This window comes from Glaciecola sp. 33A (assembly GCF_002836745.1).
Lineage (GTDB): Bacteria > Pseudomonadota > Gammaproteobacteria > Enterobacterales > Alteromonadaceae > Glaciecola.
Genome location: NZ_PJAR01000044.1, coordinates 115,344 through 230,686 on the forward strand (window position 1 = coordinate 115,344; position 115,343 = coordinate 230,686).

The following is a 115,343-nucleotide window of genomic DNA, read 5'->3' on the forward strand; positions in this document are numbered from 1 at the left end:
CAGTGACGGTAAAGTGAATTTAATTGCCGGAGTCACCAAAGATCTGGTTGGAAAATTTAAGGCTGGTGAATTAGTCAATCATATGGCGACTCAAGTAGGCGGTAAAGGGGGTGGTAGACCGGATATGGCACAAGCCGGTGGAACCGAGCCTGAAAATCTTGATAAAGCACTTGCGTCAGTAAAAACATGGCTTGAAGGTAACTTGTGATATTTGGTGAAAATATTTCGATACAAATTAGCAATACTAAATAGAAAAAATAAACTTTTGTCTAATATATAGGCAATTTTTTAGATTTTCTTTGGTAAAAATCAACTAATTGAAGTATATTTAAACCTGTTAATGGTCAATGTCGTACAAGGTATACTTCTGATCTGAGATTCAGGACTATTAACCGGATTTAAACTAAAAGGAGCGACAACATGCTTATCTTGACGAGACGCGTAGGGGAAACTTTAATGGTAGGTGACAACGTCACGGTGACTGTTTTAGGCGTTAAAGGAAATCAAGTGCGAATTGGTGTCAATGCACCGAAGGAAGTTTCAGTTCATAGGGAAGAGATTTACATGAGAATACAAGCAGAAAAAGGTAACCAACCTGCCGTTGAAGACGAAGACTAGTGTTTGTATTATCGTTAGTGTCATTCAATTAATGGCGAAGAAAAGCTCAGGTCATTCTGAGTTTTTTGTTTTTGTAGGTTAAAAAAACAACGTGTTGTTTAAAAAACTAACAAACGACCAAGAACAGTGAAAAAGTTGCTAAAAAAGCATTGACTTATACTACTCAGAAGGTAAACTTCCGCCCCACATTTAGGAGAGGTGGCCGAGTGGCTGAAGGCGCTCCCCTGCTAAGGGAGTATAGGGTTTATAGCCCTATCGAGGGTTCGAATCCCTCCTTCTCCGCCATTTTTTAATGGTATAAATGTGAGGCTATTGAGGTTAAGTTTTAAAACGTAATCGCAGTAGCAAATAAGTAGTAGTAGAAACAACATGCGCATGTAGCTCAGCTGGATAGAGTACCTGGCTACGAACCAGGCGGTCGGAGGTTCGAATCCTTCCATGCGCACCACACATTGTTAGTAACGAGTTTAGTAGAAAGTTTTGCGCATGTAGCTCAGCTGGATAGAGTACCTGGCTACGAACCAGGCGGTCGGAGGTTCGAATCCTTCCATGCGCACCACATCAGAGTCCTTCGGGGCGTAAAAAAGCCTTAGTTTTACACTAAGGCTTTTTTTTTGTTTGTTGCCTCATCTTGACTAGTCACGCAATACGTTTTGTATTGTGAAGGCTTACCAATGCACGTAAGCAGTTCAGTTCTTAGATTGATATCGCGCGCTGTTAGAGAATAAATCAGGTTACTTGCGCAATGAATGTTAAAAATTCGTAAATAATGAATAAAAATTTAGAAAATATGGGTTGTAGTGCATAAATTTATTATTTTTATTCATTTGCAAAAACTACTTTCGATTGTAATTATTTTCGTCGCGTGCTATTTATCCTAGCCAGATTTTTGGAAGTCCGCTCTAAGGGAACGTTATGTCAACGCAAATGAACGACCAACTAATGGAAGCCGGCTTGTTACTTGCCGTTGGTATGTCAGTTGTGTCTGCATTTTTAATACTCCTGATAGCCGGCATCCACAGCATTGCTTGGTTTTGCCGTAAATATCCGTCGGCTGAAATTATTTCTCATGCCGCACACACTCGCAGTATTCAAGATCGCACTATACAAGATAATAATAAATCACCTACGTCAGTGAGCCCTCAAGTCGCCGCCGCTATCATAGCGGCCGTGCACACACACAGACACACAACGTTAAAATCATAGGGAACACATTATGTCCAATCCATTAAAGATCACCGAGCTGGTCTTGCGTGATGCGCACCAATCTTTACTTGCAACTCGCATGCGCTTGGAGGACATGCTCCCGATTGCAGCTAAATTAGATGATGTAGGTTATTGGTCCGTTGAATCTTGGGGCGGTGCTACTTTTGACGCTTGCATTCGTTACTTAGGTGAAGATCCTTGGGAGCGCATTAGAGCACTCAAAGCAGCAATGCCTAAAACCAAACAACAAATGTTATTGCGTGGTCAAAACTTACTTGGTTACCGTCACTATGCCGACGATGTGGTGGAAAAATTCGTTGAACGAGCCCATGCTAACGGGGTTGATGTATTCCGAATTTTCGATGCAATGAATGATGTGCGAAACCTAGAAACGGCGGTGAAGTCAGCAATTAAGGTAGGTGCGCATGCGCAAGGCACAATTTCTTATACTGTTAGTCCTGTGCATAATTTAACGTTATGGCTGGATATGGCAAAACGCCTAGAAGACATGGGTGTGCATTCGATTTGTATTAAAGATATGGCGGGCTTACTCAAACCATATGATTGTGAAGCACTTATTACGGGCTTAAAACAATCTGTCAATGTACCTATTGCCATGCAATGTCATGCGACCACAGGTTTAAGCACAGCGACCTATCAAAAGGCAGTTGATGCTGGTATTGACATGTTGGATACCGCAGTGTCGTCAATGAGCATGACTTATGGGCATACAGCGACTGAAACGATGGTCGCGATTGTTGAAGGTACCGACCGTGACACTGGCTTAGACATTCAGAAACTGGCTGAGATTGCCGCTTACTTCCGTGATGTACGCAAAAAATACGCGCAGTTCGAAGGCTCTTTGAAGGGAGTTGATGCAAGGATCCTTATCGCACAGGTGCCAGGCGGCATGTTAACCAACATGGAAAGCCAGTTAAAAGAGCAGGGCGCAGAAGACAAGTTTGACGAAGTATTACTGGAGATACCCAGAGTACGTGAAGACCTTGGTTTTATTCCGCTAGTCACACCCACCTCTCAAATCGTAGGAACTCAGGCAGTATTAAACGTATTAACAGGTGAGCGCTATAAAAGCATTACTAAAGAAACGGCGGGCGTGTTGAAAGGTGAATATGGTGCTACCGCAGCCCCGGTTAATAAAGACCTACAAACTCGTGTGCTTGAAGGTGGACAAGCAATTACCTGCCGTCCTGCAGATGTCATTGCGCCGGAACTCGTGAAGTTAGAGGGAGAGCTAGATGCACTGATTGAGCAAAAGTCATTGCGTATTGCCACAGATAAAATTGATGACGTACTGACGTATGCCTTGTTCCCGCAAGTTGGCTTAAAGTTCATCGAAAATAGAGACAATCCAAGTGCATTTGAACCCGCTCCAAATCAGGCGTCAGCTGTTGTTGAGGCAACAAGTGCCGCGCCATTGGCTGGTGATGCCGGCGCCTATAAGGTGCGTGTTGAAGGTCAGGTTTATCATGTGGAAGTTGCTGAAAATGGTGAAGTCAAAAATATCGCCGCAGCATCAAGTAACCCAACGTCATCCCCTGCGCCAGTTGGTGAAGGGACTGATGTCGCAGCACCTTTGTCTGGCAACATCTTAAAAATTCTGGTAGCACAAGGCCAGCCAGTCAACGAGGGTGATGTGATTTTAATTCTCGAAGCCATGAAAATGGAAACAGAAGTAAGGAGCGCGGTATCTGGTGTTGTACAGCAGGTAATAGCCAAAGAAGGCGATGCCGTTCAGGCAGGTCAAACAATTATGGTTATTGGGTAGACTCATGGAAAAGTTATTAATTCTTTGGGATAGCACATCAATTCCACATTTTGAACTGGGTCAAATAGTGATGATGCTAGTTGGTTTTGGTTTACTCTATTTAGCCATTGTGCGCAAATTTGAGCCACTTTTACTGCTGCCTATAGGTTTTGGTGCCCTTCTGACCAACATACCTCTAGCTGGCTTTAGTGAAGCGGGTGGGTTGTTGCATTATATTTACTACGTTGGTGTTGATACGGGCGTATTTCCACTGCTCATTTTTATGGGTGTTGGCGCGATGACCGATTTCAGCGCACTGATCGCTAATCCTCGTATGCTTTTGCTTGGGGCGGCGGCTCAATTTGGTATATTTGCAACTTTGTTTGGTGCCATCCTATTGAACGGCTTGCCTTGGTTCGATTTTAGCATGCAGGATGCATCAGCAATCGCCATTATTGGCGGTGCCGATGGGCCGACCGCCATATTTTTGGCATCCAAGTTAGCCCCTGAACTGTTGGGCGCTATTGCCGTTGCCGCCTATTCCTACATGGCCTTAGTACCGATCATTCAACCGCCCATTATGAGAGCCTTAACAACGCCTGAAGAGCGCAAGTTGCCTATGGCTCAACTGCGCGTTGTGTCAAAGAAAGAAAAGATCCTATTCCCGTTAGCTGTATTGGTCTTAACCCTAATATTTTTACCCGCAGCAACCCCCTTGGTTGGTATGTTCTGCTTTGGTAACTTGCTTAAAGAATGTGGGGTCGTGGATCGCTTAAGTTATACAGCTCAAAACGAATTGATCAATATAGTAACCATATTCCTTGGTCTGGGTGTCGGTTCCAAACTCAGTGCCGATAAATTTTTGACGGTTGAAACGCTGGGTATTTTAGCGCTAGGTGCGGTTGCGTTTTCAATCGGCACCGCAACGGGTGTATTGATGGCAAAACTAATGAACAAGTTAAGCAAGGACAATATTAACCCGCTAATCGGTGCTGCAGGTGTTTCTGCTGTTCCTATGGCGGCGCGAGTAGTAAATAAAGTTGGGCTTGAATCCAATCCACATAACTTCCTGCTGATGCATGCCATGGGGCCGAATGTTGCCGGCGTATTGGGGTCGGCGGTTGCCGCGGGGATATTGTTGGCGTTGGTTGGGCCTTGAGCCAATCAAAGAAGATATTAATTGATTTTGTTAGCTAACCTTTACATTAAGCTTTTAGTGCTGCACTGATGTTAACTTCCCCTTCCCCTATACAAGTACTTTACGCTAATCATAATTGCGCGATGGTGCAGATTAGAACTAATTAAAATTCGTTGTTGGAACAACTCTTGCTTTATTTTTAGCACTCCAGGTTAAAATATACCAAGTAGGCAAAAATGAAAGTGAGAACTTTCAAGCAAGTTTTCATTACAATAATGCTACTGTTGAGCGCAATCGCTTTGGCTAATTCTGCTCTGGGTGCGTTTCAGGATGACGATGTATCTCCTTTGTTGGCTGTCGCTAAACCCAAACAAGATCAACAGCTTTTTCGTTATGAAGAGGGAGAAGAACTGATTTTTACGGTTGTCATTGATAAATATATCTTGGGTGAGCTAGTAGGCGTTACAACTAAAGATGGTGTCGCATTTGACTTAGAAAACTATATTGACGTTCTTGATTTCCCTATCGCTAAAGTCAATGAGCGTGTTTACGAGGGTTGGTTCATTAATGAAGATAATACGTTTCGACTAGATCTTAATGACATCATCGAACGCTCATTGAACAACGTTACAGTCAAAGATAATGCCTATTCGTTGGAACAGGGGAAATACGTTTTTGTTGATGACATTCTCTATATAAATCACGAAATCCTAACATCGATTTTCGGTGTGAAGCATAAAATCAACTATTCGGCTCTTGAGATTTTTTTAATATCAACAGAACCCTTGCCGCTCGAAGCTAGGTTGAAACGAGAAAAACAAAATCTGCGTCGTGCAGGTTTTAATAAACCGAGGCATCCGGAATTATATCGAGGTTATGAGCTCTTATCACCGCAAGTTTTTGACTTTTTAGCGTCGTCAAACTATCGAGAATCTAGTGACAACTTTAATTATAATTATAGTTTACTTGGTTCTCGTGACATTGCCCTAGTACATGCTGATTATTATATAGACGGCAGTGATAATGATTTACTCAATAGAGCGCGCCTTAAATTATCTAAGCAGTCTGTGACCGGAGGGTTACTCGGGTTTATGAATGCTACCAGCGTCGAAGTGGGCGATGTGCGCCCATACCGCCAAGCTTTTGGTCAAACTGAACAGGAATCTCGGGGTATAAGGATAACCAATTCGAGCCCTAGTAATGCTCTGGATAATGAAAAATTAACATTGCAGGGACCTATTCAGGCTGGTTGGGATGCCGAGTTATACCGCAATGGTGTTCTAATCGACCGACAATTTGACATTTCAGTGGGGCAGTATGAATTCATCGATATTCAATTGATTTTTGGTATTAATGAATTTGAGATCGTCTTATATGGGCCTCAGGGCCAAAAAGTGACTGAAAAAGTCACGAAAGCAGTCGACCAAAAACTGTTATCAGGTGATAGTTTAACTTATGACATATCATTCAATCAGATAAACGAATCACTGCTTGGTATTGGTGATTTTGGAACGGAAGAAGGGTTCGCTTTTTCTGGTGGTGTTAGGCAAAACCTTATGGGAGCGCTATCAGTAAATGCAGGTATTCTTACTCAATTTGGTGTGGAGAATGACCGCAACGAAATTAATCTAGGAATCGATACAATTCTGTTTAACCGCGCCTATCTGTCTGCCAACACCCGCTTTGATGATGAAAATAATAGAACACTGAATGTAGACGCACGAACTCAGATGTTTAATCAATCTTTATCTTTGAGGTTGTCAAGCTCAACTAATAGTCAAAATAATTTTGGGGACTTAAATAGAGCAATAGCAAGTCTAGCAGGCGGTTTCTCTTTGGGTAGTGGTATCGGTTTTTCCTATGAGAATGTCGCTGATTTATCAGAGCAAGATGATACAGAAACGCTGCGTTTCATCAACAGGCTAGGATTAAGTTATAACAAATTTAGAATTTTTCACAATTTAGAAAACTCTAGGGTCACAGACCCTTTAAATTTCACTACCAACGAATATTTAGGTATCTTAAGTATTGATTCTTCTTTGGGAGGCATAAATGCAAGGTTATCCGCAACATATGGGCTTGAGAATAATGAATACCAGGCATTAACGTATCAGGGAAACCTTGCGTGGAATATAACGAATAATATTAAAAGTAGACTCAACGTTGTTCACGAGGTTAAATCCAAAGTAAATCGTTCTAATCTGCAATTCGGGTGGGTAAACGACAGATTCAATTTATCTTCAAACTTTGGTTACTCAGATGATCTTGGCTGGGATGTGGGCGTTTCAGCCCGATTTAGTTTTGTTGGACAAAATTCAGAATATGACAGCATTTATAATACCGAAACGGCGTCTACTCAAAGAGGTACTTTAGCGGTTAGAGTATTCGAAGATATTAACGTAAATGGAAGATATGATGAAGGTGAGCCTCTTATTAAAAACGCAATGGTTTTAGCGTCACAAACGTTTTCTCGAGGTGTTACAAATGAGAAAGGAATTGCAGTTTTAGACGGTATCCCGGATCAAAGAGCAACAGATGTTGTGATAGATACAGACACCTTACCTGATCCATTCATGGTTCCTTTAGTCCCCGGTGTTTCGATTACATTTAGAAAAGGTCTGGTCGACAAACTTGATTATCCTATTTCAAGGAGCGCTGAAATTGAGGGGATGGTTTACCTTTCAAAAGAAGGCGTAATGTCGGCAGGTAAAAATATCCCCGTACTATTAAAAAATGCGAGAGGACGAATTATCAAAGCTGTTGAAACTGAATTTGATGGATATTATGTTTTTGATAAAGTAATTCCGGGTAACTACGTGATTGAAATTCCGAGGTCAGTTATTAACCATGAAGACGTGCATGACTTTAAATCAATACGCATAAAAACGACGCTTGAATCTGCACTCATCAGTGGCATCGATATTACCCTTGAGCAAAAAACCTATCAAACAATTTTTGCTGCAACTCATGGTATATATTCTAATTTAAGAATGCTTGAGGTCGCAAAACGGTTACTGCAATTCAAATTATTAAAGACAGCACCAACGTTTTTTTACGTAAAATCAAAAACACTTGATGGTTATATTCTGATTAGTTTTTATGCTGACCAACAAGCTGAAGTAGTCAGTCAGTGTGAATTGTTTTTGCAAAAAAAGCTGAATTGCACTGTCGAATTAATCGATATTCCTTACATCAAGAACTAGTGGCACGTTCTATGCTGGTAAGTAAGTAATCGTATTAAATTATAAATTGTATTGGACGTTTATTATGTATAAGAACCTGATCAAAACTACCTTTAGAATAAGCAAGACCGGACTGTTAGTCGGTTTTCTTTTTGTTTCGACAGGCTGCAGTTTGCTTCCTGATGCGTTGACATTTGGTGACAATAAATTGACTGACGAGAATAGTAAATCGATGCGCAGTGAAAGTCGTCAAAAAGTGGGCACAGAAAAAGCCGTACAGCTAACAAGAGAGTTGGAATCAGCGGTTAAAGAATGGGAAACATTAAAGCCATCTATAAATCGACTGGTCAATTTAGAGAATGATTTGGAGTATCTGCTCGTTCAATTGAGTGACACAAATTCAACTCCGATGTTAGCGTTGTCGGAGTCAACAATATCAGCTGACCTCGATACAGCAGCTCCCACTATTGAGCTAGCCAAAGCAGTTCCGTTACTCGATCTAAAACCTACTCAAACAGCTCCGAGAGGAGCGTCACCAGCGCTGGTGTCTCCAAATGCAAATAGAACTCAGTTTAGAAGCCCCGAGCGGGCAACGAATACATTACAAACTCAAAATGTAGCAATGCATAAGTTTTCTAGTGACGCTGGTCCAAACATTATTCAAAATGTGACTACAAGAACGGTTCAACCAGGCCAAACAGGCAAATTCAGCTCGAGCGATAACAATATAAATTCAAGTGGCAATAAATTTTCTTCGATTACGGGTGGATGTCATCGAGAAACCTCTGACACTTTGATCTCAAAAAAGGGCAGTGAAATTGCGATTCACCTAGCCTCATTTAAATCAGAAGCACTGGCGGAAAAATCATTAACCGAGTTTGAACAGAAACATCGAGAAATTTCTTGCAATAAAAATCCGATTATTAAAAAAGTACTGGTCAAAAACGTAACATATCACAGCGTTCGGCTTGGTCCTTACGACAATAGGAATGATGCAGAAGCAGCTTGCCGCTCAGTGCTAACATTTCAAAGTTATTGTGCGCTGACAGATTATGATGGAGTGGTTCTTTAAATATGCAAAAAATAACGAAAAATTATCTAATAATAATGCCTATTGCTTTGTTTAGTCTCTTATCTATTAGTAATCATTCTTGGGCAGACATAGTCCCAGTGCAATTATTAAATTTTGGTAGTATTGCAATTGCAAATAATTCAACACCTCAAACAGTGACTGTTGACGAATTTGATAATGTAAATTCGAGTTCTGGAATACGAATTATTGTTAGCGGTCAGCCCGCAATATATCAACTAACAGATTTAGTGCCCAATACAACATTTACAGTTGATGTTGATGTTGTCAATGTATCAATGAACCCGGGTGAACCCTCATTAGAATTTTTTGATTTGGAAATATTACGAGTTCGCAATACAGTACTTTCAGATAATCTTGGTCAAGCAACACTCTCTTTCGGCGGGAGAATTACAACTTCAGGTTCAAATGGGTTGGAATTTGCTAATGCTACTTTTCGATCCAACATCCGCATTACAGTTAATAACTAATTAGTAGAGAAAAAAATGAAAACCTTAAAAAGCTTTACCGCATCTATATTATTTTTGGGCATGGTGGCGAATGCTTGGGCATCGCTGTTAGTAACGCCAACCAGAGTAACCTTTGATGCTCGCGATAGAGTTCATGAAATTACACTGGTTAATACGTCTGACGAACCTAGACAATACAAGTTGGAATGGGTGCAAAATACTCAAAATGAAAATAATCAGTACACTAGATTAACGGATACTGAGATTGAAAATTTTGATATTGCGTCACCGTATATTAGATTTTCACCTCGTCGAGTTACATTAAAGGCAAAAGAATCTCAAAAAATAAAGTTACTCGCAAGGCGTAAATCGGATATGTCAGCACCAGAATACCGCTCACATTTGCGATTTACCGCTCTTCCTCCTGAATTGTTTGATCCTGATGAGGAAGGCACTGCAAATGGACTACAGTTGAAATTAAATCTTATGCTTAGCTACACCATACCTGTTGTGCTTAGAAATGAAGCACCTAATGTGGAGGTTGATATAGTAGACATAACATTCGAGCCATTGACTGCTAATAATAAATCTGCTGACGTAACTGTTTTAGTATCGAGAAAAGGGAATGTTAGTTTGTATGGAAATATGACGCTGTTGCACAGAGCCACATCAAACGATGAATTTGAGCCTGTTGGGTTCACGAATGGTGTTAACGTCTTTCATGAACGTGACCGCAATACGATTACTATTCCTTGGACTGAAAAACCATACGTTGCCGGTGGACAAATAAAGGTAGTATTTGAGGGTGCAAAGGAAATGGCAGGAGCATTTTCCATAGATAGGATAGTTGACTTAAATTAGTTGCGTTAACGAATACGAGACAAATCCGTAAAAACAGTTAAAGGTTGAGTGAGACACGTCGATAACTAAATTGGAAGCAAGATTTACTCTCTTAATTGAGGACACAATTCTTGCAATAGACTCAGTCGTCGCAAACAAATTGCTTACGATGGCGTATATTTACAAAAGGTTTGGAGATATCCATGTTTAAACGCAATCACATAAATGTCGCTATCGCGGCGACAGCTTTACTAGCATCTTCTGCAGCTTTTGCAGAAACAGTAACTTCTACAGCTACAGTAACTGTGCAAAATGCATTTACATTAGCTGAAGTTGTTCCTTTAAATTTTGGTTCACTTAGAGTAACTCAGCCAGGCGCTCAAGCTACAGCTACCCCAACGTTCATAACACTGCCCGTTGATGGTTCTGCTATGATAGCGACTGACGGGAACGCTTCAGCAAGCATGACGGCAATCACTCAAGGTACGATTGCTGAGTATGCAATTTCTAACGCTGCTCCGTTTACTAACCTCAGTGTAACGTTAGATGCCAGTGGTACAAATGAATTAACGGCAACGATTGCCACATCAATTGCTGGTGTGAACGGTGCAACTCTTGTAACTGCGGGTGGTGCAGCTGATGAATTTTTCACTATCCACGCTGATGTTAGTGACACGTTAATAGTGGGTGGCGCAAATGATGGTGATCCACTTGTTACGGCTGCAAATAACTTACGTACCGATGGAACCGGCGCAGTTGGTTTGCAACTTGGGGCTGTACTTTCTTATAATGCTGCAGCTTCGGGGTCTCCGAACGATGGTTTATTTCAAGGTTCTTATACTTTAGAAGTTACATATTAATTCACGCATTTAAACGTTTAAATGCGTTAGCAAGACGTCATTCAAAAGCCAGCTTTCGCTGGCTTTTTTAATAATCATTAATTATTCAATTAATGATTGTCATAGGTTTAAATAAAGTAATTAACGGTTAAATTTTGTCTTCTAATCATAAATAGAAAACATTTAATTTGGTCAGCGCCAAATTAAATAACTCCAATGCTATCAATGTATTATTTAATATTACTCCTAATTAATTAACAAAAAATGCTAAAGGATATTTGGTGTTAGTCGATACCTTTTATGCAGGCAAGATTTCACTTTAATTTTAAAGGATTTTGTTTTCTTGCAACTGGCAGAGTCGTCGCAAAAAGCTATCGTACTATGCCGTATTTTTATATAAGATTCGGAGATATCCATGTTCAAACGTAATCACATAAATGTCGCTATCGCGGCGACAGCTTTACTGACATCTTCTGCAGCTTTTGCAGAAACGGTCACTTCAACAGCGTCAGTTACAGTACAGAACGCATTTACCTTAGCTGAAGTTGCTCCTTTAAACTTTGGTGCCTTGAGAGTAACTCAGGGTGCAGCACAAGACCCAGTTTTACCTGCGTTTATTACTTTACCAGTTGACGGTTCAGCGATGGTGCCAACAGGAGGTCAAACTAACGGTGGTTCTGCATCAACAGATGCTAACATGACTGCAATTACCCAGGGCTCTATTGCAGAGTATGCAATAAGCAATGCAGCACCATTTACAAATCTCACGGTAACTGTTGCTTCTGGCGCCAGTGCCACAGCAGCTTCTGGTATTGCAGGAACTATTACTGGCGTTAACGGCGCTACAATGGTGACTGCGGGTGGCGGTACTAATGAATCATTTATCATTTATGCAACGGTTGCTGATACATTGATTGTTGGTGGCGCTAACGACGGTATTGCGCTTAATGCTACAGCTTCTAACCTTCGCACAGATGCAGCTGGCACAGTTGGTCTGCAACTTGGTGGTGTTTTAGCATTTAACCCGCTTGCTGCAACATCTCCTAATGATGGTGTATATAACGGTTCTTATACGTTAGAAGTAGCATACTAAGTCGCATTTAAACGTTTAAATGCGTTAGATAGACGTCATTCAAAAGCCAGCATTAAGCTGGCTTTTTTAATTGTCTAAAAAACGATATACAGCGTAATCAAGAGTCAAATCTCAGTGATTTCGTTTTTATGCCTTCTTTAATTCAGCGTCTTATCTGTTTTATTGTTAACTAGCGTATTGTTAACTAGCGTATTGTGAGAACGGTGTTTTATTCAAACATCACCAATCTGCAGACCCGCACATCGCCTTTTTATATTAGCTAAAACTGTTCAAAATGCTTATCCACCAAACTAAAATGAGAATCAATCAATTTCCTGGTGACTTCATGCTGTGGATCATCAAAAACGGTTTTGCTTGAACCTGCCTCAATCACCTTACCTTTATCCATTATCATGACTTTGTCGCTAATATGACGAACAATGCCCAGGTTTTGTGAAATGAATACAAATGCCATACCGAGTTCTTGTTGGATGTCGAGTATGAGGTTGACGGTTTGTGAGCGTACAGACGGATCTAAGGCAGCAAATGGTTCATCTGCGACTATTACCTTCGGATCAAGTATCATCGCCCTAGCGAGTGAAACTCGTTGCTGTTGACCGTCTGATAACATGTGTCTATAAAAATAGTAGTGCTCTCGCAATAAACCGACTTTGACTAATGTTTGTTCTATTTTAGTTTTGCGCTCTTGCTCATTAAGCTCAGTGTTTAATAATAATGTTTGGCCAAGCACAGAACCAACCGTAACCGCCGGATTTAAGCTGTATTTACTGTGCTGGAGTATGAGTCTAATATTATGGTTACGTGTTTTTTTATCACTCTGCTCAGCTTTTTTTCCTTCCAGCAAGATACTGCCTTGCTGCGGTGTTATTGCGCCCACCAGCGCGCGCGCTAAGAGCGTTTTGCCTGAGCCATTATGACCCGTAACCGCGAGGGTCTCACCTGCATTGAGAACGAAGTCGACGGGACCAACAATGAATTCGTCAACGGGCTTAAAAATAGAGCGTCTTACCCGATAAGTATAAATTAAGTTTTTGACTTCTAATACAGGGATCATTGCTTGGTCTCTAAATCATCGTCTACTGGTGAATGCAGTGGAAAGTGACAGCTATATGAATGTTGGTGCACCATTTTTTGTTCGGGAACTTTTACACATTCTTTGCGCGCATTAGGGCAACGAGGACCCAAACGGCAGCCAATAGGTAAATGTTTTAATGTTGGGATAGTGCCCGGCAGTGCGACTAAATGCGATTTAGGAGGCAAATTGATTTGAAAACTAGGCGCACTATCCAGCAATGCCTTGGTATACGGATGCAAAGGTCGACGGTGTAAATGCTTTACCTTGCCCGATTCGACTGTTTGTCCGCAATACAATACGGTCATGGTGTGAGCCATACTAGAAATCGCAAGAAGGTCATGGCTTACAAATAAAATGGCGAGCTTTCTGGTTTCATTTAAACCCGATAATAAACGTAATATTTGATTTTTCGTGGTGCTTTCCATACTTCGGGTCGGATCATCGGCAATCAGCAATTCAGGCTCTGACACAAGGGCCATTGCAATCATAAATTTTTGCGCAATATCAGCTGCAATTTCATGTGGATAACGTTGCATACATGCTTCGTGGTTTTTAATCCCAACCTTATGCATTAAGCCAATAGCAATTTCTCTACGTTGTTTATTACGTTGCCAAAACATGCCTTTGTCGAGTAACTCTTCTGGAATACTCTCTTCCAATTGAGACCTCAAGGTTGCCGACGGGTCAAGTGATGATGTTGGATCTTGAAAAACCACCGCAATCTCACGACGCATTATGATGCGGCGCTGTTCATTCGACATGGTCAATAAGTTTTGGCCTTTCCACGTTAAGCGGTCTGCAGTGATGATCCAATGATCGGGTATTGCGCCAATAATAGCTCTTACTATTAGGCTTTTACCTGAACCTGATTCACCGACAAGTGCTCTGATTTCGCCGGTTTCGACGGTTAAACTGACTTTATCCAAGGCCTTTACGAATACCGAACCGGTGTCTATTTCAACGGTTAGATTTTTAACATCAAGAAGTCGCATTAGTGAATTAACCTATTGCGCAACGCGTTGCGAAGTCCCTCGCCGACAATATTAATTGAAAGTACCATTAAAAAGATACAAAACCCCGGCAGCGCAACTAGCCAAGGAGCCGAATAAGCCACTTCTAAGCTTTGCGATAAACTAGCACCTAGTTCAACAACTGGGCTTTGGGCGCCTAAATTTAAGAAACCTAAGGCTGAAATATCGATTATTGCCACAGATAAAGCTAAGGTACTTTGCACCACTAAAAGCTCAAACATACTGGGTAATATTGATGACCAAAATATTCGAGTCGACCCTGCGCCATCTAATTTGTCGAGTAATATATAGTCTTTTTTCATCTCTTCGCGCACAAAGGTGCGGGTTTGATGGACGAATTGTGGGATCAACGCCAAGATAATCGCCCACATACTATTCCACAAACCGGTACCTAGTATTGCCACGATAATAATTGCTATGAGTAAGGTCGGCACCGCCATTAAAGAATCCAAAAGGTGATTTAGAATACTGGACTTAATGCCTTTATTCATGCCGGCGAACGTTCCGAGGGCAACACCAATAGTGGCTGCTATTAAGACTAAAAAAATACTCGAACCAAAGGTAACTCGGCAACCGTATAGTGTGCGTGAAAATACATCACGACCTAAAGCATCGGTACCGAATATATGTGAAATACTGCCATTTCCTTCCCAGGCAGGTGGCAACAATATGGTATTCGTATTTTGCACGTTAGGATCATACGGCGCTAATAAGGGAGCTAAAATAGCGATAGCGCAAAACAATAATAGTATTGCGAATCCGATAAGGGCAAAGTGACTGCGTTTAAATTCGAGCCAAATATGCCGGATTGGGGAAGGATGAAATTCCTCCTGATAGAGATTAAACTGCGCCACGTTGAAACTTATCCCTAGCTGGGTCGATTGCTCGACTGATGAATTCAATAGTGATGGTAAGCGTAACAACAAAGACAGAAACAACCAACATGCCTATACGAATAGCGGGATAGTCACGTTGATAGATGGCTTGGATAATCCAATTGCCAATTCCGGGCCAAGAAAAAATCGTCTCAACAACCATTGCATTGGTTATCAGCGTTGATATTTGCATTGCCATTAATGGCAAAATAGGCAGCAGCGAGTTGCGTAAACCGTGTTTGAAAAAAATCTGCTTGGTGGTAAATCCGCGAGATTTAGCGGCGTCAATATAGCCCTTGTTCATTTCATCCATAATTGAACGACGAGTGAACCGAATAAAAATCGCAGTCGTCACCAGCGCTATAGACGCTGTTGGCAGTATGAGATGCCTAAGCGCGTCTTTAAATGCATCCTTTTTATCGGGAATATCGGCAAGCATGATATCCCAAAGAATAAATCCACTGCTGTGTGGTATGTCGTACAAAAAGTTTACGCGTCCAGACAGCGGCAAATAACCTAGTTGCAGGGAAAATATCGTGATAAAAATTAATGCTAGCCAAAATACGGGAAATGAATAACTCACGACACTAAAAGTCACAACGCCAAAATCGAAAGGCTTGTGGTGCCAAATGCCACCAATAAAGCCTAACGGAATACCAATAAAAATAGAGACTAATAAAGCGTAGGTGATTAATTCAATGGTGGCAGGGAAGGCAATGCTAATTTCTTCTAGCAGGCTGATTTGCGATGAACTACTTACGCCCCAGTCACCGCTAATTAGGTTTTCTATGTAATACCAGAACTGCACAAAAATAGAACGGTCTAGTTTGAACACGGCTTCAAGTGCAACTCGCTGTTCATTTGATTGCGGCACAATCCCTGATATATTTGTCAGGGTATCACCGGGAAACACGTAGGCTAAAGAAAACGAAATAATAATCAGTATGGCAATAGTCAAGACCATTAAGTTGATATAGCGTAGTAATAAATTGAGCATTATTTACGCACCACATCGTCAAACCGAATGCCGCCAAAAGGGTTGATGGTCAGGCCTTCAATTTGATTGTTTACGGCTTGATATTGGTATGCATGAGCAATGGGCACAAGCGGTGTCTCTCTGAATATAATTTGATTGGCTCGATGATAAAAAATACGACGCTCGTCGGAGTTTTCTATTTTCAATGCACTTTCAATGAGGGCGTCATACTCTGGGTTGCACCACTGTGCTCTATTTGTGCCTGAGGGGATTGCCGCACAGGTTAACAATGGACGATAGAAATTATCGGGATCACCGTTGTCGGCAGACCAACCAATCAGAACCGAATCGTGCATGCCGGCTGTTAAATTTTCTCTAAACCGCGCCCAATCATAGCTAACTATGTTAACAGTAACGCCAACGTCGGCTAAATAAGTACTCATCAACTGAGCCATTTTCATTGCGTTTGGGTTATATGCGCGCTGCACCGGCATCGCCCAAATATTCATTGTGAAGTTGTAGGGAATGCCGGCTTCATCTAGTAATTTTCGGGCAGTTACTGGGTTATAACTAATATCTTGCATGTTAGGTTGATAGGCCCAAGAAGCGGAAGGAACTAAACTTTTTGCTCTAGTGGCTTGGCCAAGGTAAACCGCTTCAAGCAAAGATGTTTTGTCAATTGCTAGGGCCAAAGCTCGGCGCACTTTCGGATTATCAAACGGAGGTTTACTGGTATTGAATGCCCAAAATCCAACATTTAAGCCTGGTTTTTGCAATAGCGTTAAGTCTTCTCTATTTCTTATTATTTCAAGGTCATTTTGTGATGGAAAAGCCACTGCATCGCACTCACCTGTAATTAACTTTGCTACACGCAACGAACTTTTAGGTGTAATATCGAATACCAAATGTTCAGGTCCAATGGTATCCAAAAAATAACGACTGTGGCGTTGATAGCGAATAAATTGATTTTTTCGATAACTAACGAATTTGTAAGGGCCGGTGCCAATAGGCAGCACGTCTATATTGCTTGGTGTTCCTTCGGCCAACAAATTGGTTGCATATTCTGCCGATAAAATCACCGAAAAGTCAGTCGCTAAGTTTGCTAAAAACGAGCTGTCTGGCGTGTATAATGAGATCTCCACCCGATAGCCATTGATTATAGTAACGTCTTTGATCGTGTTTTTTAAGCCTAAACTCTGGAAATAAGGATAACTACCGCCAGATACGTCGTGATAGGGATGTGTGGCAACACGCCAGCGATCGATACTAAACACCACGTCATCGGCATTAAAATTACGCGTTGGTGTAAAATAGTCGGTATCATGAAATTGAACGCCTTTGCGCAACTGAAAAGTATAGGTTAAGCCGTCGTTACTGACCAGCCAACTACTGGCTAAGCCGGGTTCTATTTCACCGTTTTCAGTATTGAATTCAAGCAGTCGGTCATAAATCTGATGCGAAGACGCGTCTGCCGTGGTGCTTGATGTGTCTAGTTGTGGGTTAAATGAGGCGGGGCTGCCCTCTGAACAGAAAGTAATGCCTGCTTGGGTTATCTGGGTTTTTTGTTTGGAGCAACCCAACATCAATATCAGACTGAAGCTCAGTAATATTGCGCTTTTCATAATATGTGGTCGGGTATTTGGCTTCATTGTTCGTCGGTTTTATCTAACAGATTGTATTTCTTTAAATATCCTCGTAGCTGATGATACGTCAATGAAAGCTTTTCTGCAGTTTTTTTCTGATTAAATTGTGCATCTTTTAATGCGCTATTTAACATGTGAATTTCAAAGTCTTGCGATTGCTCTTTTAAGTCAATCGGAAAACAAAGGTTTTTTTCTGTTGGAGAGGCTAATACTGCCGTTATTGCTTCGTCGCTTGACTGTGCAATAGAATCAAGCAGATCATTGTTGTCTACAGGCGCTGAACTATGCATTGCGGGGGGCACAGCCGATGTCTGAATCGGAGTACGTATGCGTTGTTGCGGACGAAATTCGGATAAAAAAGGATTAACTACAATGTCGTGTACTGGTAAGTTAGGATTCGTCCGATAAACTGCGCGCTCTACAACGTTTTTTAACTCCCGAACATTGCCGGGCCAGTTATATTCTAATAGCGTTTTTTTCGCTTTTGCTGTAAACCCACTGAACAATTCCATTTCCAGCTCACGTGCCATACCAATCGCAAAATGCTCAGCTAGCATCATGATATCTTCCTGCCTATGCCGTAGTGGTGGGATCGTGATCACGTCGAAAGCCAGGCGGTCGAGTAAGTCAGCTCTAAACTCACCTTGCTCTGCTAGCGTTGGTAAATCTTCGTTTGTGGCTGCCACCAAGCGTACATCAACTTTTACTGTCCGAGTGCCACCAACACGTTCAAACTCGCCATATTCGATGACACGCAGCAATTTCTCTTGCACCAATGCGGAGGTATTGGCTAGTTCATCCAAAAACATGGTGCCGTTGTCGGCATATTCAAAGCGACCTTCTCTTCGTTTTGCTGCGCCGGTAAATGCACCCGCCTCATACCCAAAGAGTTCACTTTCGAGCAAGTTGTCATTTAATGCTGCGCAATTAAGTTTTACGTAATTTTGTTCCCAACGCTGAGATAAAAAGTGGAGTCTTGCGGCAATCAGTTCTTTACCAGTACCGCGTTCACCAATGACCAGAACGGGCTTATTGAGAGGGGCAATTTGGGAAACTTGTTCCAATACGTCCATAAAGCTGTTGGCTTGACCCAGCAAATTATCCTGCTGTTTAAAGCGACTCATTATTATTTCCTTGAAAATTAGTCAATTTCACTAAAATCTAGTCTACTTGAAAACAAGTAAAAATCTTTAATTTCTTTAATATTTTTTTTTATCTATATAAATCAATTTGTTATGGTTTTTTGATAAGTTGGCAAGCATATTGAATAAACGACACTAAGTTAAACAATAATTTTTTAGTTTACACCAACAGAGGTAATTGACGATGGGTATATTTTCACGTTTTACAGATATCATAAACTCTAACATTAATTCGCTATTAGACAAGGCTGAAGACCCTGAGAAGATGGTTCGTCTTATTATACAGGAAATGGAAGATACACTGGTTGAAGTTCGTTCAGCATCTGCAAAAACCATTGCCAACAAGAAAGACGTTAGCAACCGAGTCGCGCGATTAAACAACGAAGTTTCTGAGTGGCAGGATAAAGCAGAACTGGCGTTGAGTAAGGACCGCGAAGACTTAGCAAGAGCAGCATTACACGAGAAGCAAAAAACCGCTGAGTCGGCTAAGTCATTGCAGCATGAGCTAAGTTTAATTGAGAGTGAGTTAGCGAAATTGCAAAGCGAAACTGGCCAGTTGCAAGAGAAGTTAGCTGATGCGAAAACGCGTCAAAAGACCATTCTTATGCGCCAGAAGACAGTCAGTTCTAGACTTGAAGTTAAGAGACGTCTTGATAGCAACACCGTTGATAACGCAATGGGCAAGTTTGAACAATTTGAGCGTAAAATTGACGACCTAGAATCACAAGTAGAAGCTTATGATATTGGTAAAAAAACGTTGAAAGATGAATTTGCTGAGTTAGAAGCGGGTGGTAAAATTGACAGTGAACTGGAAGCGTTAAAGAAAAAAATGCAAGCTAAAAGTGAAAAACCAGCAGCAAAAGTGAAAAAATCTTAATTCTGGTATAACCTTACTAACAAAATACAGCGCATTTTATTTACAGAGAATTTTACTAACAGAGAAACTGTCTTTATCAGACGAAAAGCTGCGGTGCATGGAGCGCCGCATCATTCTCTCCTTCTAATCCGTCACTAGGAGAACTATCGTGGGCGAATTATCAGTTATTTTTGCAGGCGTTCCTTTAATTTTATTCACTTTGTTTGTTGCTCCTATCTGGCTAATTCTGCATTACCGCAGCAAAAAACAAGTAAAACAAGGATTGTCTGAAGAAGAATTTGCGACATTACAAACGCTCGCAGAAAAAGCAGAACTAATGACCGATCGAATTCAAACCTTAGAAAGCATTCTTGATGAAGAAGCGCCGAAATGGAGAGAGAGAGCATGAAAACACGAACCCCACTTTATCGTGACACGAAAAATGGCAAAATAGCAGGTGTTTGTGCTGGCATTGCCGATTACTTTAAGTTGGAAATTTGGTTGGTGAGAATTTTAACAGTGACCGCATTTTTTTTACTCGCTGGTCCGTTTATGTTTGTTGCCTATATAGCAGCTTGGTTTATTTTAGATAAAAAACCAGATGGCTATTCTCGAATGACAGGCGATGATACGCATTCGAGTGAAGTTAATCACGGAGTTGCTCACAAAGTGTGGCGTAAAACTGGGCATGCAGAGCACAAAATTGAAGTTAAATCTCGTGTTTGGCAAGCAGGTGAACCGCCAAGAGAAGCATTTTTTGATATTCAGGAACGGTTTAGAGTGGCTGAGTTGAAGTTACGTAAATTAGAAGGTTATGTCACTTCTAAAGAGTTTGAATTGAATCGAGAGATTAGCAGACTGTAAGTCTTTAAATTACACAATATAGTGTTGAAGTACCTCCCTTTTTAATGCCACATTCGATGTGGCAATTTTTTTTATAGGGATAAAGTGCAAGTTGTGTAAAATAAAAATCACAAAATTATATTTTCGAGCTGTAGTGACAAAAACTGAGAACATCATTATTAGTCAAAAGTTAGTTACCATCATATGGCCGAAATTAAGTGAATGATTCAATGTTAGGTTAAGTGCACGCCGAAGAAAACACTGTACGTTTGTCGCCAATTTTACTCATACATACGGTAAATTAGGTTTAGCTGCAAATAAAGCCGATAGAGGGTCTTTAGCTCGGTTATATTAGTTTACAATAAAATTTGGTTTGGTAAAAACCGTCGATGGATTACGCATTTATGGTGGCGGCATACTATCTTCATCTGGCGAAACTCACTATGCTCTGGATAGTGAAATCCAATTTAGAGACGACCTTAGACCGATTGATGCTTTAAGTACGCCATATCGGGTCGATATTATGCAGCCGCTTTATTACGTGCTCGAAGATTTTGATAATTTAATTGATATGGCCGAAATGGATATCATGGCATTGGTAGAAGAAGCTAAAAACTTGGGTTTATTTGCGCTTAAATTTACACCAAAAAACAAACTGGTCAGTTAATTTGAAATTAAAAAAGCGCTGAGTCTGTCTATTTTAATATGCAATAGAATCTGTCAGCGCTTGCACGATATATTGATCTAGGTTCACAGATAAACGTATATTCTACCAACGATATGAATTTAATCACCCACGGGTGAATTTTCGGATATAGACTACCCTCATGCGATTGGAAATAAACTGTCAAAACAGACTTGGAATTACGCAAGACGTCCTAGATATTCTTACCGAATATGATATTGACTTGCGCGGCATAGAAATTGACGAGACAGGTAAAATTTTCCTCGATTTCCTCACCATTGAATTTGAAAATTTTCAACATCTAATGCCTAAAATCCGCCGGATTAAAGGCATTATTGATGTTAAGACGACGCCTTTTATGCCCATTCAGCGTGAACGGAACCAATTACGAGCACTACTGCAAACATTACCTGACCCTTGTTTTTCGACTGATACTTCCGGTAAAATTATATTATTCAATGACGCTGTGGCGAGAGGCCTTGAACTCACGCGTGAGCAAATACTGCAATTGAACATCGATGAAGTGCTATCTGGGTTCAATATTACAAAATGGCTGGAAGGCAAAGAAATTTATGCCCAAACTCATCGAGTTAAGTTTATACAGCAAGACTATATTGCTGACATTTTGCCGGTCGATGTACCCGACAACGATAAAACAGTGCTTGCAGGAGCCGTTGTCATTTTAAAGTCGGAATCCCGATTAGGCAAACAGCTCAACATGTTTAACAAAACAACATCAAACTGTTTTGACACTTTTCAAGCGGTAAGTCCGATAATGAAAAAGGTGATACGTGATGCAAAGCGCATGGCTGAACTGGATGGCCACATGGTTATTTATGGTGAGTCAGGCACGGGTAAACAAAGTATAGCGAGGGCTTGCCATGACAGCAGTCCTCGTGCTGAGAACGAATTTCATATATTGAATTGTGCTTCTTTGCCTGATGACGTTGCAGAAACCGAATTATTTGGCATTGAACAGGGGCAGTTTTCTGGTGCCGAGACTAAAACAGGGTTGATTGAATTAACTTCTGGCGGCACTCTAGTGCTAGATGAAATTTCCGAAATGTCCCAACAGCTGCAATCTAAACTGCTGAGAGTTATTGAAGAAGGACATTATTGCAGAGCTGGTCAGAAGGAACCTGTAAAAGTTGATCTTCGAATTATCTGCACGACTTGCAAAGATTTGTCTGAAGCAGCCGAAATTGGTTCGTTTAGAGAAGAGTTATACTATCGATTAAATGTGCTTGCATTGGTACTTCCCCCCCTTCGCGAAAGAAAGACTGATGTTATTCCATTGTCAGAAAGCATTGTTCGACAACACAGCAACAAGCTCGGTATTCGTTCTCCTAAGCTGAGTAAATCCTGCGTTGACTACCTGCAAGCTTATCCTTGGCCAGGTAATGTAAGACAATTAAAAAACGCCCTATACAGAGCGATAGCGTTAATGGATGGCAATGAAATTACCAAAGAAGCTATTCAATTGCCAAGTTGCAGTACCACCGTAAACTATATCGATGAGAATTTTGAAGGCACTTTGGAACAAGAAGTTAAGAAGTTTGAGAAGGATTTACTCAAACGGCTCTATCCGTCTTATCCGAGTACTCGCCAATTAGCTCGTAAGCTTGGATTAAGCCACACAGCAATTGCCAACAAGCTTCGTGAATATGGTATTAGCAAAGCAACTGTAAAGTATTAGTTACGATATACTCCTTTAGCCCCATGTTTTGGGGCTTTTTTTTGTCTTTCTTTTAAGTGGCGGGTACACAAATGCGGGGTGTTTCATTCTCTATTCAGAGTTATAATAAGATTAATCAAGAACAATTTGAAAGCGGTGTTGGATAAACGGGTAAAGCAAATCTTACTGTCTTTTCAAGCTGTTCAGTGAACGATGAAATAAATTAAAGGTTGAATGAATGAAATTGGCGACTTATAAAAATAATACACGAGATGGCAAACTGATGCTCGTGAGCCGCGACTTAACAAAAACAATTGAAGTTGCTGATATTGCGGTAACTATGCAGCAAGCATTGGATAATTGGCATGCCATTCAATCTGTACTCCAAGCGCGTTATGAAGCCTTAAATGCGGATGATTTGGATACTGAAAATTTTGATCAGTCGCTTTGTGAGAGTCCATTACCTCGTGCTTTTCAGTGGGCCGATGGCAGTGCGTATGTTAACCACGTAGAGCTTGTTAGAAAAGCACGTGGTGCAGAAATCCCAGCTTCATTTTGGACTGATCCATTAATGTACCAAGGCGGCTCAGATGATTTCATTGGTCCTCGAGACGATGTATTATTGCCCTCAGACGAGTGGGGAATAGATTTCGAAGGCGAAGTGGCGGTTATTACTGATGATGTACCAATGGGAGTGTCAGCTGAAAATGCAGGTCAGCATATAAAATTGCTGATGCTGGTTAATGATGTTTCGTTACGTGGTTTAATCCCTGGTGAGCTAGCCAAAGGGTTCGGATTTTTTCAGTCAAAACCAGCGTCCGTCTTTTCCCCTGTTGCGGTCACTCCTGATGAGCTTGATAAAGCATGGTCTGGCAACAAAGTACATCTGCCATTAGTGTCGCATTACAATCGTGCGTTGTTCGGAAAACCACAAGCTGGTGAAGATATGACTTTCGATTTTGCCGAATTAGTCGCTCATGCTGCAAAGTCTCGTAACTTAGGTGCGGGTGCAATTATTGGCTCAGGAACAGTCTCAAACAAACAAGGTACTGAGCACGGATCTTCAATAGCACAAGGTGGTGTTGGTTATTCTTGTATTGCCGAAGTTAGAATGATCGAAACTATTCGCGATGGCAAACCGTCAACGCCATTTATGTCATTCGAAGACTCTATTCGAATTGAGATGTTTAATAGCACAGGACTCAGTATTTTTGGCGCAATTGACCAAGTCATTAAGAAATCTGCTGCACACTAGCAGCCGGAGAGGAGTAATAATGAGTCTGAAATTATATGGTTATTGGCGTTCATCTGCATCTTATCGTTTAAGGATAGCGATGCATTTAAAACAGCTTGATTTTGACTATGTGCCGGTGCATTTGGTGAAGGATGGAGGTCAACATCGAAGTCATGCATACAGCAGCATGAATCCCTCAATGTTGGTACCTACTTTTGTTGATGATGACGAAGACATTGTGCTTAATCAATCGTTGGCAATAATAGAATATTTAGATGATAAATACCCTAATACGCCAGCGTTACTGCCTACTCATGCGTTAGATAAAGCCAGGGTAAGGGCTTTCGCGCAAGATATCGCTTGTGATCTTCAACCGGTTACAAATTTGCGGATTTTACAAAGCCTTAAGTCTGACTTTGAGGCCAGCAGCGAACAGACTGAAGCTTGGTGCGTGAAATGGATTGAACAGGCATTTAGCGCTTTAGAGAAAAGGCTAGTGACGCGTTCAGGCAAGTATTGTTTCGGTTACGACGTAACACTAGCCGATGTCTGCCTTATCCCGCAAGTATACAATGCGTTAAGATTTAAGGTAAACCTGCAGCACTTTCCATTGATTCAAAAAATTTTTGACAATTGCAATGAATTAGAGGCGTTTCAAACAGCCAAGCCTGAAGCACAGTCAGACTCAGCCTAAGGTAGCAGCGACAGAGTTTATATATTTTTAATGGGTAGCTCTGTCGTATTTTTAACTTGTTTTAAGGCAAATGTAGAGCTCAAGTGATCAACCAAAGGAAGGTGCGTGAGTTTATTTTTGAGCAGTTGCTCGTATTCCTCAATGCTTTCCACAATAACCTTCAATAAATAGTCTTTTTCGCCACTAGTAGTATGACATTCAACTATCTCGACAATTTCTTGAACGGCTTTTTCAAAATCGACCAGTGAATCACCATCATGGTTTTTTAGCGTAACATAAATGAAAACTGAGACACCAAGATTAAGTTTCTTACTGTCTAACAGTGTTACTTTTTGACGAATAACTCCGTCAGCTTCCATGCGTTTAACTCTGCGCCAGCAAGGGGTATGGGATAAACCAACATATTGGCTTAGTTCTGCCATTGATACCGTTGCGTCTCTTTGCATTACTCTTAGAATTTCTCGATCAAACTTATCTAACTTCATTTTTATTCCATGGTGAGAGATGTATCACTTATATCAAAACCATTATAGGATAGATATCCTATAAATAGAAAATAATAAATACATTTAGTGAACAACTATTTTTTATACAAGCGTAAATCGCAAGATACGTCCTCTAAATATTCGGCTACAATCTGTCGTGAGTTATTAGCATCAAAAAATGTACTATTAGCAACATCATGATTGAAAACCAGCAAAACAATCAATAACAATAACAAAAAATAACAATTTCAACAATTAAGGTACATATGTCAGTTTTCGATCACCGAGAGTTTGCAGAGCATGAACAAGTATCCTTTTACCATGACAAAGCAACAGGATTAAAAGCAATTATTGCTGTACACAATACAAATCTAGGCCCGGGGTTAGGTGGTTGTAGAATGTGGAATTATGCTAACTCTGAAGAAGCGTTGACCGATGTGCTGAGGTTATCCAGAGGGATGACTTACAAAGCAGCAATGGCAGGGTTAGAGCAAGGTGGCGGTAAAGCCGTTATTTTTGGCGATCCTCGTAAAGATAAAACGTCTGACATGATGCGTGAAATGGGTCACTTCGTTGATACCTTAAAGGGTAACTACATTACAGCCGAGGATTCCGGCATTGCGGTGTCTGATATTATATTAATGTCTGAAAATACAAAACATGTCAGCGGTACCTTTTCCAAGTACAGCTTTGATGGCAATGTTGCGGATGGTAATCCAGCCCCAGCAACGGCTTATGGGGTTTTTGTTGGTATAAAAGCAGCAGTCAAACACGTCTATCAATCCGATTTACAAGGCAAGAAAGTGGCGATTAAAGGCGTTGGACACGTTGGTATTAGGTTAGCTGAGCACCTCTATAACGCAGGCGCAAAGCTTTATGTGGCTGACATATTTCCCGGCGGTGTTAACCAAGCAGTGGCTGAATTTGGCGCTATCCAAGTTAACGTCGATCAAATTGATTTTCTTGATGTTGATGTATTTGCTCCATGTGCCTTAGGCAATGCGATTAACCATCAGAATATCGATCATCTCAAAGCCCGAATTATCGCTGGTGCAGCCAACAACCAATTAGCGTGCGACGAGATAGGGGTTAAATTAGCCAGTAACGGTATTTTGTATGCACCGGATTACGTCATTAATGCAGGCGGTATTATCGATATTTATCATCAGCGTTCAGACAGCAATGTAGATAAATTACGTGAGCATTTAAATCAGATTGGTGAAACTTTGCAAACGATTTTTGTGGAAGCAGACGAGAGCGGTTTAGCGACGGCTAAAGTAGCTGACTCGCTAGCTGAATTAAAATTTAAATAAATTAGTTTGAAGCGGTTGCAAGTAATCATAGAAATCGGCATACTCCACGCCGTCTTGAACCTAAGACGATTTCAATGGTGAGCTCTGGTTCTCTCGCAATGATATTTTGGAAACTCGGTCAGGCCCGGAAGGGAGCAGCCGTACCGAAGGACTCATGTGCCGAGATGTGGCTGGGGCTTGCCACCCAACTCCCTTCTTTAATGTTTCTATTATGCGTCATTCGGCATCGTCATTCTTCGGGTGCGTTTCTAAATACTTAACTACGTTATTTATCGCATGCGATACGTTCATTTCCATTTGTCTGCGCTCTGACATCGGCAAATAAAATGCCATGTCCACTTCAAATCGAATATATCGGGGCGGTAATTGATTCAACACCAGACAGGTAAGATCGGCTAAAAAGTCTACTGTTTTGCTTTGATTAAAACCAAGCGTTTGGATTTTGTCTAAGACCAAATGTTCATAATAGTTGTGAATGTCATCATCTAGTTTCATATCTTATACCGTCATTAATTTATCATTACAATTTATAGTCTAAGATATATCGGCTAAAAATACGAAACCAGAATGCTTTATAGCTATTTATTATTTTAAATCTAAATAAAGTATTTCTGCATTTTGTAAAAATTAGAATGCATTAATAATTACCGTCACAAAGATAATGATGAGGTAATTTGTTTAATTTATGCAGGAACCTCTATCAAATCTAAAGGTCGAAATGGCTGTATGGGTTAATAATACAAAATGCTATGCCAAGTGGATGCGGGTTTATGCGTCGCTTTAATTATTTAATCAGCACGAAAAACGTGTCCGAGTCCTCTTAGTACTAATGATGTAAATGAGAGTGCTTTGCACAAAGAACATGATGAATAAGCTCATTAATATCAACTGTTGCTGATTATTTAAGCGCTAGTAAAGCATCAGAAGGAACGGCGTTGTAAAACTAGTATTTTGTATTTACACCCTATTTTTAATGGATAGTATTTTCGGAACTGCAGATTGTCGTAAAAATCAAGTAAAAAAGTGCTAATTGCTTAATTTAATTCTATGCATTTATTACCACTATTTTTTTATTAATTTTTTCATTAATAAGGGGCATAAATTGCGCAGTGACTTAAAAGTTAGCCTATCCGTTTTCTTGACATTTACATAACATCCTGTGACTATCTAGCGCGAGTGCATCGTTCCTATGAATGCACGACTATGATAATTATAATTACGACGTCTTTTATTGTTAAGGGCGTGAACATCAAAACTATGGTTGGGAATATGTCCAAAATGAGCAAGAGAACTCAAATAGCATCATGCGTTCTGGGTGCGTTAGCACTGGGGAATGCTTCGATTGTCTCTGCAGATCAGCTTCAGGATTTACAAAATGAAGAAGCTAAGATCCATAAAGCAGCAGCGCAATCTCAAGAAAAAATTAATAACCTTTTCGAACAATCACAGGAATTGCTAGCTGAATATAGAAACGTCATTGATTCAACGGAAAGCTTAAAGGTTTATAATGATTACTTGGCCAATTTAGTGGCAGACCAACAACGTGGTATTGATTCACTGCAGCGCCAGATTGATTCAATTGATGAGACCAAGCAAAACATCGTTCCATTGATGTTTAACATGATAAGCAGTCTTGAAGAGTTCATTAAACTCGATGTTCCAATCAATATCGAAGAGCGAACAGCTCGCGTTCAAAGACTTCGTGATGTTATGTCAAACTCAAGCGTGACTGTCGCTGAACGTTTTCGTGTTGTGCTTGAAGCATATCAGACAGAAAATGAATATGGTTCAAAAATTGAAACTTACCCTGGTACTATCGAAGATGGTGGTCAGGATGTGTCGGTAGATTTCTTTAACTTAGGTCGTACGGCTTTGCTCGCGCTGTCTAAAGATCAAAAACATGCTTGGGCATGGGACAACGATGCACGTAATTATCAAAAATTAGGTGATGAGTATCTTAACTCTATCATTCAAGCAGTGCGCATGGCGCAAGGCTTGGTGCCTGAAGATCTTATCAAATTACCTATTAAAGCTGCGGAGTAAGTATAATGAAAACAATAATTAAAACACTTGTTGCTGCAGCGACAATGGTTTGTGTAGCGTCATTTGCACAAGCACAGTCGTCAACAACACTGCAAGACTTGCTGCAAAAAGTAAAACAGGAAGGCACGGTTCAATCACGTGTTAATGAGCAACGTGAAGCTGAGTTCCGCAAGGACCGCTCAGATAAACAAGGCCTATTACGCAAAGCACAATCTGAGTTGCGTGCTGAAGAAGCTCGCGGTGATCGTTTGGCTAATTCGTTTTCTGCCAATGAACAGACTTTAGTCGACAAAGAAGTTGAGTTAGACATAGCCACGGGTGACCTTGGCGAAATGTTTGGTGTTGTTCGTCAAGCTTCTGCTGATGCATATGGTCGAATTTCTACCTCAATCGTTAGCGCTCAGTATCCCGGTCGCGACGTGTTTTTAGGTGAAATGTCAAAAGACTCGAAAGGTTTGCCAAACATCAGCGAATTAAGAGAGTTGTGGTTTTCCCTGCAAACAGAAATGACGGCGTCTGGTCAGGTTGAAAAATTTGAAACAGAAGTCCTTAATCTGGATGGCGGTAAAGGAATGCAGACTGTATTGCGCATCGGTACGTTTAACTTAATCGGAAGTCAAGGTTATTTGGTATACGATGATTCTAATGGCACTGTGCAACCATTAGGTCGCCAACCGGATGGTTATCAAGTTGCAACGACTCAAGATATATTCAATGCGGCAGCATCGGATGGTTTCGTTCCGGTATTTGTTGACCCATCAAGAGGCGCGATCCTGAATTTGTTTAAGCAAAAAGCAACCATGATTGAGCGATATCATGCTGGTGGACCCGTAGGTTATACAATTACGGTCATGCTAGCGATAGGTTTGTTAATCGGTTTATATAAGTTCCTAACGCTTTCTACTATCGGCGCAAAAATGAGCAAACAGCTGAAGAACATCGATAGTCCGAATACGAAAAACCCATTGGGTCGTATTTTAAGTGTGTATCAAGCAAACAAAGCAGCTGATGTTGAAAGTTTAGAACTGAAATTAGATGAAGCTATTTTGCGTGAGTTACCCAGTATAGATAGAGGCATCAACATCATCAAGATATTCGCAGCAATAGCCCCTTTACTTGGTCTATTAGGTACGGTACTTGGTATGATTGAAACATTCCAACAAATTACATTGTTTGGTACAGGCGACCCACGGATCATGGCTGGTTCAATTTCAATGGCACTTGTAACAACAGCTCAAGGTATAATTGCAGCGTTACCACTTATTTTGGTTCATAGTTTTGTAGCTGCAAAGGCGAAGTCAATTGTTCATGTATTAGATGAGCAAACAGCTGGCTTTATTGCAACTAGCGCAGAGTCGGAGAAAGCTTAATATGTTGTACCTGATTGGATTATGGGAATCTGTCAGGGACTTTATCGCTACCGGCGGTGACGTGTTGTATTTCGTCGCTGCTGCGCTCTTCCTTATGTGGGTTTTAATGGTTGAGCGTTATTGGTATTTTAGTTCAGTATTTCCTGGGGTTAAGAAACAAATTATAGCCGACTGGAATGCTAGAAAAGATACTACTTCATGGTATGCGCATAGAATTCGTGACACGTGGATTTCACAGGCGTCAGACGCTTTGAATGCAAGGTTGATTATTATTCGTACATTAGTGGCTATGTGTCCATTAATTGGATTATTAGGCACTGTAACCGGCATGATCGGTGTATTCGAGAGTATGGCAACGCAAGGTACTGGTAACCCAAGAATAATGGCTGCTGGTATCTCGATGGCAACAATTCCGACGATGGCTGGAATGGTTGCAGCTCTTTCTGGACTGTTTTTCAGTTCACGCCTTGAAGCGAAAGCTAAAATGGCAAGAGAGAAATTAGTCGATAGCCTGCCACATCATTAAGAGAGATTATAATGGGTCGTAAAGTAAGAGTTGAGGAAGAAGACGCTCAGATTGACATGACGCCAATGCTGGACGTTGTCTTCATAATGCTAATATTCTTCATTGTAACGACTGTTTTTATTAAGCAAGCGGGTATAGATGTTAATAAACCTGATGGCGAAACTGCAGTGTTAATGAAGAAGGCAAATATATTTATTGCGATTACCGCAGATGGCAATGTGTGGATGGATAGACGAGAGATTTCAGTAGAAGCTGTCTCGGCTAACCTTGAAAAGCTGTTGTCAGAGCAACCTTCAGAAGTTGTCTTTATTCAGGCCGACACCAAAGCCAAACATGGCGTTGTGGTGAAAGTTATGGATCAAGTGAAGGAAGCAGGTATAGACCGCGTTGCAATTGCGGTGAGGGGTTAACATGGTTAGAATTATAGTTTCCATTTTACTTGGAGCATCAATTGCGTTTGGTTTGTTTGTTGTTATGGCAAAATTAATCCAAAATGATGGAAAGGCGATGGGCGCGCTGCCTCCTCCACCGGTTATTGATATTGTCATGCAAAAGCCTGATGATGAGTTACAGACTCGTGTCAGAAAGCCACCGCCACCGCCACCGCCACCTCAAGAGCCACCAAAGATTGAGTTGGTTGAACCTGACCAAGCTGATCCAAATGCATCTGGCTTTAGTTTGTCAATACCTTCTGTCGATACAGGTGGTATAACGACTTCAGTAGGCGGTATTGGTGCAATGCGTGATGGCGATGCATCGCCAATAGTGCGTATTCCACCAGACTATCCACCTCAGGCATCTCGCGATGGCAAGGAAGGCTGGGTACGGTTGTCATTCACTATTAACGAAATGGGTGGTGTGGAAGATGTTGAAGTACTTGATGCCGATCCAAAACGAATCTTTGACCGCAATGCCAAGCGTGCACTTCGCAAGTGGAAGTATCGTCCGAAGATTGTTGATGGTATTGCTCAAAAACAATTCGGGCTCGAAGTTCAATTAGACTTTAAGTTAGGAGAATAAGCCATGAAATTTAAATCTCTTAAAGCTTCATTGTTGATCGGTTCGGCGCTAGTGATGGGGTCGTATTCGTCCTTATCAATGGCACAAGCCAACTTAGCAATTCAATGCCCTGGTTACAAGCCAGCAAAAACGCAATTGTTAGGTCAGAAAGTAGGTAAGAAGCTAAACAAAGCTTTCGAAGCCTATAATCAAGACTTGGTCAAAGAAGCGATTGATTTGCTATATGAAATCGAAGCCGATGACCCATTTGACAGAGCATCTGTTGATAGGTTTTTGGGCCAATTACTAGTCTCCGAACCGGGCAAACGTTTAGAGGCGGGTGATTATCTGGAACGCGCAGTAAAAACCAAAATACTAAACGATAACGACCACGCTCCTATTATCAAGTTAGTTGGCGATTTAAAGTACGAAGCCGGCAAATATGAAGAAGCGATAATGTGGTTCGAGAAGTGGATGGCGTTTACGTGCAGAGATGACGGGATGACATTCCTTAAAATTGCCAATGCTTATAAAGAGATGAAGCAATTAGACAAGGTTATCGCTCCGGCAGACAAGGCAATTCAGTTTCTGGATCCGGCAAAAGAGACCCCATATGCAATAAAAATGAGTGTTTACTACGATCAGAAGAAATATAAGGAAGCCATCGATGTTATCGAAACGGCGATCCAAGTTTTTCCTGACTCTGAAGCATGGTACAAGAACGCAGGTTTGTTTTATCAGATTACTGAGAATTACAAAATGGCGCTTACTATGTTTAAACTCGCTTATATGCAGGGTCACTTAACAACTGCGACGCAGCATAAACAGCTTGCTCAGTTGTATAGCGTAAATGGCATACCATACAGTGCTACTATGCTGATGGAAAAGCACATGAAATCAGGTCTAATACCCAAAGATAAAGTGACTTTATCTGCGGTAGCTAATTCTGCTTTTCAAGCTCGCGATTTCAAGAAAGCGGCATCGTATTTTGGTCAAGCTGCAAAAGTTGCATCAGACCCAGAACTTTATCGTAGACAAGGTTCAATGCTGTTAAGCGCTGGTGATTACAAAGGCGCAGTTAAAGCGTTGCAGCTGTCACTGGTCGATAACGAAGAAAGCGAAGGTAAAGTGCATTTTGCGCTTATCGAAGCTTACTTCTATTTAGGTGATTACAAAGCAGCTTTAGCTTCCGCTCAAGAAGCTAAGAAAGACACAAGCCTTCGCAAGAACGCGTTAGCTTGGGAACCCTATATAAAGACCAAAGCCTCAAATAGAGGCATTCGAATCTAACTAGGCTAACAACATAAAAAGCTCCTTAACGGAGCTTTTTTTTGTCTAAAATCAAGTGATTTTTAAGATTCATTAAGGGCTACTTTATATTGTAAGTAATATGAATGTTAAGATATTACAGCGCTTGGTCAACAGTTTCTAAGGTGTCTGTTAGGCTTATTTTTAGCTTTGAGAGAATTTCTTGCTTATTTTCTTTGGACAAATTCTTTTGATGTACCTGCATAAATAACGCATACAATTGTGTTGAAGCATCTATATTTAACTTACCTAATTGATAGTAAATACTTGCAGCGGCGCTAACAAAAGTTCGTTTATTATCAATAAACTGGCTGCAGCGTAAATAGTGAATAGCGGCAGATGCTGTGTGTTCATCTAACAATACGTTAGGTTCTACGCGTTGCTGAATAACGATTTGAGTCAGTAAAAACGAGTTAATGTTTTGGCTATTTTTTAATAGGTGATTTAAGAAGTAGTCTATATCGTTTATTGCTACATTACGGTAAGAATTAAAAGTATCGTATGCGCGTGCAGTTAATGTCATGAACATAATGCCACTGTGTTCACCGCTGGATGTATCTCTTCGAGCGCCAATTTTTAATAGTGTAAAAGCTTGCGATTGCCAAAAGGAGGAGAGCTCACTAGTTAAACCAAACGACGTGGATAAGAAGTCAACCTCACTTTGCTCTGCCGACATTCTAATTTCTTTTAGCAATATTTTACCAAGTCCCAATCGCCGGAGCTCTGGCTTGACTGCAATGCGACTAATGCGCCAACTGTTGGCTGCCATAAACCATCCATCACAGAACGTCATCGCTAGATTTTGAGCAACTAAATGTCCGTTAACCCTTCGTTGTGAACATATGACCCCAGCTAATAATGAGTCGTTTTTGCAAAATGTAATTTTGCCTTCCTGTACAATAATAGCAACCGCAGAAATTGCAAGGCTAGGCGCATTAATGTCAGCATTGTTTGTCAGCACCATAATATGTTGCTCAGATGCATCAAGAATTCGCATTAAATCATCAGGAGTGGTTTGGTAGTGACTCTGTATCAGCAAATTAAATACTTGACCCAATATTTGCTCATTTTTAATGAGCCACGGTTTATTCAATTGATGACAGTATGAGTTAGCGAGTTCCATCTGTGTGTTGTGCAATACGGGGTCAGCGGGTGACGCCACTTGCTTACTCTGAGTTGCAGTGTCTTTTACAAAGGGGGCAAATATAAGACTAAATACAGTTTCTAAACTATCCTCGTTATACCAACGCAATGGGCTGTGTAATTCAACACAAGTCAGTGTATTAGTCAGCGTTTGAAGCTTAGGTAAAACACGTATTTTAAAACCTAGCCCACTTCCTTCGTATCCAGCAAGCGTAGTTGCCATAATAACGTGAGCAAAGTTTTGACAGGCATATAACACAATTGATGGGGCGATTGCGGCAGCTTCATCTACGATTAATAGAGCAGTCCTTGGCAAGTTGGCTAATTGATCTGGTGCAATAAACGCCAGTTCAAGTTTGACACCGTGATGAGTAATATTAGCTGTATCAAGATTCGAATTCGCTATGGCATACTTATATTCTATTTGTGCTCGTTGCGCGTTATTAATATGTGGGGCGGTGATATAAATAACCGTATCCTCGCGTTGAACAGCTAATGCAGCGGCTATTTTCCCCAACAACGTGGACTTCCCTCTACCGCGTTTAGCGGTTATAAGTGCAATTGATTTATTGTATTTTACATTGTTTAATACCGATTTGAATGCCATTTCCTGTTGCGACGTTAAGACGCCTAGTAGCGGGTCATGCCGCGTATTTTGCCTCGCATAAGCGAAGGGCAGATGTGCCGTGTTTGGGGTTATGTAGGCAACATTCATGTCTTTGAACAAAATTCCTTTCATTCTTGAAATGAATAGACTTGTTGCATGCTCAGTGTTGTAGCTAAAAGCAATACCTGAATGCGCAGCCTCATAATGTTGCCATTCTTTTAAGTCCGGACACATGATAACGAGTAAACCAGATTTACCAATAGTACCTTCTACCGCATAAACAGCGCTGGGCTTAAGACCATCGAAAGCATTGTAAATGACGAGTGCATACTCAGTCCCTAATTGCTGTTTATATTGAGATATTTGGCACGAAGTAACAAAATTTAATTCCGCGTTATTATCAAAACTCAAGACAGCATTACTTAGCAACAATGAAGGACTTGTTGCTTGTGTAAGCAGATATTCGGTTTGCCGTTGACACCAATCTCGGTCGCCAGAAACTAGCAATAATTGTCTATGACTTGGTTGCTGTTGTCTTTGTACTAACCAATCAATTATTAATTTGCCTGTCAATCTGCGTGCTCTCTTTTATAATGGGTATTACGAACCTGTTTATTCTACATTGATAAGGAAAAGAATGCGTTTTTTATCCAGACGTTTAGTAATGCCAAGTGATTTGAATTATGCGAATGCTTTGTTCGGTGGAAGGGCACTAGAGTGGATTGACGAAGAGGCTGCGATCTATGCTATCTGTCAATTGGAAACAAACTGTTTAGTGACTAAGCATATTGGCGAAATATCATTCGAATCACCAGCCACTCAGGGCGACATAGTTGAATTTGGATTAGCCACCAAAAAAGTGGGTAGAACATCAATTACAGTCACTTGTTTAGTGAGAAATAAAGCAACAAAAAAAACCATCTGTTTTGCGGATGATATTGTATTTGTAAGAGTAGACCCGATAACCAGGATGCCTGTCGAGCATGGTAAAACAATGGAAGGCTTGTTATTACAAACAGAACAGGAAATGAGAGCGTTAAATATGGAGTAGGGTAGGATTCTCTAATAAGGTAGAAGAAGGTTGCGAGCGTTTTCAGTATGCCTGTTTTGTAATAATCATGTTAATTTGAGATTACATTATAAAATTTAGTCAAACGACAGTTTTATATTCTATTTTTAATTGGTATGATATCCACTGATGCGAGATTAAAATCGCATTTAACCAAGGGGTGCAGCTGTTTGCTGCTGAGATTCCATTGAGAACCCTTATTTACCTGATCCGGTTAGTACCGGCGTAGGAATGGTTGTATAAACACATCAATTACCTGCTCCAACTCCGGCTCTTTTCTACCGATATGAAGAGAACCACATGAAGAATACAAAAACGCTAAATCAATTATCTGAAGTAACAACAACAATCCATTACAGAAAATCATTTACAGTAAATCGAATTGCTAGTGCAATAACACTTGCCGTGTTAAGTGTGGGTATGAGCCTTACGGCGATCGCGAAACCCGCTGAAAATATGACTTTAAATCCGGATGCTTCTTCTAGTGCGGCCGCAAATAATGGCATTGAACGCATAATAGTCACATCCGATTTTGGTCAACGTAGTCCTGATAATCTAGCCAGTAGCGTTGTCGTTATTAGTGAGCAATTGTTAGATTTACGCCAAGCTGAACACCTAGAAGATATTGTTGGCATCGTACCTAACCTGAATTTTAGCAGTGGTGCTTCACGCGGCAAATTCATTCAAATTAGAGGGATAGGTGAGCGCAGTTTATTTGCCGAACCAATTAACGCGTCGGTCGCTCTTGTTGTTGATGAAATTAATTTTTCCGGATTAGGCGGCTTAGGTGCGCTATTTGACGTTCAACAAGTGGAAGTGCTGTCTGGACCACAATCAACTGGATTTGGTGCGACAGGATTGGCTGGCATTATTAAAGTAGTCAGCAACACCGCGACTGATAGCCAAGAAGGTTATTTGCAAGGAAGTTTCGCAGAATACAATACGCAACGATATAGCGCCGCCTATTCTAACCAAATAGTAGACGGTTTAAACGCGCGTATTGCTATGCAGCACGTTAAGAGCGATGGTTTTGTAGAAAATATTTACTTAAACCGCGACGACACGAATAATATTGACGAGTTTAATACCAAACTTGCAGTCGACTATGTTTTGTCAGAGACAGCAGACCTTGAACTTAAGCTTTATCATTTTGATGTCGACAACGGTTATGATGCGTTTTCATTGGACAACGACAACAAAACACGTTCCGATGAGCCAGGCTTCGATCGCACCGAAACACAAGCTGCAAGTATTAAGTACATACAAGACTTAGGAGAACACTCGTTTACTCTTTCGCTTACTACTTTAAATGCTGATCTTGATTATGGTTACGATGAAGACTGGACGTTTGTTGATTTTCATCCCGCAACGTATAGTTCGTTTGACCAGTATAAAAGAGAGGTACGTAACCAGACGGTAGACGCAAGATACGCTTCTACTGGTGCTAGCTCCCCCTGGGTAATCGGCTTTTATTATCAGCAAAGTGAGCAGGATCTTACTCGAATCTATACTTATGCAGCTGCAGATTTTACCAGTCTCTATGAACCGAACTCAATTGCCATATATGGTGAACGTAGTTGGCAATTATCTGAACCATTGTCAATTACAGCAGGTGCAAGAGTAGAGAAGTTTGATGCCGATTATGTCGATAGTAATAATTTTGTTGAAGTACTCGACGATAGCTTATTGGCAGGTAAATTAACGGCGAGCTATGCACTGCAAAAAGCGACATTCTATTCCAGTATTTCGCGTTCTTATAAGGCAGGGGGATTTAATGCAGATGAGCGGGTCTCGGATCAAGACCGATTATATTCTCCAGAATATAACTGGAATTATGAGCTTGGTATTAAAGGTAAAATAGACACCTCAAGTGGTATTAAAGCAAATTTATCGCTTACTTTCTTCTATATGCAACGAGAAGATGCTCAGGTGAGTGATTTCTCTGTGTTGAATAGAGAGGATGGCAGCGGTGCAGTTGAATTCGTCGATGTCATTGGAAATGCAGATACTGGCATTAACAAGGGTATTGAAGTCTCAAGCAATTGGCAATTAAACGACCGACTGAGTGCTGTAGTCAACGTCGGTTATCTTGACGCAACCTTTGGCAATTATCAGCTTGTCGATGGCAGTTTTGTAGATAAACAATTACAAGCTCAGGCACCTAAAATAACCTTCTATACGTCCACTAGTTATGAAATCACTGACAACATTACTTGGGCAGTTGAATTTGAAGGCAAGGACCGTCATCGTTTTTCTGTTGGGCATGATGACCGAGCTCCATTCACTGCGGTATTTAATACCGAAGTTAATTGGCAAGAAGGAAACATACTAGTGCAGCTATGGGCCAAGAATATATTTGATAGGGAACTACCTACAAGAGGTTTTGGTGGTTTCAATAATGACCCAAGAGATGGTTACAGCGGGTCAAAGCCATACTATCAATTTGGTCAGGAGCGCCAACTTGGTGTGACTGCAACCTACCGTTTTTAAAAGAGAGCTAAAATGAAACTTGTCGTTGATATTTCTTTGTATCCATTAAATGAAAAGTACATAGCCCCTATAAAGGATTTCATTGATAGACTAAATGAAGACGCTAATCTTGAAACCACTACGTCTGCAGCGAGCACTATTATTAGGGGTGAATACGAGCATGTTATGGCTGTTTTAGGACGAGAGATGAAACAAACTTACAGTGAAACTGGCCAAGCCGTGTTCGTTTGTAAGTTTTTAAATGGTGACAAAATGGGCTCAGGTGAGTGACTGAGTTTTTCGATATAACCGCGCAGCAATTCCAGCAACAGAGTTTGTTGGAATTGATTGCGGTGGCGCTCTCTGTGCTATACGTTATTTTGGCAGCAAGACAAAATATATGGTGTTGGCCTTGCGCTTTTGTCAGTACTATCATTTTTGTTTATTTATTTTGGGAAGTCACTTTGGTTTTTCAAATGCTATTAAACTTTTATTATATCGTGATGGCGGTTGTCGGTTTTTTTAGTTGGAAGGAAGTAAAAGATAAACCGACGTTGGCTATTACTCGTGTGGACGTCAGAGTTCACCTACTATTGATTGGTGTTGGTGTTGCTGCCACGCTTTTATTAGTTAAAGTTGGCGAACGTTGGTTCTTTGGAGATTGGGTATGGCTAGATGCAGGAACGGCGGTATTTTCTGTCATTGCGACGGTAATGACAGCACGTAAGAAAATTGATAATTGGGTTTATTGGTTAGTTGTTAATCCTGCCAGTGCGTATTTAATGTTTCAGAGCGGGCTCTACTTGGTCTGTCTATTGATGTTTTTATACACGGCTATGTCAATTTATGGATTTTTAAATTGGCGTAAAAGTTTAACATCAGAGTTGGCCGTTTAGTGCAAAATGATGAGTTAATTAGATTATTAAAAACGCCTCTTGGTTTAACTGATGATGCAATTGTGTATCCGTTATCGGGTGGCGCAATTAATCGCTCTTACTATCTGGATGACGATCCTAACGAATTTATGGTGAAGGAGTTTCTCGGTGAAAGCTCGCTTTGCATCGACCGTCAGGAACGCTTTGAATTACAATTAATTCTGTGGAAAAAAAAATTAGCTCCCAAACCCATCTATTTATCATCTGATACAGGTATTTACGTTGAGCAATGGATAAAGCAGCATACAAGTCAACTGTTGTTAGTCTTTGATGAGCGGCATATAAATACCTTAGCTACTGCACTGACGCGCGTGCATAAGAGTAAGATAAAAGCCAAATTGATTGATTTACCAAAACAGTGGCATCAGTATTTGACGACGTTGGTAAGTCCATCCCTCTGTCTAGTTAAAGAGGTTACAACAGAAACTGAAAAATGGATTACAGGAATAGAATTGGCCTCTCATGACCAGGTTTTTTGCCACAATGACCTTGCATGGGCGCATTTGTGTGTGCCGACTAAAATAATTCTTGATTGGGAATATGCAGGTATTGGAAATCGCTATTTTGATATTCTTTCATGCGCTAAGGTAAATAGTCTTAATATTCAACAGCACGACTTGCTGTTAACTGCTTACGCTAAACAAAATAATATTCCTATCAATGAAGTCTATGACGGCTGCTTGCAGCAGGCCAGTTTCATGGAATTAACTTACCAATTGTGGCATCAAGCGGTTGGTATAACGTCTAAAAATTAAGCTGTCATTCAATTGATGTCATAAAATTCTTTCTTTTTTCATTCGTCAACGTATACTCTGCTTGACTGCAGGGGTGTAGTTCCAATTGGTAGAACAGCGGTCTCCAAAACCGATGGCTGGGGGTTCGAGTCCCTCCACCCCTGCCAATTTCTTCTTCTTCCTGTTTGATTTGGCTATTTTGTAATCACTCATCATTTTAGCTACAAAAACCTTTTATCAAATTCAGATTTTGGCTATGCTTAGTCGACGCAATAATTGAGCAAAAAATTTAAAGGGTAGCCACATTGTATTCGCCAAGACCGAGTCTACTACAATCTAACAACAGTGCATTTGAAGAACGAGCTTTGAACGAAACAGCTTTGAACGATTATCAAAAGGCAACGTTGCAAGCGATGGGTATCGTATTGTATGAACTGCGCGAAAATCCTCGCGCTGCTGAATTGAATAATCCTGCCATTGAGCAGGTTAATTTCATTGATCAAACCGACACATTTATCAAACAAATATTGGCCGTTTTTAACGTCACTAGCATTGCCGAACTGGGGTTTACTTGGCAAATTCAGGATAGTGAGACGATTATGTTGAAAGATAATATACTCATTTCACCCGATGCAAAGGCATTGACATCACCGCTGTTGAAAAAACAGTTATGGGAAACACTACAAGATCTGTTCAAGACACAAGAATGGTCGTAATATCAGCGTTTACTGAAGCAGAGGTTGCGCTTGCTTATTGCATTTTTAAAACTGATAGAGTGAATCCTTGGGCTTATAGTACCTTTGAAAAAAGTGCCTTAAACAGTATTTCTTTAGTTGCCAAAAAAAACGAAATTACGATTGGCTTCGTTTTGTTGTCGAGTGTTTTAGATGAATTAACGATCGAAGATATCACAGTGCAAGTTAATGAGCGAAACAAGGGGATCGGTCGACAACTAATTCAATCATCGTTTATCCTAGCGACCCAAATGCGGCAAATTGTTATCTACCTAGAAGTGCGATTTAGCAACACGCCTGCTATTGAACTTTACCGTTCAATGGGATTTGAACTCATCGGTCAACGTAAAAATTATTACGAAACCGAAAGAGGTCAGGAACATGTGACACATATCAATAATAAAATTACAGTCATTGCGCCCCGAGAACATGCCTACATCATGAAAAAAGTCTTATAGTCTTTATCTTCATTTAGTATTCAAAAAGAGTCTCGAAGAGGGTACAATTCTGGCCTTTGAATTTGCGTCCTTTAATTTACGCCAACTTAACGAGATATTATGAGTTACCAAAGTGAGATAGAGAAACGTCGTACTTTTGCGATTATTTCTCACCCTGATGCGGGCAAAACCACTATTACAGAAAAAGTATTGTTGTTCGGAAATGCGATACAGGTTGCGGGCACGATCAAGGGTAAAAAATCTGGACAACACGCCAAATCTGATTGGATGGAAATGGAGAAAGAGCGGGGTATCTCGGTGACCACCTCGGTTATGCAGTTTCCATATCAAGATCGCTTGATTAACTTACTTGATACTCCAGGCCATGAAGACTTTTCAGAAGACACCTACAGAACATTAACTGCAGTTGATAGTTGCTTAATGGTTATTGATGCTGCAAAGGGTGTTGAGGCCCGCACAATCAAGCTTATGGAAGTCACTCGCTTGCGAGATACGCCAATTATCACCTTCATAAATAAGTTAGACAGAGATACCAGAGATCCTATTGACTTGTTAGATGAAGTTGAAGATATCCTAAAGATTAAGTGTGCACCTATCACCTGGCCAATTGGCATGGGTAAAGAATTCAAAGGTGTTTATCACTTATTGCGTGACGAAACTATTTTGTATAAATCAGGTCAAGGCCACACCATTCAAGAAATAAAAACTATCAAAGGATTACATAATCCGGAGCTGGATACCGCAATAGGTTTTTATGCCAAAGAGTTGCGAGATATGTTGGAATTGGTACAGGGCGCATCCAACGAATTTGATCTAGAGGCCTTCTTGGCGGGTGAATTGACACCGGTTTACTTTGGTACAGCGTTAGGTAACTTTGGCGTTGACCACATGCTTGATGGCCTAATTGAATGGGCTCCAAAGCCACAGAGTAGAGAACATGATACCGGACGGGTCGACAGCAGCGACTCAAATTTCAGTGGTTTTATCTTTAAAATCCAAGCAAACATGGATCCTAAACATCGCGATAGAATTGCTTTTTGTCGTGTTGTATCGGGTAGATATGAGAAAGGCATGAAAATGTATCATAGTCGCATTGGTAAAGATGTGCGGATAGCGGATGCCGTGACTTTTTTAGCGGGCGATAGAAGCTTACTGCAAGAGGCTTTTGCCGGCGATATTATTGGTTTACATAACCATGGCTCGATCAAAATCGGAGACACATTCACTTCGGGTGAAAAATATCGATTTACAGGAATTCCTAACTTCGCTCCAGAATTGTTTAAGCGTATAAGACTGAGAGATCCTCTCAAACAAAAACAATTACAAAAAGGCTTAATCCAGCTCTCTGAAGAGGGCGCAGTGCAAGTATTTAGACCATTACAAAACAATGACTTAATTGTAGGTGCGGTAGGTGTTCTGCAATTTGACGTGGTGGTTTCTAGGCTCAAGGCAGAATACAACGTAGATGCCATTTATGAGGGCATTGCCGTTTCTACTGCGCGTTGGGTATATTGCGATGATGCCCGCAAGTTAGACGAATTTCGGCGCAAATCTGAGGTGAATTTAGCCTTAGACGGTGGTGGTAATTTGGCTTATATTGCACCAACAATGGTCAATTTGTCTTTGTCGCAAGAGCGCTACCCACATATCCAATTCACCACTACCAGAGAACACTAGGTTTACTACAATATGAATATTCATAATTTACTCAGCGCTAGATTTTCCCACGCTATTCAAGCAATGGGTATTGATGATGCTCGTATTCCGTTGAGCAGAAGTACAAGACCTGATTTTGGTGAATACCAATTTAACGGTGCGATGGCATTAGCAAAGCAGTTAAAACAGAAGCCTCGCGATATTGCAGAGCAAATATTAGCTAACGTGACATTGGATGATATAGCTAGCAAGCTAGAGGTTGCAGGGCCTGGCTTTATTAACATTCACCTAAAAGATGAATGGTTGTCGGCTTGGTGTGAGCGTGCTTTGCAAGATAAAAAACTGACCATTGAAGCACATGAGAGTAAGACCATTGTGGTGGATTATTCTTCTCCCAACCTTGCTAAAGAAATGCATGTTGGGCATCTAAGAAGCACGATCATCGGTGATGCCGTTGTTAATGTACTGGAGTATTTAGGACACAAGGTTATTCGCCAAAACCACATGGGCGATTGGGGCACACAGTTTGGTATGTTACTCGCTCATTTGAATGATAAATTACAAAAATCGTCTTTCGCTGAAACCGCACTTTCTGATTTGGAAGACTTTTATCGTGAAGCTAAAGTCAGATTTGATAGCGAAGATGGTTTTGCCGACCGCGCTCGTGATTATGTGGTTCAACTACAAGGCGGAGATAGTGCTTGCTTGGCACTTTGGCAGCAGTTTATCGATATTTCAATTCAGCACAGTGAAGAAGTATATAAAAAACTCAATGTTAGCCTCAAACGCGAGCATATCATGGGAGAAAGCAGCTATAACCATGATTTAGCAAATGTGCTTACCGACCTAACTGATAAAGGTATTGCTGTTGAATGCCAAGGCGCGAAGGTTGTTTTTATGCCTGAAATGATAAACAAAGAAGGTGAGCCCGCTGTTTACATCGTGCAGAAATCTGGCGGTGGTTACTTATATGCAACGACCGATTTAGCGGCAATTCGATATCGCGCAGGCCGATTGAAAGCGCAAAGAACCTTAATATTTACTGATGCTAGACAAGCACTGCACTTCAAACAAACCGAAATAGTCGCGCGTAAAGCGTGCTATTTGTCTGCCGATGACAGTTATGAGCACTGCCCCTTTGGCATGATGTTAGGCAAAGACAATAAGCCGTTTAGGACTCGCGCGGGTCAAACCATCAAATTATCAGATCTGCTCGATGAAGCTATTGAACGAGCTGGGGTGTTAATTAGCCAGCGCGAATCTGGCTTAAGCACTAGCGCTAAACAGCACGTTGCAGAAACAGTCGGTATTGGCGCAGTAAAATATGCTGACTTGAGTAAAAATAGGACAACTGATTACATTTTTGATTGGGATTCGATGTTGAGCTTTGAAGGCAACACGGCTCCTTATTTGCAGTACGCTTATACACGTGTAAAGAGTATTTTTAGAAATGCACAACAAGATATGGATACATATCAAGCTGCGGTGTCAGTCGCTTCAATTCAAGAGCATGATCTCGTCGTTAAATTAATACAATTTGATGAAGTACTTGAATCAGTCTGTAAAGAAGCGACACCGCATATCATGTGTGCATATTTGTATGAAGTCGCCAGTTTATTCATGCGATTCTACGAAGCTAATCCGGTGTTAAAACCAGAAGTCAGTGTGAAAGATAAAAACAGCCGTTTAGGTTTATGTGCATTGACCGCGAAAACATTAAAAGCAGGACTTGATATCTTAGGCATTGACACCTTAGAGGCCATGTAGGTTTATGTGCTAACAAGACGTTATTTGACCTTATATAAAATTTGTTTAATTTACAGGAATTCATATGCCAAAAATACTTGCCTTTGCCGGCAGTGGTCGCAAAAAATCATATAACTTCAGCATTACTAAATGCGCAGCTCAAGGCGCTAATCAGGATGGTGTTGAGGTAACCGTTATTGACATGTCAGAGTTCGATATGCCGATTTTTAACGAAGATCTCGAAGCAGCTCATGGTTTGCCTGCAAACGCCAAAAAGTTTAAGCAACTGCTAATGTCCCACGATGGTTTTATTATTGGTAGTCCTGAATATAACAGTGGTTATAGCGGGTTATTAAAAAATGCGATTGATTGGGCATCACGTAAAGAAGAAGGAGAAAAACCGTTGCAAGCTTTTAAGGGCAAATATGCCGCTATAATTGCCACTTCTTCGGGCGCTTTAGGTGGCATAAGAGGCTTAGTGCCTCTGCGCATGTTATTGGGGAATATTGGCATGCATGTGTTGCCAGATCAATTAGCTGTTGGCGGTATTGGCAAGTTAGTAGATGAAGAACAAAACGTGGTTGATGAAAAAACCAAAACAAACCTGCATGCAATTGGTCGCACAATGGCCGAGGCACTTCTGCAAGCAGCAAAATAGTGTAATTTCGATAATTCACACGGTTGCAAATCGCCTTGAAGGTAAAATTTAGGCTTTCTGGTTATTTGCAGCTTGTTCCACCTATCAAATTCATCATAAATTCTGTAATATCCATGCTCTTAATTTTTTAGTCAAAATAGTTATATATGTTCGAAATTAATCCAATTTACACCGCTATTGCCGATGTGCGTCAAAGAACTGAATCAATTAGGGGGTATCTTTGACCTTGATGTCAAGGTAGAGCGTTTAGAAGAAGTCTCAAGAGAGCTTGAAAATCCTGATGTTTGGGCCAACCCAGAGCAGGCTCAAGCCTTAGGCAAAGAAAAAGTATTACTTGAAGACGTGGTTTTCACTATTCAGAAACTGACTCAAGGCACGGATGACGTTGAAGGTCTTCTTGAGCTTGCCGTTGAAGCTGACGATGAAGAAACGTTAAATGATGTACAAATAGAATTAACAGACTTAGTTGCGTCTTTGGAAAAGCTTGAATTTAGAAGAATGTTTTCTGGCCCTAATGACGCTAACGATGGTTATTTGGATATACAATCAGGCTCGGGCGGCACAGAAGCTCAAGATTGGGCTAATATGCTCTTGCGCATGTATTTGCGATGGGGTGAAGCGCACGGTTTTAAAACTGAACTGATTGAAGTTTCTGCTGGTGATGTCGCGGGTATCAAAGGCGCAACGATACGTTTTGGTGGGGACTATGCCTTTGGATGGTTACGCACAGAAACTGGCGTGCATAGACTCGTTCGAAAGTCGCCTTTTGACTCAGGCAGTCGTCGACACACATCTTTTGCATCGGCATTTGCCTACCCGGAGGTGAGTGATGACATTGAGATTGAAATTAATCCAGCAGATATTCGTATAGACACATATCGCGCCTCCGGCGCGGGTGGTCAACACGTTAACAGAACCGATTCTGCTGTTCGAATAACACATTTACCAACCAACATCGTTGTGCAATGTCAAAATGATCGCTCGCAGCATAAAAACAAAGACCAAGCATTTAAACAATTAAAAGCCAAACTTTACGAATACGAGCTACAAAAACAAAACGCTGCAAAACAAGTCATGGAAGATGGTAAGTCTGATATCGGCTGGGGTAGCCAAATACGCTCTTACGTACTAGATGATTCTCGTATTAAAGACTTACGAACCGGTGTTGAAACAAGAAATACACAAGCCGTGTTGGATGGCGATTTAGATAAATTCATTGAAGCCAGCTTAAAGTCTGGCCTTTAGTAACATAGTAATTAACAGGACTACTCATGAGTGACCATCAGCAAGATGAAAATAAGTTGATTGCCGAGCGTCGTGGCAAGTTAGCGCAAATACGCGAAAACTGTCCTTCTAACGGTTTTCCAAATCAATTTGATCGTAAGCATTATGCACAAGATTTGCAGGCAGCCTTTGGTGATAAAGAAAAAGAAACATTAGCCGAACAAGCAAATATTTTCAGCATTGCGGGTCGTATCATGGCGAAACGAGGGCCGTTTATGGTCTTGCAGGACATGACCGGGCAAATTCAATCCTATGCGTCCAAAGATACGCAAAAAGACATTAAAGCCAAATATGGATCTCTAGATATTGGCGACATCATTGGTGTTAGCGGTATTTTACATAAATCGGGTAAAGGCGACTTATATGTTGATATGGCTGAATATCAGTTATTAACAAAAGCATTGCGTCCTTTGCCTGAAAAATTCCATGGTTTGGCTGACCAAGAAATCAAGTATCGTCAACGTTATGTTGATCTGATCACGAATCCTGATACGCGCAAGACATTTAAAATTCGTAGCCAGATAGTCAGCGGTATCCGTAACTTCCTCACTGAACGTCAGTTCATGGAAGTCGAAACTCCTATGCTGCAAGTCATCCCCGGTGGTGCAACAGCAAAACCATTTACGACACACCACAATGCATTAGATATCGATATGTATTTACGCATTGCCCCTGAGCTTTATTTGAAGCGCTTAGTTGTGGGTGGTTTTGAGCGTGTTTTCGAAATTAACCGTAACTTCCGTAACGAAGGCCTATCAACTCGTCATAATCCTGAATTCACCATGCTTGAATTTTACCAAGCATATGCTGACTTCAACGACTTGATGAACCTAACAGAAGAAATGTTACGTTATCTTGCAGAAACGGTTATGGGTACGTCGATAATTACTAATACAGTAAAAAATGCCGAAGGTGAGGTGGTTGAAACAAAAGAATATGACTTTGCTCAACCTTTTCAGCGTTTAAGCATGGGCGACGCCGTTTTGAAATATTGGCCCGATGCGAATGTAGTTGCAATTAATGATCCTGAAAATCATTTATCAGAACTTAAAGCGATGGCTAAGCAGTTACATATTAAAGAACCGGAGGTTGACGGTATCTGGGGCGCTGGTAAGTACCTTTGTGAAATATTTGAAGCAACGGCTGAGGAACAACTTGATCAGCCTACTTTTATTACTCAATATCCATGGGAGGTTTCTCCATTGGCGCGCCGCAATGATGATAATTCGTTTGTAACAGACCGTTTTGAGTTTTTTATTGGTGGTAAAGAATTGGCAAATGGCTTTTCGGAGCTTAATGATTCTGAAGACCAAGCAAATCGCTTTAAGAAGCAAGTACAAGAAAAAGATGCAGGCGATGATGAAGCAATGCATTTTGATGACGATTACATTACTGCATTGGAATACGGTTTACCGCCAACAGCAGGTGAAGGTATCGGGATTGACAGATTAGTGATGTTGTTTACTGACAGCCCAACCATAAAAGATGTTATTTTATTCCCGCACATGAAGCCGCAATCGCAGGATTAAAATGACATAAGACGAGGTGTTTTAGTTACTGTTGAAGCACAAAAAGCCTGTTGCGGTTAAATCGCTCAGGCTTTTTTATTGTTATATGGGTGCTGCTTTATTTGTTCATAAAGCTGTTGTACATACGCCATTTTCATCCCCGTTTCTTGACCTTTTGCTAGTAAAAATCCAAGAATACCTTCTACTTCTGTCTCGCGCCCATTTTGAAAATCTTGATGCATTGAGGAGTAATTTTCTTTTGTGAGCTGAATAACGGCGTCTATATGCAGGGAGAGAGCATGGTTGTCCAATGCTAGATTCATGAATTCAAATAAATCGAATATCTCTTCCTTTATTCTCGATACGTCTTTTGAATAATTAACTAGTTCACCATTTTTACAGTTTTTCAATGCAGTTAGAGGGTTAATCGCTGCATTTACCGCTAATTTCTGGTATAAGGAAACTACAATATCAGTATGCCAGACAAGGTGTGGATGAAGACAGTTAACATAATCCCATTTAGGAACGTCATGGTTTTCTAGCATGTTTTTTTCATCAGTGCTTTTTTCATCGGTACTTTTTTCATCAGTGCTTTCTTTATAGTTGCTTTCTTGCTTTGTTCTTTTGTTATAAATAACACCAATATCAAGTTGTCCTGACGCGGTTTGAACAAAACAAGTCGGTGAGGTTTTATAAACACCATCAGTTGTGGTCGCAACCAGCAAAGGATTGTTGGGTAAATACATCTGCACCAACTCAATACCACCCATGCCGTTATGTAACAGAAGTATTGTTGTTTTTGGATCCAGTTTTTCTGCAATCTCTTGCAAAAGACCCTCTATTTGATATTGCTTGACAGGCAGTATTATCATATCCAGCTGTTTGAGAGAACTCTCTGAAATATGAGCCTGCTTACATTTGATAGTATGTATCTTTGCGTCAGGGGTCGATAAAGAGAGTCTGTCGGACCGATTATAATGGTCTCTAATCAACAGCGTAGTTTTGATGTTGTCTGCGGACTGCAGATATAACGCAATATTTACGCCAATTGCCCCGCGGCCAACAATACCTATGTTCTTTATGTTTTGTATGTCGGCCATTGCATCGCCCATGGGTCAGAATGTTGAGACAGAAAGGAGTCTAAATTACTCGTAAATAGTGCACCAGATTCAGGTAGACAAGTGGCGTTAAAAAATTCGTTTTTATAGGTAAATTGAAGAACATAGCTGTGCAAGTATAAACGGTCTGATGGGGTACCTTTATAACGTTTATCGCCAATAATTGGAGAGCCAAGTGATTTTAATGCAACCCGAATTTGGTGTGTTTTACCACTGATGGGTTTGATTACACATACCCTGATGGCGGGGCTTTGTGTATTATTAATAGTCAGGTCAGGGGACGTCAGCAGTTGAGAGTGAGCCGCTTTTTTTACTAATATGTTTTGCATTACAAAACTAAAAAACTGTGTGATTGCTGGATTATCTTGGCTGCTACTTAACTTCCAATCACCATTGCGGGCTTTTTTCATGTCGCCTTTTATTGTACCTTGTTTCTTTTTTGGTTTACTGTCGATGACTGCAATGTAGTACTTTTGAACCGTCTTGTTGGCAAATTGTTTTGAAAGTTCAGATGCAGCTTGTTTTGTTTTTGCTAGCAGAATACACCCTGAAGTTTGCGTATCTAAGCGATGAATTAACCATAGTTTTTGATAATTAAATAACGACTCAGCAGTGCGAATGATCGCCTTTTCATTATCATGCATAGGCATACCGCTGGGTTTATTGAGTACCATGAAATCTGGATTGTCTAGCACTAATGTCAGCATTGTTGTTGGGGGACGCTTAGGTGTTTTCTTCTATTTTTGATATTGCCCGAGGATATTGAAGTTCCTCAATTAACTCAATGAGGTGCTTTGCATCTACTTCAGTTAAGCCTAAACCCGCGATAAGATTTAATAAGGTGTCATCGTCAATAAATTCGTTTCTTTTTAAACGCATTATTAAGTCTGACTTACACTTTTCAGGCGGCAAAGTTGAGACCGTTAGCCGCAGTTCTTGTGGTTCTTTATGGTCCATTTGCTGGATCTCAAGACAAGTGTCGTCAATAAGTTTCCTGAATTCCTCTAATATAGCCTCACTTACTTCGCCTGATCTTAATTCAGCATCAAAACGAGTTGCACAATCGAAAAGCGCTTGAAGTCCAATGTTACCCGATATTCCCTTTACAGTATGCACTTTCATTTTTGCATTTTGAATGTCGTGTGCTTGAATAAGGCTAATTATCTCTGCGGACACTTTTGCAAACTCATCGACAAACCTATTTAGCATTTTACTCAAGAGTGCTTCGTTCCCACCGAGTTGGTTTAATGCGAAGTCATAATTAAGAATGGGTAAATTAGTCGACATGTTTTCGTCCAGTTTTTAGCGAGTGGGTTTGCATCGAGCGCAATTATAAATTACAAGTATATTCATAATACGCAGCAAAGCAGTGTGTTTTTGTATTAAGCTACTTACAATATATTGCTTATATAACTAAATTGCTAGTTTACATTACAGGTAGCTAGGATTACCTGCAATAGTCCACCCTCAATAGTGCTGTATGGCTCAGCGTGAGCCCAAACTAATAAAAAAGCGTGCATACAGCATAAAAAGTCAATATTGTTAACAATGATGACCCAGCGCTGAGCGAAAAATTACCAGTACTCTAGTGGCATCAGGGTAAAATACTACAGATGTAGAAGTAACCGAGTAGATAATTCTTTGGTATGAATTTATAAATTACGCTTTATAATGCAAACACACTACGTTAATGCTTCTGCAGTAATAATTTACAGGAGCGTTTTAAACCAGTAACGGAATAATAATTTGTCTATTCATTCACTTACCTTTGCAAATCGCTTAGCAGCACTTTCTCAACCACAGTTTCAAGCTTCGTTGCCTAATATTAAACACGGGGTAGAGAGAGAGGCGCTTCGAGTCAATCCTTCTGGAGGACTAGCCACTACTAACCATCCTGAAGCGTTAGGTGCAAAACTGACTCACGATACTATTACCACAGACTTTTCTGAAAGCTTAATGGAATTCATTACGCCACCTGAAAAGGAGCCGAAAACAACATTGGATCAACTTGCTGATATTCATAAGTTTGTATATGAAAGCATTGGTGAGGAAACGCTGTGGCCGATGAGTATGCCGTGTTTTGTGAACAAAGATACTAGCATTCCAATTGCTCAGTATGGTAGCTCTAATGTTGCAAAAATGAAGGAGGTTTACCGTACAGGGTTACACAACCGTTACGGCAGTATGATGCAAGTCATTGCCGGTGTGCATTTTAATTTTTCATTTTCTGATGAGTTTTGGCAAGCGTGGTGTGATTTACATGAAGTAGAAAATAACGTGGATAATCGTTCTTCGTATTATTTTGATTTAATTCGTAATTTTCGAACCCTTTCTTGGCTTATCCCCTATTTATATGGCGCCTCTCCAGCACTTTGCCAGTCATTTTTGGCAGGTAAAGAGAACATGTTTCCATTTAAAAAATTAGGTAAAGGTACTTTATACTTGCCTTATGCTACGTCTTTGAGAATGAGTGACTTAGGCTATACAAACTCAGAGCAATCAGCGCTAAACATTAGCTACAATAATTTGAGCTCTTATGTCAGTTCGGTACGCGAGGCTATAAATACCCCATCTGACCAATACGCTACCTTCTCGTCAAATGAAAAAGATGGATGGCAGCAACTGAATAGTAATGTATTGCAAATTGAAAATGAATTGTATTCACCTATTCGACCTAAACAAGTTGCAAAATCGCTTGAAAAGCCGAGCGATGCTCTAGAAAATAGAGGTGTCAGTTACATTGAAGTTCGCGCGTTAGATGTAAATCCATTTTCGCCACTAGGTATTGATGAAAACCAATTCTATTTCTTAGATGTGTTTCTGCTGTATTGTTTATTAGAAGAATCACCAAAGTTCACGCAACCTGCGTATGATGAAAGTGAATCTAATTTAGATGCGGTAGTCATTGAGGGGCGCAAGCCCGGCTTAATGTTAACGCATGAAGGCAAAGCCATCTCGTTGACGGATTGGTCCACTGAATTATTTACTAAATTAAGAGACGTCGCTAAAACGCTGGATGAGGCAAATCTGAATGCTAAGTATTCAGCAGCTGTAGAGAGCGAATTCGAGAAAATCACGAACCCGAGTAACACGCCATCAGCTAAATGGTTAAATACCTTGATTGATCATGAAATTGACAATAGTACATTAGGTTTAGAGTTAGCTGATGAATATAAAAAGTATGCTTCCGGGTTGAATTATTTGCATATGACGCAGGATATGTTCCGCCAACAAGCAGAAGAATCTATTCAATCCCGGGTGCAAATTGAACAAGCGGACAGCAAAGCATTTTCTGAATTTATACACGATTATTTTGCTCAGTAAAGCGCAGATGCAGTCGTATCCTCAGCAATGACAGTGGGGTTGACATTCACCATTTTAGTCAGCGGAAGCAAAAAAAACCCGAACATTCGTTAAGAAGTTCGGGCTAATACGGATTTAACAGGGAAACTTGTTAACTCACACGTAACAATAAGAGTAGGTTAACATCGAAAAGTTCAATTTTTTTACAGTCAAATTTTTAAATTCGTTTTGCTTAGCATTTTTTCTCATTTTAATGAGCGGTTGTGCGACTCAACCGCCAACGCAAAAAGAAAATATTTGCGAGATATTTTATGAAAAACGTGACTGGTTTGATGCCGCCGCGGATATGCGTGAGAAATGGGGCGTGCCCATTCATGTGCCTATGGCGATGATGTACCAAGAAAGTTCATTTCGCCATGACGCATTGCCTCCCCGTGATTACGTGCTCTTTGGCCTGATCCCGTGGGGAAGAGTGAGTTCAGCTTATGGATACTCTCAAGCTAAAACAATGACATGGGACGATTACAAAAGAGAAACTGGACAGATGTTTGCTAGTAGAGAAGATTTTGACGATGCCATCGATTTTATGGGGTGGTTTATTAAGAAAACACATCAAATTAACAAGGTGTCTAAATGGGACGCTAATGCCCAATACCTTAACTATCATGAAGGTTGGGGTGGCTACAAACGTAAATCATATCGCAAGAAGCAATGGTTGATTGGTGTTGCTGAAAAAGTCGGTTCACGTTCAATACGCTATGCAACACAATTGAAAACCTGTGAAGAAGAACTAAACCAGAACTGGTTTATGCGACTCATATTTTAAAAAATTGATCTAGCGCAATTAATTCCATTGAAAGACATTAGAGGCGGTTCAATTATTGATCTCGATCACATCCGCAATGCCAATGCTTGACTATTATTGCCACATAAACACAAACCAATGAGGTAATTTATGTTATCAATGATATTCGGCGACGCGGTAGTTTGGGGTTCTCTCCTTGGCATTTTAGTGATGCTAGTAATGAGTGCTTATTTTACTTATTTGTTCATTCACAACAGTTCACCTGACGAACACAAGTAAGCTCAATCGTATTTATCGTGCTCTTCACTTTGTTTTATGAGCACTAGTAATGCGCTATTACCGCCCCATTCCAAGGTAGCTTGGTGGAAACCAGTCACATACGGGTGCTGCATTAACCAACTAGGTACTTTACGCTTTAGTGTGCCAGTGCCAATACCATGCATAACACAAACGCACGAATAGTGCTTTTTGTGTGCCTCAAATAATAATGCCGCAATTTCGTTTTTTGCGGCTTCTGCGTTCAAGCCGTGTAAATCAGAGATAAGTTCAGGTGCTATTTCGCCATTTCTAAGCTGTCTGACTCGATCCGAGCGCTCACCTTCGGCAACGTATTTCAATGGTCCTGTGCTGCTAAAGCTGGCCTCAAAACCATCCGAAAACTCAAATAGTGCATTGGCTTTTTTGTCCGTCGCGGCGCTCGAAAACTGCCGCTGTTTCAATTGAACTATTCTGTCCTCTGGACTTAATTCATAACGATCGTGTTTGACGGGTTTTACGCCATCAAATAGGCTCGTAAATGAAATCTCATCTTCAGGACGGTCTTTGTTCGATAAATTTGAAGTTTTTTTCTTCATAAGTGCAGATAACAAGCGAATTTGATTGAATTTTTGCGTATTATATCAGGATTATGTCGATATTAAGTCAGTAATATCGCTATTCCACTTAAGGATCCTGTGAATATACAACAACCATCTCATCCGCCAGAGCTAGTCACGATACTAGACTGGATCCGCTATTCTATTTCTGCATTTTATCAAGCCGGTATTTTTTTCGGCCATGGTACAGATAATGAATGGGATGAAGCCTCTAGTTTAGTTTTTCAAGCTATAAACTTACCCTTGGACATGCCTGCTGTGCGTCAAGAAGCCCTATATCAGGCTCACGTTACAGAAGCTGAAAAGCAACTTATGGCAGACTGGTTGCAACAGCGCGTAGAATTGCAAAAACCATTACCTTACATAACAAATCAGGCTTGGTTTGCAGGTATGCCGTTTTACGTAGACGAGCGTGTGTTAATTCCACGTTCTCCAGTCGCTGAATTAATCCAGCAGGGCTTTAAGCCCTACTTAAATCACGAGCCGAAACGAATTCTTGATCTTTGTACTGGCGGAGGTTGCATTGCCATTGCTTTGGCTAATCAATTTCCCGAATCAATGGTCGATGCTGCCGATATCGATGCGGATGCGCTTGACGTTGCTTCGATGAATATTCATGAGTACCAATTAGAAGAGCAGGTAATTCCGTTGCTATCTGATTTGTTTATTGGCTTGAAAGGGGAGCGTTACGATCTGATTGTTTCTAATCCTCCCTACGTCGACGCCCACGATATGGCTGACTTGCCTGCCGAATTTCATCATGAGCCAGCGCATGCCTTAGCAGCTGGAGATGATGGGTTGGATTTAGTCGAAATAATGTTGCAACAAGCCCCTGATTATATGACTGATGGTGCCTGGTTGTTTGTGGAGGTAGGTAACAGTGAAGTGCATATCGTTACTCGTTTTGCCGGCTTGCAGGTTAACTGGTGTGAGTTGTCTCAGGGTGGCAGTGGAATTTTTGCGATTCAAAAAGAGACGCTGATTACTTATTGGCGAGACAAACATTAAATACAGCGTGAATACTGTTGAAATGCAGAGTTGACAGTGATATCCAGTGAACGATATCAGCAAACTTCTTGAAATAATCACACTACATTGAAAAAGTATTAGCTAAAGAAATAAGGAAAGAACAACATGTCTGGGAACACAATAGGTAAGCTATTTACGGTGACAACCTTTGGAGAGAGTCATGGTATTGCCATCGGTGGCGTGGTCGATGGTTGCCCTCCGGGACTCGCATTAAATGAAGCCGATTTGCAGGGCGATTTGGATCGCCGTAAGCCAGGAACATCCAGATACACAACCGCTCGTAGAGAAGATGATGAAGTTAAAATTCTCAGTGGTGTTTTTGAAGGTAAGTCGACTGGGACAAGTATTGGTTTATTAATTAATAATAAAGACCAACGTAGTCAAGATTACTCGAAAATTAAAGACTCATTTCGTCCAGGTCATGCTGATTATACTTACCAGCAAAAATTTGGTTTTAGAGACTATCGTGGTGGAGGTCGTTCATCGGCCCGTGAAACTGCTGTGCGTGTCGCAGCAGGTGGCATCGCTAAAAAGTATCTTAAACAACAATACGGCATTGAAGTACGCGGTTACCTTAGTCAATTAGGTCCAATTGCGGTTGATAAAGTGGACCATAGTGTCACTAATACTAATCCTTTCTTCTGTCCGGATGAATCCAAGTTAGAAGCACTAGATGCGTATATGCGCGACTTAAAGAAGGAAGGCAACTCGATAGGTGCGAAAGTAAGCGTAAGTGCTATAAACGTGCCTGTGGGTTTAGGAGAGCCCGTTTTTGATCGTCTTGATGCTGATATCGCCCATGCAATGATGGGAATTAATGCAGTCAAAGGTGTTGAGATCGGTGACGGTTTCGACGTAGTCAATCAAAAAGGAACTGAGCATCGAGACGAAATGTCGCCTGAGGGATTTCATACTAACCACGCTGGCGGCATTCTAGGTGGGATTTCTAGTGGTCAAGAAATTATAGTCCACATGGCGCTGAAACCCACTTCTAGCATCAGTATTTCAGGCGAATCGGTGGATATTAATGGTCAAGCTGATGAGGTTATTACAAAAGGTCGTCACGACCCTTGTGTTGGCATTCGGGCTGTGCCGATAGCGGAAGCCATGTTAGCCATTGTATTAATGGATCATTTGCTTAGGCATCGAGCTCAAAATAGTCTAGTCAACTCAGTAACGCCAATTATTCCCGCGCAGCGTTAACTGCCAACATGACCGTTACTATTGGTTGTGTAGGTTGTCGGCTGTGTTTACTGAGCACCACTTTGTGAAAAGGGCATAAGTCTTGCTATTGTCAAAACTGATTACGACGAGAAGTAAGGCGGCGCTGTCGAGCCCTGCAAACTTAGGGCTTCTTTCTCTCACTTATTTCTTCTATTTCGGCCAATTGGGCGTTATTACTCCTTTTGCTGGGGTCTTCCTTGATGGGCGTGGATTCAGTTCACAGGAGATAGGCAGTTTACTCGCCATTATTACACTGACGCGAGTATTAGGGCCGAACTTATGGGCCGCGGTCGCAGATAAAACGGGGCGAGGAGCTGATATTGTTCGCTTTGGTTGCTTGCTTGCATTCATTACCTTTACTGCCGTTTATTTCTCATTCAGTTTTTGGGCGCTAACCTTTAGTTTTGGGATCATGATGATGTTTTGGACAGCTGTGTTGCCGCAGCTTGAAGTCATCACGGTGAATGCCACAAAAGAAAGCAAAGGTGGTTATGGTGCTGTGCGCTTATGGGGCAGCATCGGTTTTATTGTCTTGAGCTTAATTATTGGTTTTCTACTCGATTACTTCACGACAGAAGTGATTATTTATACTGCTAGTTTTTGTTTATTTGCGCTATATATCAGCTCACTCTTCATTGCCTCACCTCAAGTCGTACCCAAACATGAGCGTGTGGTTGTCAACGAGTGGTATAAAGTCCGTCGTTTAGTTTTTATTGCTTTTATTATTTCTGCTATTTTTTTACAAATTAGTTTTGGCTCGTATTATAGTTTTTTCGCGCTTTATATGGGACAACTTGATTATTCGGGTAAACAAACAGGCTTATTTATTGCTGTTGGTGTATTATCCGAAATTGGTATTTTTATTATTGCCTCAAGACTAATCGCAAGGTTTGGGGTCAAGTGGATGCTGATATCCTCAATGTTATTGACGTCTATCAGATGGCTTTGCTTAGCGTTAATCCCTGAATTTACGAGCGTAATAATCTTTAGTCAAACACTGCATGCGTTTAGCTTCGGTATGACGCATGCGACCTCGGTGCATTTTCTACATACCTATTTTGCCAGTGGCTTTCAAAGTAGAGCGCAAGCACTGTATGTCAGTATCGCCTTCGGTATCGGTGGTGCATTGGGTAGTTTTATTGCTGGAAATACCTGGATGCAAGGTACAGGCGCTGAGAAAAGCTTTTTAATATCAGCAAGTTTTGCTTTTATTGGCGCTTTCGCATTACTTTTAGTTAGCAGTTCTGCTTTTTCTAGGCAAAAAACGTTATTAGAAAAACACTAAAAAGGGTAAGTAAATGGTCAAAATAACGCAATTGGTTAAGTTCTCAATATCATTAGTGCTTATTTTTTCGGTAGCATTTTTTACATCAGCTCAATCAGAATCCGATATTATGACTGCGTCTGTTAGTTATGAGGACAGTCTTTCTGAAGCCACTGCGGGACAGCCTTCACCTAAAATAATCAAGTTGAGCAACTTTCAAAAAATAACGGATTCACCTAGTTATACCAATCAGCCTTACTTCATTAATGGCGACACTGCGTTGGCCTACACCCAGATGATCACGAGCGAGAATACCAGCCAAACAGATATCTTTATATATGACTTTGCTACTCAGTCTTCAACAAACTTAAGTAATTCGCCGACCAGTGAATATAGCCCAACACCGACACCTGAGGGTAAAGGACTTTCAGTAATAAGAGTTAATAGTCAAGGAAAACAACAGCTTTGGTATTTGCAGTTGGGTAATGGGAAAGCCAAAATAAACTTATTACCTGCTGTTGAACCGGTTGGTTATCATGTCTGGGATGGTGCAAAAAAAGTGCTTCTATTTGTTTTAGGTGAACCGCAAACGCTGCGCTCAGCCAGTATTAATAAACCAACTGAGCAGGGCACAGTGCTCGATATCAATATAGGGCCGAGCTTATGGTCAATACCCGATTCAAACTTGTTTAGTTATAGTAAAAAAATTGATGAAACGACATGGCAACTGCGCTCAGTTGATACTAAAAAGAAAACCACGGCTGCATTGGTCAACATGCCGGTGGATAGTTACTACTACGCGTGGTCACCAGAAGGTTATGCGGTGACTGCGGTGGAGAATAAATTGTATCAATGGCATTACACCAGTGCTATTAAAACGTGGACGGAATTCGCTGACCTTAGTACACAATGCCCTGCCGGTATAAGTCGTTTAAGCTTTTCTGAAAAAGGTGACAAAATTGCATTGGTTTGCAATCACCTGACGGCATCACAGTAAATACAAAGAGTGGGTATTGGATTTGACGCTGACATTAAATAAGGTGGCCTATAAATTGGCTTAATCGACTGCTTTCACTTTATAACAAATAGTAAGTTTCAGATAAAAAAACCACCAATCAATGGTGGTTTTTTGTTTGCTACAATCTATCTTCAGAATAACTTTATAAATTATTCTTCGTACGCTAATTTAAGCGAAGTTACTAGACGCGAAGTCCCAGTTAGCAAGCGCCCAATATGCGACCAAGTAATTTGGACGTACATTGCGATAGTCAATGTAATAAGCGTGTTCCCACAAGTCACAGGTTAATAGTGGGGTAGTACCCTCTTGAGTCAGAGGATTATCAGCATTACTGGTGTTCACAATATCTAAACTACCGTCAGCTAATTTTACTAACCAAGTCCAGCTTGAACCAAAGTTGTTTACTGCTTTGTCATTGAACGCCGTTTTAAAGTCCGCAAATGAACCCCATTTAGCGTTGATTGCATCAGCTAGTGCACCCTTTGCTTCGCCGCCGCCATTTGGGCTTAAGCTATTCCAATAAAAAGTATGGTTCCAGATTTGAGCAGCATTATTAAAAACACCGCCATCTGAATTTTTGATAATTTCTTCAAGTGACTTAGTTGCCAATTCAGTACCTTCAACTAGGCCATTTAATTTAGTAACGTAGGTCGCGTGATGCTTGCCATAATGAAACTCTAATGTTTCTGCAGAAATATGCGGTTCTAGAGCATTTTTCTCATAAGGTAATGCAGGTAATTCAAAAGCCATGGTTTTCTCCGTTGTGGGTCAGTGTGTTAATATCGAACTTACAGGCCAATATTTGATAAGCCTGTGCTGAAATAACAAACAAGCGCATTGATTCACACTGTTTGTTTTTCCTTTTTCATGTTTATGTTATTGGGGCTATTATAGTAAACCCAAGAATAAACGTTAATATATTAATTAATAAGGTATAACTAATTCGACAAAATATGAAAAGAAGATCATTTTTTACTGTTTTTTCGTTCTATTATTATTAATATGACGCGATTAAGAATTATGGGTTGTTTTATTAAAGATAAACCGCATATCTTGTCTTATAATACGCGTAGCATTTACATCTCTACATAAAGGTTATCCAATGGAAACAATAGATAAAATTAAAGAACAAATTGCCGAGCATCCAATCTTGCTTTATATGAAAGGCTCACCTAAGTTGCCAAGTTGTGGTTTTTCAGCTCAGTCGGTTCAGGCGCTAATGAATTGTGGCGAGCAATTCGCTTACGTTGATATACTGTTAAATCCAGATATTCGAAGTGAATTACCTAAGTTTGCAGATTGGCCGACCTTCCCACAACTCTGGATAAAAGGCGAATTGATCGGCGGTTGTGACATTATTTTAGAGATGTTTCAGCAAGGCGAACTTCAACCATTATTAAAAGAAGCAGCGTTGAGTTCGGAAGACGAAGCGAAATAAATGCTTAACACTGTAGTCAATTATAGTGACATAAAAAAGCCTCATTTCTGAGGCTTTTTTATTGAGTTTAATTTTTGAGGCTGTTAGATAATTGCGCGCAGCTAGGAAGTTAACCAACATCCCTAAATAAAGTCTCGTCCATAATCGTGTTATCGATAATTTGTTGCGCTGATTCAATGCATTTTCCGCACTGACTGCCTAATGTCATGATTTTTCTTAATTCGCGTGTATTACCTACGCCATGTGTTTCCACTGCCTTTTTAATTTGCTTATCAGTAATGCCATAGCACATACAAACGAACATCAAGACCACCTATTTATTAATATGCGAATGATAATAGTTGGCATTTAGATTAATTGCAAGCTTTTTGCGATTAATTCTCAATTAGATTCGGAAGAGGCCAACCCCCTAAACTCTTATAGCGGTTAACAATAAAACAGAATAATTCTGCAGTACGCTCGGTGTCGTACAGCGCTGAATGTGCTTCAGACTGATTAAATGGAATGCCAGCAGCTTGGCATGCTTTAATCAGCACTGTTTGGCCTAACGCAAGCGCTGATAGCGATGTAGTATCAAATGATACAAATGGATGAAAAGGGGTGCGTTTAATATCGTGTCTGGTTATCGCCGCATTAACAAAACCTTGATCAAAGCTTGCGTTGTGGGCGACAATTACCGAACGCTGACAATCTGCTTCCTTTTGGTATTTTCTAACATGCTGACATAAGTTTTTGAATACAGTGTTTTCATCCAATGCACCGCGCAGTGCACAAAACGGGTCTATACCATTGAAGTCAATCGCCGCTTGTTCAATATTCGCGCCCTCGAATGGTTGCACGTGCTCATGAAACGTCGTGTGAGGAACAACGTCGCCGTTTTCATCGAGTTTTAAGGTAACTGCGGCAATCTCTAAAAGGGCATCTGTATTGGCATTGAAGCCCGCTGTTTCAACATCGATGATCACAGGAAAGTAGCCGCGAAATCTATCTTTAAGTGCAGGTTTTGTTATTGTCATGACGTGGTCAGAAATCCTTAATTAGGTACTATTGCAATTGATGTAAATGCTCAAGAAAAAATGGTATGTAAAAACACTAGCAAAAGACTAATCGGTCGAGATGTTCTTTACAAACGTGAGTGCAAGGATATTACCGCTGATTTCACTGCAATTCTAAACATTTTATCAAAATTGTCGATACCTTATCTATGTTCTCGGAGATTGAATCTAGCATGAAAAAATACCTTATCAGCTTGTGTTGTCTGCTTCCTATAGCTGTATCAGCAAACTTACGGGAATATAACGCATCTGTGGAAAATTCCGAATGGACACTTGGTGAACAAACACGCCTAATTTGCGAACTCAAGCATCCAATTCCCGGTTATGGTATCGCGTCTTTCGTAACGCAAGCATCCAAACAACTGAATTTAGAATTCGGGCTTGATATGCTGCGTTTACCCAATCGGTATGACACTGCAACGGTCTATTCTGTGCCGCCGAAGTGGATGCCTGGTATTGCTCAGAAAATGATTGGAAAAATGAATTTACGCAAACAATATGATGGTGACTTACCTTCTGAGTCGGCGTGGGAGATGTTGACGGAATTAGAAAAAGGTTTTTGGCCAACTATTCACTATCAAGATTGGAATAATCGGCATGATTCAGTTGCGGTAGCACTAAACTCGAGTAACTTTGAGCTGTCATATCTTGCTTTTTCGCATTGTGTGACAAATCTATTGCCCTACAGCTTTGAAGATATTGCATACACTATTTTGAGTTATAAAAAGAGTAGTGTTGACCTGACCAATTATTCCAAACGTCGCTTGGACATGATTGGCGACTATTTAAAAGAAGATATCGCATTAGAGTTGGTGCTATTGGATGGTTATTCAGATAGTTATGGTGGCTCTTGGAGTAACCAACAACTGTCTATTCGTCGTGCCAATGAAATCCGCGATTACTTTGCGGCGCAAGGCGTCGATAGCGCAAGGATAGAAGTCACCGGTCACGGTGAAAAGCGGCACGTATCACCGAATGACAATGAAGTATCCAGAGCGAAAAACCGGCGTGTGATTATTCAGTTAGCTAAATTATAGTCGCTGGATTTAGTTTCTACTTTTTTGATTTTTTCGAGGACAATGTCGACTTGATCGGTGAAGATACCATCAAGTTTTAGTTTGTTTTTTACCAAATCTATCAGTGTTTCAGCGCTCATATTGAAGGTCAAATCGTCCGCTCTAAATGTATAAGGGTGAATAATCAGGCCCAATGCTTTAGCATTATGCATGAGCGCAGTTTCGGTTTCTGATACAGGGTTGTATATCTGCGGTAACCAAGGCCCTATGCCATCAGCATATGTTGCCACTTCTTCTAAGCCTTGTTTGGTCTGCATCAGATCATAATCTACGCTCGACTCATTCCAACTGTTGTCAGCGATTAATTGCACAAGAGCAACATTTACCTTAAATTCGTTTTTTAACCGTTTGAGTGTTTCAGGATAGAAACACTGGATAAAAATATTGGCATCTGCTTGAGTTAATCCGTGCTTTTCGAGCATGTTTACAACTATCCTAGTAATGTCTTTGCCTTCGGATAAATACCATTCAGGAGATTTAATTTCAGGGTAGTAGCCAACACTTTTACTAAAGGTGCGATTCAGGTGATTAATAAGATCGATGTGCTGCTCTAAGGACGCGACTTTAAATGCTTCCCTTCCATTATATCGAGTAGGGTAGACTTTATTACCGAATTGGTCTTCGCGTTCATGTACGAATAATTGCTGAATTTCAGCCCAAGTAAAATCAATTGCGTAATATCGGCCATCAGTACGATGTCTTTGTGGAAAAATAGATTCAACATTGGTGACTGTTTCAATGTGAATATCATGCAATACAATAGGCACATCATCAGAGGTTAATATAACATCTTGCTCTATATAGTTGGCACCCTGCATAAAGGCGAGGGTCGCTGCATCTATGGTGTGTTCTGGTAAATAGCCGGAAGCACCTCGATGTGCGATAATCACAAAGTCGGCGCTTTTCTCCGATATTTGACTTGAAGTTCTTTGATTTGCGTCGATTTGCATTGAAATGACAATAAACAGGAATGCAGTAAAGCTCTTGAAAAATAAATTATGTTCGCTCATTTCATTCCTGTTTAATAATGTTAAGTGTTAACGTTCTTGAATGAGTTCGATAGCATATCCACTCGGATCCCTTACAAACGCAATAACCGTTTTGCCGCCCTTAACAGGACCTGGTGGTCGGTATACATCACCACCTTTTACTTTAATATCATCGCAAACGGCATAAATGTCATTGACACTAATGGCAAGATGGCCAAAAGCTTCACCATGCTCGTATTCCGTTTTGCCCCAATTGTAAGTGAGTTCTATGACAGTATTATTATCTTCATCGCCATAACCCAAAAACGCGAGGGTATACTCATATTCTTTGTTTTCACTTTGCCGCAGCAGCTTCATGCCTAGCGTCTCTGTATAAAATGCAATAGACTTTTGTAGGTCACCAACACGCAACATGGTATGTAGTAGTCTCATTATTTTTATCCTTTTACATTAAATTATTATCACTTAATCGATCTTATCTTTAAATTCGCATAAATCCTCGATAATACACGAACCACATCGAGGTTTACGGGCGATGCAAGTATATCTACCATGTAATATCAACCAGTGATGAACGTCAATTTTAAACTCTGCTGGCACCACTTTCACCAGTTTCTCTTCGACTTTATCGACATTTTTCCCCATAGCCAGTTTAGTGCGATTACTTACTCTAAAGATATGCGTATCAACGGCAATTGTTGGCCAACCAAACGCAGTATTCAACACCACGTTAGCTGTCTTTCTGCCCACGCCTGGCAACGCTTCTAACGCTTCTCTATCCTCTGGCACAACTGAACCATGGGTGTCTACTAAAATACGACAAGTTTCAATCACATTCTTTGCTTTTGAATTAAACAAACCGATGGTTTTTATGTATTTTGTTAAGCCGTCGATACCCAGTGCGTAGATTGTTTTAGGCGTGTTTGCGACAGGGTAAAGTTTATCTGTTGCTTTGTTGACACTGACGTCGGTTGCCTGTGCTGACAATATGACTGCGATAAGCAATTCAAAAGGGCTTGAAAAGTTCAGCTCAGTTGTTGGATGGGGGTTATTGGCGCGCAAGCGAGAAAGCATCTCATGACGCTTTTCTTTATTCATATGTCGGTTCCTGTCACTCGCGCTCTCTGCACAATTTTAGCCTGCTTAGCTCTTTGTGAACGCTTTTCGATAAGCCTGTCTAACATATTTTTAAATGCAATTAACAAGCCCATACATAAAAATGCACCGGGCGGTAAAATGGCTAATAAAAAGGGACTCTCTGTGGTAAATACAACGATCGTGAGGTCCTTTGCCCAATCACCTAGCAGTAAATCTGCACCGACAAGTAAGGTTCCGTATCCTAGCAATTCGCGCATTGCACCGAGGACGACTAAGACAAGCGTAAAGCCCAATCCCATCATCAGTCCGTCAAACGCGGCAAGTTGCACTCGATTTTTTGAAGCGTAAGCTTCTGCTCGTCCGATAATGGCGCAGTTAGTGACAATTAGCGGAATGAATATACCCAGCGCTTGATACAGTTCGAACGTAAATGCGTTCATGAGCAATTGCACAATGGTAACAAATGCGGCAATAATCATGACGAATATTGGGATCCGAATTTCGTTGGGTACAAAATTACGCACCAGTGACACCGTAATATTCGATCCTAATAGAACCAATGTCGTTGCAATACCCAAGCCCAATCCATTGATAACGGTGGCGGTTACTGCTAATAGAGGACAAAGCCCAAGTAGTTGGACCAACGCAGGGTTGTTTTTCCAGATCCCTTGAACGCTTAAATCTTGATATTCACTCATTAGCTAGGGCCTTATTATCTAACGCCGCGTTATCTATAGCCGCGTTATCTAGCAATGCATTGTCAGGATAATCACTGGCAATAGAACTAAGGCAATTGCTTGCTGCGTTGAAAATCATGTCACGATTTTCATTGAAATAAATTAATGTGCTTTTGACCGCCTGCACCACCGCTCTCGGCGTAATAGTGGCTCCAGTGAATTGATCAAATTGACCACCATCTTTTTTGACTTGCCAACGGTTGTCGCTTTTTCCACTAAAAGGCACATTCTCAAAAGACAGTATCCAATCACTGACTCGTAAGTCAACTTTGTCACCTAAACCTGGCGTTTCTTTATGATCAACCACTCGGACGCCCAGTGAAGCACCATCTAAACTTACAGCAACAACCATTTTGATTTCCCCACTGTAGCCATTTGGCGCGCTAGTTTCGATTACCGCAGCTACATTTTCTTCACCCATTCGAGCCCGGAATATTCGTTTATCTTGGCTAGAACCCAAACGCTCTGGCGAATTGACCAATATACAATCCAAATGCAGTTCGTTTGTATGTGCTTGTTCAGGTACCAATTCGTTTAAAACCGATAATAGCTGCTTTTCTTGTTCAAATTGAATTCGCTCTTTTGTTCCGGCAAAGGTAATTGCGATGAGGCTGGTTGTTACTAATGCAAAACCAGCTAAAATAGCGCCGTTTTTCCCCATGTAGTTCATTATCACGAGTCTTTACTCGCTTTGGTCTTGTGTCCATAGGTTCTAGGCTGCGTGTAATAGTCGATAAGTGGTACCGCCATATTCATTATTAAAACGGCAAAAGCAATGGCATCTGGATATCCGCCCCAGTTGCGAATAATAATAACCCACAAGCCGATTGCGGCTCCAAAAATGATACGACCTTTGCTTGTGGTGGACGCAGATACAGGATCTGTCGCAATAAAAAACGCACCGACTATCAAGCTTCCGTTAAAAAGATGAAAGAGTGGGGATGCATATTGATCGCCGTCAAGTAAAAATAAGAATAAGCTCAGTAGTGCGGCTGATGCCAGCATGCTACCGGGAATATGCCAATTAATAACCTTGGTTTTAATTAAAAATAAACCACCGAGTAAGTAGGCCATTGCTACCCATAGCCAACCTTTTCCATAGTTACCATCAAACATAATATGGCTTTTCGCTTCAGTCACTGTGTAGCCCTGCAGCAAGGCTGTTTTTACCTCATCTAATGGCGTAGCCATAGTTGTTCCATCAACCCCTACTTTTAGTTGTTCGACACTAAAGCCTGTGCTGGTGAAGCCCGTGAAAATAGTATGAATTGCGTCCCATAACGAATGAGATTGCTCAGCGATAGATAAAGGTGGCAACCATGATGTCATTTGCATGGGGAATGAAATTAAGAGCATGACATACCCTGCCATAGCAGGGTTGAACATATTATAGCCCAAACCGCCATACAGTTGTTTCACCACGGCGATAGAGAAAAATGTACCAATGACAATGACCCACCAAGGTGCCAAAGGGGGAATCGATATAGCTAAAAGCAGTGCAGCCAAAACGGCACTGTAGTCTTTTAGAACACGTTCGGTTTTTTTCTTTCTTAGCTCCATAATAACGCCTTCTGTTACCAAGGCCGTTATAACTGCCAGTACAACTTGAATCAAGATCCCAAACCCAAAAAACCACACATTAGCCAGAATGCCGGGAATAGTCGCATAGCAAACAAGGCGCATTACTTGGCCTATATCACGTCGATTATGGTGGTGAGGTGAGCTAGATAAACTCAACATTGTCATAATTCTGTAGTCTCTTTATTGGCTGCAGTATCGTCTTCAGGACCATCTTTTGCAGGAGAAGCGCCTTGAGCCGTTTGAGATACAGCAACTTCTGTTGAAATTTCACTAACCGAAACTGCTTTGGTTTTTTCAGACTCGGCTGAATCCGTCATGTGTGGTGCGTTTGATGCTTGCTTTGCGAAGGCTTCTTTTTTAGCTTTCGCTCTTGCTAACGCTGCTGCAATTTTGTCTTTAGCCCCACCACCGTCTGTGCTTAAAGAAGCTTTACGTGCCTCTGCGGCCAGGCGATGTTTTTCTTCACGGTGTTCTTTTTCTTTTAGTAATCTGGCTTTGCGGGCTTCAAAGCGTATTTTCGCCTTATCAGACTTTTCTTTTTCTTCTTTTTGATTGCGGATATCGGCTTTTGCCTGGCGATAATAATGCACTAGCGGAATTTCACTTGGGCAAACATAGGCGCAAGCACCACATTCAATGCAATCAAAAAGGTTATATTCTTCGGCTTTTTCAAGTTCTTTGGCTTTGCTGTACCAAAATAATTGCTGAGGTAACAGTGAAGCAGGGCAAACGTCCGAGCATGCCGAGCATCTTATGCAAGCTCTTTCATCTTCTGGGTTCGGTAATTCGTCATCTGCTGGCACTAGGATGCAGTTTGAAATTTTGACAATAGGGGTCAGCACTGAAGTCATTGTGAATCCCATCATTGGACCACCCATAATGAATCTTGGCGATGATTGCTGACTCTCGTCATAGTCGCCATAGATAAGTAGTGACTGAATTGGTGTCCCTAAACGAGCCCATACGTTCTTAGGCGATTTAAAACCTTGTCCGGTAAGTGTTACCACTCGTTCAATTAATGGCTTTCCTTCTACGATAGCATCTGCAATGGCGTAGCACGTTGCAACGTTATACATAATACAAGCAACATCAATGGGTAAACCATTTGCTGGAACCTCTCGCGATGTGAGAACTTGAATCAGTTGTTTTTCGCCGCCCGCTGGATATTTTGTGGGGACACTCACTACCTGATAGTTTATTTTTTGTTGACAAGCTATCGACATAGTTTCTAACGCTTCAGGCTTGTTATCTTCGACGGCTACAATAACTTGTTTAGGTTGCAGAATGTGCACCAATATATCGATACCTTGCCGAATTTGCCAAGCGTGCTCGCGCATCAATCTGTCGTCAGAGGAGATATAAGGCTCACACTCAATACCGTTTATGATCAGGAATTCGAGCGGTTTACTGTTGTTAGTTTTAATATGGGTAGGAAAACCTGCTCCACCCATTCCGCTGATACCTGCATCGCATATACGTTCAATTAATTCTGATTTACTGGCTTTGGCATAATCAGGAACTGGATCCAATTCAATCCAAGTATCTTGACCATCAGCATCAATAATCACGGTAAGCTCAGGAATACCTGATGGATGCGCTGAAACGTGGTTTGCAATTTTTGTTACTGTACCAGAGGTGGGAGCGTGAACCGGAACAGAAAAAGGCGCTTCGCTCGTTGTGAGGGTTTGCCCCTTTAATACCTTGTCGCCTTCGGAGACCAATAACTTGCCTTCCAGACCAATATGTTGTTTTACCGGAACATAGTATGTTTTTTCTACTTGAAGGTGCTCAATACTCGCCTGATTCGATAAGGTTTTCTGCTGTGGAGGATGAACCCCACCAGGAAAATCCCAGAGTTGGTTTAAGCTAATCCGCTCGATAATTTTGTCATAATTGGCAAACACAGTCATACCTCTAAGACATTTGCCTGATAGGTATATCACCTACAGGTACTTTATTAAATTTCCACTCCCAGTGACTTGAGTCAACGTCTACAGGCACCATGTCAATGCAATCTACTGGGCAAGGATCGACGCATAAGTCGCAGCCTGTACATTCATCAATAAGGATAGTGTGCATTTGTTTGGCGGCCCCTAAAATTGCGTCCACAGGGCATGCTTGAATGCATTTAGTACAACCGATGCATTCGTCTTCACGAATAAATGCGACCTTTTTGACATCTTCGACACCATGAGCTGCATCGAGTGGTTTAGCTTCAACCCCCATTAAGGCGGAGAGTTCTTTAATAGTCGATTCGCCGCCAGGAGGACATTTGTTTATATCATCACCGTTTGCAATGGCCTCGGCATAAGGCTTACAACCCGGATAACCACATTGGCCACATTGAGTTTGAGGCAAAATCGCATCGATTTGGTCAACCAGTGGATCGCCTTCCACCTTAAAGCGAATAGCGGCAAATCCAAGCAGAGCTCCAAAAATCAGCGCTAACAATGCAATTGCTGCGAGCGCAAAAACAGTTAACGTCATTTAATTAATCCCGTAAAACCCATAAACGCCAGCGACATTAAGCCGGCAGTTATCATGGCAATCGATGCGCCTTTGAATGGGGCAGGGACATCAGCAGCGGCAAGTCTTTCTCGCATCGCAGAAAATAAAATTAGGGCCAAAGAAAAACCGACGGCAGCACCAAAACCATAAATAATAGATTCAATAAAGTTATGCTGTTCAGTGATGTTCAATAATGCCACGCCTAAGACTGCGCAATTAGTTGTAATCAGCGGCAGAAATATTCCTAACAGTCTGTATAGAGTGGGACTCGTTTTATGCACTACCATTTCAGTGAATTGCACGACAACCGCGATTACTAGAATGAAACTGAGTGTCCTGAGATACTCAATACCAAGAGGTGTCAAAATATAAGCTTCAACGAGGTAGCTGGACATAGAGGCTATTGTTAGCACAAAAGTCGTTGCCATAGACATGCCAATTGCGGTCTCGAGCTTTCCCGAAACGCCCATAAATGGGCATAACCCTAAAAACTGGACAAGGACAAAGTTGTTTACCAGCACTGTTCCAATTAGTAATAGTATTATTTCGGTCATTTACCTATCGTTTTATCGGCGTATATCGTTGGCAATAATGAAGTTCATAAATTTTCTAATAGAGAATAGTGACTTGATTTTTGCGCTCTAATTAGTTATCTGAATAGTAAAACGGAAACTTCCATAAATTCGATCAAGATTATCGCTTTTTCCAGCGCATTTAACAACTCGGATCGACGTTTTGTGCAGGATATCTGTATATTAATTGGAACATGATTAATAGCACTAGAGTGGTTTTGACTGGTTTAGTGACACCCAAGGAATTTGGCTCCCCCTCCCCGGCTCGAACGGGGGACCTGCGGATTAACAGTCCGTCGCTCTACCAACTGAGCTAAGGGGGAACAGGTGTTACTAATTGGTTAAAAGTGGCTCCCCCTCCCCGGCTCGAACGGGGGACCTGCGGATTAACAGTCCGTCGCTCTACCAACTGAGCTAAGGGGGACCTGCTTTTAACGGATGCGGATATTAATGAGCTAAGGCCGCTGTGTCAACAGTGTTCTACGGTTTTTTAATGTTTAATTTTTGTTTGCTTATAAAGTAGGCAGTCATGGTGTTGGGTTTGTATGTTGACAAAGAGCCTAAATATGAACCGCGTTAATACTAAATTGATGATATTATTAAGAATAACAGCCCATCTTTGCGACCGAAAGCATCATTATCCTTCATCTTATTACTAATTTATCTATTTATTAATAAATATAAGTCAAAAGGTTATTAAAATTACGGTGACTACTGTTAATATAGACAGTGTGTAACAAAACGGTCACGTAACTGAAATGCTTCTATGGTTAGTGGTAACTTACATAATATTTTGTAAAAAAGCTGTTAACGAGCGTCGTTATTAGGGCGCGACCACTTATCCACTAGATCTGTGGATAAGTCTGTGGGTTAAATAGTTAAACTAAAGGTCGAGCTTAATCAATTATTGTCAACAGAAATAACATAAAAACACTAAAAATAAATAAAATGATTAAAAACAATACGTTAAAAAAATAGCAATCAGTTTTACTTTTTAGTTGTTGACAGATATCAGTTTCTTAAATGCCTGTGTACTAATTCATTTATTTTAATCTGAGAAAACAATTGTGACAGTTTTTTGAGCGCTTTTTGGGATATAATCAATGAGTTGGCATAATTTGTTGGTGGTAACAAAATCAATGATTTTTATAGGTCATAAAAGAGATAACATTAAAATCAAACTAAAAATTCTAATTCAGAGTAAAAAGGGCGACTATATTTTATTATGTGGATTCAAAAGAGAACAAAATGACGATATGCAGTGACCAATAATACAACTCATCGAGACATGCTCAACGGCGATATTGCGCAAACATTAAAAAGTATGACCATTCCAATGATCGTCGGAATGTTAATGTTGATGACCTTCAGTATTGTTGATACGTTTTTTGTTAGTATGTTAGGCACAGTGCAATTAGCCGCTATTAGTTTCACCTTTCCAGTCACGTTTACCGTCATTAGTTTAAATATCGGTTTAGGAATCGGTACCTCAGCGATTATTGGCAAGTATATTGGATCAGGCAATACCCAGCATGCAAAAGCATTGGCGACGGGCGCACTTATGTTGTCGGTGTTGCTAGTTGGCATCTTTGCCGTGGTTGGAATTTTAAGTATTGAGTTTATATTTACACTAATGGGGGCAGATGCCAGCCTAATGCCATTTATTAAGGCATACATGGTTCCGTGGTATTTAGCTGGTATCTTCCTTGCCATTCCGATGGTCGGTAATTCGGTATTAAGAGCCTTCGGTGATACTAAAACGCCCAGCATTATTATGGCAACAGGAGGTGGAATCAATGTCATATTGGATCCCATTTTAATATTTGGTTGGGGACCAATTCCAGCGCTAGGAATTCAAGGTGCAGCCATCGCCACAGCAATAGCATGGGCAGTATGTGTCGTTTGGATACTCTATCTACTGGCAGTCAAAAGACAATTGATTGAATCGCGAATACTCAGGTGGGCAGAATTTACCGTCGCAGCAAAAGGCGTATTAAAAATCGGACTACCAGCCGCAGGTGCAAACATGCTTACCCCAATCGCTGGCGGCGTGCTGACCGCCGTCGTTGCTTCTTATGGTACAGAGGCTGTTGCTGCCTGGGGCGTAGGAAACCGATTAGAATCCATCGCTAGTATTCTTGTGTTGGCCTTATCAATGTCTTTACCTCCCTTTATTAGCCAAAATTATGGTGCGAATAAATTATCTCGTATTAAAACTGCGTTTAATATAGCCGCCAAATTTGTGGTTGTCTGGCAGCTTATTGTTTTTGCAGTATTGGCAATATGTTCAAGTTACATTGCACAAATATTCGCAGAGGAAGCAAGTGTTGCGCGAGATATCAGTTTATTTCTCTGCATTGTACCTCTTGGCTATGGCCTGCAAGGAATCATTATTTTGGTCAATTCATCTTTTAATGCGATGCATAAGCCCATGTCAGCATTAGTACTAAGTATCCTGAGGTTATTCGCGTTTTATGTACCAATAGCGTCGTTAGGCAGTTACTTAAATGGCTTAGAAGGTCTATTTTGGGGTTGTGTTATTGCCAACGTTTTGACGTCTGTTTTGGCATATGCATGGTTTAATCGAAATTTGAAAAATGAAATGGCGTTACACGTATCAATGCCAGTGTTTGGAAGTGAAAAATGAGTAAAGCTTTTACCCTAAAATCAAGCTATAAACCAGCTGGAGATCAACCCACTGCTATAGCCTCTCTTGTAGAAGGTTTGCAGTCTGGTTTAGCCAAACAAGTACTTTTGGGGGTTACGGGTTCTGGTAAAACGTTCACCATGGCCAATGTGATCTCGCAAGTACAAAGACCTACGTTGATAATGGCGCATAATAAAACACTTGCCGCGCAGTTATACGGTGAAATGAAAGAGTTTTTTCCGAACAATGCGGTTGAGTATTTCGTGTCCTACTATGATTATTATCAACCCGAAGCATATGTGCCTAGTACCGACACGTTTATAGAAAAAGACGCGTCGATTAATGATCACATAGAACAAATGCGGTTGTCGGCGACAAAATCACTGATGGAGCGTCGTGATGTTATCATTATTGCATCTGTGTCAGCTATTTATGGTTTGGGTGATCCTAAAAGTTATATGAAAATGCTGCTGCATTTTCGTCAGGGCGATATCATGGATCAACGCGATATCTTAAGACGACTCGCTGAGCTTCAATATAAACGCAATGATATCGCTTTTGAACGCGGTAGTTTTAGAGTGCGCGGAGATGTCATTGATATATTTCCCGCAGACTCTGAAAAACAAGCGATTAGGATCCAGTTGTTTGACGATGAAATTGAAAAAATTAGCTTATTCGATCCCCTCACTGGTGCTGTAGACAAAAATGTTGTTCGCGTTACGGTTTATCCAAAAACACATTATGTTACGCCACGCGAAAAAATTGTAGCGGCGATAGATAAAATTAAAGAAGAGCTAAAGGAGCGACGCGCAAATCTAAAAGCGAATCATAAATTGATTGAAGAGCAGCGACTAAGTCAACGTACTCAATTCGATATAGAAATGATGTTGGAATTAGGTTATTGCTCGGGTATAGAGAATTACAGTCGTTATTTGTCTGGCAAAGCACCGGGAGAGCCGCCACCGACCTTGTTAGATTATTTTCCTAAAGATGGCTTGATATTTATTGATGAATCTCACGTTACAGTATCGCAAATTGGAGCGATGTATAAAGGTGATCGCTCGAGAAAAGAAACACTGGTTGAATTTGGCTTTCGATTGCCATCGGCGATGGATAATAGGCCGTTGAAATTTGAAGAGTTCGAGCATATCTCACCACAAACAATTTATGTATCAGCGACACCAGGTAATTTTGAGTTGGAAAAGTGCCATGGCGATATTGTAGAGCAAGTCGTTCGACCAACAGGCTTAATTGATCCGCCTATAGAAATTCGCCCCGTAGGGACTCAGGTGGATGATGTTCTCTCTGAAATTGCCTTAAGAGTTGCCGTAAATGAACGTGTTCTTATCACCACCTTAACAAAGCGGATGGCGGAGGATTTAAGTGAATATCTGAGTGAGCATGGCGTTAAGGTTCGATATCTTCACTCTGACATAGATACTGTAGAACGTATCGAAATTATTCGCGACCTACGTCTGGGTAAATTTGACGTTTTAGTCGGCATTAATCTATTGCGTGAGGGTCTAGATATGCCCGAAGTGTCTTTAGTTGCCATACTTGATGCAGACAAAGAGGGATTTTTGAGAGCAGATAAATCACTTATTCAAACCATGGGACGGGCCGCTCGTCATATCAATGGGAAGGCAATTTTATATGCAGATCGGATAACTGGTTCGATGCAACGGGCTATGGATGAGACCGACCGCAGACGTGCAAAGCAGGTTGCGTATAATGAAAAACATGGTATTACGCCGCATTCATTAAATAAGCCTATTACTGATATTATGGACCTCGGTGACACTAATCACCCTGCATCCGGTAAAGTAAGAATGCGTAAAATTGCAGAGAAAGAAAAAACTTACAAAGCGATGAATGTAACCCAACTAATGGGGAAAGTGGTTGAGGTGGAAAAACAAATGTTCGAATCGGCTAGGGATTTAGAGTTTGAAAAAGCAGCCTCATTAAGAGATGAGGTTGAGATACTACGATCTGAAATTCTAAAACTGTCGTGAAAGAAAATTGTTCAGTCAAATGTTGCTGGCTGGGCTGTCTGGCAACATAATTGAGGATGTACCAAAGCGTCAAATCTGATTAGAATGAGTAACCGAACCCAGCTACGCATTAAGTAGCTTGAAAGGTAAACCGTTTAATGTATTGTATTTATCGTTAACAAAGTTAGCGTAAACAAGGGATATGCAATCGATACAGTTGTATATGTTCAGAACGTTAAATAAGCGTCATGCAAAAAATGATGTTTTGTGATTATCACATGCTTACAAGAAACATTGTCGGTGTATCGGTACTATCAAGGATGGCAGGGAGTTTTGCGAATCAACGCTACTCATTTATGAATAAATATGAGCAAATTAGACTGTCGCTCATGAGCTGATTTTTCTTACATTTATACGATATTTATATGGGCCGTGAAAGTCTAAAGTTAAAAAGTTATACAAATCAATAACAAATTGATTGTAAAACTGAAAGACTTTGCATAACATGTTGAAAAGTAGTATGGGCAAACATACCTAATGCGGTGGATATATGTTAAATCGTTTACAAGAATCTGATATTAAATTGTTGCGTGTGTTTTATGCGGTTGCATCTTGCAACGGCTTTACTGCTGCGGAGCCTGTGCTTAGAATGCAGCGGCCTAACATTAGTGCCGCGATTAAGAAATTGGAAGAAAGACTCGACCTTGTTTTGTGCCACCGCGGTCGGGGTGGATTTCAAATGACTAAAGAAGGTGAAGTTGTTTTTCAAGAAACCAAGCGTATCTTCAACGCATTCGATAATTTTGTATTTAACTTAAAAAGTTTACATGATGACTATAGCGGTCATATCACTTTGGTATTGATGGCTGGTTTAGCTACATCAATGCAATTAGCGGTGAGTAAAGCGGTTAAGAGTACAATGAAAAAATTTGACGACATTCATGTCAACATTCAAACCCGTTTATACAATGAGGTTGAACATGTTGCGCTTTCGGGCGAATGTCATTTGGTATTATCTACCTACGATATGGTTAAGCCCGAGTCGGTTACCTTCCATTCGACAGGCGTGCAGTGCAAGGGACGTTTATACTGCTCACCAACCCATACCTTAGCGAAATATCGCGAAGCGGACGCACTACCTGACAATGTTAGAATTGAAGATTTTCCTGCCATCGGTATGTCTGGTTTGTCATCAGTCAATTACATTAGTGGTGAAAAAAGACTCGCTATTCAGACATTCTCAGACTCATACGACGTTTGCATGGCTGCCGTCATGACTGGAGAATATGTTGGTTTGTTGCCGGATTACATCGCCAAAGAACAAGGCGCAGCTACTGGTCTTGTGCCAATTTGTAAGGGGTCATTATTTGAATTTAGTCATGAGTTATTCGTGATGAATGGAAAAAATACAAGACTTAACCCCGTGTTAAGGCATTGTATTAAGGAACTAGAATATTTTGTGTTTGAAAGTCAGAAATAGTTAACGGTCACAGCAGCGTTTGATAATGAAAATACCTCCGCTAGTGAAAACGCTAACAGAGGTATTTCTAGTTTTGATAGTCAATAGGGTCAATTGTATTGTTTTCAGAGAATGCTTCTAGTCTCTCTTGGCAAGCACCGCATCTGCCGCATGCCTTCTCTTGACCGTTGTAGCAAGTCCAAGTGTCATTATAGTCCAAGTTCATTACCAAGCCTTCCCTAAGAATATCTGTTTTACTAGCAGCCAAATAGGGAGCTCTTACTTCAACCGCCTGATAGTTTGCAATTTTGCATACGTCATTCATGGCATCAACGAACTCAGTTCTGCAATCAGGGTAAATGGCATGGTCACCTGAGTGAGCGCCAAAATACACCGCCTCTGCTTCGATAGAAACCGCATAACCTACCGCCATCGACAACATAATCATGTTGCGATTTGGCACGACGGTGGTTTTCATACTCTCTTCTTGGTAGTGCCCCTCGGGAACATCAATATCATCAGTAAGCGCAGAACCTCCGATAAGCTGATTTATTGAGCTAATGTCCACCACTTTATGCTCAATATCGTGTTGCTCACAAACTTTTTTTGCGAAAAGTAATTCTTTACTGTGTCTTTGTCCATAGTTGAAAGATACCGCATGCACATCATATCCCTGCTGCATGGCTTTGTTGAGCACAGTATATGAATCCATACCGCCTGAATAGATGACGACGACTTTCGCTGACATTTGTTATTCTCCTTTAAAAAAACGGTGCTGATTCTAAGCGATCCCTGCTAAAATCCCAACTGTAATTTAATAAGTAATAGGGTGTTATTGTGAAAAACTTGAAAGTAAACGAAGTATTTGAGTCACTTCAAGGCGAAGGCTCGTTTACTGGAGTGCCGTCGATTTTCGTGAGACTCCAAGGTTGTCCTGTTGGCTGCTCTTGGTGCGACACAAAACACACGTGGGAAATCAGCTTAGAAGCAGAAACGACGCCAGACACTATAATGCAACAAAGTGAAGACTCTTCACAGTGGTTTTCTGCAAATGAGTGCTCATTATTCGCGCTTTTTGACAAACAAGGATATGTCGCAAAACACATTGTTTTGACCGGCGGTGAGCCTTGTATGTATGACTTAACTGAGTTCACCAAACAAGCACACAATAAAGGATTTTCTACCCAAATAGAAACAAGTGGGACATTTGAAATCCTCACCAGTAAGGATACATGGGTTACTGTCTCGCCAAAGATAAATATGCAAGGTGGCTATAAGATGCGAGATGACGCATTGGCAAGAGCGAATGAAATAAAACATCCTATCGCTATGCAAAAACATATAGATGAGCTAGATTCATTGTTAGCATCTATGGACCAAAATATGTTGCCGCTAATTTATTTACAACCCATTAGTCAGCAAAAACGAGCTACAGATTTAGCTGTCAAAACGTGTATTGAACGCAATTGGCGACTTTCACTACAAATGCATAAGTTTATCGGCTTAGAATAGCCATTTCATTTTTAGGTATGACCATGGCACTTGATCGGAGAACCAATGGATAAGTATATCGACGAGTACCAGTTTTTAAATGATACTGGTAAAACACCTCTAGCCTGTGATGTTGAGAAGACTCCCAAGATTATCGTGGTGGTCTTGAATGATAAATAGGCATTCAGTATTAACCCGCATGAAATGTATTTCTATGCGGCGTATTGCAAGCATAATGTTGATAATGGGACTCTCATCTTTTTGTGCAGTTGCGAACGCAGCAACATGGGTCGTTACTTATCCAGGCTCTTTATACGATGGTGATGAACGGCATAAATATCCAGAAGCACTTTTGCAATTAGCGCTTGAAAAAACTGGGGTGCGTTACAGAATGGTCGCCTCTCAACGGGTTAAATATCAATCCAAAGCGATTCGGAAGTTACGGGAGAATATTGAGGTTAATGTTGTTTGGAGTACGACGGACCGTCAACGTGAAGATGATCTACTTCCTATTCGTATACCTATTGCCAAGGGTTTAATTGGTTGGCGAGTGATGTTGACGCATAAAAATAAGCCGTTTTACAGTAAAGCGATGATTAGTTTAAGCGATCTACTGGTTTACGCCCCTGTTCAGGGTATTGATTGGCCGGATACTAAAATCCTGCAAGCTAATGGTTTTAACGTATTAGGTGCTCAGAATCGGTCTGAAGCATCGAGTTTATTATCGCGCCAGCAAGCTGATTTTTACCCTCTGTCTGTTATCGAGGCGTTGACTGAATTGCGTCAGGAAGGAGCCGATCCAGATATTAGGTTGAAAGAGGGGATTGCTCTACAATATAGAGCTGCGATGTATTTTTTCGTCAATAAACGCAATGTCACTTTAGCTCGATTGATAGAAGTTGGCTTGGAACGAGCAATTGAAGATGGCAGCTTTGATGAATTGTTTTATGAATATCATGGCGACATGCTAGAGCAATTAGCATTAGATAAAATTACCTACTTTGAATTAGATAATCCACTTCTACCTATAAAAACACCTGTTTCTGAATCTAAGTATTGGTATACCCCCGGACAGTTTGAAGGCAAAAAAAAAGCGACTAATTAAAGTCGCTTTACGCCTTCTATCATAGTGACCGTTGCAGTTAACCTTTAAACTCACCACTATGAATAGACTTCATTGAACGACCAGAGGGGTCTGCTGAGGCTTTAAAGCTCTCATCCCACTCCAAAGCTTCCACTGTGCTGCAAGCGATTGATTTACCGCTTGGAACGCATTTAGCGGCACTTTCCTGAGGGAAGTAGTCTTCAAAGATAGTGCGGTAGTAATAACCTTCTTTGGTATCCGGTGTATTGATCGGAAAACGGAATTGGGCTGTTGCTAACTGTTGGTCGGATACTTCAAGCGCAACAAACTCACGAATTGAGTCAATCCAAGAATAACCTACACCATCGCCAAATTGTTCTTTTTGACGCCATAACACTTCAGCTGGAAGATATGTTTCGTCATCAAAGGCCTTTCTCAGTATCCATTTTTCCATACGGCCATTAATACACATTTTATCTTGTGGATTTAGGCGCATAGCAACATCCATGAAGTTTTTATCTAAGAAAGGTACGCGTGCTTCAACTCCCCAAGCAGAGGTTGATTTGTTTGCACGTGCGCAATCAAACAGGTGCAGACGATCAAGTTTACGCACTGTTTCTTCATGTAACTCTTTACTGTTAGGCGCTTTGTGGAAATATAAATAACCACCAAATATTTCATCAGCCCCTTCGCCAGACAACACCATTTTGATACCCATAGCTTTGATTTTTCTAGTCATCAAATACATTGGCGTAGCAGCACGTATAGTCGTTGTATCGTATGTTTCTAAATGATAAATAACATCACGAATAGCATCAAGCCCTTCCTGAATGGTAAAATGAATTTCGTGATGCACGGTGCCAATCATAGTCGCTACTTTTTTAGCTGCAATTAAATCAGGTGCACCCTCAAGACCAACAGCAAATGAGTGCAATCGAGGCCACCAAGCATCGCTTTTGTCTTCGTCTTCAACACGTTTGGCAACATATCTGGCGGCGACAGCTGAGACTAATGATGAATCTAAACCGCCCGAAAGTAACACCGCATAAGGTACGTCTGACATCAGGTGTGACTTAACCGCCTTTTCAAATGCAACTTTTAAATCATCTAGGTTTGTTTCGTTGTCTTTAACATTTTCATATGACATCCAATCGCGTTCGTAATATTTAACCAGCTTGCCGTCGGTGCTGCTTAGATAATGCCCCGGTGGGAACTCCTGTACTGTCTTACAAACAGGCACAAGGGCTTTCATTTCTGAAGCAACATAAAAGTTGCCGAACTCATCAAAACCGGTATATAGCGGAATAATACCCATATGGTCCCGAGCGATGAGGTAGGTATTGTTCTCTTGGTCATAAAGCACAAAAGAAAACATACCTTCCAATTTGTCAATGAAACCCACCCCCTCTTGCTGATACAGCGGAATAATGATTTCGCAATCTGATTTGGTTTGAAAGTCATACGGAGTAGCTAGCTTAGACGCTAAATCCTTATGATTATAAATTTCGCCATTAACGGCTAATACCTGATTACCATTATTACTGATTAGAGGCTGAGCGCCCGTGTCTACGTCAACAATTGCCAGTCTTTCATGGCATAAAATCGTATTTTCATTATGCCAAATACCTGACCAGTCTGGGCCACGATGGCGTAATAATTTTGATAATTCGAGTGCTTGCGTGCGCAACTCTGACACATCAGTTTTGATATCAAGGATACCGAAAATACCACACATAGGTTGTTTCGCCTTTTCTTGCTAGGTTATTGGATTGGGTTATCGTTTTCTGTCGATAATAAGGTAGGTATGTGGAACTTATGTTCGCTTTATTATTATTCAATTTACCTTGACGATGAATGTGCCATTTTGAGTAGAAAATGCAAGGGTTTTCTAGGAGAAAAGCACAATTAGTTACTGTTATTACGATTATTACACAATTCGTAATTTAAATTGCAGTACAAGTTCATGCGATCTCAGCAAGTAACACTGACAAACAATAGCCTCAAAAGAGGCTATTTAGTTCATATCGTAAAATTTATTTATTATTTGCGTTGAAATTCACTTGTTGCTGACCACTGTGGCCATGTGCCAGAATTGGCTATGTCATAACCCACTTCAAACAACATTTGAGTATCTTCTTGAACACCACTAAAATCCCAACTTTCACGGAATTGGTCGCAAACTTGATGGTAACAGCCGCGAACTATCACGTTTGTCCTCTTACGATATTCCGCAGTTGCTTCATCAATGGGCTCACTGCCACCTTTTGCGTACAGCGCTGGGATACCAACCTTAGCAAAACTAAAGTGATCAGAGCGATAATAAATACCAGCACCCGGATTATCTTCTTGAGTTAATACTCGGCCTTGACGTTTTGCCGCTTTCTCAAGATTAGTTTCAAGGTCCGATTTACCCATGCCAACGACAGCGACATTCTTGGTTCTTCCTAATACATTCATTGCATCCATATTAATATTAGCAACGGTTTTATCAAGCGCGATAATTGGATTTTCAGCATAGTACCTTGATCCCAAAAGACCTTGTTCCTCAGCAGTTACTATCAACATACTAACCGAGCGTTTGGGTTTTTTGTTTAAGCTAGCGAAGGCTTCAGCCATGGCGAGGATTGCGGCGGTTCCCGTCGCATTGTCATGCGCACCATTATATATCTGGTCACCATCTTTACTTTCATCTTTGCCCAAGTGATCCCAGTGAGAAGTGTAAATAATATGCTCATCAGGTCTTTCGCTACCCAGTAAAGTGGCGAAGACATTATAACTTTTTGATTCTTTTAAATCATTTTTGATTGTAATAGATGCTTTTTTATTTAATGCAACAGAATAAGACCCTTGCGCTGCGAAATCCTTTTCTTGGTCAAAATTCAAGCCTGCGTCAGCAAAAATTTTCACGGCCGCGTCACGCGAAATCCAACCTTCAACGGCAACTCGACTTGCGCCAGCGTCTGCTGTGACTAAGCCATACTGTGGGCCACTCCAGCTATTTGCCACAACAGACCAACCGTAAGAGGCTGGGGCGGTCTCATGGACAATAAATACTGCTGCAGCACCTTGACGGCTAGCTTCTTCATATTTATAGGTCCAACGGCCGTAATAGGTCATTGTTGAACCCTGGAAAAGTTCACTTTCTGGGCTTGCATAGCCTGGGTCATTAACTAAAATAATGACTGTCTTACCTTTTACATCGACGTCTTCATAGTCATTCCATTGGTATTCTGGCGCATTTACACCATAGCCAAGAAAAACAATATCAGAATCGATTAAATCAACCTCGGACACTTCATGTTTTGAACCAGCGACCATATCTTCTTTGTATAAAAATGTGTTTTCGCCCATTTTAAGACTCATGTCCGGCGCAGCAGTAATTTGCATTAAGCTGACTTCTTGAAAAAAACTACCTGCGTTACTTGGTTCAAAACCCACTTTGGTTAATTCCGCAGTGAGGTAATCTAAAGTCTTTTTTTCGCCTGCGGTGGTTGGTAAGCGACCTTCAAATTCATCTGATGATAATATTTTTGTATGCTGTTTTAGCGTATCAGCGCTAATAGAGCTATAAACGGCCTCAAAATTATCTTCAACTTTGGGCGCTGCGGTTTTTACCGCATTGGGTTCTGGTTCCGAACAGCCTGCAAGAGCGATTGCAAAGATAGCGGCAGACAATGTCAAAGTAAGGGCCTGTTTCTGAAGTTTCATTGATGTTCCTTGTAATTAGTCATATTTTTTGTCTTTTACAATGCAATTGGGATAAACCATAATATTGTGAAACAATATAAGCAAGATTTGTTACCTAATATAACAAACATTTATGGCACTATATTAATAATGTGTTACTTAAAAAATTTAACGATAAGACTATTGTATTGGATGCTTTAATATCATCGCCATTTTTGCGACCGCCACTATCAGCACTCTCATTACTTTTTCCATCGCAAGATTTAATTCAGCTGGATATTACTAGATTGGACGCTAACTTACTCGAAAAGATGCGAGTTTGCTTCGAAAGTGATATGAATTTAGTTGCTTGGGGGAAACGCTTTATTTGCCAAGAGTCAATGCCAGAAGACGTCCGATACTATGAACAGATTATATTTGAAGACAATGCTATCCCAACCCGCAGAGAAAGTTGGCATGACTTTTTTAACGGCATTATTTGGTTGCAATTCCCACAAACAAAAACCTATCTAAATCATTTGCATATATCTGAAATAGACACACATGGCTTGGATCCAAGAACCAAGGTTCGAAATCACATTACACATTTTGATGAGTGCGGAATTGTCTTATTTATAACGGGAACGAAATTATTAGCTAAACTAGCATTTTTGTTCGACACACAAGAGTGGACAACCATTTTTTGCGAATTAAAAGAGGAGTGGCATACGCGCATTCTGCCTGTTGTATTTGGTCACGCAAATCTGGAAATGTTATTGACCCCATTTGTTGGCTTGACGGGCAAAGTCTTACTCATTCAAATCGATGATAAACAAAGAACACAAGGGCTTAGCTCATTGCTTGGGTCGCGAGTGTTAGATACCTTGCTCGTGCAGCATATCCAAACCAACCAAACATTGTTTTCTAATAAGCCATTTTATCCCTTACCCATTTTAGGTATCCCTCATTGGCACTATGGCCCGCAAGATTTAGCTTTTTACACAAATGAAGGATATTTCATGCCTAAACGCAAAAAAGTAGTTGTTAAATAATTTTATTGATTTAGTGTCCACAAAAACGAAATAGTTAATATACTGACACTGGGAATTGCTGCAAACACAATGGATTTTTTACTGCTGAAGTTGGTCCACTGTTGTAAGCAAACTGCACCCAAATAAATGGTCCAAATTGTTTCAAGTCGCAAATACGACATAAAGTTAAACCATTTACTGCTTGGCTCAACAGTCAATATATAGCTCAGGGAAGTTGGCGATAACACCGACTGAGAAACCTGTGCCCCTGGGTCTATCAATAAAATGAGCCCTAAAGAAATGACAGAAGCAATTAACGTAGGCATCATAAACCACCATTGTGCGCCATACCAATCGAAAAAACTGTGAATACTTTTTTCATCGTTTCTGGTCACTAGGGTGTAGTATAGTCCTAAGACCGCTGACACTACGATAAGGTATGCAGGAGCGCCAAACAGAGCAAAGCCTGCGGCATTCTCTCCTGTGCCATAAACTGAGCGCATGTTTTCTAATTCTGCAGGGCTTGCGTCAGGCATACTTAGTGCTAATTGCGTGCCAATATACCAGTCATAATCAACCACACCGAAATAAAGGTAAGCTGGCAGTGCAGAAATCACGATTACAAGAATAAAAGGTATCCAAGACCAATTGTCTTTCAATGACAATGCTTTAAAAACGTCAGAGGGGCGAATAAATACATCATTACAAGCTTGTATTGGATTGGTCACTGCGTAATTATTTTCGCTCATTTACATTCCCTGATTTTATCGTTTTATTGTATTTGATTGTTACTTATAAAGTATTCAATTTTCTGCTCAGTAAAACAAGCATAAATAGGCGATAGAATTAATTTGAAACATTTAAATTGATAATCAGTGCAGATTGCCTTAGTAATTCATTGCGAAATATCATAGTCTAATGCCAATAGCAGAAATGATAATTATGACTTAAAATAGGGACGTTAGTGTGATTGAAATAAACAAACTAGCTAAAAAATTTAAAGTAGAAAACCCTAAAAAACTGAGTGAGCAAGATAAAAAAGATCCAAGGTTACAAGGACGTTTTTTTCATTCGGTAAGGGAGGTAAGCTTCAGTTGTCAAAATGGCCAAGTGTTAGGCTTGTTAGGTCCAAATGGCGCAGGTAAAACAACTACCCTAAGAATGTTGTCAACCGCATTGCGGCCAGACAGTGGCAGTATTAATATAGGTGGTTTCGATATATTAAAAAACCCTGTTGAAGCGAGAAAACAGATTGGATTTTTATCTGGTGGTACGGGGCTTTATGGGCGGTTAAGTGGGCGTGAAAATATTGCGTATTTCGGAAAATTGAATGGAATGACCAATGATGCAATTATCAAACGAACCGCTGAATTATCCCACCGTTTGGATATGGATTCATTTTTAGATAGACGCAGCGAAACCTACTCTACTGGAATGAAACAGAAGGCGTCAATTGCCCGCTCGGTTATTCATTCGCCCAAAGTTGTTATCTTAGATGAACCGACTACTGGCCTAGACATTATGGCTACACAAACGGTGCTGAATTTTATTCGCGATTTGAAAAATGATAATACACCTGTCATTTTTTCTACCCACCATTTAGATGAAGTATCTGAGCTTTGTGACAAAGTCACTGTAATCGATCAGGGACAAACGATGTTTAATGATACGTTTGACGCTTTCAGGGCACTGGATGAAGTTTCATTGCATGAATCATTCCTGCGCTCCATCGGTAAACCTAAACATCAAACGACAGAACGATAGGGAGTATTATTATGTGGTTGGTATTTCAAAAAGAGATTAAAGAATTATTGCGTGATAAAAAAACCCTGTTTTTCATGATTGCCTTACCTATCTTGTTATTTCCACTATTGATTGGTGGCGCGCTATATGTCGGCACAAACGTGGTCAAAGGCGCAGTAGAAAAAACACGTACGTATGCCATCATTGGCGACCAATTTAGTGATGAGTTCGTGGGTAAACTAAATGAAATTGAACAATTTTCATTGCAAAAGTTACCGTCTGAAGTGCAAACAAAAGAACAAATAGTGGCTTATGTTAAAGAAGGTAATATTGATTTTGTTATTGAGATACCAAAAAATTACAGCAGCATGGTATTAGATTCAGGCAAAATAACACTTACGTTATACCGCAACCAAGCGGGCTTAAAAGTAGTCGAAAACAAATTAAATAAAATTGTCGATGAGCTATCAGATTTATATCAAACAATTGCATTTTCATCATTAGGTTTATCTGAATCTCAGCAAATAAGTGTCGTCACGCCCATTGAGGTTGAAGAGATTAATGTAGCGGATGAACGCGAAACACTGGGTGAATCAATTGGTGGTTTTATTCCTTATTTGATTTTTATGCTTTGTTTGCAAGGTGCAATGTTACCGGCCAGTGATTTAGGTGCAGGTGAAAAAGAGCGTGGAACGCTTGAAACCTTACTTATCACACCAATCGAGCGTACAAAAATCGTGCTTGGTAAGTTTCTTACCATCGCCTTTGCCGGCGTAACATCAGCACTCGTCACAGTCTTAAGTATTGCCTTGTGGACTGCCGTTTTAAGCAGAGGTGAGGCAGGTGAAGTGTTAGTGAAATTCATGACCTCTATTGATGCTATCGATTTCTTGTTAGTGTTTTTCATGCTGATACCCGTTGTCGCTATTTTCGCTGCAGTATTGCTGGCATTATCAATTTACGCCCGCTCATTTAAAGAAGCCCAGGGTTATATGACGCCGCTTGTTTTCGTGACTTTTATTCCAGTAATATTTGCTATGCTCCCAGGTGTTCAACTCAAAGGTATTTGGGCTTGGGTGCCGCTGACTAATGTGGCACTGGCTATCAAAGAGTTGATTAAAGGGACCATGGACTATGTTCAATTGTTTGCCATATTTGGCTCAACAGCAGTCATTGCAGGCAGCCTACTTGCATTTTGCATTTATTGGTTTAAACAAGAGAAAGTATTATTTAGATAAGTAAGGCTTTTTATAGATTCTTTTTAATCGTCTGTTAATAGTAAAAAACCTTCATTGTTTATTGCAGGTCTGCGCTTTTTACTACAGACTCTTGTCTTGTTGAATATTAGCGCGATGCAGTATCCAATTAAATACTTAAGAAGTAAGGTATTGATATATTGAATCGCATTTATAAATACGCTTGTAAAGAGATGCCTGTATAGATTCATCAGTATAGAGACATCATTATAGAGACATCATTATAGAGACATCATTATAGAGACATCATTATAGAGAACTGTCATATTGTTCTATAGATTCACCTAATGAGGTGTGCCATTGTGTCGCAGTCGTTTATCATTTTCGACTGAAACAACAAATTAGGGTAACAGGCCTGAAATAAGTAAAAACTTAATTGGCTTATTGGCATAATGTTACACAAAGTCCGAATTACCTCCACACCGGAAAAAATAAAAATTAATGTCTGAAATTGAGTCCTTTTTCTCGAATCCTGGTCCGTTGGCTGAAATTATTGCCGGATTTACCCCTAGAGAATCCCAAACAACAATGGCTAACGCTGTCGCTGATGCAATCCAAGAGCGAGGTTCTTTGATTGTTGAAGCAGGAACAGGAACCGGTAAAACCTTTGCTTATTTAGCTCCAGCACTGCTGTCCAAGAAGAAGTTTATTGTGTCCACAGGGACAAAAAACCTACAAGAACAGCTATTTCATCGTGATTTACCGACTGTAAAAAAAGCCATAGATAAAACAAGAAAAACAGCATTATTGAAGGGACGCTCTAATTATCTTTGTTTACATCGACTTTCACAGCATGGCGGAGGTAATGTATTGCTTGAAAAAGAAGTCCTTAACGAATTTAGTTTGGTAAGAAAGTGGGCGAGCACAACATCAACCGGTGATATTGGTGAACTAAAAAGTATTAAAGAAGACGCAAAGGTATTACCCATAGTGACGTCTACGGTTGACAACTGTTTAGGTAAAGATTGCCCGAGTTATGAAGATTGTTATTTAGTAAAAGCAAGAAGAAATGCAATGGAAGCAGATGTGATTGTTGTTAATCATCATTTGTTTTTTGCAGATTTGGCATTGAAAGATACCGGTTTTGGCGAGCTAATTCCTGATGTTGACGTGGTGATTTTTGATGAAGCTCACCAAGTGCCGGATATAGCCAGTGAATACTTCGGTGAAAACTTTTCGAGTCGACAAGTTCAAGATTTGACTAAAGACGTCATTGCGATAACAAGGTCGGTGCTAAAAGATGCAGACCAATTGAGTAAGATTGCGGAAAAGTGCCAAATGCACATGGCTGATTTGCGTTTGTTATTTCCGCATAATCCTAGCCGTGGTAATTGGGCGCAAAAGCTCGAACAAACTGACATTGCTAACCAAATCACTATTATCGAAAAAAGTCTACATCAGTTATACGAAATTGCCAATATTCATCAAGGCCGTGACAAAGATCTCGACATGATGATTGAGCGAATGTCTGAGTTCAGCCAGTGTCTAGGGCATGTAACAGATGTCAAGCGCACAGGTGTGAGTTTATGGTACGAAACGACACCAAGACAAATTATTTTGCATCTTACTCCGCTGAGTATTGCGGATAAATTTTCAACTATTATGAAGGCACAAAATGCGGCATGGATATTTACCTCTGCAACCTTAATGGTGGATGGAAACTTTGATCATTATCGCAATCATATGGGTCTATATGATGCAAAGACATTGTCGCTGGACAGCCCTTTTGACTATCAAAATCAGGCCATGTTATGTATTCCACGCTTTTTACCTGAGCCTAATGATAGGGCGATTAAATACAATCTAGTTGACATTGCATGTCGCTTAATTGACGCAAGTAAAGGCAGAGCGTTTATTTTATTTACCAGCCATGCAATGATGCGTGAAGTTGCTGCACTTGTGGAAGAAAAGATAGACAATCCGATATTAGTTCAAGGAAGCACAACCAAACAGGCGTTATTAGACGAGTATCTTAAAAATCAAAATGCAGTACTATTCGGAACAGGGGCGTTCTGGGAAGGTGTCGATGTTAAAGGCAATGATCTGCTCTGTGTTATGATTGATAAGTTGCCGTTTGCATCACCTGATGATCCTTTACTGCAGGCACGCATGGAAGATTGTAAGAAACAGGGGGGAAATGCATTTGCGCAAATACAAATTCCTCAGGCTGTGATTACGTTGAAGCAAGGCGCGGGACGTCTTATTCGCGATGAAACCGATAAGGGAGTATTGGTTATTTGTGATAACCGATTAGTTACAAAACAATATGGCCAAACGTTTATTGCGAGCTTGCCAAATATGAAGCGTACTCGAAGTTTAGACACGGTTGCCGCTTTTTTAAATAAGATTGAATAATGAAAATATTAGCAATAGATACCGCAACCGAAGCATGCTCGGTTGCACTGTTAAATGGTAATGTAAAAGACGTGATATTTGAAATTTGTCCGCAACAACATAGCCAACGTATATTACCAATGATCGATAAATTACTATCAAAACATGCTATTAATATTACTGATTTAGACGCTCTCGCGTACTGCAGAGGCCCAGGTAGTTTTACTGGGGTAAGAATTGCTACCGGAATTGTGCAAGGACTTGCACTTGGCGCAGACTTGCCGGTCATCGAAGTTTCTACGCTCGCGGTAATGGCGCAAGAAAATTACATGCAACACGGTTACCTGATCACTAAAGTGTTGATAGATGCTAGAATGCAGGAAGTGTATTTTGGTCATTTTCAGGTCCACAATGGTATTGTCGCTGAACTGCAAGGCGAAGCCGTTTTGACGCCAGCAGAGGCAGTTGCAAAATTTGCAGAAATTAGCGATGATAATGAGGCTGTTGGAAGAGCTGGGACAGGTTGGTCTGCTTATAGCGAAGCTCTGATGACATCACAAAACAAGGATCCTATTAATGTTCTATATCCTTGTGCAGAGTTTATTTTACCCATTGCTGAGAAAGCATTTAAAGATGGAAGCACTATCACTGTTGATGATGTCACTCCGATTTATTTGCGTGACAAAGTGACTTGGAAAAAGCTACCGGGTAAAGAGTAACCTGTCGCTAAACATATTATTATTATTGCGTTAATGGAGCGTAAATGGATACAGCAAATATCAAGAGTAGCAATGCAATTTTCATTGCCAAAGACTCGATTGACAATGCATCCCAAACCTCCATTATTAAACGTGCTTTGCTTGAACAAGAGACTAATGCTGAACAACAAGGCGTCGGCAAGGCTGAGCAACAAAGATTAGTTGCAGGTAATGAGGAAGTGTTTCAAAGGGCAGATTACTTCAAGCAGTCAACTGGTTATGATGAAAACTCTAATTTGCGCATTCGCCAAGAGTTGGCAATTTATAGATCGATAGAAACACAAGAAAAGCGAGATGACATTACGCAACTTTTAGGTGTCGATATTTATGCCTAGAATGCATAAACGAACTGAATATTTACCAAGATAATTGTGTGATGGCGTTTAACAACAGACAGTGACACTTAATCAGTGAATAAAAATGCTACCATATGGGAATCTATTTACCTTTACCTTCGTATATACTAATAAGACAGCGCAAAAATAGAAAGAAGTAGGGTGGATTAATGTAGATTGGTTTTAGAGTTTACTCTGGTGCCACGTCAATAAGCATCTTAATAAATAGTACCCACTCAATCGTACGTAAACGATAATTTCGGAGTAAAGCTATGCATTCATTTTTAAAAATATCGATTGTCGCAGTAGCCATGTTAGTGGGTGGTTGTGTGATTGTTCCAGAGCAAATAGAAGTGTCGGACGAAGAAAGTTTGATTTCATTTGAGAGTATTATTAACGGTAGTAAAACGGGTCAGGGCGAAAAAGCGCGTTGGGGCGGCGAAATTGTTAGTGTTGAGAACAAAAAAGACTATTCAGAAATTGAAATTTTGCAATATCCGAGTAATCAGTATGGGAAACCTCGAACTAACCTTGATAGTGCTGGTCGGTTTAAGGTTCAAGTCACCGGTTTCATTGACCCACTTGTGTTTGAGAAGGGCCGTTTAATTACTTTCTTAGGTGAACTTGGCGATCCGACTGAGGGCATCATTGGGGAGCAAGCTTATGTTTATCCTGTGTTGTTAGCCAGCGGTTATTACATGTGGAAAGAGACTGAAGAATACCAAGTTTCTGGCTTCTATTATTCTCAATTATCACCTTATTGGGGTGTGGGATTAAGTCGAAATTATTGGAGACCTTACGGCTTCTATCAAAACAGAACTGTCATTAGAGTTCAAAAAAATAGAAGTAAATCAGGTACAACCGGTTCTAAAAGTAGAGTGATTTCTGAGCGCTCCGACAGAACGCCAAATAAGGTCATTGAGCGGTCTAAATAAGTAGATTTACCCACTCAATGACTTTTTTCGTCATCCCCCCTCACAACAAAAGCGGCAATTGCCGCTTTTGTTTTATTTGCTAATTTCAACCACCGGGAAAACGCCTTTACATGAGTAACACTGAAATGACGTTTACGATTCCAAACCGCAAGATTGCCGCGCTGAGTAATGGTCAAACTGGAAAGCCACTATTGTTAATGGTGCATGGTTGGTTAGATAATTCAGCAAGTTTCTCCAAGCTCATTCCGTTACTTAATGATTTTCATGTCATTGCGATTGATTTACCTGGGCATGGAAAGTCATCGCATCGAAGCGCAGATGCGCATTATCATTTATTGGACTATGTGCATGACCTACATTGCCTTGTGCATGCACAAGGATGGACTCATTTCTCTATTGTTGGGCATTCCCTGGGAGGCATTATAGCTAGCATGTATTGCGCTACTTTTCCCGAATTGGTAAGAAACTTCGTGTGTATTGAATCTGCAGGTCCGTTAACCGAACCAGAATCGACAAGCGTTGCACAGCTGAAAAAGGCAATTGAAAGTAGAATAGAGGCTAATCAAAAAGCGATTAAAAATCCAAAAGATGTAGGCTCAATTGTACAAGCCCGTCAGAGAGTTAGCGACTTAAGCGCCGAAAATGCCGCTATAATACTGCAAAGAAATATTACACAGGATGCTCAAATTGATGATATTCAATGGTCCACTGATAAAAGATTACGAACTGTATCGTCACTTCGACTGACTCCAGCCCAAGCTGAGAATTTAATGCAAGGCATTCAATGTCCTATTCATTTTGTGTTAGGAAGTAATGGCTTTAGTAAAGTAAGCGATCTAATGGCGCAAAGAAAAAAGTTATTTAAAGACGCTAAGTTAACAATAGTTGAGGGTGGACATCATGTTCATATGGAAGCGGAAAACGTAATTTCGGACATTATCTTACAGCATTGCTGCGAATAAACACTATACGTGGTGATTTAACAAGCAAATTGTTTGTATTCACCAGATGAATGGCTGTTGAAGTGTATCTTTGTGCAATCATCCTTTAGTATTAGGGTATAAATCGCGTTTAATCATCCTGCAGCAATCAGCGAACACTATCATTTAGAGATTATGGCTTGGTTGTGCAGAAATATAAAAATTAGACTTCGCAAAAGCGTGGCCAATACACTAACTAATTGAAAGGACAAAACGTGGAAAAAGTCTGGTTAAAGCAGTACGACGAAACCATGCAGTCGGAGATAAATGTTGATAGTTTGTCAACAGTCTTAGAGGTATTCGAATCTTCGGTAGCTGAATACGCAAATCAAACCGCCTTCATTAATATGGGGCACGAAATCACGTTTGAAGATTTAGATGTACTGTCTATGCAGTTCGCAGCGTATTTGCAAAGTCAAGGAATGCAAAAAGGGGATGCCATTGCGATCATGATGCCCAACTTGTTGCAATATCCTATTGCTTTGTTTGGTGTGTTGAGGGCAGGAATGACTGTGGTTAATGTTAATCCCTTATATACAGCGCGGGAATTAGAGCATCAACTTATTGACGCCAATGTTAAAACTATTGTCATTGTTGAAAACTTTGCCCACACACTGGCAGAAGTCATTGATAAAACATCAGTACAAGAGGTATTACTAACCAGTATTGCAGATATGTTACCCGCGCCGAAACGGTGGTTAGTTAACTTTGCCGTAAAGTATATCAAGAAAATGGTACCTGAATTCGACCTTCCGCAAGCTAAACGCTTCACACAAGCAATGGCTATCGGTGAAAATCAAACCTATTCACGACCTAAAGTTTTACCCTCTGATATTGCATTTTTGCAATATACAGGCGGTACTACGGGTGTTTCAAAAGGCGCTATGCTGACGCATAAGAACATGGTGGCTAATTTGGAACAGGTATCGGGTACGCTTGAAGCGTCTATAACACCGGGCAAGGATTTAGTGGTTACTGCGCTGCCGCTTTATCACATTTTCGCGCTAACGAGTAATTGTCTGACGTTTTTAAAATGCGGTTGCCCAAATTTATTAATTACAAACCCGCGAGATATGAAGGGCTTTGTTAGTGAGCTGAATAAGTACCCGTTCGCGGTTATCACGGGTGTTAACACGTTGTTCAACGGTCTCTTAAATACCCCCGGGTTTGCTGAACTTGATTACAGCAATTTTAAATTTGGATTGGGTGGCGGTATGGCAGTGCAACGTGGGGTTGCAGAAAAGTGGGAAAAAGTAACAGGTACTGTTTTATTGGAAGGATACGGCCTTACCGAATGTTCGCCCGTAGTTACCGTAAATCCGACCAATATTAAAGCCTACAAAGGCTCTATTGGTTTACCTGTGCCATCGACGGACATAAAGCTTGTGGATGATGATGGTAATGAGGTCGCACATGGCGAAGCAGGTGAAATGCTAGTGAAAGGCCCTCAGGTTATGTTGGGATACTTGAATCGTCCTGAAGCCACAGAAGAGATCATGAAAGATGGTTGGTTGGCAACAGGTGATATTGCTAAAATGGATGATGATGGATTTTTCTATATTGTCGATCGCAAAAAAGATATGATTCTAGTGTCAGGCTTTAATGTTTTTCCAAATGAAATTGAAGAAGTTGCTGCTATGCATGATGGTGTGCTTGAGGCTGCTGCGATTGGTATTCCCCATGAAGTATCTGGCGAGGTTGTGAAGTTATTTATTGTTAAGAAAGATCAGAACGTCACAGAGCAACAGATAATTTTGCATTGCAAGTCTTTATTGACAGGTTATAAGGTACCTAAAATTATCGAATTTAGAGATGATTTACCAAAATCTAATGTTGGTAAAATATTACGTCGAGAGCTGCGAGAATAGATGAATTTTGAATATATAGATACGCCTGAAGCATTAACTGATTACTGCGCTCGAATAGCAACAGCTGATGCCTTAGCGATTGACACAGAGTTTGTGCGCACTAGGACACTGGTGCCACAGCTTGGTCTCATCCAAGTTTATGATGGCGAATACCTCGGCCTAATTGACCCGGTTGCCTTAGATGATTTATCTGCTTTTAACGAAATATTGGTCAATCCATCAATTATCAAAGTTCTGCATTCATGTTCTGAAGATTTAGACGCATTGTGGTTTAATTTAAAGGTAATACCTGCGCCACTGTTTGATTCCCAATTTGCCGCTAACTTGTTAGATATGGGGCAAACACTGGGGTATGCTAATTTGGTTGAACAGATGTTAAATGTGCATGTCGACAAGGGCGAATCCAGAACAGATTGGATTGCTCGTCCATTGTCAGTTGAACAACTAAAATACGCAGCGGCAGACGTGTTTTATTTATTGCCTGTTTATCGTCAACTTGCTGCACAAATACAAGAGATTGGACAAACAGAGTGGGTTTTTGCCGAGTCCGATTTTTTATCATTAAAAAAACGTGCGGAAGTACCCAGTGATTTAGCTTACTTGTCGATCAAAAATAACTGGAAAATTGGGGCGCAATCGCGCCAAGCTTTGAAGGAAATAGCCAGTTGGCGCCTACAACAAGCACAAAAACGTGACATGGCAATTAACTTTGTATTGCGTGAGCAAGGTATGCTTGAGGTTGCTATGAAGCTTCCTGAAAATAAGGCTAAGTTGTTTCAACTAGAGTCAATTACACCAAAAGAAGCACGTATACATGCTGACACTTTACTGGAGTTAGTACAAAACGCACTGAATACCGCTGCAGTAGATTGTCCACCGAAAGTGCAACGTTTAACCGATTTTAACGATTATAAAAATGCATTGTCTACACTTAAAGATGTATGCGAAGGGTTAGCACAAAAACACCACACCAGAGTGGAAGTCCTCGCGTCTAAAAAGCAATTGAATCAGTGGCTCAAGTGGTGTTGGTTTGAAATTGATGAATTGGATTCGGTTCAACTGCAACCTGATATTGTGAGTGGTTGGCGCCGGAATATTTTTGCACAAGAACTTGCCTGCTTATTTAAACTAGAAGGTGGAAAATTTAATGCTTTGCGCAGTTTATAAGTCTCGTAAAAAAGCTGACACTTATCTGTATATTAATAAAAGAGATGATTTTTCAGGAGTACCTAAAATGCTTCTCGACACTTTTGGCGTGCCTAAATTCGTGATGTTAGTGCCCTTACATAAACCTCGTAATATCGCTAATATTAGTATTGAGACGTTGACTAAACACCTAAAGGAAAAAGGGTTTTACTTACAATTGCCGCCAACAGAAGAGAGTCTACTTTCTGAGCATCGTCGCTCTAAAGGCTTGGATGCGCAACCTGATAAAAAATTCTAAAGGAATTGATTGTGCCGCTATTTATTTGTCGCTTTCGCGATATTCGAAAACATAAGATTGCCGCCATACTGATGCTCTGGATAATAGCATTTTTCTCTACTCCCTTGTTTGCCCAAGAAGATGGGGTAGTGAATGAGGGTAATATTGACACTCAATTTTCTGAGTATGTGAAAGAATTGCGAGCTGAGGCAGAAATGAAAGGTTTTACAGCTGAGTTGCTTGACCCTGCATTTGCATCTATACAAATGCGCGAAAAAGTAGTTCAAGCGGATAAAAACCAACCTGAAACTAAGCTAACTTTAGATAAGTATCTACGTACTAGAGTGCCTGATTGGAAAGTAAACCAAGCAGTGGAAAAAATGCAAGAGCACGCTGAATTACTTGATCAAATAGAAAAAAAATATGGTGTGCAGAAACGTTTTATTGTTGCTTTGTGGGGCAATGAAAGCAACTTTGGGCGCATTCAAGGCAATCATCCTGTTCTCTCGTCGTTAGTCTCCTTGGCGTTTGATGGCCGTCGCGAGGTGCTATTTAAAAAACAATTTTTTGCTGCACTAACAATACTATCTGAAGGGCATGTATCAATAGATAATTTTACAGGGTCTTGGGCTGGCGCAATGGGACAAAGTCAATTCATGCCTACTTCATTTTTGTCATATGCAGTGGATGGAAACGGCGATGGTAAAAAAGATATATGGTCTACACCTGAAGACGTATTTGCCTCTATTGCAAACTTTCTTTCCAAAGAGGGTTGGAATGGCGAGCAGACGTGGGGGCGGCAAGTTAAATTGAGTGAACGTTTCGATATAAGCACCCTAAATAAATATGCTGGCCTGGCTAAAGACAAGATGCAAATAATGTCGGCATGGGATACGTTGGGCGTAACTCGGTTTGATGATACAGCTTTACCCAATGTTAACGTTAGAGCGTCATTGATTTTACCGGATGATACGACAGGTCGTATTTATCTTGCATACAACAACTTCCACACATTAATGCGCTGGAACCGTTCTCTATATTTTGGCGTTTCTGTTGGTTATTTAGCCGACAGGATCAGCAAAGGAAGCTAGCATGTTTGCAAGTGAATCTGCACAGAGAGTCTCTTATCGACATAATGATCAACACGGCCAAGCTATTGGATTGCCTGTGGGAAAGGTGGTTTGTGTAGGTCGAAACTACATGGATCATATTCAGGAAATGAGTAACCAAGTAAGCGAGGTACCGCTTCTGTTCATGAAGCCATCTACTGCTGTGGTTGATATGCGAGAGCCAGTCGCAGTTCCTACTATTCAAGGTGAGTGTCACAATGAGCTGGAAGTCGCTGTATTGATTGCAGCTAAGCTAACTAAGGTCACTCCAGAACAAGCTTCTAAAGCGGTATATGCAATAGGCTTAGGCTTAGATCTGACGCTAAGAGATGAACAATCTCGTTTAAAAGAAATAGGCCAACCTTGGGAGCGAGCCAAGTCGTTTGATGGCAGTTGTCCATTATCACCCTTCGTTTTGGTTAACTCACTTTCTAACAATGACCACTTTGTATTTCAATTACATATCAATGAACAACTAGTTCAAAGCGGTGACACAAACTTAATGTTAACGCCGATATTGCAGCTAATTTCTGAAATTTCACACCATTTCACCTTACTCCCTGGAGATGTGATATTAACAGGCACACCTAAAGGGGTAGGACCATTGCATGTAGGCGACAAAATCACTGCTGTATTGGAAGGGCACTTATCAATATCAACCAGAGTGAGCAGCCAATGAGAAAAACCCCTTATACCAAAGCGCTGATGGACTCCGAGTTCTGGCTAACCACTCAGCTCGAAGAAATGAACAAAGCGCAATGGGAAGCCATTTGCGATGGTTGCGCAAAGTGTTGTCTGCATAAATTCATAGATGATGAAGGAGCTGGCGATATTAGCGAACAAGAAGCTAAGCCAACGGCTGTTGGTAATGCAGGAGAAGAAGTTTTTTTTACCAATATCGCTTGTCAGCTTTTGCACACAAAAAGCTGTGAGTGCACTCAATATGAGAAACGTAGTGAGTTAGTGCCGCATTGCGTTACATTAACTAAAGACAATTTAAAAGACATATTTTATATGCCTAAATCTTGTAGCTATAGAAGAATGCATGAAGGCCGAGGGTTAGCATCTTGGCACCCCTTATTAAATAAAGGTAAAAAGGCCAAGATGCATGAACTAGCCGTGACTATTCGCGGGCGAACTGTGAATGAGAACGACGTCGATATGCAGTCTTTTGAAGACTATATTGTGACTTGGCCATTGGCCGACTTAGATTAGATTTTCTTTTGCCTAATAGTTTTATTATTAGAGAAAGAGATAAATTGTAAAATAAACATGAATACAAAGACCGCAAAGTAAATAGCAAAGACGACCTGCATCCACTCAGCCATACCCAGTTCAAAAAACTGCCATGTATTTTCATAACAATCACCAGGGGCACCAAATAAATCCGGGAACCACTGGTGTAGAGGCATAAAATCCGGGAAGTTAGGCTCAATTGAGCAAGGCACTAAAAATGAGTTCTCACCAAATAAAATATCTTTGTGTTCAGTTGAAACTAAGAAACCTTGTACTGATGCTGTCCCCCAAATTGCGAAACCAATTAAGCGTGAAAAAAAGGTGTTGTTCATTAATGGAATGAAAGCAGCAATCAATATACCGATAACGGCAGTACGCTGATAAATACACATAATGCAGGGCTGTAGGTCTTGAATATGCTGAAAATACAGCGCAGCACCGACAAGAGAAGCAGCAGATAAAAATAGTATTTGCCACGCTGCTCTTGAATGTGACCATTGTTGGATATCGTACAACATTAAAACCTTCCTTTATTTTATGTTAGCTTGCTCTTTGCAAACCATATAGATTAATTGCGTTAGTGATTTCCAGTGCTGCTTTTGACTAATTGTTCAGTTGCACTGTGATGTTCAATTAAGGATTGCTGGTAAAGCCATTCAGTACTTTCCAATAGTTCACAATAGACGACGACTAAACCAACAAAAGCTAACACTATTGTATAGGGCAATGCCATGTAAATCACTCGAATATATAATAAACGTGATATTGGGGCAATGGCGCAGGTTAGCAAAAATAGCAATGAAGCTTGATTATTTGGGGTCGCAACGCTTGGTTCAATAACAAGCACTAGGGTTGAAAATGATTACATTTGAGTGTCATAGCAAGCGTGAAGATAAACTGTATTACCAGAGTCGAGCTAGCAATATCAGCGTCGAGCCTGAAAATCATCAGGTTTACAATGAAAAAAGCGACTGTTTTTTATATCAATCTGGTGCTGGCCCAAAGAAGTTATTGTAGATAGCGTCGATAATGGTCATTTGTTGTCTAAATACTCGGTTTTACGATGACAAAATTTTCAGCGCCGTGTACCAGTTTCGATTAATTCAAAGTACAAAGCCTTTTCCGCAGACTATTTGCTGTCTAACAAGCCTGTCATGTGAGGTTTATTTTTAAAATAAACTGAGTAGATTAGTGGCTATTTAATGAAAGTGGGGGGGGTATTATATGGAAATTGGAGTGGTATTATAGAAAAGATTTGGTAGCCGAAAGTTCTACACCTCCAGCTACCTAATTGTAAGCTATCGGTTAGACAGCAACAACTTTATTTGCACATGGGCCTTTTTGACCTTGTCCAACTTCAAACTCAACTGCTTGACCGTCGTTCAATGTAGCGTAATCACCGCCAGATTGAATTTCTGAATGATGAACGAACAAGTCTTTACTACCGTCTTCTGGAGTAATAAAACCGAAACCTTTATCTGCATTGAACCACTTAACTGTACCTTTACTCATATTGCTCTCTTTGTCTTAAGTGAAAAATATAATTCTAATTCGCTATCACCATCACGAAATCAGACTTTAAATCTAGTTTGACCGCCGAAGCGACCATTTCAATAGTATAATATATTACTATCGGTTTTTCTAGTTTTTTACTAATTAACGGTTTTTACTGTTTTTCTTTTTAATATTAACCACTTTTCTCGCTATTGCGAGTAAGTCTGGTGAAATATCTTCAGCACCGTCTTTTATCAACTTACTCACATCACCTGATGAGAATAATGAACCTCTTTCAGACTTTACATCTAAGGACCTGACAAAATCTTTCGTCTTACCCGTACTAGCGGTATCAATATATTTCAACATAACCTGCTCATTAAAAGACGTAGGCTGCCGCTTCAACGTATTAATTGTATCTGTAATTGATTGTATTTCCAACTCTAGTGTTTCAATTAGTTCGGCCGTGTCTGCGTATGCTTTCATTAAGTTGCTTGACTCTTAAAAGGTTCTTGTAGGATGCCAAATATCAATGACTTTATGTGCAAAATGTCAATGCTGCGCAAAATGCGATGTATCGACTATACAGAAAATTAAAGAATGTACCTAGTGCCTATTGAAAAAAAACGACAGTAAGACATTTTTTATACATTTGAAAACAGGCACTGTCATTCGATATGCACTAATAGATGGCTTAATAAGAAAAATAGAATACTCAAAATAATGGATTTTGACACTAGTTAGTGTTTAAAGGGTGCGTTTAAAATATAAATGGTAATCCAACAATGTCTTTTAATTCCAACAGCATAATTATTCTTAAAAGCATATAGCGTTATATTGAAAGAAACGTGAGACCCAGTCTGAGTTAAATGATATGGTTTTGATAATATTTTTGCGTATAAATCACCCGAATCAGCAGGTATTCAGGGCATCTAGAATTAGTAAGCAGTTATAAAAAGGAATTTTATTTTGCAAAAACACACAATCCGTCATTCTCAAACAGGTTTCACCCTAATAGAATTAATTATTGTTATTGTTATCCTCGGTATTCTTGCGGTGACCGTAGCTCCTCGCTTTATTAATGTTTCTGATGATGCTCAAAGAGCAACAACCGCATCCGAAGCTGCGGCTTTTAGAGCGGGTATAAAGTTGGTTTACAGCGCCTATCAAGTTCGCCAAGAATCCCCAATCATTATCGGAGATAAAACCGTCCAGATTGATAGCGTATCAGGTTGGCCCACTGGCAGTGGCAGTGGCGTACAATTTTGCGTTAATCTTTGGAATTCCGTGGTCGATAGTTCCGAAAGTATCACTGGTAAAAGTGATCCCAATAGTTCGCTTAGTTCAGGTTGGAACGCATTTGGAAATGCAGATTTATGTGCTTATTCAAAAAAAACGGGTGATTTGACATTGGCTGGTGGTAGCCTCCCACATTTTATTTACTACATCAAAGACTATGGTCCAGTGACCTTTGGAGGGCAGACTTACCAGGGTCGCGCAGGCGATATTAAAGCGTTTAACATATAATACATTGTTGGTAGACTGCCAGTCGAGGCCGACTAGTGGAATTAGAACGGTGGTCGTCAGCTTAAACTCGATGCTAAGAGAAGACAAAAAAATGGGAGTCGAAGATGGCGTAGCTTTACTTATTGACGTCATCGTCGTTTTGACCATGACTTACACCAAATAATCACTCTGACATGCCTTAATTAGTTCAACCACAGCTAACTTTGTCTTATTACTCGCTAGATGCTCATCCACCTTTTGTAGCGCTTTATTAACGGTTATTGGGCAAGTAGCACAAGTCATTGATGGTGCTTTTATTGTTCATGTAGAACAAAATACCAAGATTACAAATCTTCGCTTTATAAAATATTTTTTTATGAAAACCAATGCCGAGTGCGATTAGCAAACCACACTAGCGACAGCATAACAGGCACCTCAACAAGCACACCCACTACCGTTGCTAAAGCAGCGCCTGAATGTAGGCCAAATAATGATATCGCCACTGCAACCGCTAATTCAAAGAAGTTAGATGAACCAATCATGCCAGCAGGCGCGGCAATATTGTGTGGCAGTTTCATGCGCTTGGCTAACCAATAAGTGATTGCAAATATACCGTAAGTTTGAATCAGCAAGGGGATTGCAATAAGCACGATCACTTCGGGTTTAGATAATATCGTATCTGCTTGGAACCCGAACAACAGAGTAACCGTTGCTAACAAGCCGACTATTGACCATGGCTTCATTATGCTCACACATTTATCGACCTTTGAGTGATCATCTCCGTTGTCGAGTTTTTTACGTGTGAATACACCCGCAATGAGAGGCACCAAGACGTAAAGTACAACAGACAGCAATAGTGTATCCCACGGCACCGTAATATCAGTTACGCCGAGCAGCAAACCTGCGATGGGCGCAAAGGCAAAAATCATGATAATGTCGTTAATCGACACCTGCACAAGTGTATAATTGGGATCGCCTTTGGTCATTTGACTCCAAACAAATACCATGGCAGTGCAGGGTGCTACGCCCAGTAATATCATACCCGCGATATATTCTGTGGCGGTTTCAGGGTCAACCCAATCGGCAAATAGTACTTTGAAAAACAACCACCCCAAAAAAGCCATGGTAAACGGTTTAACAAGCCAATTTATTACAAGTGTTAAAACCAAGCCTTTTGGTTTTTTACCGACGTCTTTTATCGATGAAAAATCAATTTGTATCATCATTGGGTAAATCATTAACCAAATGAGAACAGCAATAACAATATTGACCTGTGCAAATTCAAGCTGCGCAATCACGGCGAATGCGTCAGGTGCAATAGTACCTGCAATAATCCCAGTGATAATAGCCAGCCCTACCCAGACCGATAAATAACGTTCGAACAAGCCCATAGTAGACTCCTTATAATGACTTTTGGTTTACACGTTCGCTAACTTGCTCAGCGGTTTCAACTCGTTCAGAGTATCGGTCAACAAAATAGTCTTTGTTATCCCGTAGCAGCAAGGTGAATTTCATCAACTCTTCCATGACATCAACAATGCGGTTGTAATAGTGCGACGGTTTCATTCGACCATCATCGTCAAACTCTAAAAAAGCTTTGGCAACCGATGATTGATTAGGAATAGTGACCATTCTCATCCAGCGCCCTAAAACACGCATTTGGTTAATCGCATTGAATGATTGAGATCCACCACATACTTGCATAATAGCAAGGGTCTTGCCTTGCGTTGGCCGTACACCTCCCATATTTAACGGTATCCAATCGATTTGGCTTTTAAGGATGCCGGTCATCGCGCCATGACGCTCAGGTGAACACCATACCTGCCCTTCAGACCAAATCATCAGTTCACGTAATTCCTTTACTTTGGGATGTGAATCGTCTTCTGTATCGGGTTGGGGTAATCCTATCGGGTTAAAAATACGTGTTTGGGCACCCAATACGTTTAACAGTTTCGCACTTTCTTCAATCGCTAAGCGACTGAATGAACGCTCTCTGAGCGAGCCATACAACAATAATATTCGCGGTTTGTGGGTTGACAGTGTTAGCTGCATATCGTCAGTACTGGGCATATCAAAAACACGCTTTTCAATATTTGGTAAGCTCGGAATTTGTTTAGACATTAATGCGCGCCCGCAGCAGCGAGTGCTGCTTTAAGTTCGGTTGTATCTACGCTTTTTGCGGCAATATCTTTTAGCGCATGGACACGCTCTGCTATTTCGTCAATACAGGCTAGAAACGCTTTTTCTATTTGTGACTCATCTCCTGCCACTTTTGATGGGTCGCTTAAGCCCCAATGTACTTTTAGGCTGTTGCCGAAATATAATGGGCAGGACTCACCAGCCGCAGAATCACACACAGTCACTACGACATCAGGGTGGAAGTCTTCAAAGTTATCCCAAGACTGGCTTTGCAGACCGTCAGTAGAATATCTCGTTTGTGCAAGGTATTTCAGCGATAAGGGGTGGACAATGCCGGCAGGTTGGCTGCCAGCGCTTTTTGCGTCAATGACATCACCCGCGATACCATTTGTGATTGCTTCAGACAGAATGCTTCTGCATCGATTGTGGGTGCAAATATAGAGAATTCTCATGCATGACGGCCTTTTATTAACAACAAGAGATAGAGGAAGATTGCGATGCAATCAATTGGTGTAATGCAGCGCTAAAATAATCGTCGTTATGCTCAGCGGCATTGATAATGACGTCTTGCGCCCACTGGGGTAATTCAGGGTGTAGCTTGTAAAATACCCATTTACCGCGTCGCTCATCGAGCAAAATACCGCATTTACGAAGCTGCGCTAAGTGACGAGAGGTCTTAGGTTGGTCGAGTTGAAGTGCTTCCATTAAATCGCAAACACAAGCCTCTTCCGTTTTGGCAATTAATAACAATGACTTTAGTCGCGTATCATCAGCAAGGCATTTAAAGAAGGTGCAAGGATTCATAGTCTTAATATGTGAAATTTAACATATGTGTAATTTCGCATGCAATTTGTTTGTGGTCAATCAAAATTTTTAAAAAGAAGCAGTTACTCTAACGAGAAAAACGCAAGGTGGGCTTTTGAATGAAGTGTCTTTTATTAGCATATTAAATCTTAATATACATGGTAAAGCTTGAATGTCTCCTTTAACAATTTGGTTCATTCAACCCTCTACAAACTATCGAAATAGTTAGTGAGTTTTGTCTTTAATAATTAGTGCTACTGTCCGAAAAGCCTCGCACTCTAAACTGGCTATTAGGATAGTAAACCGCGACTGGCGGGTATTCACTGATTACTGCAAGTCGGATCTAGATAGCGATAGTCTGTTAAGCGTCATTTATATTCATTCTTTTTTGTACAAATCAACTTTCAGCTAACATTTAAGTAGCCTACTTGTTGCTACCAAAAACATACAAAAGAATATTTATTCTGTCAATTTAGTGCCGCTAACAAGATCAAGCGAAAGTGTTTACTTTCATTAATTCCGGCTGACAGTAATAGACTTATCTAAGCAGGCCAATATAATCAAGGTGATGTCTCCTAAGTGCCATTAGTGTGCATTAAGCTTAACTAGAAATGTTACTTTCTACTCGACTGAATCCTCTATGCATTAAGGGAATACTGCAAACTGAGCCAGTCTAATACTAATTTTGTTTCTCATTAAATATGGTATTTCTTGTAAGTCTACAACTAATATTTGCTTAATTTACTAGAACCGAGTTTGAAAAAGGCGAGGAAGTTGGTTCGCATTTGCTGGGGTGGTAAAATATCTTTAGTCGCTACTACATTGCGAAATGACATTTTTGGTCAGGGTATAGTCGCTGCCAATACGATTTTTTACTAATTCAGATAGGATTATCAGCTACGTGGAATTGCAAAAGTAGTTAACAAATTAGACATATTAAAAATACGTTGATGACATTTTCGTTAACGGATTGACCCAGAGTTATGAGCTAAATAGCGAGCAGAAAAACCATAAAGGACTTCTGTGGTAACGTTAGGTATTGTTAAAAATATGCTAGCTTAATTTATCTTATCTAGATTTGTAAGGTCCATGTAACACTAAAGAATAAATCATTGTAATGCTGGATTCAATCCTCCTAACCATTGAGGTATACTAACCTAGTCAAACAGCAGAAATATTTAAGCCCAAGCCACATGAAATGCAGGATTCAGCTGGAGTCATAAACGTCGTTAGGCAAGTAATTGATTGAAGAGAATGGCTGTTCCCTTTTAGAAATCAATAACATAAATCGTTTCTAAATCAGCCCTACGCGGACGTCTAAGTAATACATGTTCATTGTTGCCACATTTTAAGGGAATGCCCCTTAATAAATGAGGTGCCTTGAGCATGAATCGTTCAGCTGTCCTGAAACGCGCATTTTCAAGTAGTTTGGATACATACTGCTTCTACGATAACCTACTCGAGATCTGAAATGACTGGCAATTCTGAACAACTTTCCTTAATCCAAGATTTAAAAACAATCGTCGGTGCCAAACAGCTACTCACTGATCCAGTAAAAAAACAAGCCTATACTAAAGGATTTCGATTTGGCTCAGGTGAAGCAATTGCTGTAGTAAAACCTCAGAGTTTGGTACAAATTTGGCAAGTACTTAAAGCCTGTGTTGGGGCTGATGTCGCTGTTATTATGCAAGCAGCAAATACTGGCCTGACTGGTGGTTCAACACCAAATGGCGACGATTATGACCGTGACATTGTTGTTATTAGTACAATGCGTATAGATAGCATTCATTTAATTGATAATGCCAAGCAAATTGTCGGTTTAGCGGGTAGTACTTTATTTGGCTTAGAAGATGTTTTAAGACCGTACGGCCGTGAACCACATTCTGTTATCGGCTCTTCTTGTATTGGTGCTTCGATAGTGGGAGGTATTTGTAATAACTCAGGTGGTGCTTTAGTACAAAGGGGACCAGCCTATACCGAGCTTTCAATTTATGCGCAAATTGATGCCATGGGTAATTTATCACTGGTTAATAATTTAGGCATTGATTTAGGTGATACTCCTGAAGAAATATTAACTAACTTACAACAGAAAAATTTTACTGAAAAAGATGTCGGTTTTCCGTCAAAACGTGCCTCAGATAATGAATATCATGAACGAGTTAGAGACATTGATGAAGATACACCATCACGTTACAACAACGATGGTCGTCGTTTATATGAATCATCAGGTTGTGCCGGCAAGTTAGCCGTTTTCGCTGTCCGTATGGATACTTTTGCTATTCCTGAAAAGCAGCAAGTTTTTTATGTCGGCACTAATGATCCTGCCGTACTAGCTAAAATACGAAGAGATATGTTATCGACATTTAAATCATTGCCGGTATCGGGTGAGTATTTACATCGTGATTGTTATGACGCTTCAAAAAAATACGGTAAAGATTCATTTTTAGTAATTGATAAGTTAGGCTCAAAATACATGCCTAAAATGTTTGCCATCAAACGTACAGTGGACCGTTATGCCGATAAAATAAAGTTTTTACCGAGAAAATTTTCTGATCGTATGATGCAATATATGAGCGCTTTGTGGCCAAACCATCTGCCTAAACGCATGGATGAATACCGAGATAAATACCAGCATCACTGGATCATTGAAATGAGCAATGACGGTGTTGATGAGGCTAAAAATTATTTAGATAACTTCTTTACCTTAAATGAGGGCAGTTATTTCGAATGTACCAAGGAAGAAGGTGGAAAGGCTATTTTGCATCGATTTGTTGCGGGTGGTGCCATTGGTCGTCAGCAGTTAATGAACAGCAAAGCGCTTGGCGCTATCATGACCATCGATGTTGCTTTTCCTCGTAACGAAAAAGATTGGTTTGAAACCTTAGCTCCTGAGCTGGATGAGTTAATTGCCGTAAAACTTTATTATGGACATTTATTTTGTCATGTAATGCATCAAAACTATATTCTAAAGAAAGGTGTTGATGCCAAAGAGGTTAAAGATAAAATCTTGGCGACCTTTGATGCCCGTGGTGCAGAATACCCAGCAGAGCATAATGTTGGACATGAATATTTTGCAAAGGCTGATTTGAAAGCGTTTTATAAAGAGCTCGATCCAACTAATACCTTTAATCCAGGTATTGGTAAAACGTCTAAATGTAAACATTGGCATTAAATTAATTATGCGGTAATGGTTTAAGCGCTGACGTTAGGAAAATACACTTAAAAAAAATTGATCGAAAAGTCGATATTTATCGCAGTTATATTCACTACTGCTTTAGTTAATACAGCATCTGTTCACCGTTTAGAATTCTTTAATAATGGCGAAAGCAGGCCAGATTTTAAAGGTAATCCGTCGGTATATTAAAAGTAGTGCAACTGCGGAAATTAATGATTGTTTCTCTCGTTATACTTTGATATTTCACATCAACTAACAGATGACCTCAGTATTCTACATTGATAGGGAGGCTACCGAATATGTGCCTATGCTGTGATAAGCAACCATGTGTATGTAGTGTTACATGTAGATGCGAAACAAGTGATGGCTTGGATGGATAACGAAATTGTGCGGCGTTGGCACTTATTCCATAAAGTGACATTACTCAGCCAAATGTTTGCCCAAGAAGATACACTAAGCTAAGGCTAACCACAGTGACTATAAACCCAGCAAGATCGGTAGCTGTTGAACAGACCAAGTATGTGGTTATTCCTACTAACTATTGGCAGGCCAGTTTGTAAGGCATAGAAAAGACCATAATGTGAAAAAATATTCAATGCTAGTAATCGTAATTTGCATAATTCTTATCGTATCTGTTGCAGTTATAACATCAAATTTAACTACCCATGTTTCAAGCCAGATCGAACTTTCTAACATCAAGCAGCAGCAAATAAATGAAGTAGAGAAGATTCAAAAAGTAGAATTTTCTCAAAACCAAATGGTAAAGCTTCATTGTGATGCCTACTCAAAAGCGTTTCTATCCTTAGATATAAAGCCGAAAATAATTCGCAGTGTGATAACTACAAATTTGAATGATGATTCAAAGCGTTTGATTGAATTAACCCCAAGTAATATCAACGACTTAAATAATGCTCTAAATGTTGATGTTAACAATGACATGTTTTCCGCTCGATTCGACTTTAAATTCAATGAAAAATTTATTTATTCACCAATTAAAATTCACTCAAATGTAATTGCTGGGTTGAATAATACATCAGATAAAAATATTGACTCAACGATTATGTCTGTTCTGAATACGACTTGATTGCAGCAACTAGAATGGGCTTAAGTGATATGAAAATGAGGTCACTGCTCAACAACGATACAGGTTCATTAAATTTTGAATTTGATGCAGGTTTAGAAAGTAAGAAAGCCATTCCTATGTTAGCTTTATTTTGCAACAGGATATAATTGTTGTATTGTTTACGTCAATACCAACGTGATGCCATTTAAATTACACAAAAAGGATCATTTAGATTGACAACGTCTCACAAAAACAATCAATCTGACAAAAAAGCCTCTAGAGTGAATGAGAATGGCCAGAATGTTTCTAATTTATCTGCGCAGATTGAAAGGACTCACTGCGCGCTAGAGGCCGCTGGTATAGGAATTTGGGACTATGATATTGGCACCAAAAAGCTTGTCTGGGATGCACAAATGTTTCGTCTGTATGGTATTGATGATCACGATTTTGCAGACCCTCTCGATTTATGGAAAAGTAGACTACACCCAGATGATCTAGGCCGAACATTTCAACTAATAACTGACTGCATTCAGACTGGAAATGACTTTGCTACTGATTTAAGAGTTCACTTACCCAATGGTCATATTCGGTACATCGAAGCACACGGAAAGAGCATAGCAAATAAAGCGGGAGAATTTGAGCGCGTAGTGGGTACCAATGTTGATGTTACTCAACGAAAAGTTGCTGAAAAGGACATGCAAAGATTATCCACCATTGCGCAACAGACGGATAATGTGGTCATAGTCACAGGTGTTGACGGTAAGACTGAATGGGTAAACGAAGCTTTTACTAAGTGCACGGGTTTTGAACCGCAGGAAATATACGGTAAGAAGCCGGGGGATCTCCTACAAGGCCCAAATACCGCTCCTGAAGCGGTAGCAAAAATATCCAAAGCCATAAAAGACGAAAAATTTATTCAAGTCGACATCCTCAACTACCGAAAAGACGCATCTCCATTCTGGATAGAACTGCGCATCAACCCCACTTACGACGAATCAGGCATATTAACTGGATTTTTGGCTCTGGAAATGGAGATTACTAAGCGTATAGCGACGGAAAAAAGACTTATCCGTCAACAGAATATGCTGGAAGCCATGAGTCGACACGCAAACATCGGTGCTTGGGAACTTGATTTAGAATCACAAAAAATTTATTGGTCTTCCATAACCAAAAAAATTCACGAAGTACCAGATGATTTCTCTCCCGATCTAGAGACCAGTATTAATTTCTACAAAGAAGGAACTAGTCGAGATACTATCTCTCGGGTTGTACAGAATGCAATTGAAACAGGTACTCCTTGGAATGAAGAACTGCAATTAGTAACGGCTAATGGCAGGGATTTATGGGTGCAAGCGACTGGTCAGGCAGAATTCAAAAAAGGACAATGTGTGCGCTTATTCGGCTCCTTCCAAGACATTGAAGAACGAAAGCTGGCACAGGTAGCTATAACTCAGGCGAAAGAAGCTGCTGAAGCAGCAGCATTGGCAAAAAGCCACTTTTTAGCCAGCATGAGCCATGAAATCCGTACGCCCATGAATGGAGTTTTAGGTATGTTGGGGTTATTGATGCGAGAGCGTTTGACAGAAGAACAATCGCGCCACGTGCAATTAGCTAAATCCAGTGCGGAATCGCTATTAGCAATTATCAACGATATCCTTGATTTTTCTAAAATAGAGGCGGGTAAATTAGAACTTGAAGTCATTGATTTTGATCTACATGTTCTGCTCTCTGATATCATTGAAACAATCGCTTACCGAGCACGCGAAAAAGAATTAGAACTTATTCTTGATGTCAGTGAAGTCGGACGCACTTTGGTACAAGGTGATCCCGGTCGTTTGCGGCAAATCCTTAATAATTTAGTCGCAAACGCCTTGAAATTCACTAATGATGGCGAAATCCAGCTTAAAGCTTCACTAAAGAAGACAGAGGATCCAGACCTGTTGCTGGAGTGTACAGTTAAAGATTCGGGCATAGGCATTCCTGCTGACAAGCTAAGTAATTTGTTTGATTCGTTTACCCAAGTTGATGTCTCAACCTCACGTCAATATGGTGGTACGGGATTAGGATTAGCTATTGCCAAAGAACTCTGTCATTTAATGGACGGTGATCTCAATGTTGTTAGTGAAGTTGGCTTTGGGAGCTCTTTTAGTTTTTCCGTTAAATTGACAGAGAGTAAGGTAAATCAGCCGTCTCAAAAGATGGTTATGGACGGTGTCAGAATATTGTTAGCTGAAAAGAGCGAAACGGAGGGAAAAGTACTAAGCCAACAATTAAAACGTTGGGGAGCGATTGTTGAAAAGGTCGGCTCTGAGGACGACTTACTGAAATGTATCGCCAAGCAAGATAAAAAGGATATCGGAGAAGGTTTTACTGCCGTTTTCATTGATATGAATCTAATGGGTTCAGAGTCTCACGCATTAAGGCAACAACTATTGAACTATGGATCGAGAAGCGCAGCTAAGCTCATTCTTATTGTAGACACAGAGGTAACAGTACTTTCAAGTCTCCTCGAAAGCCAAGGGTTCGATGCATTTTTAGATAAACCGGTGACTGTCAGTAAATTAATCAAGGTGTTGACAGCATCTTCCATATGTTCCGCAAAAATTGAATCCTTGCCAAAAATACAGGCGCATGTGCTGTTGGTTGAGGATAACAAAATAAACCAGATAGTGGCACAAAGTCAGTTGGATATACTCGGTGTTACCTGTGACATTGCATCGAATGGTATTCAAGCTATAGAGGTCTTAAAGAAAAAATCACATGAGACCTCATATGACTTAATCCTTATGGATTGTCAAATGCCCGAAATGGACGGATACCAAGCGACCCGCTTGATACGCGAGGGAACGGCAGGTAAATATTATCAACAACTACCGATCATCGCGTTAACAGCAAATGCGATGAAAGGAGACCGAGAAGACTGCTTGGCCGCAGGTATGAATGATTATTTGTCTAAGCCTCTTACGCCAGAAGCATTGGAAAAGAAGCTGCGTGCCTGGCTGATTTAGTTTTTTGCAGCAGCAAAAAATCTCTAGTATAGCGTTAACGAAGTAATCGTTTACTGATCAAATTTCATAGTCGACTCCAGTAGGAAGTTAAAAAGCTTTAATTTTAACGTCCGCTAACCAAGCTAAGTGATCTACCTTTAGACATGACGTTAAGGTACCCAATTGACACAAGCCTCGCATACAATTTTGAACAGCTTATGTCTCCTTTTACCGTGAACTTGTGATACGACTTAGCCAACGCGTTTGGTCCTTTATCGCTCATTGCGGTCTGTCAAATTTAGATAGCTATAGTCTGTTAAGTGCTATTTATATTCATTAAGCTGTAATAGAAATCTGATCTCATACTCAACAGAATCCTTATTATATTTTAGAAATACTTCAAACGAAGCTAGTCCAAAGTATGATTATTCCTTGTTCAGTATGGTGCTGAATTGTAAGTTCGCAGTTAATATATATGTGTTTGATTGTAAAACTACGTGGGACACAGAGTTCCCATTTTTGGATGAAAGGTCACTGACCCTAAATTTGACGCAATATCCACCATAAAAGTCCTAGCAATGAAGTTGATTTTGGGAGGACACGTGTAAGTTGATTGATATAGTTTACAGCCAATCGGTTTTTTGAAGCATTATTCTATGAATTTTACGAATACTAATTCCAGAAGTTATCGCTATATTTCAATTCAAGATCTTGTGCAGTTCTTTCTTAATCCCCCGTTTTCCTAGTCTATTTGTATCAAAGATCTCTTTTTGCATGCACTGTGAACCTATGCTTTTAATGAGAAGAAGTTCTTTAGCCTTCGAGATCAGAGGGTTTAGACATGAATTATTCTGATCTGGAATCTACATACAGTCGATTAATACTTCCCTTGTCAAAGGCATCTGGTACAATCAGTCCAATTGTTAATTAAATGTTGTATGTAATAAGCATGATTTATAAATCTCAAAGTCCAGCCGGGTTTGCTGAAGAATATATCGTTGAATCTATATGGAGTGGTCGTTTTTCTCCGGGCACAATTCTACCAGCAGAACGTGAATTATCTGAACTAATTGGCGTTACTCGCACAACGCTGCGTGAAGTATTGCAACGCCTATCTAGGGATGGTTGGTTAACCATCCAGCACGGCAAGCCTACGAAAGTAAATAACTTTTGGGAAACTTGTGGGCTTAATATTTTAGAAACTCTTGCCCGTTTAGATGAAGCAGGTCGTCCCCAATTAGTGGATAACTTATTGTCTGCGCGGACTAATTTGAGTGCTGTTTTTATGCGCGCCGCATTCAAGCAAAATGCGCAAAAGTGTAAAGAAATTATAGCGCGTTATTCAGAAGTTGAGCAGGATGGTAAGTCTTTTGCTCAATTTGACTATCAAATGCATCATGATTTAGCGTTTGCATCGAATAATCCAGTATATGTCCTTATGATGAATGGTTTTAGAAGCATGTATGCTCGCATAGGTGGTTATTTTTTCTCATATAAGCCTGCCCGCGATGTAGCAACCAAATACTACCAAGAACTGCTAGAAGTGTTAGCTCAAGATGAAGCTGATCGTGTCATTTCAGTGGTAAGACAATACGGTATTGAAAGTGGAAAAGTTTGGCAACAGGTTAGAAAGGACATGCCAGAGAATATTGTCGACTAGTCGTTAAACTGCAGTTTGCTAGCAATGCACACTAAATGGGACTTTAAGTGGACTAGGGACGGTTATCCGATTAACACAGCGCTAAGCTTTGTAAAAATAATATTTATAATAAGAAAATAGCTTATTTGCTTCACAACAACAATCAGCGAAAAGGGCACCGCATGACAACAGCAGTTGATACTCCATTCCCTCACTTATTTCGACCACTAGATTTGGGTTTTACCACTCTGAAAAATCGTGTACTAATGGGCTCAATGCATACCGGCTTGGAAGAAGCACCGAATGGACACAAGCGTATGGCTGCATTTTTTGCGGAACGGGCGAGGGGCGGTGTTGGCCTTATTGTTACCGGTGGAATAGGGCCCAATGATGAGGGTGCGACACATGCAGTCACCCGACGTTTAGACTCTGATGAAGCCATTGAACACCATAAAGAAGTCACTGCCGCAGTGCATGCAGAAGGTGCAAAAATTTGTATGCAAATATTGCATACAGGTCGTTACGCTTATAATAAAAATTTAGTTGCGCCTTCAGCTGTGCAAGCGCCAATTAATCCATTTATGCCTAAGGAACTAGACGAAGAGGGCATTCAAAAGCAAATCAATGACTTCGTACATACCGCTTTGCAAGCGCAGCGTGCCGGTTACGATGGCGTTGAAATAATGGGCTCTGAAGGTTACTTCTTAAATCAATTTATTGCAGCACGCACTAACTTTCGTTCAGACCAATGGGGTGGTGAATATCAAAACAGAATTAAGCTTCCTATTGAAGTTGTGCGCAGAGTACGTGAAGCTGTTGGTGAGCATTTCATTATCATTTACCGCCTGTCGATGCTGGACTTAGTCGAAGGCGGTTCTACATATGATGAAGTCGTTGAGCTAGGACTGAAAATAGAAAAAGCAGGTGCAACATTAATCAATACCGGTATTGGTTGGCATGAAGCAAGAATTCCTACTATTGCAACCAAAGTACCCAGGGCCGCATGGACTTGGGTAACGGCAAAATTTAGAGACGCACTTAATATTCCGGTTATCACTTCCAATCGAATTAACACCCCTGAAATTGCGGAAGAAGTACTAGCGCGTGGCGATGCGGATATGGTCTCAATGGCGCGTCCATTCTTAGCAGACCCAGACTTTGTAATAAAGGCTCAACAAAACAAATCTAGCCAAATCAATACTTGTATTGGCTGTAATCAAGCTTGTTTGGACCATGCTTTCGAAGGCAAAATGACAAGCTGTTTGGTTAATCCTAGAGCATGTCACGAAACAGAGTATGTGATTGAGCCTGCAACCGTAATTAAAAAAATTGCTGTTGTTGGCGCAGGACCAGCAGGTTTAGCTGCGGCAACTACTGCGGCGCAACGTGGTCATAAAGTAACCTTATTTGACGCTGATTCCGAAATTGGTGGGCAATTTAATATAGCGAAACAAATACCGGGCAAAGAGGAGTTTTACGAAACTATTCGCTATTTTGGAGTGATGCTAGCGTTGCATGGTGTTGACGTAAAGTTAAATATTCGAGTTGATGCCGCCGAACTTAATAAAATGGGTTTTGACGACATCATATTGGCAACCGGTATCGTGCCCAGAACACTCAATATTGAAGGTATCGATCATCCTAAAGTACTCAGTTATATTGATGTATTAAAACATAAGAAACCGGTTGGTAAGTCTGTTGCCGTCATCGGCGCTGGTGGTATTGGCTTCGACACATCGGAGTTTTTGTCACATGGCAAGCAATCAACGAGTACTGACATCCCTGCTTTTATGAAGGAGTGGGGTATTGATATGACGATGACAGTTAGAGGTGGCGTTGAAGGAATGCAGCGACAACCGGAACCGTCACCTAGAGAAATCTTTTTATTGCAACGCAAATCGACTAAAGTTGGCGCTGGTTTAGGCAAAACAACAGGATGGGCGCATCGCGCAGGCCTGATGATGAAAGGGGTCAAGATGCTAGCGGGAGTCGAGTATTTGAAAATTGATGATGCTGGGCTACACATTAAAGTTAACGACGAAGTGCAAGTGTTGCCGGTTGATAATGTTGTGATATGCGCAGGACAAGAACCTCTAAAGGCATTAGCTGAATGCTTAACAGCTCCTCATTACTTTATTGGCGGCGCTGATTTTGCTGCTGAGTTGGACGCGAAACGCGCGATAGATCAGGGAACTCGTTTAGCTGCTAGCTTATAATCATTAGATTAGGAGACAGCAGCCAAAAGATTAAGTTTTAAAAATCCGAAAAAAAGATCAAGGAACGGTAGATTAAGCACATAATCTACCGTTTTTATTTGTCTATATTATGTGAGCTCAGCGTATTGATTTTAGGCATCGTGTTACTCATTTTTTAGCGCTCAAATAGCGTCATTTTCTGCTTTTCTGGATCAAATCTGAAATCGAAGTTTTTTAATACATTCATACCAAGTAATCCTTGAAACGTTCCGCTGAAGCTCTCGTCAGGTAACACAATCACACTGACATTATTTATAGTGATGTCACCTAAAGTGATGGCTGTTAACTTGAACAGGGGTGCTTCAATGTTTCCTCCCGCTGTTTGTACAGTAAAGCGACCCACAAATTCTTTATCACTTTCGGGTAGTTTGATAAATACACGATTACTAATAGCAGTGGTAGAGGCACCAGTATCGATTAATAGCAGTTGGCTGTAGCTGTCTATTTTAGTCCTCACAAAAAACTGTTGTCCATTACCTAAAACAGGCACCTTTCGTTTCGATAAGCTGGCTGTTTCAGTCACATCATTTTGCACTTCATCGGCAATGTCTGCCGCTGTTGGCGAGTAGATAGAGTTGCGTAATTGTTGCGCTCTAGGGTCATCATAAGGCAGTGCAGCAAGTGCGTTTTCCATTAGTGTTACTTGCCCTTGTTTACCGTATGCTTTTGCTAATCCCATGATATATCGACGGTTTAGAGGATCAATTTGCAGCAAGGGCTCAATGAATGTTGCTAATAAATCCCAGGCAGTGTCACGGCTAAGTTGCTGAATGGCCTTTGAAGTGTTCAATTGAATAATGCGGGTAACCTTATTTTCCTCTTCTTCGGGGAGCATCTTTTCCAATAAATCATAATAAAATACGATTGCGCTGCTAAGTGGCTCGGTATGCAAAATGAAATCAGCTTCTATCAGCCACGCTTTGTAGTCATTTGGATAAAGTTTTAAATATTCACGTAAGGGAAGCTTTAAATCGGCATATTTCTGCCTAGATTGTAGGGTTTGCAGTAGTGTAAATAATTCATCAACCGACATTGCCTGTGGCGCAATAAGCGCATTTATGGCTTGTTGTTGAAGTACCGCATCTTCGGCCTTCCTGACCCGTTCATCAAGGTGTTCTTGACTGAACTTTTTATCCGTATCCGATCTCCCAAAATTAGTAATATTAGGCTCATTCAAGTGCTTGCTTTTGCCCGATAGCGAAGACTGGGGTGCCGTTTTATTGGTGTTTATTTTAAATAAAAAATAGGCAT

Annotated in this window: 109 protein-coding genes, 6 tRNA genes, 1 other RNA gene, 2 pseudogenes and 1 riboswitch (2 of these 119 cut by a window edge); of the genes and pseudogenes, 77 read left to right on the forward strand and 41 right to left on the reverse strand. The window is 40.6% G+C overall.

All coding sequences use genetic code 11. From position 1 onward, the window contains the following. From alaS to CXF81_RS16590, 14 genes are all read left to right on the forward strand, one after another. Positions 1 to 208: the final stretch of an alanine--tRNA ligase gene (gene alaS / locus CXF81_RS16525; protein WP_101182440.1), read on the forward strand. It extends 2,384 nt beyond the left edge of the window; the window shows 208 of its 2,592 coding nt (coding positions 2,385–2,592); the start codon falls outside the window, past its left edge; its stop codon occupies positions 206 to 208. A gap of 212 nt (positions 209 to 420) precedes the next feature. After that, positions 421 to 618 (forward strand): carbon storage regulator CsrA, encoded by a 198-nt coding sequence (gene csrA / locus CXF81_RS16530; protein WP_101182441.1) that lies wholly within the window; start codon positions 421 to 423, stop codon positions 616 to 618. Between the two features lie 192 nt (positions 619 to 810). Then, positions 811 to 903 (forward strand) — tRNA-Ser (locus CXF81_RS16535). Between the two features lie 86 nt (positions 904 to 989). Continuing rightward, positions 990 to 1,066: transfer RNA gene (locus CXF81_RS16540), tRNA-Arg, on the forward strand. 34 nt (positions 1,067 to 1,100) lie between these two features. Beyond that, positions 1,101 to 1,177 (forward strand) — tRNA-Arg (locus CXF81_RS16545). 356 nt (positions 1,178 to 1,533) lie between these two features. Continuing rightward, a complete protein-coding gene (locus CXF81_RS16550) occupies positions 1,534 to 1,824 on the forward strand; it encodes an OadG family protein (RefSeq protein ID WP_101182442.1) in 291 nt (96 codons plus the stop codon). A 10-nt stretch (positions 1,825 to 1,834) separates the two neighbouring features. Then, positions 1,835 to 3,610: a sodium-extruding oxaloacetate decarboxylase subunit alpha gene (gene oadA, locus CXF81_RS16555; RefSeq protein ID WP_101182443.1), complete on the forward strand. Its 1,776-nt coding sequence runs from the start codon at positions 1,835 to 1,837 to the stop codon at positions 3,608 to 3,610. Positions 3,611 to 3,614: 4 nt separating this feature from the next. After that, positions 3,615 to 4,748 (forward strand): sodium ion-translocating decarboxylase subunit beta, encoded by a 1,134-nt coding sequence (locus CXF81_RS16560; RefSeq protein WP_101183095.1) that lies wholly within the window; start codon positions 3,615 to 3,617, stop codon positions 4,746 to 4,748. 215 nt (positions 4,749 to 4,963) lie between these two features. Beyond that, on the forward strand, positions 4,964 to 7,930 hold the full coding sequence (locus CXF81_RS16565; RefSeq protein WP_101182444.1) for a hypothetical protein: 2,967 nt from the start codon (positions 4,964 to 4,966) through the stop codon (positions 7,928 to 7,930). 64 nt (positions 7,931 to 7,994) lie between these two features. Further along, positions 7,995 to 8,981 (forward strand): SPOR domain-containing protein, encoded by a 987-nt coding sequence (locus CXF81_RS16570; RefSeq protein ID WP_101182445.1) that lies wholly within the window; start codon positions 7,995 to 7,997, stop codon positions 8,979 to 8,981. Between the two features lie 2 nt (positions 8,982 to 8,983). Beyond that, entirely contained in the window at positions 8,984 to 9,469 is a 486-nt protein-coding gene (locus CXF81_RS16575; RefSeq protein ID WP_101182446.1) for a DUF4402 domain-containing protein, read from the forward strand. A gap of 15 nt (positions 9,470 to 9,484) precedes the next feature. After that, positions 9,485 to 10,309, forward strand: a complete 825-nt coding sequence (locus CXF81_RS16580; protein ID WP_101182447.1) for a molecular chaperone — start codon at positions 9,485 to 9,487, stop codon at positions 10,307 to 10,309. Between the two features lie 182 nt (positions 10,310 to 10,491). After that, complete coding sequence (locus tag CXF81_RS16585; RefSeq protein ID WP_101182448.1) at positions 10,492 to 11,148, forward strand: hypothetical protein; 657 nt, start codon at positions 10,492 to 10,494, stop codon at positions 11,146 to 11,148. 394 nt (positions 11,149 to 11,542) lie between these two features. Beyond that, positions 11,543 to 12,220 (forward strand): hypothetical protein, encoded by a 678-nt coding sequence (locus CXF81_RS16590; RefSeq protein ID WP_101182449.1) that lies wholly within the window; start codon positions 11,543 to 11,545, stop codon positions 12,218 to 12,220. 259 nt (positions 12,221 to 12,479) lie between these two features. Here CXF81_RS16590 and CXF81_RS16595 read toward each other — a convergent pair whose 3' ends face one another. From CXF81_RS16595 to pspF, 6 genes are read right to left on the reverse strand one after another with little or no spacing between them, the layout of a single operon-like run. Beyond that, a complete protein-coding gene (locus CXF81_RS16595; protein ID WP_101182450.1) occupies positions 12,480 to 13,274 on the reverse strand; it encodes an ATP-binding cassette domain-containing protein in 795 nt (264 codons plus the stop codon). Then, on the reverse strand, positions 13,271 to 14,287 hold the full coding sequence (locus CXF81_RS16600) for an oligopeptide/dipeptide ABC transporter ATP-binding protein (protein WP_101182451.1): 1,017 nt from the start codon (positions 14,285 to 14,287) through the stop codon (positions 13,271 to 13,273). Before CXF81_RS16600 ends, CXF81_RS16595 begins: the two co-directional genes overlap by 4 nt. Continuing rightward, on the reverse strand, positions 14,287 to 15,180 hold the full coding sequence (locus CXF81_RS16605) for an ABC transporter permease subunit (protein ID WP_101182452.1): 894 nt from the start codon (positions 15,178 to 15,180) through the stop codon (positions 14,287 to 14,289). Before CXF81_RS16605 ends, CXF81_RS16600 begins: the two co-directional genes overlap by 1 nt. Next, a complete protein-coding gene (locus tag CXF81_RS16610) occupies positions 15,167 to 16,198 on the reverse strand; it encodes an ABC transporter permease (protein WP_101182453.1) in 1,032 nt (343 codons plus the stop codon). Before CXF81_RS16610 ends, CXF81_RS16605 begins: the two co-directional genes overlap by 14 nt. Next, positions 16,198 to 17,826 (reverse strand): ABC transporter substrate-binding protein, encoded by a 1,629-nt coding sequence (locus tag CXF81_RS16615; protein WP_101182454.1) that lies wholly within the window; start codon positions 17,824 to 17,826, stop codon positions 16,198 to 16,200. The genes CXF81_RS16610 and CXF81_RS16615 overlap by 1 nt, the downstream gene beginning before the upstream one ends. After that, positions 17,823 to 18,944 carry a phage shock protein operon transcriptional activator gene (gene pspF / locus CXF81_RS16620; RefSeq protein ID WP_101182455.1) on the reverse strand — a complete coding sequence of 374 codons (1,122 nt, stop codon included), beginning with the start codon at positions 18,942 to 18,944 and terminating at the stop codon, positions 17,823 to 17,825. Before pspF ends, CXF81_RS16615 begins: the two co-directional genes overlap by 4 nt. Before the next feature lie 202 nt (positions 18,945 to 19,146). On the opposite strand from pspF, the gene pspA reads away from it, so the two are divergent. From pspA to maiA, 7 genes and pseudogenes are all read left to right on the forward strand, one after another. Further along, entirely contained in the window at positions 19,147 to 19,839 is a 693-nt protein-coding gene (pspA, locus tag CXF81_RS16625; RefSeq protein ID WP_101182456.1) for a phage shock protein PspA, read from the forward strand. Positions 19,840 to 19,987: 148 nt separating this feature from the next. After that, positions 19,988 to 20,227 (forward strand): envelope stress response membrane protein PspB, encoded by a 240-nt coding sequence (gene pspB / locus CXF81_RS16630; protein WP_101182457.1) that lies wholly within the window; start codon positions 19,988 to 19,990, stop codon positions 20,225 to 20,227. Beyond that, entirely contained in the window at positions 20,224 to 20,682 is a 459-nt protein-coding gene (pspC, locus tag CXF81_RS16635; protein ID WP_101182458.1) for an envelope stress response membrane protein PspC, read from the forward strand. The genes pspB and pspC overlap by 4 nt, the downstream gene beginning before the upstream one ends. 238 nt (positions 20,683 to 20,920) lie before the next feature. Then, positions 20,921 to 21,328 (forward strand): annotated as a pseudogene (gene phhA, locus CXF81_RS16640) (phenylalanine 4-monooxygenase); the annotation flags it as partial. Positions 21,329 to 21,488: 160 nt separating this feature from the next. Further along, complete coding sequence (gene tyrR / locus CXF81_RS16645; RefSeq protein WP_101182459.1) at positions 21,489 to 23,042, forward strand: transcriptional regulator TyrR; 1,554 nt, start codon at positions 21,489 to 21,491, stop codon at positions 23,040 to 23,042. Between the two features lie 217 nt (positions 23,043 to 23,259). Beyond that, complete coding sequence (locus tag CXF81_RS16650; protein WP_101182460.1) at positions 23,260 to 24,276, forward strand: fumarylacetoacetate hydrolase family protein; 1,017 nt, start codon at positions 23,260 to 23,262, stop codon at positions 24,274 to 24,276. A gap of 19 nt (positions 24,277 to 24,295) precedes the next feature. After that, a complete protein-coding gene (gene maiA / locus CXF81_RS16655; RefSeq protein ID WP_101182461.1) occupies positions 24,296 to 24,949 on the forward strand; it encodes a maleylacetoacetate isomerase in 654 nt (217 codons plus the stop codon). A 17-nt stretch (positions 24,950 to 24,966) separates the two neighbouring features. Here the strand turns inward: maiA and CXF81_RS16660 are convergent, their stop codons facing one another. Further along, complete coding sequence (locus CXF81_RS16660) at positions 24,967 to 25,434, reverse strand: Lrp/AsnC family transcriptional regulator (RefSeq protein ID WP_014109282.1); 468 nt, start codon at positions 25,432 to 25,434, stop codon at positions 24,967 to 24,969. 266 nt (positions 25,435 to 25,700) lie between these two features. On the opposite strand from CXF81_RS16660, the gene CXF81_RS16665 reads away from it, so the two are divergent. After that, on the forward strand, positions 25,701 to 26,747 hold the full coding sequence (locus CXF81_RS16665; protein ID WP_101182462.1) for a Glu/Leu/Phe/Val dehydrogenase: 1,047 nt from the start codon (positions 25,701 to 25,703) through the stop codon (positions 26,745 to 26,747). An 82-nt stretch (positions 26,748 to 26,829) separates the two neighbouring features. Then, an RNA gene (gene ffs / locus CXF81_RS16670) (signal recognition particle sRNA small type) lies at positions 26,830 to 26,926 on the forward strand. Between the two features lie 37 nt (positions 26,927 to 26,963). Here ffs and CXF81_RS16675 read toward each other — a convergent pair. Further along, entirely contained in the window at positions 26,964 to 27,242 is a 279-nt protein-coding gene (locus tag CXF81_RS16675) for a late competence development ComFB family protein (protein ID WP_101182463.1), read from the reverse strand. Positions 27,243 to 28,025: 783 nt separating this feature from the next. Here CXF81_RS16675 and CXF81_RS16680 point away from each other — a divergent pair. From CXF81_RS16680 to CXF81_RS16705, 6 genes are read left to right on the forward strand one after another with little or no spacing between them, the layout of a single operon-like run. After that, positions 28,026 to 28,790 (forward strand): DUF3450 domain-containing protein, encoded by a 765-nt coding sequence (locus tag CXF81_RS16680; protein ID WP_101183096.1) that lies wholly within the window; start codon positions 28,026 to 28,028, stop codon positions 28,788 to 28,790. Between the two features lie 5 nt (positions 28,791 to 28,795). Then, the gene (locus CXF81_RS16685; protein ID WP_101182464.1) at positions 28,796 to 30,160 is read left to right on the forward strand and encodes a MotA/TolQ/ExbB proton channel family protein; all 1,365 of its coding nucleotides are present in this window, start codon (positions 28,796 to 28,798) and stop codon (positions 30,158 to 30,160) included. A gap of 1 nt (position 30,161) precedes the next feature. Continuing rightward, on the forward strand, positions 30,162 to 30,686 hold the full coding sequence (locus CXF81_RS16690) for a MotA/TolQ/ExbB proton channel family protein (RefSeq protein WP_101182465.1): 525 nt from the start codon (positions 30,162 to 30,164) through the stop codon (positions 30,684 to 30,686). Between the two features lie 11 nt (positions 30,687 to 30,697). Continuing rightward, on the forward strand, positions 30,698 to 31,096 hold the full coding sequence (locus tag CXF81_RS16695) for a biopolymer transporter ExbD (protein ID WP_006010793.1): 399 nt from the start codon (positions 30,698 to 30,700) through the stop codon (positions 31,094 to 31,096). 1 nt (position 31,097) lies between these two features. Next, a complete protein-coding gene (locus CXF81_RS16700; protein WP_101182466.1) occupies positions 31,098 to 31,706 on the forward strand; it encodes an energy transducer TonB in 609 nt (202 codons plus the stop codon). A gap of 3 nt (positions 31,707 to 31,709) precedes the next feature. Beyond that, a complete protein-coding gene (locus CXF81_RS16705) occupies positions 31,710 to 32,975 on the forward strand; it encodes a tetratricopeptide repeat protein (protein ID WP_101182467.1) in 1,266 nt (421 codons plus the stop codon). A 115-nt stretch (positions 32,976 to 33,090) separates the two neighbouring features. Here CXF81_RS16705 and CXF81_RS16710 read toward each other — a convergent pair whose 3' ends face one another. Further along, the gene (locus CXF81_RS16710; protein ID WP_232771975.1) at positions 33,091 to 35,316 is read right to left on the reverse strand and encodes a GNAT family N-acetyltransferase; all 2,226 of its coding nucleotides are present in this window, start codon (positions 35,314 to 35,316) and stop codon (positions 33,091 to 33,093) included. Between the two features lie 64 nt (positions 35,317 to 35,380). Between CXF81_RS16710 and CXF81_RS16715 the strand changes: the two genes are divergently transcribed. The 13 genes from CXF81_RS16715 to lysS all read left to right on the forward strand — a co-directional run bounded on the left by CXF81_RS16715 (position 35,381) and on the right by lysS (position 48,015). Then, positions 35,381 to 35,794 (forward strand): acyl-CoA thioesterase, encoded by a 414-nt coding sequence (locus CXF81_RS16715; RefSeq protein WP_101182468.1) that lies wholly within the window; start codon positions 35,381 to 35,383, stop codon positions 35,792 to 35,794. A gap of 164 nt (positions 35,795 to 35,958) precedes the next feature. Next, positions 35,959 to 36,061, forward strand: a riboswitch (TPP riboswitch). 51 nt (positions 36,062 to 36,112) lie between these two features. Next, entirely contained in the window at positions 36,113 to 38,302 is a 2,190-nt protein-coding gene (locus tag CXF81_RS16720) for a TonB-dependent receptor (RefSeq protein ID WP_101182469.1), read from the forward strand. Between the two features lie 12 nt (positions 38,303 to 38,314). After that, positions 38,315 to 38,572, forward strand: a complete 258-nt coding sequence (locus CXF81_RS16725) for a YkoF family thiamine/hydroxymethylpyrimidine-binding protein (RefSeq protein ID WP_101182470.1) — start codon at positions 38,315 to 38,317, stop codon at positions 38,570 to 38,572. Then, a complete protein-coding gene (gene pnuC / locus CXF81_RS16730) occupies positions 38,569 to 39,177 on the forward strand; it encodes a nicotinamide riboside transporter PnuC (protein WP_101182471.1) in 609 nt (202 codons plus the stop codon). The genes CXF81_RS16725 and pnuC overlap by 4 nt, the downstream gene beginning before the upstream one ends. Continuing rightward, a complete protein-coding gene (locus tag CXF81_RS16735; protein ID WP_101182472.1) occupies positions 39,177 to 39,971 on the forward strand; it encodes a phosphotransferase in 795 nt (264 codons plus the stop codon). The genes pnuC and CXF81_RS16735 overlap by 1 nt, the downstream gene beginning before the upstream one ends. A gap of 69 nt (positions 39,972 to 40,040) precedes the next feature. Then, positions 40,041 to 40,117, forward strand: a tRNA-Trp gene (locus tag CXF81_RS16740). 198 nt (positions 40,118 to 40,315) lie between these two features. Continuing rightward, on the forward strand, positions 40,316 to 40,666 hold the full coding sequence (locus CXF81_RS16745) for a hypothetical protein (RefSeq protein ID WP_157825579.1): 351 nt from the start codon (positions 40,316 to 40,318) through the stop codon (positions 40,664 to 40,666). Next, positions 40,657 to 41,142 (forward strand): GNAT family N-acetyltransferase, encoded by a 486-nt coding sequence (locus CXF81_RS16750; protein ID WP_101182474.1) that lies wholly within the window; start codon positions 40,657 to 40,659, stop codon positions 41,140 to 41,142. Before CXF81_RS16745 ends, CXF81_RS16750 begins: the two co-directional genes overlap by 10 nt. A 99-nt stretch (positions 41,143 to 41,241) precedes the next feature. After that, positions 41,242 to 42,819, forward strand: a complete 1,578-nt coding sequence (prfC, locus tag CXF81_RS16755; protein WP_101182475.1) for a peptide chain release factor 3 — start codon at positions 41,242 to 41,244, stop codon at positions 42,817 to 42,819. Positions 42,820 to 42,831: 12 nt separating this feature from the next. Next, on the forward strand, positions 42,832 to 44,565 hold the full coding sequence (gene argS, locus CXF81_RS16760) for an arginine--tRNA ligase (protein ID WP_101182476.1): 1,734 nt from the start codon (positions 42,832 to 42,834) through the stop codon (positions 44,563 to 44,565). 64 nt (positions 44,566 to 44,629) lie between these two features. Beyond that, on the forward strand, positions 44,630 to 45,202 hold the full coding sequence (locus CXF81_RS16765; protein WP_101182477.1) for an NADPH-dependent FMN reductase: 573 nt from the start codon (positions 44,630 to 44,632) through the stop codon (positions 45,200 to 45,202). A 146-nt stretch (positions 45,203 to 45,348) separates the two neighbouring features. Then, a protein-coding gene (gene prfB, locus CXF81_RS16770; protein ID WP_101182478.1) for a peptide chain release factor 2 occupies positions 45,349 to 46,447 on the forward strand; the annotation gives its coding sequence in 2 pieces (ribosomal slippage) (positions 45,349 to 45,423 and positions 45,425 to 46,447; 1,098 coding nt in all). A gap of 26 nt (positions 46,448 to 46,473) precedes the next feature. Further along, positions 46,474 to 48,015, forward strand: coding sequence for a lysine--tRNA ligase (gene lysS, locus CXF81_RS16775; protein WP_101182479.1), 1,542 nt, complete (start codon positions 46,474 to 46,476; stop codon positions 48,013 to 48,015). A 65-nt stretch (positions 48,016 to 48,080) separates the two neighbouring features. Here lysS and CXF81_RS16780 read toward each other — a convergent pair whose 3' ends face one another. From CXF81_RS16780 to CXF81_RS16790, 3 genes are read right to left on the reverse strand one after another with little or no spacing between them, the layout of a single operon-like run. Next, entirely contained in the window at positions 48,081 to 49,094 is a 1,014-nt protein-coding gene (locus tag CXF81_RS16780; RefSeq protein WP_101182480.1) for a ketopantoate reductase family protein, read from the reverse strand. Further along, positions 49,073 to 49,819 carry a pseudouridine synthase gene (locus CXF81_RS16785; RefSeq protein WP_101182481.1) on the reverse strand — a complete coding sequence of 249 codons (747 nt, stop codon included), beginning with the start codon at positions 49,817 to 49,819 and terminating at the stop codon, positions 49,073 to 49,075. The genes CXF81_RS16780 and CXF81_RS16785 overlap by 22 nt, the downstream gene beginning before the upstream one ends. 16 nt (positions 49,820 to 49,835) lie before the next feature. Next, positions 49,836 to 50,399: an Hpt domain-containing protein gene (locus tag CXF81_RS16790; protein ID WP_101182482.1), complete on the reverse strand. Its 564-nt coding sequence runs from the start codon at positions 50,397 to 50,399 to the stop codon at positions 49,836 to 49,838. 459 nt (positions 50,400 to 50,858) lie between these two features. On the opposite strand from CXF81_RS16790, the gene gshA reads away from it, so the two are divergent. From gshA to CXF81_RS16805, 3 genes are all read left to right on the forward strand, one after another. Further along, complete coding sequence (gshA, locus tag CXF81_RS16795; RefSeq protein ID WP_101182483.1) at positions 50,859 to 52,436, forward strand: glutamate--cysteine ligase; 1,578 nt, start codon at positions 50,859 to 50,861, stop codon at positions 52,434 to 52,436. Between the two features lie 163 nt (positions 52,437 to 52,599). Beyond that, positions 52,600 to 53,241 (forward strand): hypothetical protein, encoded by a 642-nt coding sequence (locus CXF81_RS16800; RefSeq protein ID WP_198556437.1) that lies wholly within the window; start codon positions 52,600 to 52,602, stop codon positions 53,239 to 53,241. A 138-nt stretch (positions 53,242 to 53,379) separates the two neighbouring features. Next, complete coding sequence (locus CXF81_RS16805; RefSeq protein ID WP_369828735.1) at positions 53,380 to 53,499, forward strand: DUF3149 domain-containing protein; 120 nt, start codon at positions 53,380 to 53,382, stop codon at positions 53,497 to 53,499. Positions 53,500 to 53,501: 2 nt separating this feature from the next. Here CXF81_RS16805 and smrB read toward each other — a convergent pair whose 3' ends face one another. After that, the gene (gene smrB / locus CXF81_RS16810; RefSeq protein ID WP_101182486.1) at positions 53,502 to 54,074 is read right to left on the reverse strand and encodes an endonuclease SmrB; all 573 of its coding nucleotides are present in this window, start codon (positions 54,072 to 54,074) and stop codon (positions 53,502 to 53,504) included. Between the two features lie 99 nt (positions 54,075 to 54,173). Here smrB and prmB point away from each other — a divergent pair, with 99 nt between their 5' ends. The 4 genes from prmB (at position 54,174) to CXF81_RS16830 (ending at position 58,609) form a co-directional block, all read left to right on the forward strand. After that, positions 54,174 to 55,103 (forward strand): 50S ribosomal protein L3 N(5)-glutamine methyltransferase, encoded by a 930-nt coding sequence (prmB, locus tag CXF81_RS16815; RefSeq protein ID WP_101182487.1) that lies wholly within the window; start codon positions 54,174 to 54,176, stop codon positions 55,101 to 55,103. A 126-nt stretch (positions 55,104 to 55,229) separates the two neighbouring features. Further along, a complete protein-coding gene (gene aroC, locus CXF81_RS16820) occupies positions 55,230 to 56,327 on the forward strand; it encodes a chorismate synthase (RefSeq protein WP_101182488.1) in 1,098 nt (365 codons plus the stop codon). 82 nt (positions 56,328 to 56,409) lie between these two features. Beyond that, positions 56,410 to 57,633 carry an MFS transporter gene (locus tag CXF81_RS16825; protein ID WP_232771976.1) on the forward strand — a complete coding sequence of 408 codons (1,224 nt, stop codon included), beginning with the start codon at positions 56,410 to 56,412 and terminating at the stop codon, positions 57,631 to 57,633. Between the two features lie 13 nt (positions 57,634 to 57,646). Continuing rightward, the gene (locus CXF81_RS16830) at positions 57,647 to 58,609 is read left to right on the forward strand and encodes a hypothetical protein (RefSeq protein WP_101182489.1); all 963 of its coding nucleotides are present in this window, start codon (positions 57,647 to 57,649) and stop codon (positions 58,607 to 58,609) included. Between the two features lie 189 nt (positions 58,610 to 58,798). Here the strand turns inward: CXF81_RS16830 and CXF81_RS16835 are convergent, their stop codons facing one another. Further along, positions 58,799 to 59,380 (reverse strand): superoxide dismutase, encoded by a 582-nt coding sequence (locus CXF81_RS16835; RefSeq protein ID WP_101182490.1) that lies wholly within the window; start codon positions 59,378 to 59,380, stop codon positions 58,799 to 58,801. A gap of 352 nt (positions 59,381 to 59,732) precedes the next feature. Between CXF81_RS16835 and grxD the strand changes: the two genes are divergently transcribed. Continuing rightward, the gene (gene grxD, locus CXF81_RS16840; protein ID WP_101182491.1) at positions 59,733 to 60,068 is read left to right on the forward strand and encodes a Grx4 family monothiol glutaredoxin; all 336 of its coding nucleotides are present in this window, start codon (positions 59,733 to 59,735) and stop codon (positions 60,066 to 60,068) included. 109 nt (positions 60,069 to 60,177) lie between these two features. On the opposite strand, the gene CXF81_RS16845 is transcribed toward grxD, so the two are convergent. After that, the gene (locus tag CXF81_RS16845; RefSeq protein WP_101182492.1) at positions 60,178 to 60,372 is read right to left on the reverse strand and encodes a (2Fe-2S)-binding protein; all 195 of its coding nucleotides are present in this window, start codon (positions 60,370 to 60,372) and stop codon (positions 60,178 to 60,180) included. A 70-nt stretch (positions 60,373 to 60,442) separates the two neighbouring features. After that, positions 60,443 to 61,084 (reverse strand): ribonuclease T, encoded by a 642-nt coding sequence (rnt, locus tag CXF81_RS16850; RefSeq protein WP_101182493.1) that lies wholly within the window; start codon positions 61,082 to 61,084, stop codon positions 60,443 to 60,445. A gap of 212 nt (positions 61,085 to 61,296) precedes the next feature. On the opposite strand from rnt, the gene CXF81_RS16855 reads away from it, so the two are divergent. Then, a complete protein-coding gene (locus tag CXF81_RS16855) occupies positions 61,297 to 62,160 on the forward strand; it encodes an OmpA family protein (RefSeq protein ID WP_101182494.1) in 864 nt (287 codons plus the stop codon). Here CXF81_RS16855 and glpQ read toward each other — a convergent pair. The 11 genes from glpQ to CXF81_RS16910 form a co-directional block, all read right to left on the reverse strand. Beyond that, the gene (glpQ, locus tag CXF81_RS16860) at positions 62,142 to 63,209 is read right to left on the reverse strand and encodes a glycerophosphodiester phosphodiesterase (protein WP_101182495.1); all 1,068 of its coding nucleotides are present in this window, start codon (positions 63,207 to 63,209) and stop codon (positions 62,142 to 62,144) included. The genes CXF81_RS16855 and glpQ overlap by 19 nt on opposite strands. A gap of 27 nt (positions 63,210 to 63,236) precedes the next feature. Next, complete coding sequence (gene gloA / locus CXF81_RS16865) at positions 63,237 to 63,620, reverse strand: lactoylglutathione lyase (RefSeq protein WP_101182496.1); 384 nt, start codon at positions 63,618 to 63,620, stop codon at positions 63,237 to 63,239. Between the two features lie 33 nt (positions 63,621 to 63,653). Beyond that, positions 63,654 to 64,286 carry an endonuclease III gene (gene nth, locus CXF81_RS16870; RefSeq protein WP_101182497.1) on the reverse strand — a complete coding sequence of 211 codons (633 nt, stop codon included), beginning with the start codon at positions 64,284 to 64,286 and terminating at the stop codon, positions 63,654 to 63,656. Beyond that, on the reverse strand, positions 64,283 to 64,984 hold the full coding sequence (locus tag CXF81_RS16875) for an electron transport complex subunit E (RefSeq protein ID WP_101182498.1): 702 nt from the start codon (positions 64,982 to 64,984) through the stop codon (positions 64,283 to 64,285). Before CXF81_RS16875 ends, nth begins: the two co-directional genes overlap by 4 nt. Continuing rightward, on the reverse strand, positions 64,977 to 65,693 hold the full coding sequence (gene rsxG, locus CXF81_RS16880) for an electron transport complex subunit RsxG (RefSeq protein WP_101182499.1): 717 nt from the start codon (positions 65,691 to 65,693) through the stop codon (positions 64,977 to 64,979). The genes CXF81_RS16875 and rsxG overlap by 8 nt, the downstream gene beginning before the upstream one ends. A gap of 2 nt (positions 65,694 to 65,695) precedes the next feature. Further along, positions 65,696 to 66,769 carry an electron transport complex subunit RsxD gene (rsxD, locus tag CXF81_RS16885; RefSeq protein WP_198556422.1) on the reverse strand — a complete coding sequence of 358 codons (1,074 nt, stop codon included), beginning with the start codon at positions 66,767 to 66,769 and terminating at the stop codon, positions 65,696 to 65,698. Then, complete coding sequence (gene rsxC, locus CXF81_RS16890) at positions 66,766 to 68,514, reverse strand: electron transport complex subunit RsxC (protein ID WP_101182500.1); 1,749 nt, start codon at positions 68,512 to 68,514, stop codon at positions 66,766 to 66,768. Before rsxC ends, rsxD begins: the two co-directional genes overlap by 4 nt. Before the next feature lie 4 nt (positions 68,515 to 68,518). After that, on the reverse strand, positions 68,519 to 69,091 hold the full coding sequence (gene rsxB / locus CXF81_RS16895; RefSeq protein ID WP_101182501.1) for an electron transport complex subunit RsxB: 573 nt from the start codon (positions 69,089 to 69,091) through the stop codon (positions 68,519 to 68,521). Beyond that, a complete protein-coding gene (gene rsxA, locus CXF81_RS16900) occupies positions 69,088 to 69,666 on the reverse strand; it encodes an electron transport complex subunit RsxA (RefSeq protein WP_026843787.1) in 579 nt (192 codons plus the stop codon). The genes rsxB and rsxA overlap by 4 nt, the downstream gene beginning before the upstream one ends. A 265-nt stretch (positions 69,667 to 69,931) precedes the next feature. After that, positions 69,932 to 70,007: transfer RNA gene (locus CXF81_RS16905), tRNA-Asn, on the reverse strand. 25 nt (positions 70,008 to 70,032) lie between these two features. Then, a tRNA-Asn gene (locus CXF81_RS16910) sits at positions 70,033 to 70,108 on the reverse strand. A gap of 864 nt (positions 70,109 to 70,972) precedes the next feature. On the opposite strand from CXF81_RS16910, the gene CXF81_RS16915 reads away from it, so the two are divergent. The 3 genes from CXF81_RS16915 to CXF81_RS16925 all read left to right on the forward strand — a co-directional run bounded on the left by CXF81_RS16915 (position 70,973) and on the right by CXF81_RS16925 (position 75,802). Then, positions 70,973 to 72,331, forward strand: coding sequence for an MATE family efflux transporter (locus CXF81_RS16915; RefSeq protein ID WP_101183100.1), 1,359 nt, complete (start codon positions 70,973 to 70,975; stop codon positions 72,329 to 72,331). Beyond that, complete coding sequence (gene uvrB / locus CXF81_RS16920) at positions 72,328 to 74,343, forward strand: excinuclease ABC subunit UvrB (protein WP_101182502.1); 2,016 nt, start codon at positions 72,328 to 72,330, stop codon at positions 74,341 to 74,343. The genes CXF81_RS16915 and uvrB overlap by 4 nt, the downstream gene beginning before the upstream one ends. 529 nt (positions 74,344 to 74,872) lie before the next feature. Then, the gene (locus tag CXF81_RS16925; protein WP_006014327.1) at positions 74,873 to 75,802 is read left to right on the forward strand and encodes a LysR family transcriptional regulator; all 930 of its coding nucleotides are present in this window, start codon (positions 74,873 to 74,875) and stop codon (positions 75,800 to 75,802) included. A gap of 67 nt (positions 75,803 to 75,869) precedes the next feature. Here CXF81_RS16925 and queC read toward each other — a convergent pair whose 3' ends face one another. Next, complete coding sequence (gene queC, locus CXF81_RS16930) at positions 75,870 to 76,529, reverse strand: 7-cyano-7-deazaguanine synthase QueC (protein ID WP_101182503.1); 660 nt, start codon at positions 76,527 to 76,529, stop codon at positions 75,870 to 75,872. Positions 76,530 to 76,618: 89 nt separating this feature from the next. Between queC and queE the strand changes: the two genes are divergently transcribed. Both queE and CXF81_RS16940 read left to right on the forward strand, forming a co-directional pair. Then, a complete protein-coding gene (queE, locus tag CXF81_RS16935) occupies positions 76,619 to 77,293 on the forward strand; it encodes a 7-carboxy-7-deazaguanine synthase QueE (RefSeq protein ID WP_101182504.1) in 675 nt (224 codons plus the stop codon). 148 nt (positions 77,294 to 77,441) lie between these two features. Next, positions 77,442 to 78,377 carry an amino acid ABC transporter substrate-binding protein gene (locus CXF81_RS16940; RefSeq protein WP_101182505.1) on the forward strand — a complete coding sequence of 312 codons (936 nt, stop codon included), beginning with the start codon at positions 77,442 to 77,444 and terminating at the stop codon, positions 78,375 to 78,377. Positions 78,378 to 78,414: 37 nt separating this feature from the next. Here CXF81_RS16940 and asnB read toward each other — a convergent pair whose 3' ends face one another. Both asnB and CXF81_RS16950 read right to left on the reverse strand, forming a co-directional pair. After that, positions 78,415 to 80,091, reverse strand: a complete 1,677-nt coding sequence (gene asnB / locus CXF81_RS16945) for an asparagine synthase B (RefSeq protein WP_101182506.1) — start codon at positions 80,089 to 80,091, stop codon at positions 78,415 to 78,417. 305 nt (positions 80,092 to 80,396) lie between these two features. Continuing rightward, on the reverse strand, positions 80,397 to 82,064 hold the full coding sequence (locus CXF81_RS16950; RefSeq protein WP_101182507.1) for a M28 family metallopeptidase: 1,668 nt from the start codon (positions 82,062 to 82,064) through the stop codon (positions 80,397 to 80,399). 131 nt (positions 82,065 to 82,195) lie between these two features. Between CXF81_RS16950 and CXF81_RS16955 the strand changes: the two genes are divergently transcribed. Further along, entirely contained in the window at positions 82,196 to 83,074 is an 879-nt protein-coding gene (locus CXF81_RS16955; protein ID WP_101182508.1) for a DUF3025 domain-containing protein, read from the forward strand. Positions 83,075 to 83,076: 2 nt separating this feature from the next. Here CXF81_RS16955 and CXF81_RS16960 read toward each other — a convergent pair whose 3' ends face one another. Next, positions 83,077 to 83,802 (reverse strand): Yip1 family protein, encoded by a 726-nt coding sequence (locus CXF81_RS16960; protein ID WP_101182509.1) that lies wholly within the window; start codon positions 83,800 to 83,802, stop codon positions 83,077 to 83,079. Positions 83,803 to 84,019: 217 nt separating this feature from the next. Between CXF81_RS16960 and CXF81_RS16965 the strand changes: the two genes are divergently transcribed. The 13 genes from CXF81_RS16965 (at position 84,020) to CXF81_RS17025 (ending at position 97,009) form a co-directional block, all read left to right on the forward strand. After that, entirely contained in the window at positions 84,020 to 84,817 is a 798-nt protein-coding gene (locus CXF81_RS16965; protein ID WP_101182510.1) for an ATP-binding cassette domain-containing protein, read from the forward strand. 11 nt (positions 84,818 to 84,828) lie between these two features. Continuing rightward, on the forward strand, positions 84,829 to 86,034 hold the full coding sequence (locus CXF81_RS16970) for an ABC transporter permease (RefSeq protein ID WP_101182511.1): 1,206 nt from the start codon (positions 84,829 to 84,831) through the stop codon (positions 86,032 to 86,034). Between the two features lie 459 nt (positions 86,035 to 86,493). Then, positions 86,494 to 88,407: an ATP-dependent DNA helicase gene (locus tag CXF81_RS16975; protein ID WP_101182512.1), complete on the forward strand. Its 1,914-nt coding sequence runs from the start codon at positions 86,494 to 86,496 to the stop codon at positions 88,405 to 88,407. Then, a complete protein-coding gene (gene tsaB, locus CXF81_RS16980) occupies positions 88,407 to 89,105 on the forward strand; it encodes a tRNA (adenosine(37)-N6)-threonylcarbamoyltransferase complex dimerization subunit type 1 TsaB (protein ID WP_101182513.1) in 699 nt (232 codons plus the stop codon). The genes CXF81_RS16975 and tsaB overlap by 1 nt, the downstream gene beginning before the upstream one ends. Before the next feature lie 44 nt (positions 89,106 to 89,149). Beyond that, positions 89,150 to 89,479, forward strand: coding sequence for a hypothetical protein (locus tag CXF81_RS16985; protein WP_101182514.1), 330 nt, complete (start codon positions 89,150 to 89,152; stop codon positions 89,477 to 89,479). A gap of 272 nt (positions 89,480 to 89,751) precedes the next feature. After that, a complete protein-coding gene (locus CXF81_RS16990) occupies positions 89,752 to 90,414 on the forward strand; it encodes a Slp family lipoprotein (RefSeq protein ID WP_101182515.1) in 663 nt (220 codons plus the stop codon). Between the two features lie 110 nt (positions 90,415 to 90,524). Next, positions 90,525 to 91,376: an alpha/beta fold hydrolase gene (locus tag CXF81_RS16995; protein ID WP_101182516.1), complete on the forward strand. Its 852-nt coding sequence runs from the start codon at positions 90,525 to 90,527 to the stop codon at positions 91,374 to 91,376. Between the two features lie 233 nt (positions 91,377 to 91,609). Continuing rightward, the gene (gene fadD, locus CXF81_RS17000; RefSeq protein ID WP_101182517.1) at positions 91,610 to 93,262 is read left to right on the forward strand and encodes a long-chain-fatty-acid--CoA ligase FadD; all 1,653 of its coding nucleotides are present in this window, start codon (positions 91,610 to 91,612) and stop codon (positions 93,260 to 93,262) included. Then, a complete protein-coding gene (gene rnd, locus CXF81_RS17005) occupies positions 93,263 to 94,429 on the forward strand; it encodes a ribonuclease D (RefSeq protein WP_101182518.1) in 1,167 nt (388 codons plus the stop codon). After that, positions 94,410 to 94,706 carry a YcgL domain-containing protein gene (locus CXF81_RS17010; RefSeq protein ID WP_101182519.1) on the forward strand — a complete coding sequence of 99 codons (297 nt, stop codon included), beginning with the start codon at positions 94,410 to 94,412 and terminating at the stop codon, positions 94,704 to 94,706. Before rnd ends, CXF81_RS17010 begins: the two co-directional genes overlap by 20 nt. A 71-nt stretch (positions 94,707 to 94,777) precedes the next feature. Continuing rightward, a complete protein-coding gene (locus tag CXF81_RS17015; RefSeq protein ID WP_101183101.1) occupies positions 94,778 to 95,776 on the forward strand; it encodes a lytic transglycosylase domain-containing protein in 999 nt (332 codons plus the stop codon). A gap of 1 nt (position 95,777) precedes the next feature. Next, entirely contained in the window at positions 95,778 to 96,473 is a 696-nt protein-coding gene (locus tag CXF81_RS17020) for a fumarylacetoacetate hydrolase family protein (RefSeq protein WP_101182520.1), read from the forward strand. After that, the gene (locus CXF81_RS17025; protein WP_369828721.1) at positions 96,470 to 97,009 is read left to right on the forward strand and encodes a YcgN family cysteine cluster protein; all 540 of its coding nucleotides are present in this window, start codon (positions 96,470 to 96,472) and stop codon (positions 97,007 to 97,009) included. The genes CXF81_RS17020 and CXF81_RS17025 overlap by 4 nt, the downstream gene beginning before the upstream one ends. Here the strand turns inward: CXF81_RS17025 and dsbB are convergent. From dsbB to CXF81_RS17045, 5 genes and pseudogenes are all read right to left on the reverse strand, one after another. Then, positions 97,006 to 97,548 (reverse strand): disulfide bond formation protein DsbB, encoded by a 543-nt coding sequence (gene dsbB / locus CXF81_RS17030; RefSeq protein ID WP_101182521.1) that lies wholly within the window; start codon positions 97,546 to 97,548, stop codon positions 97,006 to 97,008. The two genes, CXF81_RS17025 and dsbB, sit on opposite strands and share 4 nt — an antisense overlap. A 59-nt stretch (positions 97,549 to 97,607) precedes the next feature. Continuing rightward, positions 97,608 to 97,862 (reverse strand): annotated as a pseudogene (locus CXF81_RS17035) (sodium/proton antiporter); the annotation flags it as partial. A gap of 14 nt (positions 97,863 to 97,876) precedes the next feature. Next, positions 97,877 to 97,990, reverse strand: coding sequence for a hypothetical protein (locus CXF81_RS20730; protein WP_369828736.1), 114 nt, complete (start codon positions 97,988 to 97,990; stop codon positions 97,877 to 97,879). A 345-nt stretch (positions 97,991 to 98,335) separates the two neighbouring features. Further along, the gene (locus tag CXF81_RS17040; RefSeq protein WP_006014265.1) at positions 98,336 to 98,542 is read right to left on the reverse strand and encodes a cold-shock protein; all 207 of its coding nucleotides are present in this window, start codon (positions 98,540 to 98,542) and stop codon (positions 98,336 to 98,338) included. Positions 98,543 to 98,686: 144 nt separating this feature from the next. Further along, complete coding sequence (locus CXF81_RS17045; RefSeq protein ID WP_101182523.1) at positions 98,687 to 99,010, reverse strand: hypothetical protein; 324 nt, start codon at positions 99,008 to 99,010, stop codon at positions 98,687 to 98,689. Between the two features lie 483 nt (positions 99,011 to 99,493). Between CXF81_RS17045 and CXF81_RS17050 the strand changes: the two genes are divergently transcribed. After that, on the forward strand, positions 99,494 to 100,051 hold the full coding sequence (locus CXF81_RS17050; RefSeq protein ID WP_101182524.1) for a prepilin-type N-terminal cleavage/methylation domain-containing protein: 558 nt from the start codon (positions 99,494 to 99,496) through the stop codon (positions 100,049 to 100,051). A 353-nt stretch (positions 100,052 to 100,404) separates the two neighbouring features. Here the strand turns inward: CXF81_RS17050 and arsB are convergent, their stop codons facing one another. Genes arsB through CXF81_RS17070 form a run of 4 tightly spaced genes read right to left on the reverse strand, consistent with a single transcriptional unit; the run spans position 100,405 to position 102,973 of the window. After that, a complete protein-coding gene (arsB, locus tag CXF81_RS17055) occupies positions 100,405 to 101,421 on the reverse strand; it encodes an ACR3 family arsenite efflux transporter (protein WP_101182525.1) in 1,017 nt (338 codons plus the stop codon). Positions 101,422 to 101,431: 10 nt separating this feature from the next. Then, a complete protein-coding gene (gene arsH, locus CXF81_RS17060; RefSeq protein ID WP_101182526.1) occupies positions 101,432 to 102,151 on the reverse strand; it encodes an arsenical resistance protein ArsH in 720 nt (239 codons plus the stop codon). Next, the gene (locus CXF81_RS17065) at positions 102,151 to 102,621 is read right to left on the reverse strand and encodes an arsenate reductase ArsC (RefSeq protein WP_101182527.1); all 471 of its coding nucleotides are present in this window, start codon (positions 102,619 to 102,621) and stop codon (positions 102,151 to 102,153) included. The genes arsH and CXF81_RS17065 overlap by 1 nt, the downstream gene beginning before the upstream one ends. A gap of 16 nt (positions 102,622 to 102,637) precedes the next feature. Further along, positions 102,638 to 102,973, reverse strand: a complete 336-nt coding sequence (locus CXF81_RS17070; RefSeq protein WP_101182528.1) for a metalloregulator ArsR/SmtB family transcription factor — start codon at positions 102,971 to 102,973, stop codon at positions 102,638 to 102,640. A gap of 1,471 nt (positions 102,974 to 104,444) precedes the next feature. Here CXF81_RS17070 and dld point away from each other — a divergent pair. The 6 genes from dld to CXF81_RS17100 all read left to right on the forward strand — a co-directional run bounded on the left by dld (position 104,445) and on the right by CXF81_RS17100 (position 114,053). Beyond that, positions 104,445 to 106,145: a D-lactate dehydrogenase gene (dld, locus tag CXF81_RS17075; RefSeq protein WP_101182529.1), complete on the forward strand. Its 1,701-nt coding sequence runs from the start codon at positions 104,445 to 104,447 to the stop codon at positions 106,143 to 106,145. 339 nt (positions 106,146 to 106,484) lie between these two features. Further along, positions 106,485 to 106,610, forward strand: coding sequence for a hypothetical protein (locus CXF81_RS20525; protein WP_255409467.1), 126 nt, complete (start codon positions 106,485 to 106,487; stop codon positions 106,608 to 106,610). Between the two features lie 118 nt (positions 106,611 to 106,728). Continuing rightward, the gene (locus CXF81_RS17085; RefSeq protein WP_157825581.1) at positions 106,729 to 107,232 is read left to right on the forward strand and encodes a hypothetical protein; all 504 of its coding nucleotides are present in this window, start codon (positions 106,729 to 106,731) and stop codon (positions 107,230 to 107,232) included. A 212-nt stretch (positions 107,233 to 107,444) separates the two neighbouring features. Beyond that, positions 107,445 to 110,219 carry a PAS domain-containing protein gene (locus CXF81_RS17090; protein WP_101182531.1) on the forward strand — a complete coding sequence of 925 codons (2,775 nt, stop codon included), beginning with the start codon at positions 107,445 to 107,447 and terminating at the stop codon, positions 110,217 to 110,219. Positions 110,220 to 111,147: 928 nt separating this feature from the next. Continuing rightward, positions 111,148 to 111,858 (forward strand): fatty acid metabolism transcriptional regulator FadR, encoded by a 711-nt coding sequence (gene fadR / locus CXF81_RS17095; RefSeq protein WP_101183103.1) that lies wholly within the window; start codon positions 111,148 to 111,150, stop codon positions 111,856 to 111,858. Positions 111,859 to 112,019: 161 nt separating this feature from the next. Further along, positions 112,020 to 114,053: an NADPH-dependent 2,4-dienoyl-CoA reductase gene (locus tag CXF81_RS17100; RefSeq protein ID WP_101182532.1), complete on the forward strand. Its 2,034-nt coding sequence runs from the start codon at positions 112,020 to 112,022 to the stop codon at positions 114,051 to 114,053. A gap of 154 nt (positions 114,054 to 114,207) precedes the next feature. Here the strand turns inward: CXF81_RS17100 and CXF81_RS17105 are convergent, their stop codons facing one another. Continuing rightward, positions 114,208 to 115,343, reverse strand: the 3' portion of a protein-coding gene (locus CXF81_RS17105) for a retropepsin-like aspartic protease (protein WP_101182533.1). The gene runs 46 nt beyond the window's last position; the window shows 1,136 of its 1,182 coding nt (coding positions 47–1,182); the start codon falls outside the window, past its right edge — the gene reads right to left on this strand; its stop codon occupies positions 114,208 to 114,210.

Bases quoted from the DNA above. Each gene is read 5' to 3' on its own strand.
- CXF81_RS16970 (WP_101182511.1), top strand. From the start codon at position 84,829: ATGTGGTTGGTATTTCAAAAAGAGATTAAAGAATTATTGCGTGATAAA.
- CXF81_RS16675 (WP_101182463.1), bottom strand. From the start codon at position 27,242: ATGAAACTAGATGATGACATTCACAACTATTATGAACATTTGGTCTTA.
- CXF81_RS16565 (WP_101182444.1), top strand. From the start codon at position 4,964: ATGAAAGTGAGAACTTTCAAGCAAGTTTTCATTACAATAATGCTACTG.
- CXF81_RS16690 (WP_101182465.1), top strand. From the start codon at position 30,162: ATGTTGTACCTGATTGGATTATGGGAATCTGTCAGGGACTTTATCGCT.
- prfC (WP_101182475.1), top strand. From the start codon at position 41,242: ATGAGTTACCAAAGTGAGATAGAGAAACGTCGTACTTTTGCGATTATT.
- CXF81_RS16960 (WP_101182509.1), bottom strand. From the start codon at position 83,802: ATGAGCGAAAATAATTACGCAGTGACCAATCCAATACAAGCTTGTAAT.
- rsxB (WP_101182501.1), bottom strand. From the start codon at position 69,091: ATGACGTTAACTGTTTTTGCGCTCGCAGCAATTGCATTGTTAGCGCTG.
- nth (WP_101182497.1), bottom strand. From the start codon at position 64,286: ATGAATAAAGAAAAGCGTCATGAGATGCTTTCTCGCTTGCGCGCCAAT.
- grxD (WP_101182491.1), top strand. From the start codon at position 59,733: ATGGAAACAATAGATAAAATTAAAGAACAAATTGCCGAGCATCCAATC.
- pspA (WP_101182456.1), top strand. From the start codon at position 19,147: ATGGGTATATTTTCACGTTTTACAGATATCATAAACTCTAACATTAAT.
- asnB (WP_101182506.1), bottom strand. From the start codon at position 80,091: ATGTGTGGTATTTTCGGTATCCTTGATATCAAAACTGATGTGTCAGAG.
- argS (WP_101182476.1), top strand. From the start codon at position 42,832: ATGAATATTCATAATTTACTCAGCGCTAGATTTTCCCACGCTATTCAA.
- CXF81_RS16785 (WP_101182481.1), bottom strand. From the start codon at position 49,819: ATGCTGACATTAGTGCTAGACAATCCAGATTTCATGGTACTCAATAAA.
- CXF81_RS17045 (WP_101182523.1), bottom strand. From the start codon at position 99,010: ATGAAAGCATACGCAGACACGGCCGAACTAATTGAAACACTAGAGTTG.
- maiA (WP_101182461.1), top strand. From the start codon at position 24,296: ATGAGTCTGAAATTATATGGTTATTGGCGTTCATCTGCATCTTATCGT.
- CXF81_RS16600 (WP_101182451.1), bottom strand. From the start codon at position 14,287: ATGCGACTTCTTGATGTTAAAAATCTAACCGTTGAAATAGACACCGGT.
- CXF81_RS16695 (WP_006010793.1), top strand. From the start codon at position 30,698: ATGGGTCGTAAAGTAAGAGTTGAGGAAGAAGACGCTCAGATTGACATG.
- CXF81_RS16720 (WP_101182469.1), top strand. From the start codon at position 36,113: ATGAAGAATACAAAAACGCTAAATCAATTATCTGAAGTAACAACAACA.
- CXF81_RS16685 (WP_101182464.1), top strand. From the start codon at position 28,796: ATGAAAACAATAATTAAAACACTTGTTGCTGCAGCGACAATGGTTTGT.
- CXF81_RS16680 (WP_101183096.1), top strand. From the start codon at position 28,026: ATGAGCAAGAGAACTCAAATAGCATCATGCGTTCTGGGTGCGTTAGCA.
- CXF81_RS16560 (WP_101183095.1), top strand. From the start codon at position 3,615: ATGGAAAAGTTATTAATTCTTTGGGATAGCACATCAATTCCACATTTT.
- rsxA (WP_026843787.1), bottom strand. From the start codon at position 69,666: ATGACCGAAATAATACTATTACTAATTGGAACAGTGCTGGTAAACAAC.
- CXF81_RS16700 (WP_101182466.1), top strand. From the start codon at position 31,098: ATGGTTAGAATTATAGTTTCCATTTTACTTGGAGCATCAATTGCGTTT.
- CXF81_RS16950 (WP_101182507.1), bottom strand. From the start codon at position 82,064: ATGAAACTTCAGAAACAGGCCCTTACTTTGACATTGTCTGCCGCTATC.
- CXF81_RS16975 (WP_101182512.1), top strand. From the start codon at position 86,494: ATGTCTGAAATTGAGTCCTTTTTCTCGAATCCTGGTCCGTTGGCTGAA.
- CXF81_RS16830 (WP_101182489.1), top strand. From the start codon at position 57,647: ATGGTCAAAATAACGCAATTGGTTAAGTTCTCAATATCATTAGTGCTT.
- CXF81_RS16750 (WP_101182474.1), top strand. From the start codon at position 40,657: ATGGTCGTAATATCAGCGTTTACTGAAGCAGAGGTTGCGCTTGCTTAT.
- CXF81_RS16580 (WP_101182447.1), top strand. From the start codon at position 9,485: ATGAAAACCTTAAAAAGCTTTACCGCATCTATATTATTTTTGGGCATG.
- arsB (WP_101182525.1), bottom strand. From the start codon at position 101,421: ATGGGCTTGTTCGAACGTTATTTATCGGTCTGGGTAGGGCTGGCTATT.
- CXF81_RS16845 (WP_101182492.1), bottom strand. From the start codon at position 60,372: ATGTTCGTTTGTATGTGCTATGGCATTACTGATAAGCAAATTAAAAAG.
- CXF81_RS16995 (WP_101182516.1), top strand. From the start codon at position 90,525: ATGAGTAACACTGAAATGACGTTTACGATTCCAAACCGCAAGATTGCC.
- CXF81_RS16790 (WP_101182482.1), bottom strand. From the start codon at position 50,399: ATGTCGACTAATTTACCCATTCTTAATTATGACTTCGCATTAAACCAA.
- oadA (WP_101182443.1), top strand. From the start codon at position 1,835: ATGTCCAATCCATTAAAGATCACCGAGCTGGTCTTGCGTGATGCGCAC.
- CXF81_RS16940 (WP_101182505.1), top strand. From the start codon at position 77,442: ATGATAAATAGGCATTCAGTATTAACCCGCATGAAATGTATTTCTATG.
- CXF81_RS17020 (WP_101182520.1), top strand. From the start codon at position 95,778: ATGTTTGCAAGTGAATCTGCACAGAGAGTCTCTTATCGACATAATGAT.
- gloA (WP_101182496.1), bottom strand. From the start codon at position 63,620: ATGAGACTACTACATACCATGTTGCGTGTTGGTGACCTACAAAAGTCT.
- dsbB (WP_101182521.1), bottom strand. From the start codon at position 97,548: ATGTTGTACGATATCCAACAATGGTCACATTCAAGAGCAGCGTGGCAA.
- CXF81_RS17015 (WP_101183101.1), top strand. From the start codon at position 94,778: ATGCTCTGGATAATAGCATTTTTCTCTACTCCCTTGTTTGCCCAAGAA.
- CXF81_RS16615 (WP_101182454.1), bottom strand. From the start codon at position 17,826: ATGAAGCCAAATACCCGACCACATATTATGAAAAGCGCAATATTACTG.
- CXF81_RS16780 (WP_101182480.1), bottom strand. From the start codon at position 49,094: ATGGCCGACATACAAAACATAAAGAACATAGGTATTGTTGGCCGCGGG.
- rsxC (WP_101182500.1), bottom strand. From the start codon at position 68,514: ATGACTGTGTTTGCCAATTATGACAAAATTATCGAGCGGATTAGCTTA.
- CXF81_RS16610 (WP_101182453.1), bottom strand. From the start codon at position 16,198: ATGCTCAATTTATTACTACGCTATATCAACTTAATGGTCTTGACTATT.
- rsxD (WP_198556422.1), bottom strand. From the start codon at position 66,769: ATGACAATGTTGAGTTTATCTAGCTCACCTCACCACCATAATCGACGT.
- rnt (WP_101182493.1), bottom strand. From the start codon at position 61,084: ATGACAATAACAAAACCTGCACTTAAAGATAGATTTCGCGGCTACTTT.
- CXF81_RS17040 (WP_006014265.1), bottom strand. From the start codon at position 98,542: ATGAGTAAAGGTACAGTTAAGTGGTTCAATGCAGATAAAGGTTTCGGT.
- CXF81_RS16915 (WP_101183100.1), top strand. From the start codon at position 70,973: ATGCTCAACGGCGATATTGCGCAAACATTAAAAAGTATGACCATTCCA.
- glpQ (WP_101182495.1), bottom strand. From the start codon at position 63,209: ATGAGCGAACATAATTTATTTTTCAAGAGCTTTACTGCATTCCTGTTT.
- tsaB (WP_101182513.1), top strand. From the start codon at position 88,407: ATGAAAATATTAGCAATAGATACCGCAACCGAAGCATGCTCGGTTGCA.
- CXF81_RS16665 (WP_101182462.1), top strand. From the start codon at position 25,701: ATGTCAGTTTTCGATCACCGAGAGTTTGCAGAGCATGAACAAGTATCC.
- CXF81_RS16835 (WP_101182490.1), bottom strand. From the start codon at position 59,380: ATGGCTTTTGAATTACCTGCATTACCTTATGAGAAAAATGCTCTAGAA.
- CXF81_RS16925 (WP_006014327.1), top strand. From the start codon at position 74,873: ATGTTAAATCGTTTACAAGAATCTGATATTAAATTGTTGCGTGTGTTT.
- CXF81_RS17065 (WP_101182527.1), bottom strand. From the start codon at position 102,621: ATGAGAATTCTCTATATTTGCACCCACAATCGATGCAGAAGCATTCTG.
- CXF81_RS16855 (WP_101182494.1), top strand. From the start codon at position 61,297: ATGAAAAAATACCTTATCAGCTTGTGTTGTCTGCTTCCTATAGCTGTA.
- CXF81_RS16990 (WP_101182515.1), top strand. From the start codon at position 89,752: ATGCATTCATTTTTAAAAATATCGATTGTCGCAGTAGCCATGTTAGTG.
- CXF81_RS16765 (WP_101182477.1), top strand. From the start codon at position 44,630: ATGCCAAAAATACTTGCCTTTGCCGGCAGTGGTCGCAAAAAATCATAT.
- aroC (WP_101182488.1), top strand. From the start codon at position 55,230: ATGTCTGGGAACACAATAGGTAAGCTATTTACGGTGACAACCTTTGGA.
- CXF81_RS17100 (WP_101182532.1), top strand. From the start codon at position 112,020: ATGACAACAGCAGTTGATACTCCATTCCCTCACTTATTTCGACCACTA.
- rsxG (WP_101182499.1), bottom strand. From the start codon at position 65,693: ATGAACTACATGGGGAAAAACGGCGCTATTTTAGCTGGTTTTGCATTA.
- CXF81_RS16715 (WP_101182468.1), top strand. From the start codon at position 35,381: ATGCGTTTTTTATCCAGACGTTTAGTAATGCCAAGTGATTTGAATTAT.
- CXF81_RS16725 (WP_101182470.1), top strand. From the start codon at position 38,315: ATGAAACTTGTCGTTGATATTTCTTTGTATCCATTAAATGAAAAGTAC.
- queC (WP_101182503.1), bottom strand. From the start codon at position 76,529: ATGTCAGCGAAAGTCGTCGTCATCTATTCAGGCGGTATGGATTCATAT.
- pspC (WP_101182458.1), top strand. From the start codon at position 20,224: ATGAAAACACGAACCCCACTTTATCGTGACACGAAAAATGGCAAAATA.
- CXF81_RS17070 (WP_101182528.1), bottom strand. From the start codon at position 102,973: ATGAATCCTTGCACCTTCTTTAAATGCCTTGCTGATGATACGCGACTA.
- pspF (WP_101182455.1), bottom strand. From the start codon at position 18,944: ATGAGTCGCTTTAAACAGCAGGATAATTTGCTGGGTCAAGCCAACAGC.
- CXF81_RS16705 (WP_101182467.1), top strand. From the start codon at position 31,710: ATGAAATTTAAATCTCTTAAAGCTTCATTGTTGATCGGTTCGGCGCTA.
- fadR (WP_101183103.1), top strand. From the start codon at position 111,148: ATGATTTATAAATCTCAAAGTCCAGCCGGGTTTGCTGAAGAATATATC.
- tyrR (WP_101182459.1), top strand. From the start codon at position 21,489: ATGCGATTGGAAATAAACTGTCAAAACAGACTTGGAATTACGCAAGAC.
- dld (WP_101182529.1), top strand. From the start codon at position 104,445: ATGACTGGCAATTCTGAACAACTTTCCTTAATCCAAGATTTAAAAACA.
- smrB (WP_101182486.1), bottom strand. From the start codon at position 54,074: ATGAAGAAAAAAACTTCAAATTTATCGAACAAAGACCGTCCTGAAGAT.
- CXF81_RS16550 (WP_101182442.1), top strand. From the start codon at position 1,534: ATGTCAACGCAAATGAACGACCAACTAATGGAAGCCGGCTTGTTACTT.
- CXF81_RS16650 (WP_101182460.1), top strand. From the start codon at position 23,260: ATGAAATTGGCGACTTATAAAAATAATACACGAGATGGCAAACTGATG.
- CXF81_RS16985 (WP_101182514.1), top strand. From the start codon at position 89,150: ATGGATACAGCAAATATCAAGAGTAGCAATGCAATTTTCATTGCCAAA.
- uvrB (WP_101182502.1), top strand. From the start codon at position 72,328: ATGAGTAAAGCTTTTACCCTAAAATCAAGCTATAAACCAGCTGGAGAT.
- CXF81_RS16585 (WP_101182448.1), top strand. From the start codon at position 10,492: ATGTTTAAACGCAATCACATAAATGTCGCTATCGCGGCGACAGCTTTA.
- CXF81_RS17010 (WP_101182519.1), top strand. From the start codon at position 94,410: ATGCTTTGCGCAGTTTATAAGTCTCGTAAAAAAGCTGACACTTATCTG.
- CXF81_RS16805 (WP_369828735.1), top strand. From the start codon at position 53,380: ATGATATTCGGCGACGCGGTAGTTTGGGGTTCTCTCCTTGGCATTTTA.
- lysS (WP_101182479.1), top strand. From the start codon at position 46,474: ATGAGTGACCATCAGCAAGATGAAAATAAGTTGATTGCCGAGCGTCGT.
- CXF81_RS17025 (WP_369828721.1), top strand. From the start codon at position 96,470: ATGAGAAAAACCCCTTATACCAAAGCGCTGATGGACTCCGAGTTCTGG.
- csrA (WP_101182441.1), top strand. From the start codon at position 421: ATGCTTATCTTGACGAGACGCGTAGGGGAAACTTTAATGGTAGGTGAC.
- arsH (WP_101182526.1), bottom strand. From the start codon at position 102,151: ATGTCTAAACAAATTCCGAGCTTACCAAATATTGAAAAGCGTGTTTTT.
- CXF81_RS16575 (WP_101182446.1), top strand. From the start codon at position 8,984: ATGCAAAAAATAACGAAAAATTATCTAATAATAATGCCTATTGCTTTG.
- CXF81_RS16660 (WP_014109282.1), bottom strand. From the start codon at position 25,434: ATGAAGTTAGATAAGTTTGATCGAGAAATTCTAAGAGTAATGCAAAGA.
- CXF81_RS16590 (WP_101182449.1), top strand. From the start codon at position 11,543: ATGTTCAAACGTAATCACATAAATGTCGCTATCGCGGCGACAGCTTTA.
- CXF81_RS16570 (WP_101182445.1), top strand. From the start codon at position 7,995: ATGTATAAGAACCTGATCAAAACTACCTTTAGAATAAGCAAGACCGGA.
- CXF81_RS16595 (WP_101182450.1), bottom strand. From the start codon at position 13,274: ATGATCCCTGTATTAGAAGTCAAAAACTTAATTTATACTTATCGGGTA.
- rnd (WP_101182518.1), top strand. From the start codon at position 93,263: ATGAATTTTGAATATATAGATACGCCTGAAGCATTAACTGATTACTGC.
- CXF81_RS16875 (WP_101182498.1), bottom strand. From the start codon at position 64,984: ATGAGTGAATATCAAGATTTAAGCGTTCAAGGGATCTGGAAAAACAAC.